At 69.0% G+C, this 102,891-nt stretch carries 105 protein-coding genes and 8 tRNA genes (1 of these 113 running past the window's edge); 53 read left to right on the top strand and 60 right to left on the bottom strand.

The genetic code is table 11. The features are described 5' to 3' along the window. From EFJ44_RS08775 to EFJ44_RS08765, 3 genes are all read right to left on the bottom strand, one after another. Positions 1–93: GTP-binding protein (locus tag EFJ44_RS08775; protein WP_132095103.1), on the bottom strand; the 93-nt coding region annotated here is incomplete at its 3' end. Positions 94–144: 51 nt separating this feature from the next. Next, positions 145–218: transfer RNA gene (locus EFJ44_RS08770), tRNA-Gly, on the bottom strand. A 39-nt stretch (positions 219–257) separates the two neighbouring features. Further along, positions 258–341 (bottom strand) — tRNA-Tyr (locus tag EFJ44_RS08765). A gap of 151 nt (positions 342–492) precedes the next feature. Between EFJ44_RS08765 and EFJ44_RS08760 the strand changes: the two genes are divergently transcribed. Together EFJ44_RS08760 and EFJ44_RS08755 are read left to right on the top strand one after the other, a co-directional pair. Beyond that, positions 493–1,371 carry a TrmH family RNA methyltransferase gene (locus EFJ44_RS08760; protein ID WP_125256795.1) on the top strand — a complete coding sequence of 293 codons (879 nt, stop codon included), beginning with the start codon at positions 493–495 and terminating at the stop codon, positions 1,369–1,371. Between the two features lie 50 nt (positions 1,372–1,421). After that, positions 1,422–2,258 (top strand): TerC family protein, encoded by an 837-nt coding sequence (locus tag EFJ44_RS08755; RefSeq protein WP_125256794.1) that lies wholly within the window; start codon positions 1,422–1,424, stop codon positions 2,256–2,258. A 33-nt stretch (positions 2,259–2,291) separates the two neighbouring features. Here EFJ44_RS08755 and metG read toward each other — a convergent pair whose 3' ends face one another. The 3 genes from metG to EFJ44_RS08740 are packed head-to-tail and all read right to left on the bottom strand — an operon-like array spanning position 2,292 to position 5,801. After that, the gene (gene metG, locus EFJ44_RS08750; protein ID WP_125256793.1) at positions 2,292–3,995 is read right to left on the bottom strand and encodes a methionine--tRNA ligase; all 1,704 of its coding nucleotides are present in this window, start codon (positions 3,993–3,995) and stop codon (positions 2,292–2,294) included. 53 nt (positions 3,996–4,048) lie between these two features. Beyond that, on the bottom strand, positions 4,049–5,395 hold the full coding sequence (locus EFJ44_RS08745) for an MATE family efflux transporter (protein WP_125256792.1): 1,347 nt from the start codon (positions 5,393–5,395) through the stop codon (positions 4,049–4,051). Between the two features lie 4 nt (positions 5,396–5,399). Continuing rightward, a complete protein-coding gene (locus EFJ44_RS08740; RefSeq protein WP_125256791.1) occupies positions 5,400–5,801 on the bottom strand; it encodes a DUF1489 family protein in 402 nt (133 codons plus the stop codon). Positions 5,802–5,865: 64 nt separating this feature from the next. Here EFJ44_RS08740 and EFJ44_RS08735 point away from each other — a divergent pair, with 64 nt between their 5' ends. Then, positions 5,866–6,261, top strand: coding sequence for a putative quinol monooxygenase (locus EFJ44_RS08735; protein ID WP_241209725.1), 396 nt, complete (start codon positions 5,866–5,868; stop codon positions 6,259–6,261). A gap of 620 nt (positions 6,262–6,881) precedes the next feature. Here the strand turns inward: EFJ44_RS08735 and EFJ44_RS08730 are convergent. The 3 genes from EFJ44_RS08730 to EFJ44_RS08720 form a co-directional block, all read right to left on the bottom strand. Continuing rightward, entirely contained in the window at positions 6,882–8,879 is a 1,998-nt protein-coding gene (locus tag EFJ44_RS08730) for an acetyl/propionyl/methylcrotonyl-CoA carboxylase subunit alpha (protein ID WP_125256790.1), read from the bottom strand. Positions 8,880–8,925: 46 nt separating this feature from the next. Next, positions 8,926–10,263, bottom strand: coding sequence for a C1 family peptidase (locus tag EFJ44_RS08725; RefSeq protein WP_125256789.1), 1,338 nt, complete (start codon positions 10,261–10,263; stop codon positions 8,926–8,928). Between the two features lie 71 nt (positions 10,264–10,334). Then, the gene (locus tag EFJ44_RS08720; protein ID WP_125256788.1) at positions 10,335–11,249 is read right to left on the bottom strand and encodes an enoyl-CoA hydratase-related protein; all 915 of its coding nucleotides are present in this window, start codon (positions 11,247–11,249) and stop codon (positions 10,335–10,337) included. 67 nt (positions 11,250–11,316) lie between these two features. On the opposite strand from EFJ44_RS08720, the gene EFJ44_RS08715 reads away from it, so the two are divergent. Next, on the top strand, positions 11,317–11,679 hold the full coding sequence (locus EFJ44_RS08715) for a DUF2200 domain-containing protein (RefSeq protein WP_125256787.1): 363 nt from the start codon (positions 11,317–11,319) through the stop codon (positions 11,677–11,679). 12 nt (positions 11,680–11,691) lie between these two features. On the opposite strand, the gene EFJ44_RS08710 is transcribed toward EFJ44_RS08715, so the two are convergent. From EFJ44_RS08710 to EFJ44_RS08700, 3 genes are read right to left on the bottom strand one after another with little or no spacing between them, the layout of a single operon-like run. After that, positions 11,692–12,189 carry a DUF6438 domain-containing protein gene (locus EFJ44_RS08710; RefSeq protein ID WP_125256786.1) on the bottom strand — a complete coding sequence of 166 codons (498 nt, stop codon included), beginning with the start codon at positions 12,187–12,189 and terminating at the stop codon, positions 11,692–11,694. Positions 12,190–12,241: 52 nt separating this feature from the next. Beyond that, positions 12,242–13,834, bottom strand: coding sequence for a carboxyl transferase domain-containing protein (locus EFJ44_RS08705; RefSeq protein WP_125256785.1), 1,593 nt, complete (start codon positions 13,832–13,834; stop codon positions 12,242–12,244). A 37-nt stretch (positions 13,835–13,871) separates the two neighbouring features. Continuing rightward, positions 13,872–14,708, bottom strand: coding sequence for a hypothetical protein (locus EFJ44_RS08700; RefSeq protein ID WP_125256784.1), 837 nt, complete (start codon positions 14,706–14,708; stop codon positions 13,872–13,874). A gap of 98 nt (positions 14,709–14,806) precedes the next feature. Between EFJ44_RS08700 and EFJ44_RS08695 the strand changes: the two genes are divergently transcribed. After that, positions 14,807–16,642: a patatin-like phospholipase family protein gene (locus tag EFJ44_RS08695; protein WP_125256783.1), complete on the top strand. Its 1,836-nt coding sequence runs from the start codon at positions 14,807–14,809 to the stop codon at positions 16,640–16,642. Here EFJ44_RS08695 and EFJ44_RS08690 read toward each other — a convergent pair. From EFJ44_RS08690 to EFJ44_RS13845, 15 genes are all read right to left on the bottom strand, one after another. After that, positions 16,524–17,324, bottom strand: a complete 801-nt coding sequence (locus EFJ44_RS08690; RefSeq protein ID WP_125256782.1) for a methyltransferase domain-containing protein — start codon at positions 17,322–17,324, stop codon at positions 16,524–16,526. The two genes, EFJ44_RS08695 and EFJ44_RS08690, sit on opposite strands and share 119 nt — an antisense overlap. Before the next feature lie 20 nt (positions 17,325–17,344). Then, positions 17,345–17,421 (bottom strand) — tRNA-His (locus EFJ44_RS08685). Positions 17,422–17,636: 215 nt separating this feature from the next. Continuing rightward, positions 17,637–18,395, bottom strand: a complete 759-nt coding sequence (locus EFJ44_RS08680) for a M48 family metallopeptidase (protein ID WP_125256781.1) — start codon at positions 18,393–18,395, stop codon at positions 17,637–17,639. Between the two features lie 132 nt (positions 18,396–18,527). Further along, a complete protein-coding gene (locus EFJ44_RS08675; RefSeq protein ID WP_125256780.1) occupies positions 18,528–19,262 on the bottom strand; it encodes an energy transducer TonB in 735 nt (244 codons plus the stop codon). Between the two features lie 19 nt (positions 19,263–19,281). Next, entirely contained in the window at positions 19,282–19,719 is a 438-nt protein-coding gene (locus EFJ44_RS08670) for a biopolymer transporter ExbD (protein ID WP_125256779.1), read from the bottom strand. A gap of 5 nt (positions 19,720–19,724) precedes the next feature. Next, a complete protein-coding gene (gene exbB / locus EFJ44_RS08665; RefSeq protein ID WP_125256778.1) occupies positions 19,725–20,630 on the bottom strand; it encodes a tonB-system energizer ExbB in 906 nt (301 codons plus the stop codon). 323 nt (positions 20,631–20,953) lie between these two features. Further along, positions 20,954–21,029: transfer RNA gene (locus EFJ44_RS08660), tRNA-Phe, on the bottom strand. A 65-nt stretch (positions 21,030–21,094) separates the two neighbouring features. Further along, entirely contained in the window at positions 21,095–21,253 is a 159-nt protein-coding gene (locus EFJ44_RS08655; RefSeq protein WP_241209736.1) for a DNA gyrase inhibitor YacG, read from the bottom strand. Next, positions 21,247–22,260: a ribonuclease E/G gene (locus EFJ44_RS08650; RefSeq protein ID WP_125256776.1), complete on the bottom strand. Its 1,014-nt coding sequence runs from the start codon at positions 22,258–22,260 to the stop codon at positions 21,247–21,249. The genes EFJ44_RS08655 and EFJ44_RS08650 overlap by 7 nt, the downstream gene beginning before the upstream one ends. Then, complete coding sequence (locus EFJ44_RS08645) at positions 22,257–22,832, bottom strand: Maf family protein (RefSeq protein ID WP_125256775.1); 576 nt, start codon at positions 22,830–22,832, stop codon at positions 22,257–22,259. The genes EFJ44_RS08650 and EFJ44_RS08645 overlap by 4 nt, the downstream gene beginning before the upstream one ends. 11 nt (positions 22,833–22,843) lie before the next feature. After that, positions 22,844–23,065 carry a translation initiation factor IF-1 gene (infA, locus tag EFJ44_RS08640; protein ID WP_013269122.1) on the bottom strand — a complete coding sequence of 74 codons (222 nt, stop codon included), beginning with the start codon at positions 23,063–23,065 and terminating at the stop codon, positions 22,844–22,846. Between the two features lie 105 nt (positions 23,066–23,170). Further along, complete coding sequence (locus EFJ44_RS08635) at positions 23,171–23,635, bottom strand: UPF0262 family protein (RefSeq protein ID WP_241209724.1); 465 nt, start codon at positions 23,633–23,635, stop codon at positions 23,171–23,173. Further along, on the bottom strand, positions 23,632–24,105 hold the full coding sequence (locus tag EFJ44_RS08630; RefSeq protein ID WP_125256773.1) for a DUF2948 family protein: 474 nt from the start codon (positions 24,103–24,105) through the stop codon (positions 23,632–23,634). The genes EFJ44_RS08635 and EFJ44_RS08630 overlap by 4 nt, the downstream gene beginning before the upstream one ends. Continuing rightward, a complete protein-coding gene (gene murA, locus EFJ44_RS08625) occupies positions 24,102–25,382 on the bottom strand; it encodes a UDP-N-acetylglucosamine 1-carboxyvinyltransferase (protein ID WP_125256772.1) in 1,281 nt (426 codons plus the stop codon). Before murA ends, EFJ44_RS08630 begins: the two co-directional genes overlap by 4 nt. 78 nt (positions 25,383–25,460) lie before the next feature. Beyond that, the gene (locus EFJ44_RS13845; protein ID WP_164511855.1) at positions 25,461–25,631 is read right to left on the bottom strand and encodes a hypothetical protein; all 171 of its coding nucleotides are present in this window, start codon (positions 25,629–25,631) and stop codon (positions 25,461–25,463) included. 82 nt (positions 25,632–25,713) lie between these two features. On the opposite strand from EFJ44_RS13845, the gene EFJ44_RS08620 reads away from it, so the two are divergent. Next, a tRNA-Thr gene (locus EFJ44_RS08620) sits at positions 25,714–25,788 on the top strand. On the opposite strand, the gene EFJ44_RS08615 is transcribed toward EFJ44_RS08620, so the two are convergent. The 3 genes from EFJ44_RS08615 to EFJ44_RS08605 all read right to left on the bottom strand — a co-directional run bounded on the left by EFJ44_RS08615 (position 25,767) and on the right by EFJ44_RS08605 (position 28,251). Beyond that, entirely contained in the window at positions 25,767–26,177 is a 411-nt protein-coding gene (locus EFJ44_RS08615; RefSeq protein ID WP_125256771.1) for a hypothetical protein, read from the bottom strand. The genes EFJ44_RS08620 and EFJ44_RS08615 overlap by 22 nt on opposite strands. 49 nt (positions 26,178–26,226) lie before the next feature. Further along, a complete protein-coding gene (gene msrB, locus EFJ44_RS08610; protein WP_125256770.1) occupies positions 26,227–26,694 on the bottom strand; it encodes a peptide-methionine (R)-S-oxide reductase MsrB in 468 nt (155 codons plus the stop codon). A 78-nt stretch (positions 26,695–26,772) separates the two neighbouring features. Continuing rightward, the gene (locus tag EFJ44_RS08605) at positions 26,773–28,251 is read right to left on the bottom strand and encodes a S41 family peptidase (RefSeq protein WP_125256769.1); all 1,479 of its coding nucleotides are present in this window, start codon (positions 28,249–28,251) and stop codon (positions 26,773–26,775) included. Between the two features lie 194 nt (positions 28,252–28,445). On the opposite strand from EFJ44_RS08605, the gene EFJ44_RS08600 reads away from it, so the two are divergent. From EFJ44_RS08600 to EFJ44_RS08580, 5 genes are all read left to right on the top strand, one after another. After that, on the top strand, positions 28,446–30,428 hold the full coding sequence (locus EFJ44_RS08600; RefSeq protein ID WP_125256768.1) for an acetyl-CoA carboxylase biotin carboxylase subunit: 1,983 nt from the start codon (positions 28,446–28,448) through the stop codon (positions 30,426–30,428). A gap of 68 nt (positions 30,429–30,496) precedes the next feature. Then, a complete protein-coding gene (locus EFJ44_RS08595; protein WP_125256767.1) occupies positions 30,497–32,065 on the top strand; it encodes a M28 family peptidase in 1,569 nt (522 codons plus the stop codon). Positions 32,066–32,149: 84 nt separating this feature from the next. Next, positions 32,150–34,309, top strand: a complete 2,160-nt coding sequence (locus EFJ44_RS08590) for a TonB-dependent receptor (RefSeq protein ID WP_241209723.1) — start codon at positions 32,150–32,152, stop codon at positions 34,307–34,309. Between the two features lie 5 nt (positions 34,310–34,314). Further along, a complete protein-coding gene (locus tag EFJ44_RS08585) occupies positions 34,315–35,400 on the top strand; it encodes a PepSY-associated TM helix domain-containing protein (protein ID WP_164511892.1) in 1,086 nt (361 codons plus the stop codon). Continuing rightward, the gene (locus EFJ44_RS08580) at positions 35,397–35,591 is read left to right on the top strand and encodes a hypothetical protein (RefSeq protein ID WP_125256765.1); all 195 of its coding nucleotides are present in this window, start codon (positions 35,397–35,399) and stop codon (positions 35,589–35,591) included. Before EFJ44_RS08585 ends, EFJ44_RS08580 begins: the two co-directional genes overlap by 4 nt. Here EFJ44_RS08580 and EFJ44_RS08575 read toward each other — a convergent pair. The 4 genes from EFJ44_RS08575 to lipB are packed head-to-tail and all read right to left on the bottom strand — an operon-like array spanning position 35,566 to position 40,659. After that, on the bottom strand, positions 35,566–37,704 hold the full coding sequence (locus tag EFJ44_RS08575; RefSeq protein ID WP_241209722.1) for a histidine kinase dimerization/phosphoacceptor domain -containing protein: 2,139 nt from the start codon (positions 37,702–37,704) through the stop codon (positions 35,566–35,568). The genes EFJ44_RS08580 and EFJ44_RS08575 overlap by 26 nt on opposite strands. Continuing rightward, a complete protein-coding gene (locus EFJ44_RS14000; protein ID WP_241209721.1) occupies positions 37,701–38,282 on the bottom strand; it encodes a biliverdin-producing heme oxygenase in 582 nt (193 codons plus the stop codon). The genes EFJ44_RS08575 and EFJ44_RS14000 overlap by 4 nt, the downstream gene beginning before the upstream one ends. 60 nt (positions 38,283–38,342) lie before the next feature. Next, the gene (locus EFJ44_RS08570) at positions 38,343–39,890 is read right to left on the bottom strand and encodes an ATP-binding protein (RefSeq protein WP_125256763.1); all 1,548 of its coding nucleotides are present in this window, start codon (positions 39,888–39,890) and stop codon (positions 38,343–38,345) included. 31 nt (positions 39,891–39,921) lie between these two features. Continuing rightward, complete coding sequence (lipB, locus tag EFJ44_RS08565) at positions 39,922–40,659, bottom strand: lipoyl(octanoyl) transferase LipB (protein WP_125256762.1); 738 nt, start codon at positions 40,657–40,659, stop codon at positions 39,922–39,924. 30 nt (positions 40,660–40,689) lie between these two features. On the opposite strand from lipB, the gene EFJ44_RS08560 reads away from it, so the two are divergent. Continuing rightward, positions 40,690–40,986 carry a FliM/FliN family flagellar motor switch protein gene (locus EFJ44_RS08560; RefSeq protein ID WP_206426888.1) on the top strand — a complete coding sequence of 99 codons (297 nt, stop codon included), beginning with the start codon at positions 40,690–40,692 and terminating at the stop codon, positions 40,984–40,986. Between the two features lie 4 nt (positions 40,987–40,990). On the opposite strand, the gene EFJ44_RS08555 is transcribed toward EFJ44_RS08560, so the two are convergent. Then, positions 40,991–41,539: a fasciclin domain-containing protein gene (locus EFJ44_RS08555; RefSeq protein WP_125256761.1), complete on the bottom strand. Its 549-nt coding sequence runs from the start codon at positions 41,537–41,539 to the stop codon at positions 40,991–40,993. 11 nt (positions 41,540–41,550) lie between these two features. After that, entirely contained in the window at positions 41,551–42,492 is a 942-nt protein-coding gene (locus tag EFJ44_RS08550) for a hypothetical protein (RefSeq protein ID WP_125256760.1), read from the bottom strand. A 100-nt stretch (positions 42,493–42,592) separates the two neighbouring features. On the opposite strand from EFJ44_RS08550, the gene EFJ44_RS08545 reads away from it, so the two are divergent. From EFJ44_RS08545 to EFJ44_RS08520, 6 genes are all read left to right on the top strand, one after another. Then, positions 42,593–42,679, top strand: a tRNA-Leu gene (locus EFJ44_RS08545). Between the two features lie 60 nt (positions 42,680–42,739). Beyond that, positions 42,740–44,140: a magnesium transporter gene (mgtE, locus tag EFJ44_RS08540; protein WP_125256759.1), complete on the top strand. Its 1,401-nt coding sequence runs from the start codon at positions 42,740–42,742 to the stop codon at positions 44,138–44,140. A 63-nt stretch (positions 44,141–44,203) separates the two neighbouring features. Continuing rightward, positions 44,204–45,511, top strand: a complete 1,308-nt coding sequence (locus EFJ44_RS08535) for a lysozyme (protein ID WP_164511891.1) — start codon at positions 44,204–44,206, stop codon at positions 45,509–45,511. A 38-nt stretch (positions 45,512–45,549) separates the two neighbouring features. Then, entirely contained in the window at positions 45,550–46,713 is a 1,164-nt protein-coding gene (locus EFJ44_RS08530) for an isovaleryl-CoA dehydrogenase (RefSeq protein ID WP_125256757.1), read from the top strand. Further along, positions 46,710–47,195 carry a GNAT family N-acetyltransferase gene (locus EFJ44_RS08525; RefSeq protein WP_125256756.1) on the top strand — a complete coding sequence of 162 codons (486 nt, stop codon included), beginning with the start codon at positions 46,710–46,712 and terminating at the stop codon, positions 47,193–47,195. The genes EFJ44_RS08530 and EFJ44_RS08525 overlap by 4 nt, the downstream gene beginning before the upstream one ends. A gap of 125 nt (positions 47,196–47,320) precedes the next feature. After that, positions 47,321–47,980, top strand: coding sequence for an exopolysaccharide biosynthesis protein (locus tag EFJ44_RS08520; RefSeq protein ID WP_125256755.1), 660 nt, complete (start codon positions 47,321–47,323; stop codon positions 47,978–47,980). A gap of 47 nt (positions 47,981–48,027) precedes the next feature. Here the strand turns inward: EFJ44_RS08520 and EFJ44_RS08515 are convergent, their stop codons facing one another. The 3 genes from EFJ44_RS08515 to flbT all read right to left on the bottom strand — a co-directional run bounded on the left by EFJ44_RS08515 (position 48,028) and on the right by flbT (position 49,774). Further along, positions 48,028–48,858, bottom strand: a complete 831-nt coding sequence (locus tag EFJ44_RS08515; protein WP_125256754.1) for a flagellin — start codon at positions 48,856–48,858, stop codon at positions 48,028–48,030. A gap of 171 nt (positions 48,859–49,029) precedes the next feature. Then, on the bottom strand, positions 49,030–49,392 hold the full coding sequence (gene flaF, locus EFJ44_RS08510; RefSeq protein ID WP_125256753.1) for a flagellar biosynthesis regulator FlaF: 363 nt from the start codon (positions 49,390–49,392) through the stop codon (positions 49,030–49,032). Beyond that, positions 49,352–49,774, bottom strand: coding sequence for a flagellar biosynthesis repressor FlbT (gene flbT, locus EFJ44_RS08505; RefSeq protein ID WP_125256752.1), 423 nt, complete (start codon positions 49,772–49,774; stop codon positions 49,352–49,354). Before flbT ends, flaF begins: the two co-directional genes overlap by 41 nt. A gap of 140 nt (positions 49,775–49,914) precedes the next feature. Between flbT and EFJ44_RS08500 the strand changes: the two genes are divergently transcribed. The 8 genes from EFJ44_RS08500 (at position 49,915) to EFJ44_RS08470 (ending at position 55,940) form a co-directional block, all read left to right on the top strand. Further along, complete coding sequence (locus tag EFJ44_RS08500) at positions 49,915–51,717, top strand: tetratricopeptide repeat protein (protein WP_164511890.1); 1,803 nt, start codon at positions 49,915–49,917, stop codon at positions 51,715–51,717. 34 nt (positions 51,718–51,751) lie between these two features. After that, the gene (locus EFJ44_RS08495) at positions 51,752–52,192 is read left to right on the top strand and encodes a hypothetical protein (RefSeq protein ID WP_125256750.1); all 441 of its coding nucleotides are present in this window, start codon (positions 51,752–51,754) and stop codon (positions 52,190–52,192) included. Beyond that, on the top strand, positions 52,189–52,338 hold the full coding sequence (locus EFJ44_RS13840; protein WP_164511854.1) for a hypothetical protein: 150 nt from the start codon (positions 52,189–52,191) through the stop codon (positions 52,336–52,338). Before EFJ44_RS08495 ends, EFJ44_RS13840 begins: the two co-directional genes overlap by 4 nt. 61 nt (positions 52,339–52,399) lie before the next feature. Continuing rightward, entirely contained in the window at positions 52,400–53,269 is an 870-nt protein-coding gene (locus tag EFJ44_RS08490; RefSeq protein WP_125256749.1) for an AAA family ATPase, read from the top strand. A gap of 77 nt (positions 53,270–53,346) precedes the next feature. After that, on the top strand, positions 53,347–54,126 hold the full coding sequence (locus EFJ44_RS08485) for a methyltransferase type 11 (protein WP_125256748.1): 780 nt from the start codon (positions 53,347–53,349) through the stop codon (positions 54,124–54,126). Positions 54,127–54,253: 127 nt separating this feature from the next. Then, positions 54,254–54,847, top strand: a complete 594-nt coding sequence (locus EFJ44_RS08480; protein ID WP_125256846.1) for a YfbR-like 5'-deoxynucleotidase — start codon at positions 54,254–54,256, stop codon at positions 54,845–54,847. Between the two features lie 44 nt (positions 54,848–54,891). Beyond that, positions 54,892–55,779, top strand: a complete 888-nt coding sequence (locus tag EFJ44_RS08475) for an NUDIX hydrolase (protein ID WP_125256845.1) — start codon at positions 54,892–54,894, stop codon at positions 55,777–55,779. Between the two features lie 71 nt (positions 55,780–55,850). Then, positions 55,851–55,940, top strand: a tRNA-Ser gene (locus tag EFJ44_RS08470). 341 nt (positions 55,941–56,281) lie between these two features. Here the strand turns inward: EFJ44_RS08470 and EFJ44_RS08465 are convergent. From EFJ44_RS08465 to EFJ44_RS08445, 5 genes are all read right to left on the bottom strand, one after another. After that, positions 56,282–57,886 (bottom strand): recombinase family protein, encoded by a 1,605-nt coding sequence (locus EFJ44_RS08465; protein WP_125256747.1) that lies wholly within the window; start codon positions 57,884–57,886, stop codon positions 56,282–56,284. After that, positions 57,873–58,298, bottom strand: coding sequence for a DUF2924 domain-containing protein (locus tag EFJ44_RS08460; protein WP_125256746.1), 426 nt, complete (start codon positions 58,296–58,298; stop codon positions 57,873–57,875). The genes EFJ44_RS08465 and EFJ44_RS08460 overlap by 14 nt, the downstream gene beginning before the upstream one ends. Next, positions 58,295–58,441: a DUF3489 domain-containing protein gene (locus tag EFJ44_RS08455; protein WP_125256745.1), complete on the bottom strand. Its 147-nt coding sequence runs from the start codon at positions 58,439–58,441 to the stop codon at positions 58,295–58,297. Before EFJ44_RS08455 ends, EFJ44_RS08460 begins: the two co-directional genes overlap by 4 nt. 51 nt (positions 58,442–58,492) lie before the next feature. Next, complete coding sequence (locus EFJ44_RS08450; RefSeq protein WP_125256744.1) at positions 58,493–59,188, bottom strand: IS6 family transposase; 696 nt, start codon at positions 59,186–59,188, stop codon at positions 58,493–58,495. Positions 59,189–59,419: 231 nt separating this feature from the next. Further along, the gene (locus tag EFJ44_RS08445) at positions 59,420–60,109 is read right to left on the bottom strand and encodes an alternative oxidase (protein WP_125256743.1); all 690 of its coding nucleotides are present in this window, start codon (positions 60,107–60,109) and stop codon (positions 59,420–59,422) included. A gap of 163 nt (positions 60,110–60,272) precedes the next feature. Here EFJ44_RS08445 and EFJ44_RS08440 point away from each other — a divergent pair, with 163 nt between their 5' ends. The 3 genes from EFJ44_RS08440 (at position 60,273) to EFJ44_RS08430 (ending at position 63,221) form a co-directional block, all read left to right on the top strand. Further along, positions 60,273–61,751 (top strand): PAS domain S-box protein, encoded by a 1,479-nt coding sequence (locus EFJ44_RS08440; RefSeq protein ID WP_125256742.1) that lies wholly within the window; start codon positions 60,273–60,275, stop codon positions 61,749–61,751. Beyond that, positions 61,741–62,343 carry a response regulator FixJ gene (gene fixJ, locus EFJ44_RS08435; protein ID WP_125256741.1) on the top strand — a complete coding sequence of 201 codons (603 nt, stop codon included), beginning with the start codon at positions 61,741–61,743 and terminating at the stop codon, positions 62,341–62,343. The genes EFJ44_RS08440 and fixJ overlap by 11 nt, the downstream gene beginning before the upstream one ends. Before the next feature lie 515 nt (positions 62,344–62,858). Further along, a complete protein-coding gene (locus EFJ44_RS08430) occupies positions 62,859–63,221 on the top strand; it encodes a hypothetical protein (protein WP_125256740.1) in 363 nt (120 codons plus the stop codon). A gap of 49 nt (positions 63,222–63,270) precedes the next feature. Here the strand turns inward: EFJ44_RS08430 and EFJ44_RS08425 are convergent, their stop codons facing one another. Further along, positions 63,271–63,897, bottom strand: coding sequence for a tyrosine-type recombinase/integrase (locus tag EFJ44_RS08425; RefSeq protein WP_125256739.1), 627 nt, complete (start codon positions 63,895–63,897; stop codon positions 63,271–63,273). Between the two features lie 131 nt (positions 63,898–64,028). After that, positions 64,029–64,463 carry a hypothetical protein gene (locus EFJ44_RS08420; protein WP_125256738.1) on the bottom strand — a complete coding sequence of 145 codons (435 nt, stop codon included), beginning with the start codon at positions 64,461–64,463 and terminating at the stop codon, positions 64,029–64,031. Positions 64,464–64,777: 314 nt separating this feature from the next. Between EFJ44_RS08420 and EFJ44_RS08415 the strand changes: the two genes are divergently transcribed. The 6 genes from EFJ44_RS08415 (at position 64,778) to EFJ44_RS08390 (ending at position 68,251) form a co-directional block, all read left to right on the top strand. Next, positions 64,778–65,461, top strand: a complete 684-nt coding sequence (locus tag EFJ44_RS08415) for a hypothetical protein (protein WP_125256737.1) — start codon at positions 64,778–64,780, stop codon at positions 65,459–65,461. Between the two features lie 268 nt (positions 65,462–65,729). After that, positions 65,730–66,032 carry a hypothetical protein gene (locus EFJ44_RS08410; RefSeq protein WP_125256736.1) on the top strand — a complete coding sequence of 101 codons (303 nt, stop codon included), beginning with the start codon at positions 65,730–65,732 and terminating at the stop codon, positions 66,030–66,032. Further along, a complete protein-coding gene (locus EFJ44_RS08405; RefSeq protein ID WP_125256735.1) occupies positions 66,022–66,732 on the top strand; it encodes a hypothetical protein in 711 nt (236 codons plus the stop codon). Before EFJ44_RS08410 ends, EFJ44_RS08405 begins: the two co-directional genes overlap by 11 nt. A gap of 3 nt (positions 66,733–66,735) precedes the next feature. Beyond that, positions 66,736–67,230 (top strand): hypothetical protein, encoded by a 495-nt coding sequence (locus EFJ44_RS08400; RefSeq protein WP_125256734.1) that lies wholly within the window; start codon positions 66,736–66,738, stop codon positions 67,228–67,230. A 45-nt stretch (positions 67,231–67,275) separates the two neighbouring features. Then, on the top strand, positions 67,276–67,713 hold the full coding sequence (locus EFJ44_RS08395; RefSeq protein WP_125256733.1) for a hypothetical protein: 438 nt from the start codon (positions 67,276–67,278) through the stop codon (positions 67,711–67,713). A gap of 112 nt (positions 67,714–67,825) precedes the next feature. After that, on the top strand, positions 67,826–68,251 hold the full coding sequence (locus EFJ44_RS08390; protein WP_125256732.1) for a hypothetical protein: 426 nt from the start codon (positions 67,826–67,828) through the stop codon (positions 68,249–68,251). Positions 68,252–68,304: 53 nt separating this feature from the next. On the opposite strand, the gene EFJ44_RS08385 is transcribed toward EFJ44_RS08390, so the two are convergent. The 4 genes from EFJ44_RS08385 to EFJ44_RS08370 all read right to left on the bottom strand — a co-directional run bounded on the left by EFJ44_RS08385 (position 68,305) and on the right by EFJ44_RS08370 (position 71,819). Further along, a complete protein-coding gene (locus tag EFJ44_RS08385) occupies positions 68,305–68,652 on the bottom strand; it encodes a hypothetical protein (RefSeq protein ID WP_125256731.1) in 348 nt (115 codons plus the stop codon). 164 nt (positions 68,653–68,816) lie between these two features. Further along, positions 68,817–69,908 carry a serine hydrolase domain-containing protein gene (locus EFJ44_RS08380; protein WP_164511889.1) on the bottom strand — a complete coding sequence of 364 codons (1,092 nt, stop codon included), beginning with the start codon at positions 69,906–69,908 and terminating at the stop codon, positions 68,817–68,819. A 78-nt stretch (positions 69,909–69,986) separates the two neighbouring features. Next, positions 69,987–70,490 carry a peptidase S1 gene (locus EFJ44_RS08375; protein WP_125256729.1) on the bottom strand — a complete coding sequence of 168 codons (504 nt, stop codon included), beginning with the start codon at positions 70,488–70,490 and terminating at the stop codon, positions 69,987–69,989. A 633-nt stretch (positions 70,491–71,123) separates the two neighbouring features. Beyond that, the gene (locus EFJ44_RS08370; RefSeq protein WP_125256728.1) at positions 71,124–71,819 is read right to left on the bottom strand and encodes an IS6 family transposase; all 696 of its coding nucleotides are present in this window, start codon (positions 71,817–71,819) and stop codon (positions 71,124–71,126) included. Between the two features lie 205 nt (positions 71,820–72,024). Between EFJ44_RS08370 and EFJ44_RS08365 the strand changes: the two genes are divergently transcribed. Continuing rightward, a complete protein-coding gene (locus EFJ44_RS08365; RefSeq protein ID WP_125256727.1) occupies positions 72,025–72,828 on the top strand; it encodes a hypothetical protein in 804 nt (267 codons plus the stop codon). Positions 72,829–72,867: 39 nt separating this feature from the next. On the opposite strand, the gene EFJ44_RS08360 is transcribed toward EFJ44_RS08365, so the two are convergent. The 3 genes from EFJ44_RS08360 to EFJ44_RS08350 form a co-directional block, all read right to left on the bottom strand. Then, on the bottom strand, positions 72,868–73,296 hold the full coding sequence (locus EFJ44_RS08360) for a hypothetical protein (protein WP_164511888.1): 429 nt from the start codon (positions 73,294–73,296) through the stop codon (positions 72,868–72,870). Beyond that, positions 73,293–74,084 (bottom strand): glucodextranase DOMON-like domain-containing protein, encoded by a 792-nt coding sequence (locus EFJ44_RS08355; protein WP_164511887.1) that lies wholly within the window; start codon positions 74,082–74,084, stop codon positions 73,293–73,295. Before EFJ44_RS08355 ends, EFJ44_RS08360 begins: the two co-directional genes overlap by 4 nt. A 478-nt stretch (positions 74,085–74,562) precedes the next feature. Continuing rightward, on the bottom strand, positions 74,563–74,994 hold the full coding sequence (locus EFJ44_RS08350; protein WP_125256724.1) for a hypothetical protein: 432 nt from the start codon (positions 74,992–74,994) through the stop codon (positions 74,563–74,565). Between the two features lie 168 nt (positions 74,995–75,162). Here EFJ44_RS08350 and EFJ44_RS08345 point away from each other — a divergent pair, with 168 nt between their 5' ends. From EFJ44_RS08345 to EFJ44_RS08320, 6 genes are all read left to right on the top strand, one after another. Next, positions 75,163–75,789, top strand: coding sequence for a tyrosine-type recombinase/integrase (locus tag EFJ44_RS08345; protein WP_125256723.1), 627 nt, complete (start codon positions 75,163–75,165; stop codon positions 75,787–75,789). A gap of 306 nt (positions 75,790–76,095) precedes the next feature. Beyond that, positions 76,096–76,314, top strand: a complete 219-nt coding sequence (locus EFJ44_RS08340) for a hypothetical protein (RefSeq protein WP_125256722.1) — start codon at positions 76,096–76,098, stop codon at positions 76,312–76,314. 11 nt (positions 76,315–76,325) lie between these two features. Then, positions 76,326–76,598 carry a hypothetical protein gene (locus EFJ44_RS08335; RefSeq protein ID WP_125256721.1) on the top strand — a complete coding sequence of 91 codons (273 nt, stop codon included), beginning with the start codon at positions 76,326–76,328 and terminating at the stop codon, positions 76,596–76,598. Further along, positions 76,595–76,849, top strand: coding sequence for a hypothetical protein (locus tag EFJ44_RS08330; protein ID WP_125256720.1), 255 nt, complete (start codon positions 76,595–76,597; stop codon positions 76,847–76,849). Before EFJ44_RS08335 ends, EFJ44_RS08330 begins: the two co-directional genes overlap by 4 nt. Before the next feature lie 1,352 nt (positions 76,850–78,201). After that, on the top strand, positions 78,202–79,317 hold the full coding sequence (locus EFJ44_RS08325; RefSeq protein WP_125256719.1) for a hypothetical protein: 1,116 nt from the start codon (positions 78,202–78,204) through the stop codon (positions 79,315–79,317). 222 nt (positions 79,318–79,539) lie between these two features. Next, positions 79,540–79,785 (top strand): hypothetical protein, encoded by a 246-nt coding sequence (locus EFJ44_RS08320; RefSeq protein WP_125256718.1) that lies wholly within the window; start codon positions 79,540–79,542, stop codon positions 79,783–79,785. Between the two features lie 518 nt (positions 79,786–80,303). On the opposite strand, the gene EFJ44_RS08315 is transcribed toward EFJ44_RS08320, so the two are convergent. After that, positions 80,304–80,747 carry a hypothetical protein gene (locus EFJ44_RS08315; protein ID WP_125256717.1) on the bottom strand — a complete coding sequence of 148 codons (444 nt, stop codon included), beginning with the start codon at positions 80,745–80,747 and terminating at the stop codon, positions 80,304–80,306. Between the two features lie 208 nt (positions 80,748–80,955). Here EFJ44_RS08315 and EFJ44_RS08310 point away from each other — a divergent pair, with 208 nt between their 5' ends. Further along, entirely contained in the window at positions 80,956–81,180 is a 225-nt protein-coding gene (locus EFJ44_RS08310) for a hypothetical protein (protein ID WP_125256716.1), read from the top strand. Positions 81,181–81,360: 180 nt separating this feature from the next. Here the strand turns inward: EFJ44_RS08310 and EFJ44_RS08305 are convergent, their stop codons facing one another. Continuing rightward, positions 81,361–81,762: a YkgJ family cysteine cluster protein gene (locus EFJ44_RS08305; RefSeq protein ID WP_125256715.1), complete on the bottom strand. Its 402-nt coding sequence runs from the start codon at positions 81,760–81,762 to the stop codon at positions 81,361–81,363. A 168-nt stretch (positions 81,763–81,930) separates the two neighbouring features. After that, a complete protein-coding gene (locus tag EFJ44_RS08300) occupies positions 81,931–84,237 on the bottom strand; it encodes a M1 family metallopeptidase (RefSeq protein ID WP_125256714.1) in 2,307 nt (768 codons plus the stop codon). Between the two features lie 317 nt (positions 84,238–84,554). Here EFJ44_RS08300 and EFJ44_RS08295 point away from each other — a divergent pair, with 317 nt between their 5' ends. From EFJ44_RS08295 to EFJ44_RS08285, 3 genes are all read left to right on the top strand, one after another. After that, the gene (locus EFJ44_RS08295) at positions 84,555–86,759 is read left to right on the top strand and encodes a TonB-dependent receptor domain-containing protein (protein ID WP_164511886.1); all 2,205 of its coding nucleotides are present in this window, start codon (positions 84,555–84,557) and stop codon (positions 86,757–86,759) included. A 96-nt stretch (positions 86,760–86,855) separates the two neighbouring features. Then, positions 86,856–86,932: transfer RNA gene (locus EFJ44_RS08290), tRNA-Lys, on the top strand. Positions 86,933–86,961: 29 nt separating this feature from the next. Then, complete coding sequence (locus EFJ44_RS08285) at positions 86,962–88,038, top strand: CaiB/BaiF CoA transferase family protein (protein WP_164511885.1); 1,077 nt, start codon at positions 86,962–86,964, stop codon at positions 88,036–88,038. Here the strand turns inward: EFJ44_RS08285 and EFJ44_RS08280 are convergent. Next, a complete protein-coding gene (locus EFJ44_RS08280) occupies positions 88,035–89,768 on the bottom strand; it encodes an ATP-binding protein (protein WP_125256711.1) in 1,734 nt (577 codons plus the stop codon). The two genes, EFJ44_RS08285 and EFJ44_RS08280, sit on opposite strands and share 4 nt — an antisense overlap. 151 nt (positions 89,769–89,919) lie before the next feature. Here EFJ44_RS08280 and EFJ44_RS13835 point away from each other — a divergent pair, with 151 nt between their 5' ends. The 3 genes from EFJ44_RS13835 to EFJ44_RS08265 are packed head-to-tail and all read left to right on the top strand — an operon-like array spanning position 89,920 to position 96,240. Continuing rightward, positions 89,920–90,168, top strand: coding sequence for a hypothetical protein (locus EFJ44_RS13835; protein WP_164511884.1), 249 nt, complete (start codon positions 89,920–89,922; stop codon positions 90,166–90,168). Between the two features lie 52 nt (positions 90,169–90,220). After that, entirely contained in the window at positions 90,221–91,999 is a 1,779-nt protein-coding gene (locus tag EFJ44_RS08270) for an autotransporter assembly complex protein TamA (protein WP_338142281.1), read from the top strand. Further along, positions 91,999–96,240: a translocation/assembly module TamB domain-containing protein gene (locus EFJ44_RS08265; protein WP_125256709.1), complete on the top strand. Its 4,242-nt coding sequence runs from the start codon at positions 91,999–92,001 to the stop codon at positions 96,238–96,240. Before EFJ44_RS08270 ends, EFJ44_RS08265 begins: the two co-directional genes overlap by 1 nt. 1 nt (position 96,241) lies before the next feature. Here the strand turns inward: EFJ44_RS08265 and EFJ44_RS08260 are convergent, their stop codons facing one another. Then, complete coding sequence (locus EFJ44_RS08260; protein ID WP_125256708.1) at positions 96,242–96,763, bottom strand: hypothetical protein; 522 nt, start codon at positions 96,761–96,763, stop codon at positions 96,242–96,244. 104 nt (positions 96,764–96,867) lie between these two features. Between EFJ44_RS08260 and EFJ44_RS08255 the strand changes: the two genes are divergently transcribed. Genes EFJ44_RS08255 through astB form a run of 4 tightly spaced genes read left to right on the top strand, consistent with a single transcriptional unit; the run spans position 96,868 to position 101,891 of the window. Then, positions 96,868–98,118 (top strand): hydrolase, encoded by a 1,251-nt coding sequence (locus EFJ44_RS08255; protein ID WP_125256707.1) that lies wholly within the window; start codon positions 96,868–96,870, stop codon positions 98,116–98,118. A 5-nt stretch (positions 98,119–98,123) separates the two neighbouring features. Then, on the top strand, positions 98,124–99,131 hold the full coding sequence (locus tag EFJ44_RS08250; RefSeq protein WP_125256706.1) for an arginine N-succinyltransferase: 1,008 nt from the start codon (positions 98,124–98,126) through the stop codon (positions 99,129–99,131). A gap of 4 nt (positions 99,132–99,135) precedes the next feature. After that, complete coding sequence (gene astD, locus EFJ44_RS08245; protein ID WP_125256705.1) at positions 99,136–100,554, top strand: succinylglutamate-semialdehyde dehydrogenase; 1,419 nt, start codon at positions 99,136–99,138, stop codon at positions 100,552–100,554. Next, positions 100,554–101,891 (top strand): N-succinylarginine dihydrolase, encoded by a 1,338-nt coding sequence (gene astB, locus EFJ44_RS08240; protein ID WP_125256843.1) that lies wholly within the window; start codon positions 100,554–100,556, stop codon positions 101,889–101,891. The genes astD and astB overlap by 1 nt, the downstream gene beginning before the upstream one ends. On the opposite strand, the gene phhA is transcribed toward astB, so the two are convergent. Continuing rightward, positions 101,888–102,763, bottom strand: a complete 876-nt coding sequence (gene phhA / locus EFJ44_RS08235) for a phenylalanine 4-monooxygenase (RefSeq protein WP_125256704.1) — start codon at positions 102,761–102,763, stop codon at positions 101,888–101,890. The two genes, astB and phhA, sit on opposite strands and share 4 nt — an antisense overlap. Before the next feature lie 75 nt (positions 102,764–102,838). Then, positions 102,839–102,891, bottom strand: partial view of a heat shock protein HspQ gene (gene hspQ / locus EFJ44_RS08230; protein ID WP_125256703.1) — the 3' portion only. It continues 253 nt past the right edge of the window; the window shows 53 of its 306 coding nt (coding positions 254–306); its start codon lies beyond the right edge, outside the window — the gene reads right to left on this strand; its stop codon occupies positions 102,839–102,841.

Raw genomic sequence — 102,891 nt, 5'->3', positions numbered from 1 at the left:
CGCCGCCGTCAGCGTCGTCTTGCCGTGATCCACGTGACCGATCGTGCCGATGTTGCAGTGCGGCTTCGTGCGTTCGAACTTTTCCTTGGCCATGGCCAAAACTCCTGCGGCCCGGAAGGTGGGCGGTTGTCAGCGTTCAAAATCTGGAGCGGGTAGACGGGATCGAACCGACATCCTCAGCTTGGAAGGCTGCTGCACTACCATTGTGCTATACCCGCGTTCGCTTCGGAGCGCCGCCAGATCAGGTCTTCGACGCGTGGTGGGGGAAGCAGGACTCGAACCTGCGAAGCTTACGCAGCGGATTTACAGTCCGCCCCCTTTGCCGCTCGGGACATTCCCCCAGCGCGTCGAGAACCTCATCGGGCGTCCGGGGCGTTTCCGGCGGACCGGAAGCGACGTCGGACGAAAGGCCTCGGCATCCCGCGACGCCTGGTTTAGAGGGGCGCCGGACCCGGAAAACCCTAGGGGCCCCAAATCGGAGCGCGTCTTATAGTGTCGTCGAAACGCGAACGCAACGACCGGAACAGGGCCTTTTCGGGCCGTCCGAAAGGCCCCGCGAGCGGGCCGGAAAAGGCCGCCGCCAAAGGCCGCGACAGCGACGGCGCGCGCCGCGCCGAGGGGCCGCGGGCGGCGCGGGGCAAGGTCGATCCCGACCATCTTCTGTGGGGCCGGCACCCCGTTCTGGCGGCGTTGGCGAATCCCGCGCGCAAGGGGATGGGCCGGCTGATCGCCACCCCGGAGCGGGCCGCGGAGATCGAGGCCGGCGGACTGGCGCCTCACGGTCACCGGGCCGAGGTCATGGAGGGAGCCGAGATCGCGCGCCTCCTGCCGCCCGGCGCCGTGCACCAGGGCTTCGTGTTCAGGATCGCGCCGCTGGAGGGCGTGCCGCTGGCCGAACTGGCGGAACCGGCGCAGGGCGTGATCGTGATGCTGGACCAGATCACCGACCCGCAGAACGTCGGGGCCATCTTCCGCTCGGCGCTCGCCTTCGGCGCGCGCGGCGTCGTGGTGCAGGACCGGCATTCGCCGGCGCTGGCGGGGGCGCTGGCCAAGGCGGCCGTCGGGGCGACGGAGCGGTTGCCTCACGCGCGCGTCGTCAATCTGAGCCGGGCGCTGGAGACGCTGGCCGACGCCGGCTGGCGCGCCGTGGGTCTGGACGGGAACACCGACGTGGATCTGGCCGACGCCCTGGACGGCGGCCCGACCGTGCTGGTCATGGGGTCGGAGGGCGACGGCATCCGCCGGCTGGTGGCCGAGCACTGCGACGCGCTGGCGCGCATCCCCATGCCGGGGGGATTCGAGAGCCTGAACGTGTCCAACGCCGCCGCCGTGGCGCTTTATGAGGCGACGCGGCCCCGGCGCGGAACCTGACGCGCCGCCACGGCTTGCGTGAACGCCCCGCCCTGCCCTAGAGCCCGCCCATGGATTTCGCCGAACTCTTCACTCCCGCCGCCCTGACCGCCCTCGGTCAGGTGCTGATGATCGACCTCGTGCTGGCGGGCGACAACGCCGTGGCCGTGGGTCTGGCCGCCGCCGCCCTGCCGGCCGAACAGCGCCGCAAGGCCATCCTGATCGGTCTGGCCGCCGCCGTCTTGATGCGCATCGGCTTCGCCCTGATCACGGTCCAGCTTCTGGCCATCGTCGGCCTGCTGCTGGCGGGCGGCTTCCTGCTGCTGTGGGTGTGCTGGAAGATGTGGCGCGAACTGCGCGAACAGGCGACGCACGATCAGGCCGAGGCCGAGCGCGAGCTGGAGCTGGCCATGCAGATCGAGCACGGCAAGGGGCCGTCGCCGGAGGAGCTGGGCCTGAAGCGCAAGAGCTTCGGCGCCGCCCTGCTGCAGATCATGATCGCCGACGTGACCATGTCGCTGGACAACGTGCTCGCGGTGGCCGGCGCGGCGCACGCCCATCCGTGGATCATGGTGTTCGGCCTCGTGCTGTCGATCGCCCTGATGGGCGTGGCGGCGACCTTCATCGCGAAGATGCTGACCAGGCACCGCTGGATCGCCTACGTCGGTCTGGCCATCGTGCTGTACGTCGCCCTGCACATGATCTGGGACGGCTATCGCTCGGTGGTGGTGCGGACCGGGAATCTGGAGCCCTACAACGCCGCGGCGCCGGGCTTCCTGGACATCCCCGAGGCCGAGGTGGCCAAGCATCTGAAGGGGATGCGGTCCGAGGACAGCGCCCTGCCCGCGCCGCCGACGCCGGGCCGGCCGACGGACGCGCCGCAGCCGGTGGACGTGCCCGCACGATGACCGAACGGGCCCGGAGCGATCCGGGCCCTTCTTCTATGCGGCGCCGCCGAAGCGTTCGGCCCACGCGGCGACCTGGGCGTCCTCGATCTTGGCGAACAGGACGCCCTGGTGAGCGACGGAACGGCCGGCCGGGATCGCGTCCAGCCACGCCTCGTCCGCGGCGGGCCAGCTGAGGTCGGTCGCGCCGACGGACGCCGCGATCTTCTCCGCCGAGAACGGCAGGATCGGCGCGGCGAGGCGGGCGAACAGGGCGACGAGGTTCAGGCCGGTGCGGACGCCCACGGCGGCGAGGTCGCGGTCGGTCTTCAGCGCGGTCCACGGCGCGGCGACCTGAAGGTACTCATTGCCCAGCACCCAGGCGGCGCGGACCGCCGCGGCGGCCTTGCGGAACTCCATCGCCTCGAACTGTTCGGTCGCCTCGGCGATCGTGGCGCGCAGGTCGGCGTCCAGCTGCGCCTCCACCGGCCCCGGCTCGCCGCCGTCGGGGACGACGCCGTCGAACTTCGCCTCGGTGAACTTGACGATGCGGTTGACGAAATTGCCCAGCACGTCGGCCAGATCCTTGTTCACCGCGCCCTGGAACTGCTCCCAGGTGAAGGCGGTGTCCGAGTGCTCCGGCCCATAGGCGGTCAGGTGCCAGCGCCAGTAGTCGGCGGGCAGCAGCTCCAGCGCCTGGTCCATGAAGACGCCGCGCTTCTGGCTGGTCGAGAACTTGCCGCCGTACCAGTTCAGCCAGTTGAACGCCTTCAGCTGGTCGACGGTCTTCCACGGCTCGCCGGAGCCGAGGATCGTCGCGGGGAAGCTGACGGTGTGGAAGGCGACATTGTCCTTGCCCATGAACTGGACGTAGCGGACGTCGTCCGCGCCCTCGTCCAGCCGCCACCACGACTTCCAGTCGCCGCACGTCGCGTCGGCCCATTCTTCCGTCGCGCCGACGTACTCGATGGGGGCGTCGAACCAGACGTAGAAGACCTTGCCTTCCATGCCCGGACGCGGTCCGCCGTCGGCGCCCACGACGGGAACGCCCCACTTGAGGTCGCGGGTGATGCCGCGGTCGATCAGGCCTTCGTCGAGATGCTTCAGCGCGATGGACTTCGCCAGCGTCTGCCAGCCCGACTTCGACCCGATCCAGTCGCGGATGGCGCCTTCCAGCTTCGTCTGCAGCAGATAGAGATGGCGCGTGTCGCGGACCTCCAGGTTCCGGCTGCCCGACACGGCGGAATACGGTTCGATCAGGTCGGTCGGGTCCAGCAGGCGGCCGCAGTTGTCGCACTGGTCGCCCCGCGCGCCGACGTGGCCGCAGTGCGGACAGGTGCCCTCGACGTAGCGGTCGGGCAGGAAGCGGGCGTCGTCGACGGAGTAGATCATGCGATCCACCCGCTCCTCGATGAAGCCGTTCGCCTCCAGCACGTTGGCGAAATGCTGGGTCAGGCGGCGGTTGGGTTCGTTCGAACTGCGGCCGAACCAGTCGTAGCTGAGTCCGAAGGCCTCGCCCGCCCGCTTCTGGATCTCGTGCTGCTCGTCGCAGTAGGTGCGGACGTCCTGACCGGCCGCGGCGGCGGCCAGTTCGGCCGGGGTGCCGTGCTCGTCGGTGGCGCAGATGTAGAGGACGTCGTGCCCCTGGGCCCGTTTGAACCGGCTCCACACGTCGGCCGGCAGCATCGAGCCCGCCAGGTTCCCGAGGTGCTTGATGCCGTTGATGTAGGGCAGCGCCGAGGTGACGAGGATGCGGGCCATGGGAGTCCGGTTTCGAGGGGAGGCGTCGGATATAGAGGCGTTGACCTTCGCCGTCACGCCGTCGGGGCCAGCCGCCGCGCGATGCGCACGAAGCGGCCGGTCAGGAGCGTCGCCGAGACCAGGCTGGCGACGATGACGGCCCAGACCAGACCGTCGACGCCGAAGCGGGGCGCGAGCCACCAGCCCAGCGGCATCATGATCGCGCCGTAGGCGGTGAAGTGCATGATCGTGGGCCACCAGACGTCGCCGGCGGCGCGGTTGGCCTGGGCGGCGACGACCTGGATCCCGTCGGCCACGAAGAAGAGCGTGGCGAGGATCAGGGCCGGGACCGCGATGGCCAGCAGAGCAGGATCGCGGCCATAGGCCCCGACCACCAGGGCGGCGCCCGGCCAGACGAGGAGCGCGATCAGCAGGGTCACGGCGGCGACCATCCCGACCCCGATCAGGCCGGCGCGCAGCACGCCGCGGCCGTCGGCGCCGCCGTAGGCCCTGCCGACCAGCACGGCCGTGGCGGACGACAGACCCATCGGGATCATGAAGACGATGGCCGAGACGTTGAGGACGACCGCCCAGGCGGCGGTCTCGTTCGCGCCCAGGCGGCCGGCGAACAGCGTCATGGCGGCGAAGGCCGTGACCTCGATGAAATAGCTGGAGCCGGCGCCGGCGCCGATCTTCAGCTGCTCGCGCGCGGCGGCGGGGTCGGGGCGCGGCCGGGTGAAGATGCCCAGCGCCCGCGCTTCGGGCAGGCGCAGGATGTAGATCAGCAGGAAGGCCGCCAGCGCGGCGCGGGCGCCGAAGGTGGCCCAGGCGGAGGCGACGGCGCCGTTGACGCCGAGGCCCATCAGGTCGGGCACGAGCAGCAGGTTGAGGCCGAGGTTGACGACGTTGGCGACCCAGATGGCGGCCATGCTCATCTTCGGCTTGCCCAGCGCCTCGATGAACAGCTGGGCGGTCGCGGAGAGCAGGTAGAAGGGCAGCGACAGCGAGAACACGATCAGGGCGGGCGAGGCGCCTTCGGCCAGGCCGGGCTCCAGCCCGGCGGCGCGCAGGCCGACGGGGCCGAGCAGGATCAGCAGCAGGGCCGAGCCGAAACCGATCCGAAGGGCGAAGGCGATCCCCCGGCGCAGCACGGCGCCGACGTCCTGCGGCCGGCCCTCGCCCAGCATGCGGGCGGCCATGACCTGAACGCCCATCATCAGGCCGACGGCCGTGGTCAGGACCACGGAGGTCGGAGCCCAGGCGAGGGAGTGGAAGGCCAGCTCGCGCGAGGCGTAGTTGCCGACCACGATGGCGTCGGTCAGACCCATGGTCATGACGCCGAGGCGGGCCATGACGACCGGCCAGGCCAGTCGGGCGAGGTCGCGCGTCGCGGCGCGGGAGGGTGCGCTCAGCAGGGCCATGGGATCACCAGGCGCCCAGGTCGCGCAGTTCGCGGACCAGATTTTCCGGCAGGTCGGTGACGCCGGCCTGGGTCAGGTCGGCGGGCGCGTCCTTGCCCTGAAGATAGCGCCAGCCCTGGAAGGGCCGGCGGCCCAGCGGCGCGGTGCGGATGACCTGAGGCTCCAGCAGGATCTCGCAGCGGCTGGCCTTGCCCTCGCCCCGGGTGACGATCTCGCGGATCGGCTGGCGGCAGGCGACCGTGCCTTTGATGACCCAGTAGAGGGAGCCGCCCTCCTCCACCTCCTGCGCGCGCTTCGGCGTCATGCGGGTGTGCACGACCAGCGGCTTGCCGTTCGCCGCGCGGCGCTCCAGCCAGTCGACGTCGGAGACGCCGACGCACAGTTTGATGAGGTGGAGCGACGACATGGGAGCGCGCATCTGGCCCCGAATTGGCGCGGCGCCAAGGGGCGGCATGCGCTATCGTGCGACGATGACCAGCAGGCGCGGATTTCTGGCGGGAGCGGCGGGTCTGGCGACCTTGGGACTGGGCCCGCCGGCGCGCGCGGAGGGGACGATGTACGGACTGATCGGCAAGATGACGGCCTACGCCGGCAAGCGGGACGAGCTGACGGCGATCCTGCTGGAGGGGCTGGGGCGGATGCCCGGCTGTCTCAGCTACGTCGTGGCGCACGATCCGCAGGACGCCGACGCGATCTGGGTCACCGAAGTCTGGACCGACGAGGCCGCGCACCGGGCGTCGCTGCAGGTCCCCGAGGTGAAGACGGCGATCCAGAAGGGTCTTCCGCTGATCGCCGACTTCTCCGACGCGATCACGACGACGCCGGTCGGCGGGGTCGGACTGGGCGCGCCCGCCGGACACGGCTGAGCGCCCCGTCGCCTTCACGCGGAGTCGGAGGACTGGCGGAGCGCCGGGCGCGGAGCCCGGAGAAGATGTGTTTTGCCGTTTCGGCTTCGCGTGACGCTCCGCGCGCATGGATTTGACGGAAGTCCGCGTCGGGTGGCGCTGTTCGCGCCTTACCGCGATCGCCTCCGGCGGGCGGCGGCGTCCTGCGACGCCTGCCGGAACGGTCCAGGTATTCCCCCTGACCCTTGCCGGACCTCATCTCTTGGTGAGACCCGTCGGCCTCGACGCCCGAAGACGGCGAGCCCCGCTCCACACGCTCCCGCCGCCGCAAGGTCGCAGGCCTCACGAGCCCTCCAGTGCGACGGGACGAAGGGAGTGTGGCGGACCCTTCAGGTGACGTCGGCGAAAAGCGCCTGGATCGTGCGAGGGGCTGATCAACCAAGGAAAATCGGCGCGGGTCGTCACAACGACGCGGGGGCGGCCGGCGTGTTCCCTCCCTCTTGAGGGAGGGTGTCGGCGCAGCCGACGGGTGGGAGGGGCAGGGCGAGGTGCGCCCGGGCTGCGGAGGTCGTCCAGCCGCGCCCCTCCCACCCGTCTCGCTTCGCTCGCCACCCTCCCCTGACGGGGAGGGAGAAGGAATTTCAGTCCTTGGCCTTCACCACCGCCAGGACGGCGTCGGCGGCGACCTGGTCGCCGGGGGTCACGTCGATCGATTCGACCACGCCGTCGAAGGGGGCGGTCAGGGCGTGCTCCATCTTCATGGCCTCCAGCGCCACGACGGGCTGGCCCCTGGTCACGGCCTCGCCGGCCTTGACCGGGACGGAGACGATCTTGCCGGGCATGGGGGCGCGCAGGGCGCCGTCGGAGGCGGCGGCGGAGCCATGATTGCCCGTCCACTGAACCTTATCGACGAGCCAAGCGGAACCACGATCGAACAGGACGCCCAGGTTTTCCCCGCCACTTTCTGCCCATCCGACCGACACGTCCTTGGCGACGACCACGCTCCGGTAGTCACGTCGAGCCAAGACCGGCTCGCGGTCTCCGACTGATACGCGCCAAGCAAGGTCACCACTCTGATTCGACAGGACCGAACCGTCGATCACCCGGCCGCCCACCACTGCGGAGAAGCGCGACCGCGAGGCGGCGTTCATCCGAAAGCCCATGATGCCATCGGCGTCCGACTCCCACGGGGAACCGCTAGATCCGTGCGGGCCAAAGTGCTGGCCATCCGCCGCAAGCACCAAGGCGGCGGTGGCTGCAGCGTGCGACGGCGCGGATGGGATGAGCCCCTCCCCCTCCGCCGCGATGAAGCCGGTGTCGCCGTCGCCGGAGACGAAGCGGGGGTGCTCCAGGCACCGCACGAGGAAGCCGGCGTTGGTGCGGACGGGCCAGACCTCGACCTGGGCGCAGGCGTCGGCCAGCGCCGCGGCGGCGGCCTCGCGCGTGTCCTCGTGCACGATCAGCTTGGCGATCATGGGGTCGTAGAACTGGCTGACCTCGCCGCCCTCATAGGCGCCGGTGTCGACGCGGACGCCGTCTTCCGGCAGGCGGAAGTGTTCCAGCTTGCCGATGCTGGGCAGGAAGCCGGTGGCGGGGTCCTCGGCGTAGAGGCGGGCCTCCATGGCCCAGCCTTTGATCGACAGTTCCTCCTGCTTCAGCGGGATCGGCTCGCCCGCCGCCACGCGGAACTGCCATTCGACCAGATCGACGCCGGTGATGGCCTCGGTGACCGGGTGCTCCACCTGCAGGCGGGTGTTCATCTCCATGAACCAGATGCGGTCGGCGCGCAGGCCGTCCGAGGCGTCGGCGATGAACTCGATTGTGCCGGCGCCGCGGTAGTCGACGGCTTTCGCGGCGCGGACGGCGGCGGCGGTGACGGCGTCGCGGGTGGCCGCGTCCATGCCGGGGGCCGGCGCCTCCTCGATAACCTTCTGGTGGCGGCGTTGGAGGCTGCAGTCGCGTTCAAACAGGTGGACGACCTCGCCCTTGCCGTCGCCGAAGACCTGCACCTCGATGTGGCGCGGGCGGGTGATGTAGCTCTCGATCAGGACGCGCGGGTCGCCGAAGGAGGACTGGCCCTCGCGCTGGGCGCTGGCCAGGCCGTCGGCGAAGTCCTCGGCCCGCTCGACCAGCTTCATGCCCTTGCCGCCGCCGCCGGCGACGGCCTTGATCAGGACGGGGAAGCCGATGCGCTGCGCCTCGGCGGACAGGGTCCCGATCGACTGGTCCTCGCCCTGATAGCCGGGGGTGACGGGCACGCCGGCCTCGATCATCAGCTTCTTGGCCGCGTCCTTCAGGCCCATGGCGCGGATGGAGTGCGGCTTCGGCCCGATCCAGATGAGGCCCGCGGCCTCGACGGCCTCGGCGAAGTCGGCGTTTTCAGACAGGAAGCCGTAGCCGGGGTGGATCGCCTCCGCGCCCGTGTCTTTCGCGGCCTGCAGCACCTTTTCGGCGACCAGATAGCTGTCGCGCGCCGGAGCCGGGCCGATCAGGACGGCCTGGTCCGCCTCGCGCACGTGCAGGGCGTCGGCGTCAGCCTCGGAATAGACCGCGATGGTGCGGACGCCCATGCGGCGGGCGGTGCGGAAGACGCGGCAGGCGATCTCGCCGCGATTGGCGACCAGGACGGACTTGAACATGTCGCGTTCCTAGCGTGGCCGCCGGGAACGCGCCACCGCCCCGGCGTCAGAGGATCAGCGTCCAGTTCTGCGGCTGACCTTCGGCGACTCCGAAGCCGTTGATGAAGAACACCGGCCTGAGCGTCAGCAGGCTGGTCTGCGGCGGCCCGATCGGGAAGTTCAGGCACATCTGCCCCTTGGGCACGCCGAGGGCGCAGTAGGGCAGGAAGGCCGACCAGGGGATGGTCTGGGGCTGGTTCGACAGCATGACCTGGCCGCCCTGACCTGCTGCGGTCGCCGCCTGGCCGTTGGGCAGGACGAACGCCGGGTTCAGCCCCGGCACCGGCTGGCCGTTCTGATAGGTCACCGTCAGGATGACCTGCCCCAGTCCCTGCACGCCGGGCGGAACCTGGACGACGCCGTGGATCATCACCCCGGGGCCGAACATCGGGTTGACCTGGTTGTGCACCATCTGGTTGACGACGATGCCGGCGGCGGCGGCGGGCGGTTGAACCGGCTGAACGTTGGTCGGGGGCTGGGGCGTGGGCGCCGGCCCGGGGACCACCGTGGGACCGTCGGCCGGTCCATTCTTCGCGTCGAGGGCGACGTAGGCCTCGCGCACCACACGGACGAAATGCTCGTATGTGACCCAGACGTAGCCGCCGTCGCCCCAGCCCGTGCCCCAGGAGTTGATCAGGCGGAAGGCCTTGCGGGCGTCGTCGTAGCCGACGACGACCATGGCGTGGCCGCCCTTCACCGCGCCCTCATGCGCGCGCCACATCTGGGCGCCGGACAGGCGTGAGAACCCCTCGTCGACCTCGGCGCCGATCATGACGGGAAAGCCGGCCGCGATCTGGGCCTTCACCTCCATCGGCGCCTGGGCGTTGACCGTGCGCCAGGTGTCGATGCGGTAGCGCTTGGCCGCCGCATGGGCGTTGGCCGACACCTGGGCGTCATAGCGCGAATAGGGCATGGAGCTGAGCGGCGCCGCGCCGTGCTCGGCCACGAGGTTCAGCGCGTGCGGGAACAGGGTCCCGACGTTCATGCCGTTGTTGATCTGATTGTAGACGTAGGAGGGGCTGAAGATCCGCTCCTGCTTCAGGCTGCCGCCCTCGAAAAAGCTCCAGCGCAGCTCGCGCTGCTCCTGATAGCTTTTGACCGCATAGGCGACGGCCCAGCCGACGCAGGAATTCTGGTCGCCCTGGTCTCCGGGCGGGGGCATGTACTGGGACAGGTCCACCGATGCGGGCAGGTCCTCGCCGGCGAACGGGCGGGACGCCAAGGGAATGGACTGATACTCGGCGCGAGGGACGAACTGGAGGCCGGTGGGTCGATCCTGGGCCGCCGCGGGCGCGCCCAGCGCCGCCCCGATCAAGGCCAACAGCGCGATGCCGGTGCGAGTCATGTTCGTCGCCCTCCCCTCGTCCACGGCGACTATGTCACGGCGTCAGGATCGCGCAACCGACGTTATCTGACTCACTCCGCCCAGCGAGGCTTGCGCTTGTCGAGGAAGGCGCGGACGCCTTCCTGGCCCTCGTCGGAGACGCGGGCGCGGGCGATGCGGCGGGCCGTGTCGTCCATCAGGCCGGAGTCCAGCTTGTGGCCGGCGACGTGGTGGACGAGGCGCTTAGCGTCGCCGACGGCGCCGGGGGCGACAGCGCGCATGGCGGTCGAGAGTTCGGCGATCAGGTCGTCGAGGGCGTCGGCGGAAGGCAGGACGCGGTCGATCAGGCCGAAGTCGCGGGCGGCGTCGGCGTCGAACAGTTCGGCGGTGGCGAACAGGCGCCGCGCGGCGCGGGGGCCGACGGCCTCGACCACATAGGGGGCGATGGTGGCGGGGATCAGGCCCAGCCTGACCTCGCTGAAGGCGAACTTCGCCCCCTTGACCGCCACGGCCATGTCGCAGGCGGCGACCAGGCCGGCGCCCCCGCCCATGGCCGCCCCCTCGACCAGCGCCACCGTCAGCGCCGGGACGTCGTGCAGGGCCTTGAGCATCTTCGCCAGACCCATGGCGTCGTCGCGGTTGTCGCTCTCGGACCAGTCGACGGCGTCGCGCATCCATTCGAGATCGGCCCCGGCGCAGAAGGTCCCGCCCGCGCCGCGCAGGAAGACGAGGCGCACGTGGTCGGCGCCGTGCAGGGTCTCGAACGCCTCGCGCAGGGCGGCGATGGTCGCGGCGTCGAAGGCGTTCTTCTTCTGCGGCCGGTTGATCGTCACGAACACCACGCCGTCGGCGGTGGAGCGGATCTGGACCAGATCGTCGTTCGCGTCAGGGGCCGGGTCGGCGACCAGGGGATGGGCGATGGCGTTGATCTCGGCGGCCTCGGCGTCGGTGACGTCCAGGGCGTCGAGGTCGGCGTCGGTGGGGGTCACGTCGGGTTTCTGGGCCATGGTTCGTCTCCTGCGCTTGCCTCGCCTATAACGCGTGGAGGGGCGAAGGGGACAGGGAAGCTCGACCATGGCGACCAAGGCCGAGGAGCGCATCCGCAGGACCAGCGTGGCCAGCGTGCACGTGCATTACGTGAACAAGGCCGCGAAGGCGGGGCGCGGGCGGGCGGAGGTGGATCAGGCGATCCGCTGGCTGACGGGCTATTCGCAGGCGCAGGTGGACGCCCTGCTGGCCGACGGCACGACGTTCCAGGACTTCTTCGACCGCGCCCCGGCGATGAACCCGAACCGCACGCTGGTGACCGGCGTGATCTGCGGCCACCGGGTGGAGGAGATCGCTGACCCGTTCATGCAGGAGCTGCGGCGGCTGGACAAACTGGTCGACGAGGTCGGCAAGGGGAAGGCGATGGAGAAGGTGTTGCGGGCGGGGTGAGGTGGCGCGACGCTACGCGGGCTTCCGGACCAAATCCGCAACCCCCGCCACTGTCGGGATCGTGAGAAGCACATCCGTCAACGCTTCCGACTCGGGACAACCGTCGCCGCTGTAGTGATCCAGCTGGACGGTTTCCCCTGATCGGTCCGTCCAAGTGATGGTGTACTCTTGGGCGTCGGTCCATCCTTCGCCACATGGTGGCAACGTATTCGGAGGGCGGTATGCCGCCAATGCGGTTGCGACGGCCTCATAGCGTTCGACGCCCACAACTCGGGTCTGGACGCGTCCGGCGCGCTGGAAAGTTCTAGCGCGGAAGCGAGCCACACCGTTGGAGGCGATAACAAGGTCGTAGATCGGACATGGGCCGTAGCAAGGGCCCACGGAAACGCGGATGACGTCGTGCCCGGGCTCTGCAGCGAGCTCGTCGCCGACGGTCGCGCATGACGCCAAGCCAGTGAGCACGGCGACGATAAGCAGATGCTTCACCACCTGATCGATCTCCCGCCGCATCAGCTCAAAGTACTGGGGTTCCGAAGGTGTTCGATTGTCGGTCCTTCGCCCATCACATCCTGAACACGCCGAAGTCCGTCTCCGGGATGGGCGCGTTCAGGCTCGCCGAGATCGCGAGGCCCAGCACGTCGCGGGTCTGGACCGGGTCGATGACGCCGTCGTCCCAGAGGCGGGCGGTGGCGTAATAGGGGTTGCCCTCGTCCTCGTACTTCTGGCGGATCGGGGCCTTGAAGGCTTCGGCGTCCTCCGGGCTCCAGGTCTCGGCGTCACGGTGGACGGTGGCGAGCACGCTGGCGGCCTGTTCGCCGCCCATGACGCTGATCCGGCTGTTGGGCCAGGTGAAGAGGAAGCGGGGGGAATAGGCGCGGCCGCACATGCCGTAGTTGCCGGCCCCGAAGCTGCCGCCGATCAGGACGGTGAATTTGGGAACCTCGGCCGAGGCGACGGCGGTGACCAGCTTGGCGCCGTTCTTGGCGATGCCTTCGGCCTCGTACTTCCCGCCGACCATGAAGCCCGAGATGTTCTGCAGGAAGACCAGCGGGATCTTCCGCTTGCAGGCCAGCTGGATGAAGTGGGCGCCCTTCAGCGCGCTTTCGGAGAACAGCACGCCGTTGTTGGCCAGGATGGCGACCGGATAGCCCCAGATGCGGGCGAAGCCGCAGACCAGGGTCGCGCCGTAGTCGCGCTTGAACTCGTCGAAGTCCGAGCCGTCGACGGTGCGGGCGATGACCTCTCGCACGTCATAGGGGGCGCGGACGTCGTCGGGGATGATGCCGTACAGGTCCTCGGCCGACAGGGCGGGGGCGCGCGGCTCGCGCACGTCCAGCGGCACGTCCTTGACGGTGTTCAGGTTGGCGACGATCGACCGCACGATCTCCAGCGCGTGCTCGTCGTTCTCGGCCACGTGGTCGACGACGCCGGAGCGGCGGCTGTGCGTCTCGGCGCCGCCCAGTTCCTCGGCCGAGATGACCTCGCCGGTGGCGGCCTTCACCAGCGGCGGGCCGGCCAGGAAGATGGTGCCCTGATTGCGGACGATGACCGTCTCGTCCGACATGGCGGGGACGTAGGCGCCGCCGGCGGTGCACGATCCCATGACGCAGGCGATCTGGGGGATGTCGCGGGCCGACATGCGGGCCTGGTTGAAGAAGATGCGGCCGAAGTGGTCGCGGTCGGGGAAGACCTCGGCCTGGTGCGGCAGATTGGCCCCGCCGGAATCGACCAGATAGACGCAGGGCAGACGGTTCTGCTCGGCGATCTCTTGGGCCCGGAGGTGCTTCTTCACCGTCATGGGGAAGTAGGCGCCGCCCTTCACCGTCGGGTCGTTGGCGACGATCATGACCTCGCGGCCCGAGACGCGGCCGATGCCGCAGATCATGCCGGCGCCGGGCGCCTCGTCGCCGTACATGCCGAAGGCGGCCAGCTGGCCGATCTCCAGGAAGGGCGAGCCGGGGTCGAGCAGGCGTTCGACCCGGTCGCGGGGCAGCAGCTTGCCGCGCGCGGTGTGGCGATCCCGCGCCTTGTCCGAGCCGCCGCGGGCGGCCGCGGCCACGCGGGCGCGCAGCTCGTCGCGAAGGGCGCGGTTGTGGGCGTCCAGCGCCCGGAAGGCGGGGCTGGTCGTGTCGATGGCGGACGTCAGCTTGGGCATGCGCCGGGTTTAGGCGGGGGAGCGGCGGTCGCCAAGCCTAGCGCACGAACTCGTAGGTGCAGACGGGACGGTCGACGATCAGGCTCCCGTCGGGATTGACGACGAACTGGCCCTTGTCGTCGACCCGGGGCTCGAAGTTCCGCTCGTTGCGGTCTCCGAGATAGACGCCTTCGAGGACAAGGCGGCGCTCGCCGTCCAGCCGGGCGACGCCCTCCCCATCAAGAATCTGCGGTGTGAAGTTGCCGCCCGTGCGGGTCATGACCACCACGCCGGTGGACGGCTCGAAGGTCAGATCGCCCCAGAAATCCGTGTAGCTCTCGAACGGCTGATAGGTGACCCCGAACGTGCCCTTGTCGTCTATGCGCAGCTCACGCACCGGCTCGCCGGGCGTCCGGCCCGGATCGCATTTGACCCGATCCTGTCGCCACGTCCCGGTCAGGACCACCTCGTCGCGCCCGACGACGCGGATCTCGTGCCGGCCCACCTCGTCATGGAAGCGGGCGGTGACCGTGACGACGGCGCCCGGTGCGGCCTGGGGCGAAATGGTCAGGCGCGTTCGGTCCGCCGACAGCGTCGCCGCGCCCGCAGGGCCGACGGCGACGTCGCTGAGGCAGGCGACCGGAACATCCAGCGGCCCCATGGGCCCCCGGTACAGCATGGGGTGCAGGGTGAGCTCCGTTCCCTGGCGGGCAATCGCCGGACTCGTCCCCAACATCAGACCGCCGTCCTCGCGAGGGCAGCCGGCGGCGTCGACCACGCCCCGGCCCCACGGCAGCGGCGGCTCCGGCAGCGGCGGCTCCGGCAGCGGCGGCTGAGGGGTGGCGCAGGCCGACAGGGCCAGGGCCCCCATGGCGACGATGGCGATGAACCGCATGACGTTCCCTCCGTTGTTCCGCGCGCACCCTACACGCATCGGTCGGAGGCCAGCCTGACCGTTCGTGACCCCGCCGCGGAATCTGCAATAGTGCCCCGATGAGTCCCACGCGCCGCGACACGCTGGACGCCGCCCTGCACGACCTGTTCGCGCGGGAGGCGGCAAGCCGCGCCAGCTGGTTCGCGCTGACCGGGGGCGAGCGGCTGTTCGCCGAGGGCGATCCGGCCGACACCCTGTATCTGCTGCGCGCCGGGCGGCTGGGCGTGTTCGGCGGAGACGGGGAGACGCCGCAGTTCCTGGGCGTGGTGCGACCGGGCGAGCCGGTGGGCGAGATGGCCATGCTGGCGGGCACGTCGCACACGGCCGAGGTGGTCGCGTTGCGAGACAGCGAGATCCTGGCCCTGCCCCGTGACGCCTTCTTCGAGACGGCGCGCAGCCACCCCGACCTGATGGTCGAACTGTCGCGACTGATGATCCGGCGGGCGCGCGACCAGAAGAGCGCGGTGACCGAGCCCAGCGTGTTCGGCTTCATCTCCGCCCGTCCCCGGCCGATCCGCGCCTTCGTCGAGCGGCTGTGCGCGGCGGTCGAGATGATGGGCTTCACCTGCAAGGTGGTGGACCACTCGGCGCTGTCCAGCGTCGCGGACTGGTTCACGCGGGTGGAGGACGCGCACGATTACGTCCTGTACGTCGCCGAGGCCGACGAGCCGGCCTGGGCGAACCTTTGCGCGCGGCAGGTGGACCGTCTGTTCGTGGTCGGCGACCCGCTGATGGCACCCGACGTCTCGAAGATCCCGCACAATCCGCAGCTGGAGTCGCGCCGGCGGACGGACCTGCTGCTGCTGCGCGACCCGCGCATGCCGCGGCCCGCCAACACGCCGGTGTGGCTGAAGGCGGTGAATCCCGGGCGCTGGTTCCACGCCCAGGACGGCGACGCCAACGACGCCGAGCGGCTGGCCCGGGTGGTGACGGCGACCTCCGTCGGCCTGGTGCTGTCGGGCGGCGGGGCGCGGGCCTATGCCCACGTCGGGGCCATCGACGCGCTGAGGACGGCGGGCGTGCCGTTCGACTTCGTCGGCGGGGCGTCGATGGGCGCGATCGTGGCGGCCGGACCGGCGCTGGGCTGGAGCCAGGCCGAGCTTGAGGCGCGGCTGAAGCGCGCCTTCGTCGACTCCGACCCGCTGTCGGACATCACCTTCCCGATCGTGGCCATGACCCGGTCGAGGAAGGTCGAGCGGCTGCTGGACGAGGCCTATGGCGACGTCGAGATGTCGAACATGCCCCTGCCCTTCTTCGCGGTGTCGACCAATCTGACCCGGGGCGGGATCGAGGTGCACCGGCAGGGCTCGCTGAAGCGGGCCATGCGGGCGACGATCAGCATTCCGGGCGTGATGCCGCCGGTGGTGCAGGACGGTCAGGTGCTGGTCGACGGCGCCGTCATCGACAACTTCCCCACCGCCGTCATGCGCCAGTTCAACGCCGGCCCGATCGTCGGCGTCGACATGAGCCAGGCCCGCGGCGTGGATCCCCAGGGCCTGAAGAACCCGCCCTCGTGGTGGCGGTGGATCGCGTCGGGCGCCTGGAAGCGCGGGCCCCCGATCGTCGGCGTGCTGATGCGTGCGGCGACGCTGACGACCGACGCGGAGCTGGAGCACGCGCGCGCGCGCGCCGATCTGCTGATCCAGCCCGAGCCGGAGGGCATGGACATCCGCGACTGGAAGGCCTTCGACGTGGCGGTGGACGCCGGTCGCCGCGCGACCGAGGCCGTGCTGGCCGAGCTGGACGAACCGGTGACGCACCTGCGCCGTCCGCGGCTCAGCCCCGACGCGCCACCAGAAACAGTCGGGGAAACGGCAGAAGCGCCGCGCCGCCGGCTCGTGCCGGGAAGGCGTCGGAAAGCGCCGCGCCCAACCGCGACAGGAAGTCCCGAGTGAGCCGGGGATCGTCGGCCAGCGCTGCGAGGTGAGGCCGCAGACCGGCGCCCTTCAGCCACTCCAGAACCGGGTCGGGGCCGTGGATCTCATGCAGATAGGTGGTCGACCAGAGGTCGACCTCCCCGCAGGTCGGAGACAGCAGATCGTGATAGGCCTCGGCCGTCAGCAGGGGCCGTGGGACGCGGGCGAGGCGGGCCAGCCGGCCGGCCCATGGCCCGTCCGCGGCGACCTCGGCGACGACCTGATGATGCCGCGTGCCGGCCTGGATGGGCATTTGCACAGCGAGCACGCCGCCTCGCGACAGGCGGCGGGCGAGCCGCGGGAACAGGGCCGCATGATCGGGGGCCCAGTGCAGGGAGGCGTTGGCGAAGATCAGATCGACCGGGCGATCCGGCGACCAGTCGGCCACGTCCCCCTGCTCCCAGATCACCCCTTCGGGACGGGAGCGGCAGGCGTCCAGCATGGCGGGATCGCGGTCGAGGCCGCGCACCTCCGCCCCCGGCCAGCGGCGCTTCAGCAGGGCCGCGTGACGGCCCGTGCCGCAGCCGAGGTCGTGGACCGTGCGCGGCTCAAGGTCGGGCGGCAGCCGGACGAGAAGATCGAGCGCAGCGCGGTCGCGCTCGGCCTCGAAACGGTCGTACTGGTCGGGATCCCATGACGGGTCTCGGGGGGCGGCGGTCATGCGCTTGTCCCCCGGAAGGATGGTACCGCCTCTCAGGATCGAACTGAGGACCTCCGGCTCCACAAACCGGCGCTCTAACCATCTGAGCTAAGGCGGCGCGACATCGCGAGGGGGCGGACATAGCGGGGTTGGGAGGGGGGATCAAGCGGCGTGGGCAATCTCCCTCCCCGTCAGGGGAGGGTGGCTGAGCCGCAGGCGAGGCCGGGTGGGAGGGATGGGCGCGACACGCTCGCTTCCGAGGGCCGGTCGCCTCGTCCCTCCCACCCGATCGCTTCGCGATCACCCTCCCCTGATGGGGACGGAAACCGATCGTCAGCTGTAGCCACGCTCGCGGATGTAGGCCTCCAGCTGCGCGATGCGGGTGGAGTCGGACGGGTGGGTGGACGCGAACTCGGGGGTGTTCGTCTGGCGCTGCGCCGCCATGAGGCGCCACAGGGCGATCGATTCAGAGGCGCGGTAGCCGGCGCGGACCATGTAGTCGACGCCCAGACGATCGGCCTCCAGCTCGTGCTGGCGCGAGAAGGGCAGCAGCACGCCCAGCTGGGCGCCGAAGCCGCCAAGGGCGCCCACGGCCTGGCCATAGTCGCCCGCCACGCCCTGGGCCGCCTGGATGCCGATCGAGGTCAGGGCGGTCGAGGAGTAGCGCTCCGCCGCGTGCTGGGCGACGACGTGTCCGACCTCATGCCCCAGCACCGCGGCCAGCTGATCGTCATTGCGGACCAGCGACAGCAGGGAGGTGGTGACGCCGATCTTGCCGGACGGCAGGACGAAGGCGTTCGGCTTGTCGGAGACGAAGACGGCGTATTCCCAACCCCGGCCGGTCAGGCCCGCGGCCTCGACGACCCGGCCGCCGACGGTGCGGACGCGCGTGTTCAGGGCGGCGTCGCGGGAGACCGGCTGGGTGCGCAGCGTCTGGGCCCAGGCGGCGTCGGCCTGCTGCTGGAGGGCGGCGTCGTCGACGATCAGCAGCTGGTTGCGGCCTAGGGCCTCGTTGTAGGCGCAGGCGCCTACGGACAGGGCGGCGACGCAGGCGGCGACGGCGAGAGGGACAGGACGGATCAGGCGGCGCATGAAGGGCTCCCCAGCGATTGGACTGCCGACCTAACGCCGGACGGCCAAGGTGGTTCGCGCACCGGCCCCAAAGAAGAACGCCCCGCGGGGTGAACCGCGGGGCGTCGTTCAGTCTGGCCTTCGATCCCGAAATCAGTTCGCGATCGGGAACCGGATGGTCACCGTGAAGGCGGCGTTCTGGGCGGCGCCGTCGACGGTTCGCGGCGACAGCTGACCCCGCTCGACCACGCGGACGGCGGCGCGACCGAAGCCGTAGCCCGAGGGATCCTCGGAAACGACCTGGCAGTTCGCCGGACGACCGTTGGCCTGGGCGATGCAGCGCACGGTGGCCGAACCGCTGGTGCCCGACTGCAGGGCCCGATCGGGGAAGTCCCGTTCGGTCGGCTGCGGACGACGCGACCACTGCGGATTGGTGATCACCGACGGGCGGGCCGGAGCCGGCGGAGCCGGCGGCGGCGGCGGACCGGGAACGATGACCGGCGGCGCGGTGTATTCGACGCGGTCTTCCTTCTTGGTCGGCTCGATGTTGAGCGTCACCGGCGGCGGCGGAGCCTGGGTGTTCAGCACCGGCTCGCGGATCTGCAGCTTCGGCGGCGGAGGCGTGTCCGGCGGCGGAGGCGGCGGAGGCGGAGGCGGGGGCGGCGGCGGAATCGGCTCGATGAGCTCCACCTCGACGGACTCGTCGACGTAGTTGAACTCCTTGAGCTTGAACTTCTGCGCCGCCAGCCAGGCGAACATCAGGGCGTGGAGCGCCAGGATGAAGATGCCGATGCCGATCAGGATCGGCAGGGGCACGCCCAGGAAGCCCTTCGACTTCGGCGGGTCCAGCAGCGGATTGCGGCGGGGCGTGACGGGGGTGTCGGTCATGGCTGTGTCCTTGCCTCCCTCACTGCTCGTTCGCGTCTTCGCCGACCAGGGCCACGGAGTAGAATCCGTTGTCCTGCAGCGCGTTCATGACCTGCATGAAGTCGCCGTAGCGGGTCTGCTGGTCGGCGCGGATGAAGATCCGCTCGTCCGCCGGGTTGCGGTTGGGGAGCTGCTTCTGCAGCTCCGCGCCCATTTCGCCGACGCTGGTGCGGAAGTCGCCGATGAAGACGTCTCCGTCCTGCTGGATCGAGATGTACACCGGCTTCGGCGGGTTCTGGGCGGGTTTGGCGACGGCCTTGGGAAGCGCGACCTCCACCGACACGGTGGCGAGCGGAGCCGCCACCATGAAGATGATCAGCAGCACCAGCATGATGTCGACGAACGGCGTGACGTTGATCTCGCTGTTCTGTTCGATCTGGTACTTGCCGCCTCCGCCGCCGGAGAGTTTGGCTCCCATCCGGCTTACGCCCCCTTGTCGAGCTGGCGCGAGATGGCGTTCATCAGTTCAGCCTGGAAGCCGTCCGAACGCGTGCCGTAGCCGGCGATGCGGGTGTTGAAGTAGTTGTAGAAGATAACCGCCGGGATGGCCGCGAACAGACCGATGCCGGTGGCCAGCAGGGCCTCGGCGATGCCGGGGGCGACGACGGCCAGGTTGGTCGTGTTGGTGTTCGCGATGCCGATGAACGAGTTCATGATCCCGTACACGGTGCCAAACAGACCGATGAACGGCGCGGTCGAACCCGTCGAGGCCAGGAACTGCTGGCCGCCCGACAGGCGCTTGGACAGACCCGACTGAACGGCGGCCACGGCGGCCGAGGCGCGGGTGATGGCCGAGTCGCGGTGCTCGCCGGCGACGCTGAGGCCGGCCGAACGCGACAGCTCGATCTCCTCGGTGGCCGCGGCGGCCATGTCGGCCATCGGGTTGCCTTCGAATTCGTCCGAGGTGGCGATGCGGCGCATGTCGGCGATGGTGCGGGCGCCGCGGAAGGCCTCGAGGAAGCGGTCGGTGCGCGAGTTGAGCGAACCCAGCTCGAACAGCTTGATGAGCAGCAGGGCCCACGAGAAGACCGAGGCCAGCAGAAGGCCGACCATCACGACCTTCACGACGATGTCGGCTTCCATGAACATGCCGACGACGGTCAGCTTGCCATGTTGCTCGCCGCCGACGGCGCCCGGCTCGGCCGGCTCTTCCGTGGTGGCGGGGGCGGCGGCGTCCGCGGCCGGAGCCGTGGTCGTGGCCGGGGCGGCCGTGGCGGCTTCGGCGGCGGCCGGAGCCGGCGTTTCCTGAGCCAGCGCGGGCGAGGCGGCCATGAGGGCGGCGGCGCCGGCCATGGCGAGGAGGATGTTCGTCTTCTTGCTATCGAGCATTTTTCGCCAGTTCCTGCGTTGGTCTGACCCGTGAAAACCAATGAGACCCCGGAAATCCGGCGTCCCGTGAAACCTGAAGCGCCGGAGCCCACGCCTGCGGCGAAGGTTCAAACGCATCCGACCGTAACCGGTTGCCGTCCGAGCGGTGCTCGGTCGGGGCCGGTCAGGGCCAAGCTGCTTTGACGAAGCCATAACAGCCCGTCAAGACCGCGTTCCCGCTTTTCTCCCGGTGCGGGAGCGAGGCGGTTCGACCGTGACCGTGGCCGCACAAAGCGACATTTTCGTGATTGCTGACGGGGGCGCTTCTTCAGCGTGCGGCGGGATGGTGCCTGGGGGCGGATTCGAACCACCGACACGCGGATTTTCAATCCGCTGCTCTACCAACTGAGCTACCCAGGCCCGGGCATTCCCCGCGAGGAGCGGGGTCTGTAGCGAGCGTGCGCGGCCTTGTCCAGCGCCCGCGTTCAGTCCTCGCCCGGGGCCTCTTCGGCGGGCTCGCCGGGGATGGCGTAGACGCCGCCCAGCCACCGCTGGAGGTCCACGTCGGCGCAGCGGCGCGAGCAGAAGGGACGGTATTTCGGATCCGCCGGGGCCCGGCGGCAGATGGGGCAGTCGCTCATGATCGGTCCTCGACGACCATATGGGCGCCGGGCGCCCGGTCCGCATCCGCCCGGAGGGCCGCGCGTGGCCCCAGACGCGCGACGAGGGGCCCAGCCACCGCGGCCTCCGCCGCCGGCAGACGCAGGGTCAGCCGGGGCGCCGCGCGGTCTTCCAGCAGCGCCAGGCGCAGCGCCCGCACGCCGGCCAGGGCCCCGGCGACGGCGGCCCCGCCACGGAGCAGGGTCTCCTCCACCGGCGTGCGGCTCCACGGGAGGCTCAGCTGCAGCAGTCCGAAGCGGCTGAGCGGCCCGAAGGCGACCTGCGGGCCGTCGAAGGCGTCGCGGGCCGCGGATATGACCTTGTCCCCGTCCTGGGCGGAGCCGATCAGGTCGACGACAACCAGGCCTCCCCACGCCTTGAGCCGGATCAGGCGCGCGGCCTCGGCCAGGCCGCGACGATTCGCCCGGTCGCGGGCGGCGCGCGGCGCGTCGGCGGCGAGGTCCAGGTCGACGGCGATCAGGGCGCGGGTGCGCTGGACGGTGACGTCGAGGCCGAGGTCCGGGACGAGGACCCGTTCCGACAGGGCCTCTCCCTCCGCCTCCATGACGGCGCGGATCGCCTCGGCGGCCCCTTCGACCGGGGCGACGCCGGGGGCCAAGGCGGTCAGCGTTTCCCTAACGGTCGGACCGGGCGACAGCAGCCGCGGCGCCCCCTCCCCCGGCCCGAGGCGGCGCAGGACCGGACCCTTGGACTCGCGGGGTTCGGCCGTGACTTCCAATTCCAGCCGCTCGCCCACGGCGCCGACCTTGCCCGGCAGGAAGCCCGGCGGGCCTTCGCAGCCGAGGTCCACGAACGCGGCGTCGAGACCGCGCGCGCGTTCCGTGACGCGGCCGACGACGCGGGCGCCGAGGCGGTGGTGGGGCGGCGTGTCCTCACGGTCGACGAGCAGATGCGTGAAGCGGCCGTCGCGGGCGATCGCGCCGCGGGTTTCGCCCGGCGTCTCGTCCAGCCAGGCCTCGACCCCGCTCACGGGCGCGTCCAGCCGACGCCGGCCAGCAGCTGCATCGTCTCGTACAGCGGTAGACCCATCACCGCCGGATGGCTGCCGACTATGCGGCGCACGAAGGCGCCGGCCGGCCCCTGGATGGCATAGCCGCCGGCCTTTCCGCGCCAGTCGCCGGTGGCCAGGTAGCCGGCGATCTCGACGTCGCTCAACGGCTTGAAGGACACCCGGGTTTCCACGACCCTTGCGGACAGGCGGTCCCCGCGGGCGACGGCCACGCCGGTGAAGACGCGATGGTTGCGGCCGGACAGCAGGCGCAGGAACCGCTCCGCCTCGGCGGCGTCCGCAGGCTTTTCCAGCAGACGACGGCCGACGGCCACGACGGTGTCGGCGGCCAGGACGATCGCGTCCGGCGCGCGGTCGGCGACCACCCGCGCCTTCGCCCGCGCCAGCCGTTCGGCGAGCCGGGGCGGAGTCTCGGATTTCTGCGGGGTCTCGTCGACGTCGGCGGGATCGACGCGGTCGGGGACGACGCCGATCTGGGCCAGCAGCTCCAGCCGGCGCGGGCTGGCCGAGGCCAGGACCAGCTGGGGTCGCAAGGAGGCGGCCCTTACTTGAAGCGGTAGGTGATGCGGCCCTTGGTCAGGTCATAGGGCGTCATCTCGACCAGCACCTTGTCCCCGGCCAGCACGCGGATGCGGTTCTTGCGCATCTTGCCGGCGGTGTGGGCGATGATCTCGTGGTCGTTCCCCTCGAGCAGCACGCGGAACGTCGCATTGGGCAGCAGTTCGCTGACCACGCCGGGAAACTCGAGCAGTTCTTCCTTAGCCATGCGGCCTCTCTCGCCCGGGATACGGATCGGCGCGTCGGGCGGACCGCGCTTCAAGGCGCGGGCGTATGCACGATAATGGCGGGAAAGTCGAGGCGGCCGGCGACCTCAAGCCCGCCGGAAAAGCGCGCAGACGAGGGTGAACAGGCGACGCGCGGTCTCGTGGTCGATCTCGATCTTGCCGTCGAGCCGCGCCTTGAGGGCCTCGGCGCCTTCGTTGTGGAGGCCGCGCCGACCCATGTCGACGGCCTCGATCTGCTGGGGCGAGGTGCCCCGGAGGGCCTCGTAGTAGCTGTCGCAGATGCGGGCGTAGTCGCGGATCACGCCTTTCAGCGGCGTCAGCGACAGGCCGTGGACGCGGGCGTAGTCCGGCCCGGACACGTCGAGCACCAGACGACCGTCCTGGCTGGACAGTCTGAGGGCGTAGGGACCGCCGGGGGCGCCCGCGGGGGCGAAGTGGTTCTTCTCCACGAGATCGAAGACCGCCACGCGACGCTCGTGCTCCATCTCCGCGGTGGCCGGCCCGAGGCTGTCGGCGTCCAGCTCGACCGAGGCGAGGCGGTGGTCCGTCACGGGGTCGCTCCCCGATTCTCCGGCTCCGCCTCGACTTCCGGATGGGTCGGCTGGGCCTGGGCCTTCCAGCGCGGCGTCAGGTCGGCGACGACCGCGTCGAGGCATTCGACCTGGACCGACAGATCGCCGCCGCCGGCGAACATCAACAGGACCTGGCCGCCCGGCGCCTCGCCCGGCACGAAATGAAGCGCCAGAAGCTCAAGAACGGCGTCCGGTCCGCGCGGCAGCTGGCGGCTGCGCACGCCCAGAACGTCGCCGAACTGCAGCGCCGAGAGCACGCGCGTGCCGCCGCACTCCCAGCAGAAACGGCTGAGGGTCACCGTCAGGCGTCGCGCGGCCTTCTCCCAGACCACGTCGCGAGGACGCAGGATGGCGTCCTGAAGCGCGGCCGAGATGATCTGAAGATCGTCCTCGTCCTGCGCGAGCAGGCGGAGGGGCTCGGGCTGGGTCGCGGGCGGAGCGCCGGTCATTCGTCCCCCTTCAGCCGCCGGATGTCGGCGCCGCAGGCGGTCAGCTTCTCCTCCAGACGTTCGAAGCCGCGATCGAGGTGATAGACGCGGTCCACGATCGTCTCGCCCTGCGCCACCAGGCCGGCGATCACGAGGCTGACGGAGGCGCGCAGGTCGGTGGCCATCACCGGCGCGCCGATCAGGTGGTCGACGCCCCGCACCACCGCCTCACCCGCGTGGACGTGGATGTCGGCGCCGAGACGGCCCAGCTCGGGCGCATGCATGAAGCGGTTCTCGAAGATGGTTTCGCGGATGCGGCTTTCGCCCTCCGCCAGCGTCATCAGCGTCATGAACTGGGCCTGCAGGTCCGTGGCGAAGCCCGGATAGACCTCGGTCTCCACGTCCACTGCGCGCAGCCGGACGGCAGGATCGCGCCGGACGATCACCCCGTCTTCGGTGGGCGTCACCTCGACCCCGGCCCGGACCATCTTTTCCGTGAGGGCGGTCATCAGTTCCGCGCGGGCGCGGGTCAGACGCACCTCCCCGCCGGCCATGGCGGCGGCGACGGCGAAGCTGCCCATCTCGATGCGGTCGGGAATCACGGACCAGTCGGCGCCGTTCAGCGAGGTGACGCCCTCGATGGTCAGCACGTCCGTGTCGATGCCCTCGATCCTCGCGCCCATGGCGGTGAGGCAGCGGGCGAGGTCGCCGATCTCCGGCTCCATGGCGGCACGACGCAGGACGGTGGTGCCCCGGGCCATGACCGCGGCCAGCATGGCGTGTTCGGTCGCGCCGACCGAGACGAAGGGAAACTCGATCTCGGCCCCGCGGAGACCGTCCGGCGCGACGGCGGAGACGTAACCCTCTTCCAGCTGGATCGCGGCGCCGAGGCGGCTGAGCGCGTCCAGGTGCAGATCGACGGGCCGCGCGCCGATGGTGCAGCCGCCTGGCAGCGACACCCGGGCGTGGCCGGTGCGGGCCAGCAACGGGCCCAGGACGTTGAAGCTGGCGCGCATCTGGCGGACCAGGTCGTAGGGGGCGAAGGTCGAGGTGATCTCGCGGGCGTGGAACAGGGTCTCCTGCTCGCCGCCGCTTTCGCTCTCGGTGACCTCGACGCCCAGCGCCTGCAGCAGCCGGCCCAGGAATTTGGTGTCGGCCAGGCGCGGCATGTTGGTCAGCCGCAGGGGCCGGTCGGTCAGGATCGACGCGGCCATCAGCTTGAGCGCGGAGTTCTTGGCGCCGCTGATCGGGATGCTTCCGTTCAGTCGGGCGCCGCCGTGGATGGCGATGCGGTCCATGTCGTTCCTGTCGCGCCGGGATCACGCCCGGTCGGTCGATCTCTCTAGCCCGAGCGTGGTGCGCCGCGAAAGGCGCGATCAGGATGAACTTTCGTCATCGCCTCCTGCGGCCGGCGCCGTTCCGGCCTTGCGGCGTCTCAGGTTGGCGCGCAGGGCCTCGGCGAGGCGCTTCTCCCGCTCGGACGGTTGAGGCCTCGCGGGTTTCGGCGCAGGCGATTCCGGGTCGTCGATCATGGCCTGCAGCTTCACCGAACCGGGATCGCACGTCGATCCATTTGAGGGCTTCCCCCCGCCGGATCGCTTCGCTATACGGCCGCTTCCTCAGATTTCCGCCGCCGTAGCTCAGTGGTAGAGCGCATCCTTGGTAAGGCTGAGGTCGGCAGTTCAATCCTGCCCGGCGGCACCACTCTCGAACCGGCGACCGGACCCGTGCAGGGGCCGGTCGTCGGCGCCGAGGGCCCCCTGCCACCAGGTCGGAACGTAGCCGTAGGGGCGACCGCGCCAGGCGTCGCCCTCCGACTGATGATAGCGCACGGTCAGCCGGCCGCCCTGCCCCGCCGGCGTGCTGAGGGCCCCACCAAACTCGCGCCAGCCGCCGGTGCCGACGCCCACCGAAATCTCGCCATGGACGCGGTCCTCGTCCCAGATGGGGCCCCGCTCGCCGTCCCGCGTCGGGCTGCCGTCCAGCCAGGACTGGATCTGCGGGTCGATGCGGACGACCGGGTCGGCGGGCGGCGGCGGATCCTGCGGCGCCCCGGTCGAATCGAGCAGCAAGGCGAGGGCGGCGATCAGCATGGGCGCGTCTCCGGTTCGACGACCAGACTAGCCGCGATTGCGGCCAAGGTCAGGCCGTCCCGTCGCCGCGGCCCAAGGGATCGGGCAGAGGGCGGCCCTCCTCCACGAAGGTCAGGGCGACGGAGTTGATGCAGTAGCGCAGGCCGGTGGGCGGCGGGCCGTCGGGGAAGACGTGGCCCTGATGCGAATCGCAGCGGGCGCAGCGGGTCTCGACGCGGACCATGCCGTGGCTGCGGTCCTCGACGGCGCGCACATGGGTGTCGTCGACGGGCTCGGTGAAGCTGGGCCAGCCGGTGCCGCTCTCGAACTTGGTCCCCGCCCGGAACAGGGGCAGACCGCACTGGCGGCAGCAGAAGACGCCCGGCCGCTTTTCGCCGAGCAGTACGCCGCAGAACGGCGCCTCGGTGCCGTGGGCGAGGAGGACGCGCTTCTCCTCGGGCGAGAGGTCGGCCTCGAGGGCCGCGCGCTGGCCGTCGGTGGGCGGGGTCAGGTCATAGCCGGAAGGGGACGTGGTCATGCCGCTGAAATGGGAAGGGCCGGCGGAGGTTTCACCCCCCGCCGGCCCCACTGGCGACGCCCATCGCTCAGCGAAGGATCAAAACAGTCCGGCGACCCATGCCTTGACGGCGTTCTCGTCCGCCGGGTTGCCGGTGTAGGCGACGGTCGGCGTGACGGGCTGCAGGTGGCCGCGCGCACGGCCCGTCCACGCCTTGTGACCGTACTCGAGGTCGGCGTAGTTCGACGGCAGACGGAGCAGCGTGGGCTCGACGAAAATCGAGCCGCCCGAGGTCGGCGTGCCCACGATGCGGACGTTGGGCAGCTGCACCAGCAGGTCCAGCAGGTCCAGGCAGGCGCCGGCGCAGCCCTGGTCTACCAGGACGACGACCGGGCCCTGAACGGGGTTGGCGGCGCCCGTGTCGGCCGGAGCCGGACGGCCCTGCAGGCTGAAGGTGTCCTGACCGGCGGCGAGGGCGGCGTCGAACGCCTCGACCACGGCGCGGGTCTCCTCGATCACCGCCGGGTTCTCGGCGGCGAAGGCCGCGTCGCCTTCCATGCGGGCCAGGGTGTCGGCGAACCAGGCGCGGTTGTCGGCGGTGGCGCGGTAGGTGATCGATTCGGCGGCCGGCTGGCGGCTGACGGTGTATTCCGGCGACCAGATGCGGTTGGCCACGCCGTAGGCGCGACGCAGCGAGGTGTAGTCGTCCTGGCCGGCCGCGCGCAGGTCCAGCACGAAGCCGTTGGGCCCGCGCAGGGTGTCGACCGCGCCTTCCAACTGCGCGTTGAAAGTCCGCCAGTCGGCTTCGTCGTCGAGGCTGTTGACCCGGACCCACGGGCGGCCGTTCACGTCCTCGATGGCCAGCGGCTGGGCGCCCGGCATGAAGACCGTGGCGCGATAGGCCGCCTCCATCGCCGGCGGGCTGACCGGCTGGATCTGCAGTTCGAAGTCGCGACCGCGACCGCGGCCGTTCGGCTGGAACTTGCAGGTCTGGGGCACGCCGCGGGTAAAGGGGTTGTTGCGGTTCCACAGCAGGTAGGGCGCCGAGTAGACGCGGCCGGCCTCGGTGGTCAGGTCGCCTTCCCACAGGTCCAGCTTCTGCTGGGCGAATTCCTCGATCGGGACGCCGTTGCACTCCATCACGACGGCGCCCACCGGCGGCGCGCGGCGCGTGCCCGGCTGGACGTGGGTGACGACGTACTTGCCGTCGCGCCAGCCCGTCGTGACGCCGGCCCACGACGTGGCGAAGTACGGCCCCAGCAGGTCGAAGGTCGGATCGATGCGGACGCTGGGGTCGCGGAAGCCGTTGGCGTAGTAGCGCATCAGATAGGCGTGGCTGTCGCCCGAGTTGACGCGGCCCGAGAAGCCCTGGGCCTGGGCCAGACCCGTGTCGAGCCACCGCCGGAAGGCCTGGCTCTCGACGCCGGGCGTGGTCAGGGCGGGGTGGTTCTGGCGGATCTCTTCCTCGGCCTTCGTCAGGTCCTGCACCGCCAGGGCGCGGAAGTCCTGCGCGTGGGCCGCGGCGGCGCTCAGGGTCATGACGAGGGCGGACGCGGCGGTCAGCAGGCGAAGGGACATCGGGAACTCCGGGTAACCGTTCGGGCCAGGGGGGCCGGGAATGCGGGCGACGTTAAAGCGTCAGCGGCGGGCCTTGCCAAGCCCGGACGCCGAACGGGCGAGCCCGCAGTCAGGTTTACTCGCACGCCCCCGCGTCCTAATCGGGGCCGCACGATCACAATTGTTTCAGGCTCAGCGAGCGTCGTTTTCAGCCCATGTTCAAAAAGATCCTGATCGCCAACCGGGGCGAGATCGCCGTCCGGATCATCAAGACGTGCCGCAAGATGGGCATTTCGACCGTGCAGGTCTTTTCGGAGGCCGACGCCGGATCGCTGGCGGTCGAGATGGCCGACGAGAGCGTGCTGATCGGACCGGCCCCCGCGGCGCAGAGCTATCTGCTGGCGGACAGGATCATCGAGGCCGTGCGGCAAACCGGCGCGGAGGCGGTGCATCCCGGCTTCGGCTTCCTGAGCGAGAACGCGGGCTTCGCGCGCCGCCTGCGCGATGAGGGCATCGCCTTCATCGGTCCGAACCCCGAGGCCATCGAGGCCATGGGCGACAAGATCACCTCGAAGAAGTTCGCCGCCGAGGCGGGCGTCTCCACCGTTCCCGGCCACATGGGCCTGATCGAGACGCCGGAAGAGGCGGTGAAGATCGCCCGCGAGATCGGCTATCCCGTGATGATCAAGGCCTCAGCTGGCGGAGGCGGCAAGGGCATCCGCGTGGCGGAAGGCGACGCGGACATGGCCGAGGGCTTCGCCGCGGTGAAGGCCGAAGCCATGGCGGCCTTCGGCGACGACCGGGTGTTCCTGGAGAAATTCATCGTCGATCCCCGGCACATCGAAATCCAGGTGCTGGGCGACAAGCACGGCGCCGTCGTCCACCTGTTCGAGCGCGAATGCTCGATCCAGCGGCGGAACCAGAAGGTCATCGAGGAAGCGCCCTCCCCGCTTCTCGACGAGAAGACCCGCATGGAGATGGGCGCGCAGGCCGTGGCCCTGGCCAGGGCGGTGAACTACGACAGCGCCGGCACCGTGGAGTTCGTCGCCGGGCAGGACAAGTCGTTCTACTTCCTCGAGATGAACACCCGGCTTCAGGTGGAGCACCCGGTGACGGAGCTGATCACCGGGGTCGATCTGGTGGAACAGATGATCCGCTCGGCCTGGGGTGAGAAGCTGGCCTTCGCGCAGAAGGACCTGAAGATCGACGGCTGGGCGATCGAGAGCCGCATCTATGCCGAGGACCCCTATCGCGGCTTCCTGCCGTCGATCGGGCGGCTGGTCCGGTATGAGCAGCCCGAGGAAGGCGAGCGGGACGGATACGTCGTGCGCAACGATTCCGGCGTCCGCGAGGGCGACGAGATCAGCATGTTCTACGACCCCATGATCGCCAAACTGTGCGCCTGGGCGCCGACGCGCGACGCCGCCATCGACGGCATGGCCCGCGCGCTTGAAGACACGCACCTGACCGGACTGGGCCACAACGTGCCCTTCCTGGCCGCGGTGATGGAGCAGGACCGGTTCCGCTCGGGCAAGCTGTCGACAAGCTACATCAAGGACGAGTTCCCCGACGGCTTCCACGGCCTGGCGCCCGACCGGCGGCGCAAGGACGTGATGATCGCGGCGGCGGTCGCCATGAACGAGATCATTTCCGAGCAGGCGGAGGATCCGTCGGACCGCACAGACTGGATCGTGCTGATCGACCGGGAGGCGCATGGCGTGTCGCTGGGCTATGACGACGAGGAGGCGCTGACGCTGGAGCTGGCCGGCGAGGACCGGTCGCTGCGGCTGTCGGACATCGAGTGGCGCCCGGGGCTGGGGCAATTCCGCGCCGTGCTGGACGACGTGCCCTTCACCGCCGACGTGGCGCGCGTGCCGGACGGCTTCACGATCCGCTCGGGGGCCGCCAGGGCGCGGGTGCGGGTGCTGACGCCGCGGGTGGCGGAACTTTACGCCCGCCTGCCCGAGAAACAGGCCGCCGACACGTCGAAGCTGGTGCTGAGCCCCATGCCCGGTCTGGTCGTGTCCGTGCCCGTCGAGGTGGGTCAGGAGGTCAAGGCCGGGGAGACGGTGGCCATCATCGAGGCCATGAAGATGCAGAACATCCTCAAGGCCGAGCGCGACGGCACCGTGAAGGCGGTCGGCGCCAGGGCCGGCGACCCCGTCGCCGCCGACGACGTCTTGGTGGAGTTCGCCTGAGACGCCGACGCGGCTTTCCTTTCCGACCGGGCACGTGCCTAGTGGCGCTCCGTTCGAAGGAGTCCGCCATGCGCCTTGTCGCCGCCGCCTGTCTGTCCGCCCTGATCCTGACCGCCGGAGCGGCGCCCGTGCTGGCGCAGAGCGCCGATCGCGGCGAGCGGTGGGTGCAGCGGATGGCGGCGCTGGCCGACGACTCCATGGAGGGGCGGCGGGTCGGCACGCCGGGGTATGACCGCGCCGCCGCCTGGGTGGCCGCAGAGATGGAGGCCGTGGGGCTGAAGCCGGGGGGCGCGGACGGGGGCTGGTACCAGCCGATCCGGTTCGTGGAGCAGACGGTGGACCTGGGCGCGTCGAGCGCCGTGCTGACCGTCGGCGGGGCCGAGCGAGCGCTGGTCATGCCGGCCGACGCGGTCGTCGGCGGCGGGCGTCCCCTGCCCGCGTCGATCGACGCGGAGCTGGTCTTCGTCGGCTACGGGCTGCACATCCCGTCGGAGGGCTACAGCGATCTCGACGGCGTGGACCTGAAGGGCAAGATCGCGGTCTTCGTCAACGGCGCGCCCAACGGCATGCCCAGCCTGACCCTGACCCATGCGAGGGCGCAGCGGACGGCGGGGATCATGGCGCGCGGCGCGGTCGGCACGATCAGTCTGATTCCGCCGCAGGCGGACCCGTCGGGCACGTGGAACGGCGTCACGCGCGGGGCGGCGCGGCCCGGGTTCTTCCCCGACACCGGCGAGGCGCCCTTCGCCGAGATCATCCTGCACCCGGACCACTCCGCCGGGCTGTTCAACGGGACGCCGAGGTCGCTGGACCAGATCGTGGCCGACGCCCGGTCGGGGGCGCCGCAGACGTCGTTTCCGCTGGACGCGCGCCTGAGCGGGCGGTTCGCGGCGACGCAGACGGCGGTGATCTCGCCCAACGTCATCGGCGTGCTGCCGGGCTCGGACCCCGAACTGGCCGACGAGTACGTGGTCATGACCTCGCACCTGGACGGTTACGGGATCGGCGAGCCGGTGAACGGTGACGCCATCTACAACGGCGCGCTGGACAACGCCTCGGGCGTGGCTGCGCAGCTGGACATCGCCGAGCAGCTGATCGCGGCGAAGCCCCGCCGGTCGGTCCTGTTCGTCATCGTGACGGCGGAGGAGCGGGGCCTGCTGGGGTCGAAGGCCTTCGTGGCGAATCCGACCGTGCCGCGCGACAGCATCGTCGGGAACCTGAACTACGACATGGCCTTGCCGATCATTCCTCTGACGGGCGTGAACGTGCTGGGGGCGACGGAGAGCACCTTCGGCGACCATGCTGCGGCGGTGAGTGCGGAGTTGGGCCTGCCCCTGACGCCCGACCCCTTCCCGGCCGAGAACCGGTTCATCCGCTCGGACCAGTACTCCTTCATCGCCGCGGGCATCCCGGCGGTGGCGTTCAAGTTCGGCTTCGCCGCGGGCACGCCGGAGGCGACGACCATCCGGACGTTCAACGAGACCCACTATCACAGGCCGTCCGACGACATGACGACCACGCCGATCCTGGTCGAGGACGAGATCCGCCTGCACGACTTCATCACGGCGCTGGCGCTGCGCGTGGCGAACGCCGACGAGCGGCCGAGCTGGTATCGGGACAGCATTTTCGGGAAGTGAGGCCCCCTCGCCCCGGATGAGGGCTGGACACCGCGCGTGAGCGGCCATATTGCGACGCATTCTTATTTTCATCGGAATGCTCCCGTGCGCGCCTCTGCCCTCCTGCTCGCCGCCTCCTCCCTGAGCTTGATCGCCGCCCTGCCCGCCCAGGCCCAGCAGCAGGAGCCGGAGGCGACGCGCGTCGACGACGTGATCGTCACCGGGTCTCAGGTGGCGATCAGCCCCGCCTATGCCGGCGGGCAGGTGGCGACGGGCGGGCGCGTGGGGCTGTTCGGCGCGCTGGACGTGATGGACACGCCGTTCGCCACGGCCAACTACACCGAGGAACTGGCGCGCAACCAGCAGGCGCGCAGCGTCGGCGACGTGCTGCAGAACGATCCGGTGGTGCGCGTCACCAAGGGGTTCGGAAACTTCCAGGAGCTGTACGTCGTGCGGGGCTTTCCCGTGTACTCGGACGACATGACCTACAACGGCCTGTACGGCGTGCTGCCGCGCCAGTTCACAGCCGCCGAGCTGCTGGAGCGGGTCGAGGTGTTCCGGGGGGCCACCGCCTTCCTGAACGGCGCGGCGCCGGGCGGGTCGGGCGTCGGCGGCGCGTTCAATCTGGTTCCCAAGCGGGCGGGCGCCGACCTGTCGAGGCTGACGGCCGGGATCGAGGGCGGCGGTGAACTGTACGGCGCGGCGGACGTGTCGCGGCGGTTCGGCGCCGACCGCGACTGGGGCGTGCGGCTGAACCTTGCCCGGCGCGACGGCGAGTCGTCGGTCGACCGGCAGGCGCGGACGCTGGACGTGATCGGCCTGGGCGTCGATCGCCGGGGCGGCCCGGTGCGGTTCTCGGCCGACGTGGGCTATCAGGACCACCGCATCGACGCGCCGCGCCCGACGGTGACGCCGGCCGGCGCCGTGCCGACGCCGCCGGACGCGAGCGGCAACTTTGCCCAGCCCTGGACCTACACCGACGAGCGCCAGCTGTTCGGCGCGGCGCGCGGCGAGTTCGACCTGGCCCCCAACGTCACCGCCTGGGCCGCGATCGGCGGGCGCGACGGGCGCGAGGCCAACGTGCTGGCCAATCCGACCGCGCAGCCGGGCGGCACGCTGTCGGCCTATCGCTTCGACAATGCGCGGGAAGACACGATCTGGTCGGGCGACGTCGGCGTGCGCGCGGACGTGACGACCGGGTCGGTGGAGCACCGTCTGGTTGCCTCGGCGTCGTCGGTCGGCTCGAAGTCGCGCAACGCCTATGCCTTCTCGAACTTCGCGGGCTTCGCCTCGGACCTGTATGCGCCGGTCGACGTGGCCGCGCCGACGCCGGACTTCTTCGTCGGCGGCGATCTGGACGCGCCGCTGGTGACCGAGCGGGTGCGCAACTCGTCGTTCGCGGTGGCGGACATGGTCACGCTGATGGACGGCCGTCTGCTGCTGACCGCCGGCGCGCGGTGGCAGGACATCCGCACGCGGACCTATGACTACAACACCGGGGCCCTGGGCTCGGCCTACGATGGGGACGCGGTCACGCCGGCCTTCGCGGTGGTCTACAAGCCGAACGACTGGATCTCGGTCTACGCCAACTATGCCGAGGCGCTGGTTCCCGGCCAGATCGCGCCGGCGACCAGCGGCGGATCGCCCGTGACCAACGCCGGCGAGGTGCTGGAGCCGTTCCGCGGCGAGCAGGCGGAGATCGGGTTCAAGTACGACGTCGGCCGGTTCGGCGGGACCGTGAGCCTGTTCTCGACCACCCTGGCCAGCGCCTTCGTCGAAGGCGGCGTGTTCGCGGCGAACGGCGGGCAGCGCAATCAGGGGCTGGAGGTCACCTGGTTCGGCGAGCCGCGCGACGGCCTGCGGGTACTGGGCGGCTGGACGCTGATCGACGCGGAGCTGCGGCGCACGGAGGGCGGCGCGCTTGACGGAAACACCGCGATCGGCGTGCCGGAGTTCCAGGCGAACGTGAACGTCGAGTGGGATCTGCCCATGGTTCGGGGCCTGACCGTCGAGGGACGGGTCGTGCACACCGGGTCGCAGCAGGTGAACGCGACCAACACCGTCGAGTTGGAAAGCTGGACGCGTCTGGACGCCGGCGCGCGCTGGTCGTTTGACGCGGCGGGCAAACCGCTGACGCTGCGGGCGCGGGTCGAGAACGTGCTGGACGAAGACCAGTGGGTCGCGGTCGGCGGCTATCCGGGCGCCAACTATCTGACGCTGGGCGCGCCGCGGACCTTCAGCCTGCAGCTGTCGTCGGAATTCTGACCAGCATGACGCCGACGGCGATCAGGGGCTGGGCGTGGGCGCATCGGTGGTCGAGCCTGGTCTCGACCGCCTTTCTGCTGATGCTGTGCGTCACCGGACTGCCGCTGGTGTTCAGCCATGAGATCAACGACGCCCTGCTGCATCGCGAGTGGGAGCCGGCGGCGGCCGAGCGGCTGAGCCTCGACGCGATCCTGGACCGGGCGCTGGCGAACCATCCGGGTCACGTGCCGGCCTTCATGAGCTTCGACGAGGACCGGCCGGTGGTGAACGTCACCAGCCGGCCCCCCGACGCGCCGGACGGCGTCTACGCCTTCCAGCCGCTGGACGCGACCAGCGGCGAGGCCGCGCCGCCGGTGGCGGGGCATCCGCTGGTGGAGTTCCTGCTGCAGCTGCACACCGACATGTTCCTGGGCCTGCCGGGGATGCTGTTTCTGGGCCTGATGGGGGTGATGCTGGTGATCGCGGTGGCGTCGGGAGCGGCGCTGTACGCGCCCTTCATGCGGCGGCTGGAGTTCGGCACCGTCCGGCGGGAGAAGGCGGCGCGGACGCGCTGGCTGGACCGGCACAACCTGCTGGGCATCGTGACGACGGCCTGGGTGCTGGTCGTTGGCGTGACGGGCGTCGTCAACACCCTGGCCGTGCCGATCACCGCGCACTGGAAGGACACCGCGCTGATGGCGCTGGTCGACGCGGAGGATCCGCGGCCGTTCGACGTCTCGAACCGCGCCTCGCTGGATCAGGCGGTGCGCGACGCGCGGGCCGCCCTTCCCGGGATGATGCTGCAGTTCGTGGCCTTTCCGGGCACGGACTACACCACCGACAGGCACTATGCCGTCTTCTTCCACGGCGACAGCCCCGTGACGGAGCATCTGATCACGCCGGCGCTGATCGACGCCCGGACGGGCGCGCTGACCGCCGTGGCGCGGCCGCCGTGGTACGTGTCGCTGCTGTCGCTGTCGCAGCCGCTGCATTTCGGCGACTACGGCGGACTGGGCCTGAAGATCGTCTGGGCGCTGCTGGACCTGGCCACGATCGTGGTGCTGGGATCGGGTCTCTACCTGTGGTGGCCCCGGCGGAGGAAGGCGGCATGAGCCCCGCCCGTCACGGCGCGCCGCGCACCCTTCTGTGGCCCGCGATCATCGCGGCGGTCAGCCTGACCGGACTCTTCGGGGCCCTTCTGGGGGACGGCGCCTGGGACGGTCTGGGCGCCCTGATGCTGGGGGTCGCGACCCTTGCCCCCGTCGCCGGCGTGTTCGTCAGCCGCCGCCGATCGGCGCCTTGAGCACCGCGCGGAGCCCGGGCGAGGCGTCGCGATAGGTCAGCTCGCCGCCCAGCTGACCGACGAGGCTCTGGATCATGAGGGAGCCGAAGCCGTCGCCGACGGCGTGGCCGCCCTTCCCCTGGTCCTCGACCGTGAGACGGAACAGGTCCGGCTCCTCCTCGAGGACGACCCGGATCGGGCCGGGCTCGCCGTCGTAGGCGTATTTCTGGGCGTTGATGATCAGCTCCGTCAGGATCAGGCCGACGGTGACCGCCCGGCTGGCGTCCATCCGGACGGGCGCCAGGTCGGAGTCGAGCTGCGCCAGCCAGTCGGCGCCCATCGAGCCGCCCAGGTCCTCGACCAGCTCGGCGAAGTACCGGGCCATGTCCACGCTGGCGCCGGTCTCGGCGCGATAAAGCCGACTGTGCACCATGCTGACGGCGCGGACGCGGCGGCGCGCCTCGTTCAGCTGCTCCGCGGCGGCGGCCTCGGCGTGGCGCGCCTGAAGGCCGAGGAAGGACGAAACCAGCGTCAGGCTGTTCTGCACCCGGTGATTGACCTCGCGGATCAGGAAGCCTTGCTGTTCGAGGCGCAGGTCCCGTTCGCTGAGGGAGGCCTGAAGGGTGCGGTTCAGGCTGCGCAGCTGGCCTACGGAGGCGATGTCCAGCAGCGCGTCGCGCAGGCGCCCGGCGGACTCGACCTGGGCGGGGGTCCAGCGGCGCGAGCGCCCGCGCACGGTCTCGGACCAGGCCTCGAAGCTGGCGCGGGGCGTGAGGACGCCGGAGGGGCCGTCCTTCACCGCAGTGGAGGGATTTCCGGCCCAGCGGACCGTTTCGACGATCTCGGCGCGGAACCAGAGAAGGGTCAGCGGCTGTTCGCCGGGCAGCCGCACGGCCAGCAGGCCGCTGGCCTCGGTCGCCCACTGCGCGGCGGGCGGATGGCGTTGGCTCAGAACATGGGTGGCGAACGGCCTGAGGCTGGGCTGATCGGCGACCCACTCGGCCAGCTCGGCCACGGCGGAATCGGCCGGGGTGACGCCGAAACGGGCGACGCCGTCGGGCCCGACGACGGCGACCCCGTCGGCGTCGACCAGATCGGCCAGATCGCGCCCCTGGGCGGCGAGGCTGTCCGCCAGCGGCCGGTCGACGGGGATGCGGCCGATCAGCTCATGCTCCAGCTGCCGCAGGCGGGTCCGCTCGCGGTACAGCTCGGCGTCGCCCTTGGCCTTGATCTGACGCGCCAGCGAGCGCGCGAGGTTGGTCGCGGCCATGCGCTGTTCCAGCGGCAGGATCTGCGGCCGCGAGGAATGGCAGGCGACCAGGCCCCAAAGCTCGCCGTCGACGATGATCGACACGGAGGCCGAGGCGCGCACGCCCATGTTTCTCAGATACTGGAGGTGCACCGGCGAGACGCTGCGCAGGCCGCAGTCGCTCATGTCCAGGGGCTCGGCCGCCCGGGGCAGCAGCGGCTGTGGCTCGTAGTGCGAGTCCGGGATGACCCTCACCGGATTGCGTACGTAGAGCGCGCGCGCCTGCCTGGGAATGTCGGTGGCCGGGAAGTGGTGATTGTCGAAGCTCTCGACCTCGGCGCTGCGGCTCTCGGCCACCACCTGACCGGCGGAGTCGTCGAGGAAGCGGTAGATCATGACGCGGTCGTAGCCGGTCAGCGCGCGGAAGGCCTCCGCGGCCCGCTCGCAGACGGCCCGCAGGCTGCCCGCGCGTTCCAGCGCGGCGGCGGCGGCGTCGAGGCGACTGATCAGTTCCACCCCAAGCTGGGCGCCCTGGCTGCTCTGCTCGACTTCCAGCACCAGACCCGCGGCGTTGGGGCGGACGGTGACGTCGTAATCCAGCCCGTTGGCGGCGCGCCAGCGGCCCGCGAAGCCCTGTTCGACGCTGGCCAGGGCCTTCAGCCGCTTGCCGAGGGTGTCTCCCAGGAACTCATGCACGGCGCATCCGAGCCAGGAGGCACGGCTCGTGAGCGACGTCATGCGTCCGGCCTCGCGAACGATTCTGAGGTCGTCCCGGTCGAGCACGAACAGCAGGCCGTGGGGCTGGATCGCCTCCGGCACATGGATCGGCTCGCGGTCGCAGTCGGTCAGCGCGGCGTGCGCCTCGGAGGCGATCTGGTCGGTCACGCGGCACGGCTCACTGTTGATGCGGGAACAAGCGCGGCGCGCGCGCGGTCGAAGGCGTCGACCGCCGCCCCGAGGACGGCGTCGAGGTCGGCGCGGCCGTCGGAGACGGCGGCGTCCAGCAGGGCGAGGAAACGCAGCCATCGCGGACCGGTTTCGTCGCCGTGCGGATCGAGGAAGTCCAGGCCGGTCAGGTCGATGCCGTCGCGCACCATGGCCTTGCGCATGACACGCCCGCCCAGGGCGGAGCCTTCCGCCACATAGGCCCAGCCGAGGGCGGTGGACAGGCCGGCGGGCGACGCCTCGCCGGCCGGAGCCGCGGCGTCCCCCCGGAGTTTGGACAGTCCCCGGTCCAGCGCGGCGCTGCGGCCTTCCGGATCGATCCCGGCCGTCCTGAACAGGGATGCGAAAGGCGCCGCCATGGCTTCCGCGTGCCGATGGAAGTCGCGCAGACCGGTCATGACGCCCACACGGCGTTCGGGGTCGCGCAGACGGGCCTCGACGTCCGCGTCCGTCTCGAGGCTCTCGTGCCGCTGGGCGGTGGCCACCCGGAGGGCCCGATGGACGGAACTGACTTTCACGCGGCGAAGCTAGCAGCCGTTCCGGCTCCAATGAAAGCGTGGCCGTTTCGGAGCGTTTCCTCAGCGGATTCGGGGAACGACCCGTGCGATGCCTTCCATGAGCGCCGCGGCGGTGATGGGCTTGGACAGATGCAGGTCCGCGCCGGCCGCGAGCGCCTCGTGACGGTGGGCCTCCATGGCGTTGGCGCTGAGCATGATGACGGGCGCACGCGGCCCGGCGCCCTCGAAGGCACGGATGGCGCGGGTGGCCGCCAGGCCGTCCATATCGGGCATCTGCATGTCCATGAGCACGAGATCCCAGCCGCCCTCGCGGAAGGCGGCGACGGCTTCCCGTCCATTGCCCGTCATGACGGTCTCGCAGCCGTGCGCGTCGAGGATCAGGCGCACGACCTTCTGGTTCACCGGATGGTCCTCGGCCACGAGAATGCGCAGCGGACGGTCGGGGGCGGCAGCCGACTCGACCTCGTCGCGCCCCGCCAGCGTGCGGGTGAGCGGCAACCGGATGGAGAAGCGGCTGCCCGCTCCCGGAGCCGACGTCGCGGAAATCTGGCCCCCCATCAGCGTCATCAGCGACCGGCAGATCGCCAGACCCAGACCCGTGCCCCCGAAGCGGCGGGTGATCGAGCCGTCCGCCTGGGTGAAGCGGTCGAACAGGGTCGCCGCGGCCTCCGGCGAGAAGCCGACGCCCGTGTCTTCGACGTCGATGTGCAGGATCGGGTCGGGGGCGCCCTCGACGACGTCGATCTGGACGGCGACCCCGCCCGTCGCGGTGAACTTCACCGCGTTCGACAGCAGATTGGTCAGGACCTGGCGAAGGCGGAGCGCGTCGCCGAGGAACCAGCCGTGCGCCCCGTCGCCGCGCGCCACCTCGAAAGCGAGCCCCTTCTCCTCCGCCTTGACCGACAGCATCTGCAAGGGCCCGTCGATCGCCTCGGACAGGTCGAAAGGCCGGATCTCCAACTCCAGCCGGCCGGCCTCGATCTTGGAGACGTCGAGGATGTCGGAAACCAGCCGCTCCAGACTCTCGCCGGAGGCGCGGACCAGTTCGACCAGTTCCTGCTGGACCGGCGAGAGATCGGTCCGGGCCAGGGCGTCGACGATGCCGATGACGCCGTTCAGCGGCGTGCGGATCTCGTGGCTCATGTTGGCCAGAAAGTCGGACTTGGCCCGGCTTGCCGCCTCGGCGGCGTGCTTGGCCTCGACGAGCGCCCTCTCCGCGGCGAGACGATCCGTGACGTCGCGCGCCACGGCGTAGATGCGGTCGCCGTACCTCTGAGCGCGCCATTCGACGGTCCGATAGGAGCCGTTCTTGTGGCGGTAGCGATTGACGTGGCCGACGATCGGGTCGCCGTCCTTCCAGCCCTCCACCAGAGGGACCACGGCCCGGGTGCCGGGGAGATCGTCCGGATGCACGAGGCGGAGCAGTTGAGTGCCCTCGATCTCATCCGGGCGCCAGCCGAGGGTCAGTTCCCACGAGCGGCTGGCCTTCACGACCGAACCGTCCATCGCGCGGATCACCAGCAGGTCGAGCGAGACGTCGAAGAAGGTCGCCAGATCGCCCTCGTCCCCGCGTGAGCGCGACGGCCTTTCGATCTCGACGTGGCTCATGCGACGCTCCGGAACCCGCCCACGGGCGGTCTCAGCTCAGGTCTGCACCGATTCCGGCCTCCGGCGCCTCCACCCTGCGCACGGGACCGAACACTTCCTGAAACGAAGCCCTGAGCGCCGCATCGGCCTCGTCCATCGTGGCCGGCACGCCGAGGTCGACCAGGCTGGTGACCCCGTGCTCGCTGATCCCGCAGGGCACGATGCCCCCGAAGTGGGTCAGGTCGGGTTCGACGTTCAGGCTGATCCCGTGGAAGCTCACCCATTTGCGGACCTTCACGCCGATGGCGGCGATCTTGTCCTCACGCGACCATCCGGGACCCTTGCGCTCCACCCAGACGCCGACGCGGCCCTCGCGGACGTCCGCCTCTACCCCGAACCGGCCCAGGGCTCCGATCAGCCACGCCTCCAGACCACGCACGAAGGCGCGCACGTCGCGGCCGCGGGCGCCGAGATCCAGCATGACGTAGGCCACGCGCTGGCCGGGGCCGTGATAGGTGAACTGGCCGCCGCGGCCGGTGCGATGCACGGGGAACCGGGCATCCAGCAGATCCTCGTCCCGCGCGGAGACGCCGGCGCTGTAGAGCGGCGGGTGCTCCAGCAGCCAGACCCGTTCCGGCGCCCGGCCCCCGGCGATGGCGGCGACGCGCGCCTCCATTTCCGCAACGGCTTCGGGGTGGTCGACGCGGCCCGGAGACGTGACCCATTCCACGGCGAGGCCGTCGGCCCGAATCAGCCGGGAGTCGCCGGAATTTAAGGACTGGGAAAGCATGGCCGCAGCAATGTGGGGCGTCGGAGCGCCATGCAACACCCTGTCGCCGCCAACCAGTACGAGTTCGCGTCCCCCATGAGCCAGATCGAAGCCGTCGACGTCGAGATCTCGGTCGTGCTGGGGCGATCCGTGCTGCCCATGGCGCAGCTGCTGAAGATGGGCCGCGGCGCGGTCATCCCGCTGGACGCGTCGGAACACGACGAGGTCTGGATCCTGGCCAACAATCACCCGGTGGCGCGCGGCGAGATCTCGATCAGCGAGGACCGCATCTCGATCACGGTGACCCGGGCGGCCGACGTCTATGACTACATGGCCGGCGCCGCCTGACGGATCAGGCCGCCGGAGCCATCAGCAGGACGCCGTCGATGGGCTGGATGACGCCGTTCGAGGCGAGCACCTCTTCCCCCGTCAGCACCGCGCGGCCTCCGTCCGCCAGAGTGGCGACGATGGCCTCCCCCTCACGGGTGAAGGTGATCAGGCCGTTGTCGAGCGTCCGCATCTCGACCTTGCCGTCCTCCGCCCGGCCGAGGGCGGCGGAGACGTCCGCGCGGGTCACGGCCCCCGGCACCATGTGCGACCGCAGCAGGGCCGCGGCCTGGGCCTTCTCGGCCTCGTCGCGGAAGTCGAAGGCGGTCGCCCCGTCGAAGGCGTCGTCCACCGGGGCGAAGACCGTGTAGGGGCCCACGCCCTCGAGGACCTTTTCCAGGCCGGAGTTGACCAGCACGGCCTCGAGCGTGCCGAGGTCGCCCGCGCCCTTGAGTTCGGCGGCGAGCGTGCGCGACGAGGGCTCGGCCGCCCCGCCGGCGTCGGCCGACGGGGCGGGGTTGCAGGCGGCGAGCGCGAATGCGGCCAGGACGGCGGCGGTCGATACGCGGATCATGGCGGGTTCCCTCAGACCAGCAGCTGGATCACGGCCTGCACCAGCTGGGTCGTGGGATCGACCTGGTACACGTAGCCGTCGTTGTAGCGGTACCAGCTGTCGGCGGTGTCCGCGTACCGGCCCCTATAGGCGTAGGGCACGTTGTAGACGTCGTAGCCCGACGGCATGCGCTGGCCGACGTTCCATTGCTGTCCCGTCAGCAGGGCGACCACCGACCCGATGGCCTGGGTCTGCGGATCGACGCCGTACATGACGCCGTCGGCGTAGCGGTAGTCGTAGCCGTCGTTCACGCGCCAGTAGTCGGTGTAGTACTGCGGCGCGGGCGCGTACTGATACTGCTGGGGCCAGAGGTTGCCGAGACCGAGGGCGCCGCCCAACACGGGCAGCCAGCCGGCGACGCCGCCGTTGTCGGCGATTCGATAGACGTAGCCGTCGTCGTAGCGCCAGCGGCCGTCATCCCGCGTGCGGCTCCAGTACCAGTCGTCCCACCGCCGGTCGGCGCGCGCGATCTGGCGGGCCTGGCCGGGCGGGAGACAGCCGTTGTTCTTCTTGGCCAGTCCGGGCGGGCAGCCCTGGATGTAGACGTTGCGGGGGGCGTCGCGCAGGACGACGACGGGAACGCCGTCACGCACGGCACGGCGGACCTGACGTTCGTCCCAGCGACGGTCGTCGTCACGGTCGCGGTCGCGCGGGCCGGGCTGGACGCGAACCTCGGCGCGTTCCCAGCGGCGGTCGTCGCCCTTGCCGCGCGGGCCGCGATCGTCGCGGCGCTCGGCCCGCTCCTGTCCGCGACCGCGTCCACGGTCGCCGTCGTCGCGGTCGGGGCCGCGCTCGGCCTGTCCGCGCCCATTTCCCTGGCCCTTGCCGTTGCCGTTTCCGTTCTGCGCCATCGCGGCGGCAGGCAGGGTGAGGGCCGCGGCGGCCACGGCGGTGATCATCAGGAAGTTACGCATGTCGCTCTCCTTCGAGGGCTACAAACGTATGTCCGGGGGACGACGTTCCCGGCCCTTCCCTTCCGCCCGGCTTTCCGCTATCGCCCCCGCTCCGATGCGAGCGGTCGTGGCGGAATTGGTAGACGCGCAGCGTTGAGGTCGCTGTTCCCTAACCGGAGTGGAAGTTCGAGTCTTCTCGACCGCACCATCGATTTATTCTGAGGACGCCCATCGGCTGAGAGCTGATCCATAACGGGGAGGACGACGCGTGAGCACCGACGCCATCGCCCCCGTCGCGCCCGAGATCGATCACGAGGCCCTGGACGAGGACTACGTCCTGACGCCCGCTTTCGTCGAAAAGGTGGTCGACGCCGCCGACGACGGCGACGGCATGCGGCTGCGCGCCCTGACGGAAGACCTGCACCCGGCCGACGTCGCCGACCTGATGGGCTTTCTCACCGCCGAGCATCGCGCCGTCGTCGTGCAGTGGCTGCCGCCCGAGCTGCTGGCCGAGACTCTGCCGGAACTCGACGACGGGATCCGCGAGGAGGTGCTGGAAAGGGTTCCGCACCTGACGCTGGCCGAAGCCCTGCAGGAACTCGATTCGGACGACGCCGCGGCGGTCGTCGAGGATCTGGAGGACGACCAGCGCGAGAAGGTGCTGGCCGCCATGCCGGAGGTGGACCGGGCGGCGATCGAGAGCTCGCTGGGCTACGCCGAGGATTCGGCCGGCCGACTGATGCAGCGCGAGGTGATGGCCGCGCCTCAATTCTGGAACGTCGGCGACACGATCGACCACATCCGGGCCCAGGGGGAGGATCTGCCCGAGCTGTTCTTCGACATCTATGTGGTTGATCCGCTGAACCGGCCGGTGGGCGGGGTTTCGGTCAGCGGTCTGCTGCGCATGCCGCGCGCGACGAAGCTGACCGACATCATGGAACCGGTGAACGAGATCACCGTCGACCAGGACCAGGAAGAGGTCGCCTACATCTTCGAGAAATACCACCTGATCTCGGCGCCGGTCATCGACGCGGCGGGCCGGCTGGTGGGCCAGATCACCGTCGACGACATCGTCAACATCATCCAGGAGGAGAACCGCGAGGACATCCTGCGTCTGGCCGGGGTGTCGGACGAGGACCGCGGCTCCACCGTGCCGGAGATCGTGCGCGGCCGCGTGCCGTGGCTGGCGATCAACCTGGTGACGGCGTCGCTGGGCGCGGGCGTGATCGCCTTCTTCGGCGGCACCATCGAGCAGATCGTGGCGCTGGCCGCCCTGATGCCCATCGTCTCCGCCATCGGCGGCAACGCCGGGACCCAGGCGCTGACCGTGACCGTGCGCGCGCTGGCCACGCGCGAGCTGAACAGTTCCAACGCGCGCCGGACCTTCCAGCGCGAACTGGCGGTAGGTCTGGCCAACGGTCTGGTGCTGGCGCCCCTGATCGGGGTGGCCGCCGGATGGTGGTCGGGCGACTGGCGCATCGGCGCGGTCATCGCCTCTGCCATGATCCTGAACCTGGCCATCGCGGCCTCGGTGGGCGTGCTGACGCCGCTGACGCTGTCGAAGATGAGGCAGGACCCGGCGGTGTCGTCGGCCGTCTTCGTCACGGCGACGACGGATTTCTTTGGTTTCCTGATCTTCCTCGGGCTGGCGACCGTCGTCCTGCTCTGATCGGCGCGGAGCTTGCTCCGTCGCCTTGTGAGCGAAACCCGTCGTCCCGATCTGGAACACCAAGTGTCCGACCCCGCCTCCAACGCCCGCCGCAAGGTCTCCCGCGAGGGAGTCGTGCTGCTGAAGAGCTTCGAAGGCTTTCGCGCGCGCGCCGAGCGCGACGGCGAGGGATGGGTCATCGGCTACGGCCACCGCAAGAGCGCGCGCGAGGGGCTGACGGTCGGCGAGGCCGACGCAGAACTGCTGCTGCAGTACGATCTGATGCCCGTGGTGGCGGCGCTGAACGCGCTGCCGGCACAGCTGAACGCGCACCAGTTCGACGCCTTGGCCAGCTTCGCCTTCTCCGTCGGCGTCGAACGGTTCACGGCGTCGGACGTGCACGCCCGGCTGGCCGAGGGACGGCCGGAGGCGGCGGCCGAGGCGCTTCTGGCGTGGAGCGAGCCGACGCCCGCGATCGCCGGACTGCGCCGGCGCGCCGCCGAGCGGGCCCTGTTCCTGGCCGATCCCGCGCGGCCGGTGGCCCTGGCCGACCTGCTGTCCGCCCCCCTGCCGACGACGGATCCCAGGCCCCATGCCGAGGCCCGGGCCGCGGCCGTGGCGGCCCTGCTGGGAGAAGCCGGAGAGTCGCGGGAGGAGCCGCCGGTCGCGGTGGTCGTGCCCGCGTTCACGGCCGCCGGGACGGCGGTCACGCCCGTCTCCGAACCGGAAGCCGCCGAGCCCGTCGTGGCCCCGACCGCCGTCGCAGCCCCGCCGCCGGCCCAGACCCCGCAGTGGGGCGCGCGCTACGGCGTCTCGGTGGTGGGTCCCCTGCCCGGCTTCGGCGCGCCCGCCGCGGCCGCGGCCCCCGAGCCGGTCAGCATGGCGCCCGCGCCCCTGCCCCCGGCCGAGATCGCCGGGACGCCGATGACCGAGGCGCCGACGGTCGCCGACGAGAGCCGGCCGTGGCCGGAGCCGGTGAGGTCGGCCTTCCCCGCGCCGATCGTGGAGCCGCTGATCCTGACGCCGCCGCCGGAGGCCGAGACCCCGCCGGCGCGCCCGGTCTGGGGCGAGGAGGAGCGCCCGGCTCCGGCGGCGCCCCAGGACCCGCTGTTCGTCGACGCCCCGTCGCAGACCTCCATCCTGCGTCACGAGGAGGAGCCGGCCGCGCCGCGTCGCTTCGACTGGAGCGAGACCGGCATGTACGTGATCATGGGCGGCCTGGGGCTGGTGTCCTGCGCCGTCTCGGCCGCCGCCTTCCGCGTGGCGGTGGAGGATCCGTCCCCCATGGGCGAGACGACCGCCGTGGCGTGGACCCTGGCCGTGATCGGCGCGGTCTGCGTCGGCGCCGCGTCGTGGCATCTCTGGGTGAGGACGGTCGGTCGCAAGGCCTGACGCTTCGCAGGTCGCGTGAACGATGCTAGGCGGCGGACATGAGCATTCCCTTCGCCCCCCAGAGCATGGAATTCGGCCTCGGCGAGAACGCCGACGCCATACGTGAAACCACCGCCCGCTGGGCCGCCGACCGGCTGGCGCCGCGCGCCGCCGAGATCGACGAGAAGAACGAATTCGCCCGCGACCTGTGGCCCGAGATGGGCGAGCTGGGCCTGCACGGAATCACCGTCGAGGAGGAGTACGGCGGCCTGGGGATGGGCTATCTGGAGCACGTCGTGGCGATGGAGGAGGTGTCGCGCGCCTCGGCCTCGATCGGCCTGAGCTACGGCGCCCACTCCAACCTGTGCGTCAACCAGATCCGCCGCTGGGGCACTCCGGAGCAGAAGGCGAAATACCTGCCCAAGCTGATCAGTGGCGAGCATCTGGGATCGCTGGCCATGTCGGAGGCCGGGTCCGGCTCGGACGTCATGTCGATGCGGACGCGCGCCGAGAAGAAGGGCGACCGCTACGTCCTGAACGGCACGAAATTCTGGATCACCAACTCGCCGACGGCCGAGACCCTTGTCGTCTACGCCCGCACCGGCGACGGCAACGGCGGGGTCACCGCCTTCCTGATCGAGAAGGGGATGAAGGGGTTCAGCGTCTCGAAGAAGCTGGACAAGATGGGCATGCGCGGCTCGGACACCGCCGAACTGGTGTTCGAGGACTGCGAGGTTCCGGAAGAGAACGTCATGGGCGGCGAGGGTCGCGGCGCGGCCGTGCTGATGAGCGGCCTCGACTATGAGCGCGCCGTGCTGGCGGGCGGGCCGCTGGGCATCATGCAGGCGGCGCTGGACGTGGTTCTGCCCTACGTCCGCGACCGCAAGCAGTTCGGCAAGCCGATCGGCAGCTTCCAGCTGATGCAGGCCAAGGTGGCCGACATGTACGTGGCCCTGAACAGCGCCCGGGCCTACGTCTATGCCGTGGCGCGCGCCTGCGATCAGGGAAAGACCACCCGGTACGATGCGGCGGGCGCCATACTGCTGGCCAGCGAAAACGCCGTGAAGGTGTCGCTGGAGGCCGTGCAGGCCCTGGGCGGGGCCGGCTACACGAAGGAGTGGCCGGTCGAGCGTCTGGTCCGCGACGCCAAGCTGTACGACATCGGCGCCGGCACGAACGAGATCCGCCGCTTCCTGATCGGGCGGGAGCTGCTGGGGGCGTGATCCGACCCTTCGAGGTCTCGGACCTCCCCGCGGCGCTGGCGCTGCAGGCCGTCGGCTATCCGACGCATCTGCATGACGGCGAGGCCGCGTTCGCCAGTCGCCCCGCCGTCGCCCCGGGCTGGTGCTGGGTGGCGGAATCCGCCGGGCGGCTGGACGGCTATCTCCTGAGCCATCCCTGGGTCTCGATGCGACCCCCGCCTCCGGACGTGGTGCTGGCCTCGGCGGAAGGGCCCGTATGGTACGTGCATGACCTGTCGGTGGCGGCCCATGCGCGCGGGGCCGGCACGGGACGCGCCTTGCTGAACGCCTGCCGGGCCGCCATTCCCGGCATCCGGAGATCCGAACTGATCGCGGTGGAGGGCGCGGCGCCCTACTGGATGCGGGCGGACTGGCGGCCGGTCGATCCCCTGCCCCCGGCGCTGGCCGCCAAGGTCGCGGGCTATGGTCCGCTGGCGATCTACATGGTGCGAGAGTTCGACTGAGGGAACGAGCGCCGGGTCGGGCGGTTTTCGATCCGCCGGGTCGGTGCGGGCACGTCCTGGAGACGTGAACCGCGGCCTTTCCATTTCTTAAGTGGCGCGGCCGCGTCGGAGGGGCCTAGAGACGGATGACCCTGTTCGCCGGCGGCTCCATGAACGACGATTCGAACTCATTCAACGCGCGGCCCTTTTCCCAGGTGCTGATCGACGTCGGCGCGGTGGACGATCCCGTTCTGCCGATGGACGAGCTGGTCCGAACCTTCGGCGAGCGGGGATTCGGCGCCCTGCTGCTGATCCTGGGCCTGCTGAGCGCCGTCATCGGCGTGATCCCCGGCACCACGACCCTTCTGGGCATTCCCATCCTGATCATCGGCGTGCAGCTGTTGTTCCGGCGCGACGAGCTGTGGCTGCCGGGCTGGATCCTGAAGCGCGACCTCCCGCGGGCGGCCTTCGCCGAGGCGGCGGCCAAGGTCAGGTCGCGGCTGGAGCGGGTCGAAAGGTTCAGCCGGCCGCGCCTGAGCTTCATGAGCAGCGACCTGTCGGAGGCGCTGATCGGCCTGATGTGCGTGATTTGGGCCGCGGTGCTCATGCTGCCGCTGATCGGATTCAACCTGTTCCCCTCGCTGATCGTGGCGGCCTTCGGCTTCGGCCTGATGCAGAAGGACGGGGTGGTGATGCTGGTCGGCTGGGTCGGCTCGGCCGGAATGGCGACCTTCACCTGGATCGTCTGGGAGGCGGTCAGCCGCGTTCTGGTCGCGACCTGGGAGATGATCGTCCGCCTGTTCTGAGAGAAGAAAAGCCGGAGGGCGGACCCTCCGGCTTTCTCACGTGGGCGTCAGCCCCGGAACAGCGACAGCACCAGCTGCGGAGTCTGGTTGGCGATGGACAGGGCCTGAACCCCGAGCTGCTGCTTCGTCTGCAGCGCCTGGAGCTTGGCGCTCTCCTTCGCCAGATCGGCGTCCACCAGGTTGCCCACGCCCGACTCCAGCGAGTCCGTCAGCTTGCCGACGAACGTCAGGTGGGTGGTCAGGGCCTTGGACTTGGTGCCCAGGCGCGCCAGGGCGCCGGACACCGCGTCGATCGAGTTGTTCACCGCGGTCAGGGCGTTGGACGCCTTGGTCAGGGTGTCGATCGCCTGGGTCGTCGCCACGGTGACGATGGACCCGCCCAGCGACATCACCTCGGCGGCCACCGTGATGGTGGCGTTGCCTTGGGCGTTCGCCAGGGCGTTGAAGCCGGTCGCGCCGGTCTTCAACAGGTTGACCCCGTTGAATTCGGCGTTGTTGGTGACCGTCGCGATCTGGTCGCGAAGCGCTTCGAAGTCCTCGTTCAGCGCGGCCCGGGCCGCCGTCTTCAGCGACGCGTCGGTCGCCGCCAGTGCCTTCTCCTTCAGTTGGAGCAAGAGGTCGGAGACCGTCTCGCCCGCCGCCAGCGCGACGTCGACCGCGGCGACGCCCCGGTCGAGCGACTGTTTGACCGCTCCCAGCGCCCCGATGTCGGCACGTTGCCCCTGGGCGATGGCCCAGATGGCGCCGTTGTCCTTCACGCTGGCGATCTTCTTGCCGGTGTTGATCCGGCTTTGCGTGACCGCCAGTTCGGCGTTGGTGGCGTTCAGGTTCTGGAGCGCGATGAGCGCGCCCACGTTGGTGTTGACCGAGTTGCTCATGGTCGGGTCCTTCCGTTCTGGTCGGGGGGTCTGGCGGTCTTCTGACCGCTGAACCGGTTCTGGTTCGCTCCCGCGCGACGCAAGACGGATGCCGTCTCAGCCCGTTGATTTCATTGACCATGCGTCCGGGCGAACATGCCGCCCGGCAATTCTTCCCCGGTCAGGAAAGGATCAGGCCGCCTCGGCGGTCGGGGCGAGCCCCTGCATCACCATGCGGTTGATGTCGATCAGGGGCTCGAAATCCTCCTCGCCGCGCATGACGGCCGAGGAGTGGCGGCTGACGAACAGGCTGATCGAGATGATCTGGGCCTTCAAGGGATCGTTCAGCGAGTTGTCCGGGTCCGAGCAGTCGGTGGCCAGGGTCGACCAGAGGCGACGGTTCCAGTCCAGCGCGTCGATGCGCGTGGCGATGTCCTCGGCCGGCACGGTCGCGGCGTGCATCAGGGCGCGGGTGACCTGGCCGAACAGCCGGTATTCCAGCTCCCGGGGGGATTCAGCCCGCGTGGCCGCGGTCTTGTACGCCTGCAGCGACATTGGACAGCTGTTCCTCGTAATCCACCAGTTTCCGGGCCGACATCAGGGCCTTGTAGTATTCCCGTGCCATCACGTGCCGCGAGGCGGCGACGCATTCGCTCAGGATTTCGGGGTTGCGCGTGGCGCTCATGAACTCGGTCAGCCGACGCGCGAACTCGTCGTACACCTTGGGCGCGGCGGCCTCGTCCAGGTACATCATCATCACCGGGAAATAGACGCGGGTGGCCGGGGTCTTCACGTCCTCGACCTGCATGATGTCCTTCTCCCGCAGGACGCTGGCCTTGTTCTGCAGGATCAGCACGCCGCGGCGGTCGCCGTTCTGGACGACAGCTCCGTTCAGCACGAACTTCTCGCCCGGCTTCAACGACAGTTTCAGCGGCATGTGCGGCTCTCCCCGGCCCGCGCTTCGGGACGCTAGGCGTCGCGCGGCTGACGCAAGATGAACGGACGTGGTTAACCATGTCTTGTGAAGCGGCATCGCACGGTCGGCCACACGCCTTCGAATCCCGCGCGAGCCCGCCCATGACCGCCCCGACCGCCGTACAGGACGTCACCGACCAGCCGCTGGTCCACGCCCCCGCCCCCGTGGCCCAGGGCACGGCCGGAGATTCGGCGTCGACGGAAGCGATCCGACGACTGTCGCGCAATCTGGCGGGCGGCGGGGCGCTGAAGAAGCAGAAGCGGCTGATGGAGCTGCTGAAGGCCGCGGTCGCGGCGATGCGGACGCGTGACTTCGACGCCGGGGCCCACAGGGCGCTGGAGGCGCTGCGGATCGACGAGACGTCAGGGCTGGCCTGGCACGTGCTGGCCATCTGTCAGGAGAAGGTCGGGCGGTTCGTGGAGGCGATCCAGGCCTACGAGGCGGCGCTGGCCCTGTTGCCCGAGGATCCCGCGATCGCCCACGACCTGAGCCGGCTGGCCCAGCGGCTGGGGCATCTGGAGATCGCCGAGAAGCTGCTGCAGAAATTTCTGGCCGCCGAGCCGGGGCACGTGGACGGGACCAACAACCTGGCCTGCGTGCTGCGCGAGCAGAACCGTTATGACGAGGCCATCGACCTGCTGCGCGGCATGATCCAGATCGAACCGGGCAGCGCCCTGCTGTGGAACACGCTCGGCACCGTGCTGAGCGATCAGGGGCGGATGGCCGAAAGCCTGCCGTTCTTCGAGGAGGCGCTGCGGCTGGAGCCGGACATGGCCAAGGCCCGGTACAACCGCGCCAACGCACGCCAGCCGCTGGGCGACCTGGCCGGCGCGCTGGAAGACTTCGACGCCGGCCTGAAGGGCGCCGAGCCGGGCTATGAGACGGCGATGATGCGCATGGCCCGCGCGATGACGCTGATGGGCGTCGGCCGCATCCCGGAGGGATTTCAGGAGTACGAGGTGCGGCTGGACCCGGACATGCCGGACGCCATGCACGTGGTCACCGCATCGCCGCGCAGGACTGGCGAACCGCTGGCGGGGCGGTCCGTTCTGATCGTCGGCGAGCAGGGTCTGGCGGACGAGATGGTCTTCGGAGGCTGCGTCGGCGACGTGATCGAGGCGGCCGGCCCCGACGGTGACGTGCATGTGGCCGTCGAGCCGCGGCTGGTGAGCCTGTTCCAGCGCAGCTTCCCCTCCGCGAAGGTGATCGGCCACCGCACGGTGAGGATCAACGGGCGGCTGCACCGCATCATCCCGGACCTCGACGACCGCGCGGAGGACGCCCGCCCGATCGACTTCTGGACGCCCATGGCCACCCTGCTGGCGGAGTTCCGGCCGACGGTGGAGAGCTTCCCCGATCGCGCCGGCTATCTGACGTCCGACCCGGCGCGCGTGGCGCGCTGGAAGGCCGAGCTGGAGACCCTGGGGCCGGGGCTGAAGGTCGGCCTGCACTGGAAGAGCCTGATCCTGACCGGATCCCGCGGGCGCTACTTCTCCAGCTTCGACCGCTGGCGGCCGGTGCTGGAGACGCCGGGCGCCGTGATGGTCAACCTGCAGTGCGGCGACGTGAGCGCGGACCTGGCGCTGGCCGAAGCGGCGGGCGTGAGCATCTGGACGCCGCCGTTCGACCTGAAGGACGACCTGGAGGATCTGGCCGCCATGTCCTGCGCGCTGGATCTGGTCATAGGTCCCGGCATCGCGGGCACCAACATCGCCTCCGCCGTCGGCGCGAACGTGTGGATGCTGACGGCGCCGGACGACTGGCATCTGCTGAACACCGACCGTTATCCCTTCTATCCGCGCACGCGCCTGTTCAGGCGGGCGTTCGACGGCTGGCCGGCATGCATCGACGAGGTGCGGGCGGCGCTGGACGAAGTGGTCGCGAAGCGCGGGAACGCCGCCTGACGCGGTCCGTTGTTCTCCCCGACAGGAGAACGACATGCCGGACATCGACGAACAGGATCAGGCGGAAGTCTTCGACGAGACCCATCTCGACGACGACGGCGAGACGGAGATGCTGCTCGACGAGCTGGATCCAGTGTTCGACGCCACCCAGGCCGTCGGAGACTCGGACGTCGACGACGACGAGGACGCCGGCGACGAGGAGTCCGAAGAAGCCGACGACGCCCTGCGGCAGCGCGAGACGCTGGAGGCTGAGGCCGACGCGCTTCTGGCCGAGGGTGAGACCGAGGGCGACGACGACGGCGAGCCGGACACCAGTCCGGACGAGATCGAGCTGGTCTACACCGGCCTGATGCGCGAGCAGAAGGGCGCTCAGGCCAGCGCCGCCCACTGGGAGGCCAGGCGACTGGCCGACGACGACATCGCCTCGCTGGGCTACGCGCCCGACGAGACCCCGACGCAGGAGACCCCGCAATGACCGAAGAGCGCAAGCAAGAGACGAAGCCGGACCAGCTGGAGCCCAGGCTGAAGGACGCGGAGAATCGTCAGGAGGCGCTGATCGACGAAGGCGTGGAGGAGACCTTTCCGGCCAGCGACCCGGCGAGTCCGAAGCGCATCACCTGAACGTTGTTAACCCCGGGCGTTCCGGGCTAGTCCTGACCTCGCATCAGGGAGAGCCCGCCGCATGGCCGAACGCCGCCGCTTCGAAGGCACGTCCAACTACGTCGCGACCCACGACCTGCGCATGGCCGTGGACGCCGCCGTGGCGCTTGAACGGCCGCTGCTGATCAAGGGCGAACCGGGGACCGGCAAGACCGTGCTGGCCTATGAGATCGCCGGGGCGATGGAAGCGCCGCTCATCACCTGGCACGTGAAGTCGACGACCAAGGCGCACAACGGCCTGTACGAGTACGACGCGGTCAGTCGGCTGCGCGACTCGCAGCTGGGCGAGGCGCGCGTTCACGACGTCCGCAACTATCTGAAGAAGGGCAAGCTGTGGGAGGCCTTCACCTCCCCCGTGCGCCCGGTGCTGCTGATCGACGAGATCGACAAGGCCGACATCGAGTTCCCGAACGACCTGTTGCAGGAACTCGACCGGATGGAGTTCTACGTTCAGGAGACCGGCGAGACGATCCGCGCCGAGGTGCGGCCGATCGTGATCATCACCTCCAACAACGAGAAGGAGTTGCCGGACGCCTTTCTGCGCCGCTGCTTCTTCCACTACATCCGCTTCCCGGATCCCGGGACGATGGAGGCCATCGTCGAGGTGCACTTTCCGGGCATCAAGAAGCGCCTGGTCGCCGAGGCGCTGAAGACCTTCTACGAGATCCGCGAGACGCCCGGCCTGAAGAAGAAGCCTTCGACGTCGGAACTGCTGGACTGGCTGAAGCTGCTGCTGGTCGACGACGTCGCGCCCGAGACGCTGAGGGAGAAGACGCCGGGGAAACTGATCCCGCCGCTGCACGGCGCCCTGCTCAAGAACGAGCAGGACGTGCACCTGTTCGAGCGTCTGGCCTTTCTCACGCGGGGCGAGGCGCGCCGCCCCGGCGCCTGACGGACACCCTGATTACCCCGATTTCACTGGCCATGCCGACCGATCGGCGCAGGATGCGATCAAAGGAAGAGTTCATCATGCGTCTTCGCACCTCCCTGCTTCCCCTGCTCGCCGTGGCCGGCCTCGGCCTCGCCGCCTGCGACGGCGAGCGGTCGGTCAGCATCTCGACCGGCTCCTCGTCGGACAAGCCGCGCGGCGTGCTGAAGGTCGTCGAAACCCTGCAATGCCCCGAAACCCAGGGGCAGCTGACGCGCAAGGGCGCGGCGACCGACGGGGGCGCGACCTGCTGGTACGTCGGCCCGCGAGGCTCGTCGGTCCAACTTCGGCTGATCAGGCTGGACGGCGATCCGACGTCCGTCCTCCAGGGTCTGGAGGCCGAACTGAGGCGCGACATCGCGGGCGGTCCCACGGGCGAAGGCCCTCAGGTGGCCGTGAACGCCGACGGAGACCGGGCTTCGGTCCGGCTGCCGGGCATCAGCGTCGAAGCCCAGGGTGAGAACGCCGACGTGCGCATCGGCGGCTTCCGCATCGAGGCGAAGGAGGACGCGCCGCGGGCGGACGCGACGGCGCAGGCCACGGCCTCGGCCTCGGGCGACGCCTCGGAGGACAGCGTCAGCGTCCGCGCGGACGAGGGCGGGGCGGAGGTGCGCGTCCGCGCCCGGGGCGACGCCACCCGCGCCAAGTGGATCCTGACCGACGGCGACGAGGCCGCCACCGGCTGGCGACTGGTCGGCTATGAGGCGCGGGGGCCGCAGGGCGGGCCGCTGGTCGTGGCCCTGGTCCGCTCCCGGAACGACGACAAGGAGGCGGCCTTCGAGGACGCCGAGGCGCTGGTCTCTCTGAACGTCGGGGATTGATCCGGGCCACGCATTGCGTCACCTGACCCGCCGACGTCAGGAAGCCGCCTTGCCCACCCGCGCCCCCGCCAAGCCGAAGACCGCACCCCGAACCTCGCGCAGGCCTGCGCCGCGCGCCTGGCAACGCATGCTGTCGGGCCGCCGGCTGGACCTGCTGGATCCCTCCCCTTTCGACATCGAGATCGAGGACATCGCCCACGGCCTGGCGCGCGTGGCGCGATGGAACGGCCAGACCGTCGGCGAGCACGCCTTCTCCGTCGCCCAGCACAGCGTGGTGGTGGAGGAGATCGTCGCCCACATCCGCCCCGGAATCGCGCCGAAATGGCGGCTGGCGGCGCTGCTGCACGACGCCTCCGAATACGTCATCGGCGACATGATCTCTCCGTTCAAGGCCGCGCTGGGCGTCAGCTACAAGGATTTCGAGGCGCGGCTGGAGCACGCCATCCACATCCGCTTCGGCCTGCCTGCGAAGAACCCGGTGGAGATCAAGAAGCTGATCAAGGAAGCCGACAAGGCCTGCGCCTTCTTCGAGGCGACGCAGCTGGCGGGCTTCTCGGAGGAGGAGGCGTTGGGCTTCTTCGGCGCGCCGCCTCCGGGGTACGACCTGCACATCACGCCGCTGAGCGCCCCCGAGGCCCAGGCGCGCTACGTCGAGCGCTACCGGACCCTGGCCGAAGCCATGGGCACGGTGGCGGGCGCCGACGCCTGGCACACGGAGTGACCGTGGCGGATCAGGGCGTCCGCATCGGCCTGTCCGCCGTCGTCATGGCGATCCGCGACGGCCGGGCCTGCGTCCTGACCACCGCCGGCCGGGACGGTCTGGCCGCCCTGCCCTTCGGTCCGTTCGACCCGGTGAAGGACCGCACGTTCGAGCGGGCCCTGCGCGACTTCGTGACGGCGCAGACGGGGTTCCGCCTGGGCTTCGTCGAGCAGCTCTACACCTTCGGCGACGCCGGTCGCGAGAGTCCGCGGGCGACGCCGGGACCGACGGGCGCGCGGGAGGTGTCGGTCGGCTATCTGGCGCTGACGTCCGAGGCCGCGGATCCGCCCGGGGCCGAGGCGCGCTGGACGCCCGTGCTGGACTTCTTCCCGTGGGAGGACCGTCGCGGCGGGCCGCCCGCCGTGCAGGCCGCGATCGACGCGGAGCTGGCCGCCTGGGCCGGAGACGACGTCCGACGCCGCGCCCGGGTCGACTCCCTGTTCGCGACGGGCGACGCGCGATGGGCGGAGACGCGCGTGCTGGAGCGCTATGAACTGCTCTACGAGGCCGGCGTGGTGGCCGAGGCGGCCCGCGACGCCGACCGTCCCGCGCCGGGCGCCGCGCCGGGCCGCGCCATGGCCTCGGACCACCGCCGCATCCTGGCCACCGGGCTCGGCCGGCTGAGGTCGAAACTCAGATACCGGCCCGTGCTGTTCGACCTGACGCCGCCGACCTTCACCCTCTCCCAGCTGCAGGCGGCCGCCGAGGCCGTTGCGGGGGTCAGTCTGCACAAGCAGAACTTCCGCCGCGGCGTCGAACGCACGGGCCTGGTCGCGCCCACCGGCGCGGCCTCGACGGGAACGGGCGGCCGCCCCGCCGCCCTGTTCCGCGCGACCGGCCTGGACCCCGCCGACGGCCAGGCGCCCGGCCTGCCGCTGCCGACGGTGAGATAGCGAAAACGGCCTTGCGGCGCGGCGCGCCGCCGACTAGAGAAGCCGTCCTTCAACCGAAGCTTCGGCGCCGCGGAGAGGTGGCAGAGTGGTTGAATGTACCGCACTCGAAATGCGGCGTGCCTTCACGGGTACCGGGGGTTCGAATCCCCCCCTCTCCGCCACCGGTTTTTCCCTTTAGTCTCAATTACTTAAGTGGAAAACAGGGCCCCGATACGTCGGGAGCACTCACTTTCAAACTCATCGCATCTCGCACGACAGGCGGCCCTGATCCCAGGTTTCGCGGGCTTTTGCGCGGGCCATTCTCAACCGCCGAAAGATCCGGATGAGTTTTCCCTGCTAACAGGGAATTAACAGGGAAATTGCTGTGCCGTCTCAGCCCTGAAACAGGGGCTGTTCGCGCCCAAGCGCCCGCCACGCCTGCATTGCGGCGTGATCGTGTTTAGCGAGCCGCCGCATAAGCAGGGGATTTTCAACGCCCACAGCAGGGAATCGCTTCCCCGGATCAGGCGACGAATGCAGCTCTTTGATCGTCCCAGCAGAGCGGGATGGCGGCGCACCGCAAGTCCTCCAGGCACACGCCCGCCTTCTGTCGACCTTCGAGGAAGGCGAGCTGCACGTCCGGCGCCAGCCAGGCCATTCGCACCAGGTTGCGCTCGTGGGGCGAAGATGGGGACTGCGGCATCACCCCGTCCTCGTCGACGTGGGCGTCCAGCACCTGATGCGCCCGCTTCAGCGCCTTGATCAGCGCCCGACTGAGCCGCGCCTGCTTAGGCGCTTCGCCCTCCAGCCAGGCGCGCCCGCCGCGGAACTTCAGCCGGCGCGGCACGTGGACCCAAATGCGGTCGCCGGCCAGGGTGACGGTCTCGCCGGGTTGCAGAGCCCGCTTGACCCGATCGACCGCCAACGGGATCTCGCGCTCCTCAAGGGCCAACGCCTTGACCGGCAGGGCGATCTGCACGGCCTGATCATGCACATCCATCCGTGTCAGAACCGTTTGCGGATCACGATCCGGGCAGAGCCGGTGAAGGGTCTCGATGGCCCAGCGCTCGACCGGCAGGGCCGGCAGTCTGTGGATGGCGCCGGGCCGGCGCTCCTTCTTGCCCCGCTGGATCGTGCTGGAGACGTAGTAGCGATGCACCCCGCCTCGGCGGCCGTAGGCGTGCATCGGGGTCATCGCCGTTCCGTCGCAGTCGAAGAGCCGGCCCTTCAGCTCGAGCAGCGGCGGCGGCGCGGCCGGCCGGTCGGACTTCTTCGTGTTGGGTCCGCGCCGGGCACGGGTCGCCAGCTGCGCTTCGGCCCGGTCGAAGGTCGCCTGATCGATGATAGGCGGATGATCGGCGGGGTAGGCCTGGTCCTTGTGCGGGACCATGCCGAGGTAGGTCTTGTTCCGAAGCAGGTGGTAGAGGGCGCCGTTGTCGAAGGGCATGCCGCCGAACACGGTCCCGGTGGTGGCCGTCCACCGCTTGGAGACCCGACCTTCGGCCGTCAGTTCCTTGCGCAGCGCCGGGACCGACCGGAGCTCCAGGAAGCGGCGGAAGATGTGGTGGACCAGCTCCGCCTCCGCTTCGTTGACCTTCAGCTTCCGTCCGTCGGGGTCGTAGCCCAGGGGCGGGCAGCCCCCCATCCACATGCCCTTCTTCTTCGAGGCCGCGATCTTGTCGCGGATGCGCTCGCCGGTGACCTCGCGCTCGAACTGGGCGAAGGACAGGAGCACGTTGAGCGTCAGCCGGCCCATGGAGGTCGTGGTGTTGAAGGCCTGGGTCACCGAGACGAACGAGACGCCGTGCTTGTCGAACACCTCGACGATGCGGGCGAAATCGTTCAGCGCGCGGGTCAGGCGGTCGACCTTGTAGACCACCACCACGTCGATCCGGCCGGCGGCCACGTCGGCCAGCAGCTTCTGCAGGCCGTCCCGCTCCATCGTCCCGCCGGAGACCCCGCCGTCGTCGTAGGCGGTCGGCAGGGCGGTCCATCCCTCCCCGGCCTGGCTCTTCACATAGGCCTCGCAGGCTTCCCGCTGGGCATGCAGCGAGTTGAACTCCTGCTCCAGCCCTTCTTCGGAGGACTTGCGTGTGTAGATGGCGCAGCGGAGCCTAGGCCTTGCCACCGGACCGCTCCACCAGGCCGAAAAACAGCGGCCCGCCCCAGATGCCGCCCGAGATCGCCCGGGCCGCCGCGGTCAGGCTGCGGTAGGTCGTGCCGTCCCACTCGAAGCCCTTGGCGGTCCGGCGCACCGACTGGGGCACGCCCTTCCACTCGCGCGTCAGGACCGTGCCCACCGGCACGTCCACCGACGCCCGCTGCGGCGCCTTCTCGTCCTTCAGCTTGCGCCGGGTGACGGCGTCCAGGCCGCCGAAGGCCTCGGCCTGGATCCGCCAGGCGAGGCTCAGGCCCAAAAGCTCGCGCGACCGCAGCCTGGGCGCGGGCAAGCCGTAGCGCCGCACCCAGACGGCCCGCAGGCCCTCGAGGTCCAGGCGCTCCAGTGCCCGGACCTCGGCGTTGATCGCCTCGCGGTTCATTCGGCGGCCGGCCCGTTGCTGGCGGCTGCAGCCAGCGGGGCGATGCGGTAGATGCGGCCCGCGTCGGTCTTCTCCGAGGTGACGGTGAGCTTGTGCTTCTTCTTGACCGCGCCGGCCAGCGCGCCGCGCACCGAGTGCGGCAGCCAAGTGCTGTCAACTTAACTCCCACCCATCGCCAAGTTGAACGGCCTCACTCACGACGCCACAGCCGCATTCCAGGCCGCGTGCGCCTGCGCCCGGAGCTTCCGAAGCGTGCCTCGGCTGACAAGATGCCGCTGGGTGTAGAAGGTGTTGTAGAAAGCGGCGTGGACCGTCAGGAACCGCTGGGCAGAAGGGGCGCTCTTGAAGCCGATCATCTGCCGCTCGCGCTTCCGGATCGGCAGATGCGAGTTCTCCGCGCGATTGTTTTCGCGGAGGCGACCCGGTCGATGGCGGTCGCTCAGGCCCAGCCGATCCAGCGCGGTCTTGTAGGAGCCCAGGCCGTCAGTGACGATCGTCTCTGGCACAACCGGCTGATCCCGCAGCAGCTTTCTCAGAAAGCTTTCGGCGGTCGCCGCATCCCGCCGACGCTCGACCGCGGAGCCGAGCACCTCCCCTTCGTCGTCCACCGCGCGCCAGACGTACATGTGCCGCCCGCCGATCGCGCTCACCATCTCGTCGAGATGCCACCGCGGCGAAGCCGCCGGTCGGCGTCGCCGCAGGTTCCTGGCGATCTGCAATCCGAACTTCCGGCACCAGTCGCGGATCGCCTCGTAGGAGACGTCGATCCCGCGTTCGGCGAGGATCTCCTCGACGTCCCGGAGGCTGAGATTGAAGCGGTAGTAGAGCCAGACCGCGCGCTTGATGACGTCGCTTTCGAACCGGTGCCGCTTGAAGCTGAGTTTCGCCATAAGTCCCTGCCCTGCATGGACTTTTCAGCATATCAGTAGAGACCGGTTAGGGTTAGACTGACAGCACCGGTCCAGGGCCCGCTGAAAGACCGCTCTCGACCCATTGCGGACGTCAGCGACCCGCCACTGCAGATAGCTTGAGGACCGAGACGGATGATCTCTGAGTCCGGCAAGGCAAGCCTCCCGTGGTAACGCTCACGGGAGGCTTGGGCGCGGCTGGATAGTGTGGGATCAGGCAGCGGCCTTCCAAGTCGGCTCCAGCGCCGCGTGCGGCGGGCAGGGCGCGACGGCTTGGATCGGTAGACCACCGAGTTCGTTGGCGTAGCCGTGGTTGACGTCGCGGTGGTGGGCCTCGTCGGCGCGGACGACCAGCACCACGTCGCGAAGCGTCGCGTCATCCGGCAGGCCCCAGTAGCGCTTGGCGATCTCCGGCGCCGGCACGTTCGGGCTGCGGCCCTGGTCGATCTCTGCGAGGTAGTGGGTGTAGCTGATCACCGCCTCCTCCTCGAAATAGCCGACCACGCGGTGAGCCGTCTTCGAGGAGACGAGGTAGAGGCCGAAGAAGAACAGGTAGAACACCCACTGTACGGAGACGATGACGAAGCGTTCGAACAGCGTCGGCTTCGAAATCTCGATGAAGGTCATCAGGTGCATGCGCTCGTTCTCGGCCTCATCCATCAGGGTCTTGATCCACCCCTTGTCGTCGCACATCCGGCGCAGGCAGCTCAGGTGGTTGATGGTGGCGCCGACCATGCCGGGCACGGCGGCGACGGTCTCCAACACAACGGCCCGGTGACCGTAGCGTTTGGCGAAGAAGGTGTCGGCGCAGAAGCGCAGCAGCTTGGTGAAGCCGAAGGCCACGCGGTCCGACAGGCCCTTCGGCTGATGGTGGATCGAAAGGTCGACGAGGGAGGGGGTCATGGCCTTGGCTCCTGTTGATCCGGAAAGCGTTCCGGGCCGCTGCGGCGGCGTCTTGGAAGATGCAACCGGTGTAGAAGCGTGCGTCCGACGGCGGTATTCGGGTCTTCACCCTAAGGAGAATCCCGGAGGCGCGGAGGCCGGCCGGACGGGGCAAGGAGCATCGATGCGATCCTTTCAGTCCCCGGAGACAGCGCCCTCGGCGTTCATCCGCCCGGCGTCCCCGTGGATCGCCGTTGCGGCGGCGGTCGTCGTCGCCCTGGTCGGCGCCGGGCTGCGCATCGCCCTCGACGAGCGGATCGGCGACCACGGCGCGTTTCTGGTCTTTGTCCCGGCTGTGGTGGTCGGCGCCGCCATGGGCGGCTGGATTCCGGGAGCGGTGGCGGGGGTGATCGGTCTCTGCGCCGGGCTGCTGCTCTCGCCGGCCAGCCCGGCGCTCTGGATCGAGGCCGCCCTGTTCGTCGGCGTGGCGGCCGCCGTGACAGTGGGCGGCGAATGGTTCCAACGGGCCCACCGGGAACTCTCGGCGCGCGAGACCCACCTCCGGCTGATCCTGAACACCATTCCCGATGCGATGATCCTGATCGACGACGCCGGCGTGATCCGGGCCTTCAGCCCGACGGCCGAGCGGCTGTTCGGCTGGTCTGTCGACGAGGCCATCGGTCAGAATGTCAGCGTGCTGATGCCCTCGCCCCATCGCGAGGCGCACGACGGTTATCTGCAGCGCTACTACCACACAGGCGAGCGCCGCATTATCGGTCTGGGGCGGATCGTCGTCGGTCAGCGCAAGGACGGCTCGACCTTTCCGATGGAGCTCGCCGTCGGCGAGATGCGCACCGCCGAGGGCCGGTTTTTCACCGGTTTCGTGCGGGACCTGACCGAACGCCAGCAGGCCGAGGCCCGGATGCAGGAGCTGCAGAGCGACCTCGTGCGGGTTTCCCGCCTCACGGCTCTAGGCGAAATGGCTTCGGCGCTGGCGCATGAACTGAACCAGCCGCTCACGGCCATCTCCAACTATCTCAAAGGCTCAAAACGGCTGCTAAGCTCGAAGGGACTGGGGGAGGACCGGATCGCCACTGCGCTCGACCAAGCGGCGGATCAGGCCCTGCGGGCGGGCGTCATCATCCGACGGCTGCGCGAGTTCGTGTCGCGCGGCGAAACGGAACGGCGCATCGAGGACCTCCCGAAACTCATCGAGGAAGCCAGCGCCCTAGCCCTCGTCGGCGCGCGTGAGCACGGCGTTCGCGTACGGTTCGCGATAGATCCCGCCGCCGACCGCGTGCTCGCCGATAAGGTGCAGATCCAACAGGTGCTGCTCAATCTGATCCGGAACGGCATGGACGCCATGGAAGACTCGCCGAAGCGCGAGCTGGTCATCGCCGCGGCCCCTTTGGACGCCGAACTGATGCGGGTGTCGGTGTCGGATACCGGAGCGGGCGTCGGCGACGAGCTCGCGGATCAGCTGTTCCAGCCCTTCGTGACCAGCAAGAGGAGCGGGATGGGCGTGGGACTGTCCATTTCCCGAACCATCATCGAGACTCATGGCGGACGCATCTGGTTCGAACCGAACCCGGGCGGCGGGACCGTCTTCCATTTCACGCTTCAGCGCGCCCGTATTGAGGAGGAGGCTGCCGATGGCGACTAACACCATGATTCACGTCATCGACGACGATGCCGCGGTGCGGGACTCCATCGCCTTCCTGCTCGAAACTGCCGACCTGACGGTGCGGACTTATGAGTCCGCTGTCGCCTTTTTGGCAGTGGAGGATCGTCCGGCGGGCTGTGTCGTGACCGACGTTCGAATGCCCGACATGACTGGACTGGAACTTGCCCGCAGGCTCCGCGACAGCGGGTCGGTTGAGCCCGTCATCGTGATCACCGGACATGCCGACGTGCCCCTCGCCATCGAGGCCATGCGCGCGGGCGTCGTCGACTTCATCGAAAAGCCCTTTGATGACGAGGTCCTCCTCGCTTCGATCCATCGCGTCCTGGATCAGGCGGGCAAGGCGACCTCGGCCGACGCCGAAAGGCGTGCCTTCGCCGATCGCCTCGACTCCCTCTCGCCGCGCGAGCGCGATGTCGTGGACGGCCTCGTCAAAGGACATGCCAACAAGGTGATCGCCTTCGACCTCGGCATCAGCCCGCGTACGGTGGAGGTCTACCGGGCCAATGCCATGACCAAGATGCAGGCTGGTAGCCTCTCGGAGTTGGTCAGAATGGTTATGACCGCCGGCTAGCGTCAGCGGCCATTCACTGGCGGCCAGAAAGCAGATCGTCGTGTGTATGCCTGCCGGACGTCAGCTTTCCACCCGTAGGTGACCGTAGGCTTCCGACCCGTTGCGGAACTACCGATGATGCACGCTCAGCCGCCCTCGGACTAGCTCAAGGAGGGTCCACCAAGCTTCTCGCGGCATCGAAATGTCGATGTGGCGCTGCCTCCTTAGGACCCGACGCAGTTCGCCGCTGTCCTTTCGCTCCAGCAGGCCATCCAAAAAGAGCAACAGCTCGGGTTGGTCGCTAAGAGAGACAAATCCAACGCACTCGTCGGCCTGCGATTCCAACGTTCCACCCAAGACCACGACGGCGTCTTGGTGAAATGCTCCACAGAGCCTGTCAAAACTGGCTGGCGGGTCGCGCATAGATCATCGTAGCTCTCGAAACGTCCGCTTCCCACCCGTACGTGACGGTCGGCTTCCGACCCGTTGCGGACATTCCGATTGCAGGACTCCGCTGCCGCAGGCATCGTCGTTAGATGACTGGTAAGCCTCCGAAGACGCCGCAAGACAAAAAGGCCCTCAGTTACGCGAAGGACCGGCGCAACACCTATGGTGAAAACGACAAGTCGTCGCGGAAGGCAATCCCGGCGCGGAAGGCTGGAGAAAGCAGAAGGGTCCGGCGCAAGGCCAATCAGACTCTGGCTGTCGTCGAACGACTCGATGAAGAGGCCGCCAACATCGTCGAAAGCTCCCTAAAGCAAGACGTTGAGCGGGTCGGCGGGTGGACCAAAGTCCCGGATGAACCTTTGGCGGTGTATCTGCAACTGCAGGCGCGTCGCAGGTCTTGGCGTGATCTCAGTCCAAACCGCACTCCCTCAGAAGAACCTGACGTCAGCTAACCACCCTTAGGCGACGATGACCGGGCCCGCATTCGGGCCCGGTCCTGAGTCACAGATCGATCTGCTCCGACATCTCCAGGGCGTCGTCCACCTCGATGCCGCGGTACCTGACGGTGCTCTCCAGCTTCCTGTGGCCGAGCAGGAGCTGACAGGCGCGAAGGTTGCCGGTCTTCTTGTAGACGAGCGACACCCTGGTGCGCCTGAGGCTGTGGGTCCCGTAGCCCTGCGGTTCCAGGTCGATCATCCGAACCCACTGATCCACGAGCCGTGCGTACTGCCGGGTGCCGATATGCTGGCCCGGTCGGCTGCGGCTCGGGAACAGCCAGTCATCTTCACGCTCGCCACGGAGCTTGAGCCAGGCCGCGATTGCGTCGCGCGCTGGCTCCGTGATCTCGAACGGCACCGGCCTCCCCGTCTTCTGCTGGATAACGATCGACCGTTGTCGGAGCGCACCGCCAGGCGCCACGTCACTGACCCGGAGCCGAACCAGGTCACAGGCTCGCAGCTTGGCATCCAGGGCGCAGTTGAACATCGCAAGGTCACGAACCCTCTTCGCGACCTTCAACTGCTGTCGAATGGCCCAGATGTGCTTCGGTTTCAGCGGCGCCTTGGGGCCGATCAGACGGCCGGCATTCCATGGGCGCTTCGGTTGCTTGAACAGGTCAGACTGGCGCATGGCCAACCTCCATTGAGGTGCCTCCCTGTCCGCGGCCCAGTCTACGCTCTCTGGATCTGTTCAGCGCCAGTTGCGGACCTTCGGACATTCCCAGGAAGCCGACGTTATTTCGTTGGACAGTCGGTGATCGCTCATCGCGCCGCCCGCGCTCCCTCCGCCAGAACGGCCGGGAATGCATAAGTCCTCGTTTCAGTCGACGCGTCGGCCTGCGGGCCGACGCACACACGGGCAAGCATCGCCGCTTCCGGCGTGTCTGGCGACACCGGCAGGATTTCGCGTGAGTTGACGTAGCCCACCATATGGCCGTCGATGTCGTGGCGCCACTTCTCCCACACGTTGAACTGAGGCGTTGCGCAATTGAAGACCATTCGGACGACTGAATAGGCCTCCCGCCCCGTGGGCGCTCGTAAAGCGACGACGAACCATCCTCGGCGGAAGTTTCCTTGCGAATATGGGCGGCTGGTGTCGTAACCGACCCAGACGTCTGTCGTTTCATAGACGACCTCCCAGCGCTCGCCGGGATCCTGACCGCCCAAGCTTGCAAGCGCCACCATCAACCAGACCATCGTTCTCGCTCTCCCCCACGCTCGCTACTATACCGCGTGCGCAGAACAGCATGGCCCTTTTCGACCGACAAGCGTGCTTGCGATCATCTGCACAACCACAATCGCAGCGGCGTTTGGCTCCGCGTCCAACCACTGCCTACAGTCCCAGTATCGCCTCAAGTCGTTCCATTCTCCTCGAACCGGAGCCATAACTGATGAAATCCCTCCTAAGCGCCGCCGTTCTCGTCGCCACAACTTGCGGCGTAGCGCCTTGCCTGGCTCAGTCCATCTTACCCGGGCAGGTAGTTTTCGGAGCATTGGCTCCGGAGGACCCGGTGGATCACAGGGACGCACACTACGATTGTCATGATTTTGTGGGCGTCGCAGGCCAGTCGATCGAAATCGTCATGCGCTCCATCGACGTGGATGCCTGGGTCGCGTTGCATCGTGGACCCGGCTGCCAGGGGGAATGGGAGGACGCCGACGACGACGGCGGGTTCGGCTTTCGAGCAGCGCATCTTGAGGCGACGCTGGATCAAGGGGGCACTTGGTCGTTCCGGGCCAGCAGCTCGGATTCACGGGACGTCGGAGACTACATGATCGGGCTGGCTGTGGCGGACACGCCCGACGCCGCCCGCCTGCGCGCGGATCCCCTGACGATGACCGTCGGCAGTGAGGTGTCCGGCGAGTTGTCTCCGGTTGATGCCAACCTGGCGCCTGGCCGATATTTCGACTGCTATGAGGTCACCGTCGCCGGACCGGTGCAGGTGATGCTGAATGTCCGATCTGCGGATTTCAGCCCTGTCGGGCACGTCTACAGGGACCCGTCGTGCCGGCGGGGGTATTTTGTAGAACTAGATTCCACGTCCGGGTCGGGCGAGGTTGATCCTCAAGAATTTCGCGCGTCTGGGCTGCTCCCCAGAGCAGGGAGTTATTTCATCGCGGTGACCAGCGGCGGCCTTCGGGAGACGGGCGCTTACTCGATGAACATCACCGCGGCTCCTGCGACCCAACCGTAGGGTAGATCAAGCTGGGCCCCGGCTCCGGCGTGTGCGGCTCAGAACGCTTCGGCGGCAGGCGAATGACGCAACCTGACGTCCGCTCCTTCTGACCTTGACGCTGGATGCCGCCTCCAGCTTCACTTCGATCTCCGAGGAGTGAGCGATGTCTCTGGGTCGTACGATTTTGGCGTTTGCAGCGGCTCCCATTGCGTCGAGCCTTTCGCTCGCAGCCGCCCTCAGCGCGTCCTCAGGCGCGGACCCGACGTCTTGGGTTTTCGGGACCTTGATGATCGGACTCTTCGGCCTCCTGTTCACCGTTCCTGCGCCGGTGGTCGGAGGCGGCTCTTCACTTCTTTTGCTCAAGGCGACCTGCCGCGACAGCCTGCCCTGGTTCATTCTGGCAGGGGCGATCGTCGGTCTGCTCTCGGGATTGATCGTGTTGTCCAGCGGCGGAACACCTGACGAGCACAGAGAGCCGGGCTGGGTGTTGTTGCTGATGACCGCATTCGCAGGAGCGGTGGGCGGCGCAGCGTTCGGTTTGGTCCGCGGCCGCCCGATCACTGATGGCGAGGTGTCTAATGTTCTTTGAGTTCATCGCGACTTCTCCGGCTCTGGCCGGTCACATTCAGGATCCGGCTGAGTGCCGCGTTGCATCTCCCGAGCAGATCGCGCGGTTCGAAGCCGTCCGCACCGACCCAGCGTACGCCGACGCCCGCGCTCGCAACCTCACTTACGAGGACGAGCTGTTCGCGGAGTTCGTCATTCCCGACGGTCCCTGGCGATCGCCGCCCCCAGACGCCCGCGTGCTGTTTCGAGCCATCGCGCCGCCTGGCGGCCTCCACGGCAACACGATCTGGACGGCCGTCTGGCAGGAGAGCGACGGCACATGGTGGTTTTGGAAACAGAACCGCGACCCGCGGGTCGTCCAGCAGCCGCCCCAACCCGGCGCAGAGGCCACGATCGCATCGGACACTGACCGTTGGAAGCCTGTGGGCGGTCGCCTCGGCACACCGGACGTGCAGGCGATTGAAGCGGCTCTCACCAGCCCGTGCCGTGCCGCCGCGGGGCCTTTCTGGCCCGGCGAAGTGCCTTATGTGCCGCCGCCTCCTCCTCCGGGCGTGCCCGTCATTCCTCCGCCGCCTCCTGCCCCTCCTGTCCCGGACTCCACCGTCGTCTATGTCCAGATGACCGAGCAGGGTCAACCTATGCGGCGGCTCGGGGCGTGGCGCACCGGGCATGGCAACCGATTCATCAGTGCCGTCGCTTGGCCTCAACCGGAAAGGGAGTGAGCGATGCTCCGTGCCGCTCTCGCCACAGCCCTACTGGCCGCCCCGCTGACCCCCGCGTCTGAAGCTCCCGGCGTTGCTGATGCGGAGATCGTCGTGCTTTCCACAGGCGGCCCCGGAGACCCTGTCGCCGGCCAGACCGTGCGAATGATCGAGGCGCTCGAAACCGATGGCCGGCTGATTTACGGACGGCCTTCCTTCGACGGCGAGGTGTTTCGACACTGCGTGCCCGAAGACCCGAACCCGACCGGCGCACGCCGCCAATGCGTACGGGCCGCCATTCCGCAGCGCGCCTCCGCAAAGCCGCTGGTGGTCATCCTTCTCGGCGACACTCGCGAACGCGGCTCCTATCAGAGAATGGAGTGCATAGGTCCGCTGAGCGAAGGCTACCTCCGGTCGATCTACGTCCGCGATTTCGATCACCCCAGACCCGACGTGGCCGGCGGCACGCGCGATGCGGCCCTTGGGTGCATCGAGCAGGCGCTCGCAGCCAGCAGATAAACACGCCCGCGTAACCAGCCCATGATCGCCAGGATATCGCCCAAGATGCGCAATCTGTTTTGGACCTTCGCCTTCTGCCTTGTGACGGCTCTAGCGGCTCCATCGGCGCGGGCCGCGCAGATGACGGCTGCGTCGGAGACCCCCGTGACGCAGGAACAGCGGCTCGACTGCAGCCGACTCACCGACAGCCTTTACTGGTTCTGCTACGCGCTTGATCGGAGAAACTGCGGCGTGGCGGATCGCAGCCACTACTGGTTCTGCAAGGCGATCTCCGAACGCAACTGCAACCTCGCGGAGCGCTCGGACTACTGGGAGTGCCGAGCGCTCACCGAGAGGCAGTGCAACTACGCGGACACAGATCGGTACTGGTTGTGCAAGGCGTTCACCGAGGATTGCGCCCTTGCACCGATCGAGCAGCGCGACTTCTGCTATGCGATCGCTCCGGTCTATCGCGGCAGGGAGCCTTGGGTGCCCCGTGAGTGAATGGCGCCCCCGTTGTCCGATGCGGACACGACGGCATGGCTGCGTGGCGTTGGCGAAGGGACACGCTACCGGAAAGTCCGGGAAAATGGCCGATTGCTCAGGGAGAACGCAAATGTCGCGGACGCATATGGTCCAGGCTGCGGTGCTGGCGATTGCACTAGGCCTTGCAGCCCCCGCCGGGCCGGCTTGTGCATGCACCTGCCTTCCCCCGGATCCCGCCGACCAGGTGGACGAGGCCGACGTCATCTTCGTCGGCAGGGTCGAGCGCGTCGTTCGCGTGGGCCAGGCTGGCGGCCGACCTATCAGCGCCACCGTCTTCAGGGTCGAACGGTCGCTCAAGGGCGACGTCGGAACGTGGACCGCCGTTCGTCACCAGTCCGGTGACAGCAGCCTTTGCGGCATGCAGTTCGACCGCGACCGCGAACACGTAGTCTTCGCGCGTCGAGCCGAAGGGCGCCTTTACGCCCAGGCTTGCAGCCGCGACTGGCTGCCGCTCGGGCGATATGAAGCGGAGCTGATTAAGCTTCAGGCTCGATGATCACAGGCATTGCTGAGTGGGCGAGATGGTTGCCCGCATTCCTGTGGTCCCGTTCAGGTTCCCCAAGCCTCGCAGGATCCCGGCATCCAATCCACGCTGGCGCCTTCCGGTACTTGTCCGCGCCCGAGAAGCAGCTTTTCCGTGTTCGCCGGCGCCGTCACGAGCTGCTTGCCGCCCGCACGAGCCACCACCACGCAGTAGGGGGTGTTTGATGTATTCTTCGCCCAGAGCTCTCGGTACCCGTAGGTCGAGCTGTTGTAGCCAGGGGGATAATGCCAAACGGTGATTTGCCCCCATTCGGTGCTGTGAACTTCCGGTTCGGGAGACAGGAATATCGTCTCGCATCCCAACAAAACCGTCGATGACGACACGATGAAGAAGGCTTTCAGTAGTCGCGCCATTTGCAGGATACTCTCCTTAAGTCAGACATTTGTGGGATTCCTGGATCGCCCGCATTGAAGGTATTTAAGCCTCGTAGAGGAGTCCGAATCCAGAAGCGCCTCGATCATGGAGGTCGAGAAAAGGAAATCGGATTCCAACACCGCAACGTCGCAGCGATCGCGCGTCAAGGCCGCCATCCCGGGATCGCGGCGGCCATGCGCCACATCATCTGGTCCAGCTTCAGCGTGACGTCCGAGCCAGGGCCGCCGGTGTTGGTCAGGGCCGCCATCACATAACCCGAGCGCGTCTTGCACATGAAGGCGGCCGTGCCGTGAATGATGCCCGTATGCCACCAGTTGTCCCACTGGTTGATCTGCCATCCGTGGCCGTAGGCCGCGCCGGCGAACGGCCCGGTGGCCATCAGCCTCGCCGAGGCAGGACGCAGGATTCGTCCGGGGCCCTCCGTCCCGTCGACGGCCGTCACGAATCCCACCAGCTCCCTGGCGCTGGCGATCCAGCCGCCGTTCGCGTCCATGCGGCGCACGTTCACCGCGGTCGGATCATCGAAGATCGTCAGCGCGCGATATTCCACCTCGCCGACGCCCCGTGCGCGGTCCCCGACGCGCATGCCCGCCGCACCGCAACGGGACAGGACGTCGCGACGAACCCAGCCCTCATAGGTTTCCCCCGTCACCTGCTCGATGACCCTGCCAAGGATGAGATAGGCGAAGTTCGAATAGCTTTGCCGTGTGCCGGGCGCGGCTTCCAGCGGATGCTCGGCCAGGGTTTTGGCGATGAGCTGACGTTGATCGAGCTCGGGATGGGCAAAGACCGGATCACGCCCGTCGTTGGTCCACCCTCCTGCCGTGTGGTTGAGCAGGTGACGCACACGAAGCGCCCGGAGCGGCCCGGAGGTCGGGCCGAACCGATCGCCGAGAATGGATCCCGGTCCAAAGATCGTGGAGTCCAGGGTCAGTCGGCCCGCTTCGATGAGCCGCATGACGGCCGCCGCGGTGATCGGCTTGGAAAGGCTCGCGATGCGGAACCGGTGATCATGCGTCAGCGGGGCGCCGGTCTGATCGGCCCTGCCCCAGGCCCCGACGAAGCCGAGCGTGCCGTTGCGCGCCATTGCGACCTGCAAGCCCGGCGCGCGCGTCGTGGCCAGGAAGCTCGCGGCCTCGGCGTCGATGGCGGGGTAAGCTTGCCGCGCAAAGGTTGGCGACGTCGCCGCGAGGGCCAGTCCCCCAGCCAAGAGGTTCCTGCGCGTCTGGTTCATTACCCCTCTCATTTCGCCAATTCTCAAGCGAGCCATAGACCGCGATTTTTCCCGGCCCCGCGTGCTTCAGACAGGGAGTCAGTCGACTGCGCTATCTGTGATGCGCAAGGTGGCGTCGGGCGTTGCCCATTCTTCCTTGGCGCCGACCCAGATGTCGTATTGGCCCGATGGCGCGGCAAAGATCACCAAGCCAGGATCGCCGCCGTTGAGGCCACTGTCGTCGTCACACGCCCAGCTCCCGTTCGGAAAATTCACCAACAAGGTCGTGTCCGCTTTCGAATGCACCAAGAACACCAAGGGGGCTTCGCCAGCGGTGTAGTCGACCACGAAGTGAGGGCCTCGCGACACGAAGCCCCGGCAATCGGGAAGCATTTCAGTGACGTCGATGTTTTCCAGTCCGCCGGCCTTTAGCTCCACGGCGTGATCCCCGCCTGCGGTCAGGCTCACCCGACCATAGATGGGCTCAATGCCGATCTCCTGCGCATTCACCGATGCGGCGAGCGTGAGCTGAAGCACCGAGGCGACCAAAAGAGCTTTGATCATGACTGTGATCCTTTCCTCGAAGAGGATGACGGTTTTCATTTACACCTCCAACCCTTTAAAGCTGATGGTTGCGGTCCGGAGGTTGTCGCGCGCGCTATTGCCAAGTCGCAATCCTGACACTGCTGGCGACGGGAAACGGCCGCTCCCGTTCCCTGCTACGAGTGAGAGGCGGACGTGCTGGGCCTAAGCTTCAGTGTCGGGCCTGAAGCGGACGGGTTGAAGGTCGGCTATGAGTCAGCAGCGGACGTCCCAGCTGAGCCGCCTCGGGAATGGCCGCATCTGACTCTTGGCCGACATTGATGAAATCCGCTTGCCGATGCGGAAGTGGCGAGCCCTTTTGGCAACGCAAGTGTGCATTTTTGCGCTGTTGAGCTCTGCGTGAAGTCGTCGAGAGTTCTCTTTGCGCTGGGCCCTCCCTTGCCCGCGTTTTGAATCTGACCATCGATACCGCTGGCGCCGACGCGATCCTACACGGGACGAGGTCGGGACTTGCCCTGTATGGGGCCAGGTGCCCGATGGCAGTCGCGGACTCGGAGATCTGGAAGAAGCGCATTGCCGCTCTCGGACCCCTTCTGCTGTTCCGCCGCAGCCCGGCAGCTCAGCAGTAGGTGAAGGTGGCGTCGCAGTGCTGTCAACTTAACTCCCGCCCATCGCCAAGTTGAACGGCCTCGCTCACGACGCCACAGCCGCATTCCAAGCCGCATGCGCATGCGCCCGGAACAGCCGGAGCGTGCTGCGGCTGACCAGATGCCGCTGGGTGTAGAAGGCGTTGTAGACGGCGGCGTGGACCGTCAGGAACCGCTGCGCTGAGGCGGCGCTCTTGAAGCCGATCATCTGCCGCTCGCGCTTACGGATCGGCAGATGGGAGTTCTCAGCGCGGTTGTTCTCCCGGAGGCGGCCGGGGCGATGGCGGTCGCCTAGACCCAGCCGATCCAGCGCGGTCTTGTAGGAGCCGAGACCGTCGGTGACTATCGACTCTGGGATAACGGGCTGATCACGCAGGAGCTTTCTCAGGAAGCTCTCGGCGGTCGCCCCGTCCCGCCGGCGCTCGACGGCGGAGCCGAGCACCTCCCCTTCGTCGTCGACCGCCCGCCAGACGTACATGTTCCGGCCGCCAATCACGCTCACCATCTCGTCCAGATGCCACCGCGGCGAAGGCCCCGGTCGGCGTCGCCGCAGGTTCCTCGCGATCTGCAATCCGAACTTCCGACACCAGTCGCGGATGGCCTCGTAGGACACGTCGATCCCCCGCTCGGCGAGGATCTCCTCAACATCCCGGAGGCTGAGATTGAAGCGGTAGTAAAGCCAGACCGCCCGCTTGATGACGTCGCTTTTGAACCGGTGTCGCTTGAAGCTGAGTTTCGCCATAAGTCCCTGCCCTGCATGGACTTTTCAGCATATCAGTAGAGACGGGTTAGCGTTAGACTGACAGCACCTATCGGAGCCGCTGAACCGGCGAGCTGAAATTTCGGTCTGCAAGGCCGTCACTTAAGTCGCTGCCGATCGCGTCACAAATAGGGAAGAAAGCTTGTTCTCCACACATGCAACTGGCGGAACGGCGGGCGCCATTGGGATGGTGCTCGCCACGGCGGCGTTTTGCCAGACGACCGACAACGCGTTCGGCCCCGCACCAACCGAGAGGCAGTTCTATGAGGCCGCGGATCGATCCGTTCATCGGATCTTCGGCTCCCGGGCCGCGGGCACGGATTGGCGGGAACCGAGGCGCGGCTGGTTAGTCGGAAACGCGGGTTATTCAATGTGTGGGCATGTTCGGCTCACCGATCATCCCTTGCCCGTCGCCGTCATGGTGACCTGGCATCGCGGGGACGTGGAAGCGGTCCAGCTCAGCTGGGACGGGCGGAACCGACCTTTCGACAGCACGTGGGACCTTCCATGGTGGGTCAGCCCCTCACCGTACGTCGAGTTCCTATGTGCGGTGTGGACAGGCGATCCGCCGCCAGTTTCCGCCTCGCGACTCGACGGGCCACGGGAAGGTGAGAAATTCACCTGGGGCATCCTGACGCCGCCGCCTGCCGCCTGGCGCGTCGTCCTGCATGATCGAAAGTGGGCTGAGGTAGATGACTTCGGCCAGCTCGAAGACTGCGTCAGAATCCGGACGAGACCCGGTCGCCGTTATCGGATCACCGTCGAGGCCGCCGGCGATACCCGGCTGTCCATTCTGAAAAGCCGCGATTGTTCGGGTGAGGAGCACCTCATCGCTTGGAATGACGACCTGAGCGTCTCAAGCCGGAACTCACAAGTCGAGATTGACGGATCGGGAAACGTCTACGCCTTCGTCAAGACCGGCTCCGGCTCTGACCGACAGCAATACACACTGATCGTCGAAGAGGCGGTGTACAATCGGCCACGGCCCTGAACGACTTCGCCGTCATTTGGCCAGCTGTCCACGACCGCCTCAGCGATGATTATAGCCGGAATAAGTACTGCGGATCAGCTCGTTGATCGACTGTTCTTGCCGGGTTCGAATCGCCAGCCGCGCCTCAGGTGAAACCATCGCTCGTGAGGCGGCCTCCGCCGCATGTACGAAGGTCGCCTCTTTCTCCTCGCATGCCGCGAAGACGACAGACGATGTGGGTGGCGAAGCACCGGCATCTACGGCCCCGAGCGTCAGACCAAGCGCCTGATCTTGAAGGCAACTGACCCAATTCATCCAAGCGGTGTTGGCGGCCTGGTCCAGTTCTGCCTGGGTTGGAGACCGCAGCGCCGGCTCGGAAACCCCCGGGCCGTTGTGAACCTGCGCCGCCACTTCAGAGGCGATCCCCAGAGCGAGCGCGGCCGCGGCCCACGCGATGATGTGACGGGAGATCAAGGGGCGAACGCTCATCGCAGAAAGACCATTGGGATGTTCGCGAACTGAAGCGGCTCTCCGGAGGCGTCGCACTCATAGTCCGAAAGCACCTGGTACTGAGCTTCAATCTCTTCGGCCTCGCCGTGCCCCTCTCCCGCGAGCATGTCGATGATGGACGGATCACAGTGCCCGTCGTCCCCCCCGCCAAACACGTGGAATCCGGCGGACTCATTCACGCCGCGGGTCAGGAGGTAGCCGGGAGTGGGGAACGCGTCGTGTTTCATCATGATGACCTGGTATCCCCAAAAGGCGGGGTCCCCCGCGGGCAGCTCGCTGCGCCTCACCGTCGCGATGATGCGTCGGCCCTCAACCCTGGCGCGGGTCGGCGATATGACGACATCTCGATCGAGGCCGCGAAATTCCGACACGTGTCGCCCAACCTGTGCCGGCGGAAGAGGACTGATCAAGACGGCGCGATCCCAGCCTGGAAACCCGAAGGTCGCATTCATCCCGGGAAGGTCGCGTTGGTCCATGATTTCCTTTGCTCCCAGTAGAACCACGGGGAACTGGAGCGACCAGCCGAACGGGAGGTCCCAGGGGTTGCTGAGGGTTGCTGCCACTTCGACGCTGACTTCGACCCAATCGCCTTTGACCTCCACCCGGAGTTCTGTGAGGTCAAAAGCCCCGGGAACGTAAACCGGATCGGTTGGATATGAGTAGCGACCCGGCCCGCGGTCATCGCCGCTGGGGTCCTTAAAAATCACAGTTTGGGCCTGGGCCCCGCCGGCCGTAATCAAAGCCAGGACGAATGCGAGAAGACGCAAGCCAGTCCCCATTCTTATATGAAGGCTATCTAGATGAGGCCACGCTGTCGAAGGTAGCGTCAAGAGCAGTACAAGATCCGTCAGGATGCGTCAGACTGCTTCGATATCAGCGGGGTATTGGCACGGCACGCCGGGCGCTCCTGTTGATGAGATGCTTCGGGGCTAGAAGAGTGTGTAGACAGCAGCTCGTCGGCGCTGTCAACTTAGCGGGCAAGTAGAGACGAGGCGATCTGAAAAGCCTAATGATTTCAGCCGCAAGGCACATGCGCCCTTCGCGGCCCTCGTGCCGGTCGAGTTCGTCGTGATCGGGAGCCGCCTAGGCCTAAGTGTCTGTTTTGACGGCGACTCGTGCAACGGACTCCAACTCTGCCGACGACTACCCGCAGCTTAAGTTGACAGCACCATTCAGTCGCCTGATTTCGTCTTTTCAGGAGGGATTCAAGGTCCGGTTCTGGCGCTCAGTCGTCTTTCCAGCCGCCTAGCCCTTCAGGCGCCACGACACTCTTCCGGACTGTACGTCCTTGTCGCGCTCGATGTGCGGAAACTCAGGCAGTACATCTTCTAGTGCTTTGGTGATGGGAATCTGCCGTGCGGTGTTGCCCTTCATCCATGCAACGAATGGATTCTCACCGTTCTCAAGGACAGCCTTGTTGAAAACGGACCTACCCTCCTGCCACTGACGAGGACGGCCACGCTCCACGATCCGTAACATCTGCCGTGCGAACTCCAGCCGGTGGTGGGCAAGCCCGCCAGCGGCGTCAAAGTCAGCCAAGCGCGCGTCAATCGCTTGAACAAGGGGCGCTGCGTCCTCACCGAACCGTAGAGCATTCTCCCGCAATGTCTTTAGTCCTTGCAGGTCAAGGAGGGGCACCCGCCCCATGGCCGCCGCAACTTGCTTGTTCTGGCTCATGGCTCCTCCCCAGAGCTGACTATGCAGGCCGCAGTCTTAGGTCAGTCGTGAGGGCCGGCTGAAGGTCGACTTTCGGTGCATCGGGCGATGTCCGCAACTGGCGCTGAACAGATTCAGAGAGCGTAGACTGGGCCACGGACAGGGAGGCGACCTCAATGGAGGTTGGCCATGCGCCAGTCTGACCTGTTCAAGCAACCCACGCGCCCATGGAATGCCGGCCGTCTGATCGGCCCCAAGGCGCCACTCAAGCCGAAGCACATCTGGGCCATTCGACAGCAGCTGAAAGTCGCGAAGAGGGTTCGCGATCTCGCCATGTTCAACTGCGCCCTGGATGCCAAGCTGCGAGCCTGTGACCTGGTCCGGCTTCGGGTCAGTGACGTGGCTCCCGGCGGCGCGCTTCGCCAGCGCTCGATCGTCATCCAGCAGAAGACGGGGAGGCCGGTGCCGTTCGAGATCACGGAGCCGGCGCGCGACGCGATCGCGGCCTGGCTTAAGGTGTGCGGCGAGCGGGAAGATGACTGGCTGTTCCCGAGCCGCAGCCGCCCGGGCCAGCATATCGGCACCCGGCAATACGCACGGCTCGTGGATCAGTGGGTTCGGATGGTCGACCTCGAACCGCAGGGCTATGGGACCCACAGCCTCAGGCGCACCAGGGTGTCGCTCGTCTACAAGAAGACCGGCAACCTTCGCGCCTGTCAGCTCCTGCTCGGCCACAGGAAGCTGGAGAGCACCGTCAGGTACCTCGGCATCGAGGTGGACGACGCCCTGGAGATGTCGGAACAGATCGATCTGTGACTCATGACCGGGCCAAAGCGCCTTCGCTGGGCGTCTCCGGCAATTTGACCTGCGCTATACCTGCCGAAGTGGGGTGTTCTCTCGCATATCAGTGAGAGCTTCCTTCTTCGCGACCCGCACACTCCGCTAGCTCAGAGCGCCGGCGACCAGGGCGGCCAGGTGGACGGCTGTCGCCAGCACCACGGCCGCCACGAGTGCAAGTTCTTTGCGACTCCGCTTCATCCCCAGCTCGCTTCGGCTGACCCCGTTGCGTGCCACGCGAAATTAGAACAAAGCAAGAACGTCGGTGGCGCGACGGAGGAAACGATGACCGATCAAACCGCGCCGAACAACCACGACGAAGCGACCGAACGCCTGCGGCGGCTGGCCGAAGTCCTCTTTGCGCCCGCCGGGTCGGACACCCGCGCCGGGCTGGGCCACCTGGTGCGAGAGATCGAGGCCGCGCAGCCCGGCTTCATCGCCCGCCTCAACGCCGCCAATGACGCCCGGCGCCTCGGCTTGCGGACCGACGTCACGTCGCACTGAGCCCCATGGGCATGAACCCCCGACACGGCCGCTGGTCGCCGGCCCAGTGGCGCGCGGTCGCGCCCGACGTGGCGGCGATCCGGCGCGAGGGTTGGCCGGTCCACGCCATTTGCAGGGTCTGCGGCCTGCAGATGAAGGTGGATCTGGCGCGGCTGGAGCGCACGCGCGGCCCCGGCTTCGTGCTCTGGGGGCGGACGTCCGACTGCCGGCGGCTTCACTGCCCGGGCAAGGTCGTCTTCATGGCCCGCCCGCCGCGCGCCGAGGGCGAGGTGCCGATGCTGTGACCCTGCCGATCTCCACCTGGATCGACAAGGAGATCGGGCTGGACGTCTGGTGTCAGCCCTGCGGCCGCTCGGGCTACCTCGGCCCGGCCGACGCCCGGGCGCGGCTGGACCCGTCTCACGACCTCGGCCAGGCCGCCTTCCGCGTCACGTGCAGCCGGTGCGGGGCGAAGGGTCCGCCGGCGGTCCAGCTGCGCTTCTCGATCGGGGACTATTACCGGCGGTCGGATGGTGAGGTCGGAGCGAAAAGCTGACCTGCCGTGCGACTGCTAAGGGTGGAAAGCAGACACACGGCTCTCGGCAGGAAGCGGACATCCACCGTTGAGGGTGGTAAGTTCGGACTGGAGTTCGTGGGGGTCCGAAGGACGATGCGTCTGCAAAAGCTGTTTCGCCGAAACGCTATTTTCGCGGTTGCCGCACTGAGCGTGAGCGCATTGCCCTCAGCCTCATGCTCGCAAGCCTTGGTAGCGAGCGGCGGGCCGGGGCGAATGCTTCATTCAGCGTCGATACCGGCTGCAGAACTGATCGCCGCTAGGGCCTCAATCCCCGATGGCTACAGGGTGGAAGTTCTACTCCATGACAGTGTCCTGCTGCGGCAGTATCCGGGCGCAGCCGCGGCTTCCACGACGTTTTTAGTCCACTGTGGTTCCCGCTCTTACGGCTTTTACGAGCGGCGGTTTTACGCGCCTGACGGACGAGTGCTGCATCGGCAGGCTCTGGACAGTGAGGCCGTCGTGAGCAATGGCCCAGCTTGGCCGATGCTTGCAGAAATCTGTTCTGACCCCATGGGCACAGGGAGCACTCACGCGCCGGATTTCGTTGGGATCGCGGGCTTCTTAGCGCTTGTGGGAAGCACGTCAGTATCCCGCAATCAAAGTCCGCCCCCGGAAGTGATCCAGAATCCCTAGCGTCCGCTTTGGGTCGGGAGCCGACAGTCACCTAAGGGTGGGAAGCGGACTTTGGGAACCGATGCGCCTTTGCTAACGTCCCGTCATGCGCATCATTACCACGCTGATCTGTGCAACTGCCTTGGTGCTGATAGCCGGAGTGGCGTGGGCATGCTCCTGCCAAACTTGGAGGAGTGCCTCGGACCAACTCGGGCATGCCGATGTCGCGTTTGTTGGACAGGCGGTATCGACCGTGCCTGACTCGGCAACGGGGCGCGAAGGACACTTGGTGACGGAGTTCGTCGTCTCCCGCACCCTGAAGGGGAGGCACAACGCTGTTCAGCGGATCGCGCACGCGCCCGGTGCTTGGGGAGCTACCTGCGGTATAGACTTCGTCCAATCACGAGAGGTTCTGGTTCTTGCCCGCACGCAAGGCGGCACGCTTTTCACAAGCTCCTGCGCCAGACCTCAGTTTGCGCTGCGGGACTTCGAGCAAGCCGCTGCGCGCTAAGAACTCTTGGGGAGGCTCTGTCTGCAACGGGTCGGGAGCTGCCCCAGGCGTCGCAAGCTAGAGCGGACTTGCGGCGGTTTGGCGTAAGGCGGACCCGCTGACGTCAGCCAGGGGTAGGTGGCGGACCTCAGCACCTGAAACGACAGCGCCATGCCGTGATGTCTGCCATGGTTTGCTTGGTCTTTAGGTTCACTAGCGCGCGTGCAGCTTGACCAAGACACGAGGGTCGACGAGCTTCCTCTTGAAGACGGAGGCGATGCAGATGCGAACCTGGTTGGTGGGGGTCAGCGCCGTCGCCTTGGCGGGCTTCGCGTCAGCAAAGGCGACCGATCAGGACTATCCCTTAAGGTGCGGCGATCTCTTCGGTTTCACCTCCGCCGTGCCGAAAGGACGCGCCGACGCTGACCAGCTCGATACAAGCCTCAACGCCAAATACTGGGACACACTTGGCCCCACCGCGACTCCCAGCATGTTCAACGCGATGGCCCGGTCGGCTACCTCTGAAGGCGCCCGCCGCGCTGACGAGATCACCAGCTGGGGGCCTGATGGCCCAATGGCTCAGGAAGTTTTTGAGGCGGCGAAAGCAGCTATAGCGGCGCATCTCCGAACCGACGCCGGCCTTTCAACCGAACTGTCTGGCTTGATGGCGGAACAGCTGAAAGGCGTGACGCTGATCCAGACTGCGGAAGACTATGTTGGCAGCTATATCAGTCACGAGCGACGAAAGGGCAATGCGACCGGTGAACCCGAACTGACCGTGCAAGCCTACCGGTCATATCAATCGTCTTGCGGGCGGAATGGTTTAAAGCCAAACGCCTTTTTTGCGCTCGGCAGCGTGGTGCTTTGCCCCGGCCTAGCTTTAGGGCTGCACGACTTCGACGCGAGCCGCGCCGACGCGATGGACGCCATGGCGTACACTCTTGGTCATGAACTCGGCCACGCCATAGACTCGTCGGTCTGGCCTCAGGCCTATGCGGGTATGGCGGCCTGCTACCGGTCCATTACCCAGGTGACGTATATCTGGGAACCGGGATTGGCTGATGAAATAACGGCAGACCATTGGGGCGCCTTGGTCCTGGCGCGGAGGTTGCGCGCTCGCCCAGCAGGGCCCCCATCGCCGGAGCAGGTCGTCAAGATCATCGCTTACGCCACGGACGGCTACGACGCGCCCCAGTCTTCCACTCACCCCCCGTCGCAGTTCCGCGTCAACCAGACCATCGCCCGCCACCCAGATATGGTGGGCCTGCTTGGATGCCCTGGCGCGGGCGAGCCCAATCCGACGTGTACTCTCAGAGGCAGGCTGCCGACTACGGCCAGCGGGTAGAAGTGCATCCTTAGCGGCACACGCCCATAAACCGACCTGGCCTATGTTCTCGATGGGTCGGGAGCGGGCCTCCCCACTTCCCCACCCCCACTCTCCATGGGCGGCGCGATCCGCCGGGGGACCGCTCGCACGGCCGGCTCTGCCTCTCGACACCGTCCGCGCCCCGTGATCGGTTCCGGATATGAAGCGGCGAGGGCCGCGCAAATCGAGAGGAGAACACGCATGACCAGGTCCGTTCGGATCGCGCTGGGACTGGCCGCCGCCATCGCCGTGGGCGCGACCGGTCTGTCGGTGGCCGCCAAGGTGGGTGGTGGAGAAGCCGAAATGGCGACCGCTTCAACTACGGGCGTCGGCGTTCTGCCGAACGGAGCCGCTTGGGTCGTGGTCGGAGACAGCGTGGAGTACTGCTACCTGAACGCCAGCGAGGTTCCGATCTGCCAGGCCGCGCGCCGATACCGCGCAGGCTGAGCGCCCGCCGACTCAGAGCCTCGCCATGTGCAACCTCTACAGCCTGACCAAGGGCCCAGCAGCAACTTCACCCTCTCCAGCAGGTCCGGCGCGGCCCTGAGGGCGTCGTCGCCGTCGGGATAGTCGGGCCGCGGCCCCACGCGCGCGGCGCACGGGACGGACACGGGAACCTCGACCCGCACGGTGCGGACGAACTGCTTGATCGGCGGGCGCTGGCCGCCGCACGCGGCCAGGGCGAAGGCCAGGACGAACAGTATCAGGCACCGGCAGCGCGAGCTTCAGTGCAGTTGCGAAAACGCGCGCGGGAGGCGTGGCGCGTTTACACGAACGAGGCTCATCAGGGGCGGCACGCCCCTCGTGACCGGCGGCGCACGCCGAGCGCGATGGCCGTGCCGACGAGCTTCCCACGCAGGCACCTTCAATCGCCCTCGGATAACGTCGTCACCGTGCGGGGCTGCCGGCACGGGCGGAGGGGCAGGATCACCGCTCTCAAGCCGAACCGGCCGCCGGGCGCGCCGTCATGACCCGACGGGCGCCTCCGAGTTCGCCGAGTCGCCATTTGGGTCAGGCCTCCAGCCGCGGTCTCGCGCCCTAGCTTCGGCGACGGCATCGGCGGTCGTCCCGGCGATGGACTCATCGACGGCGGCCAGCACGGCGGGCGGGGTCTCGGAGGACGCCATGCGCACCTCTCCGTCCGGTGGAGCCAGAGCCGCCAGCGCCGTGACCGTCCACGCTTCGTCGGCCCGGCAGGCGAGGCCGCCCCAGCCGTCGCGCTCGGACTGGAAGGTCCGGCACCAGCGGCCGTCGACGTCCTGGAAGGTCAGGCCTACGGACAGCCCCTGCGCGTCCGCGCCGTCCGACGCCAAGCGCCGGTCCAGCACGCGCTGGAGGCCTGCGTCCGCGACGGTGCGATCCGGGCGCAGCGTCAGGCCCGCGTCGCGGTCCGCGATCGGCGCTGTCAACTTAACTCGTGAGTAGTCGTCGGTAGAGTTGCAGCCCGTTGCGCGATTTGCCGTCAAAACAGACACTTGGACCAAGGCAGCTCTCGATCACGACGACCCAGCCGGCACGTGGGCCGCGAAGCGCGCAAGCGCCTTGCGACTGAAATCGTTAGGCTTTTGAACTCGCCGCGTCTCTACTTACCACTTAAGTTGACAGCGCCTTCACGCCATGAAGTTATTCGTCATCACCGTGTTTAGCGACGATGATGCGTCGCCGATCGAAACCGTCGCGACGGGCAGCGCCTCGCGGGCCTTGGAAGTCATCCCCGAGCTGTTGGCCCGGCACCGTGATTGCCGGCGCATTCGGGTCAACGCAGGATCGGCTTACCTCTTTTCAGTCGACCGCCACGGCAACACTCTGCACGAGGACGGCCCTCCCGACCGGGATCTCTAGCCGCCGCCGCATCGGCGGGCGGCCCGACGTCAATTGGTCCAGAGGCCAGCCTGCAACGGCGGGCACGGCCGGAGCGACGCCTGAAGCTGAGGTTCGCGTGAACCCCTGCCCTGCAAGGACTTCCCGGCATACGACTGAAACCGGTCAAGGCGGACCGACGGCGCCGCCACCGGCCGCTGATCAGGTCCGGGCGACCGGGCGCGTCGACGCGTCGGGGTTGAGGCGCAGGCCGCGGCGGCCGGCGAAGATCAGCACCTCCTGGCCCCGGGCCGCCCACAGCTCCAGCATTTCGCGATAAGGCGCGGCGCGCCACGCATGGGGCCGGGACGGATCACATTCGACGATCAGACGGCCCGCGTCCGCGTGCATGACAAAGCCGCTCACCGTCGGCTTCCACGACTCGTCCAGGGCCTCGGTCAGCAGCCAGGTGCAGTTGAAGACCCGGCAGGAGGCGGGGCGGGCCTCGTAGGCGTCGCAGCCGCGCCCGCGCCGGAAGTGGACGCACCACCTGCCCGCGGGCTTTTCCAATTCCGTCACGCCCATCAGCTTGCAGCACAGGCCGCAGTCGCCACAGGTCTTCACAGCCGCGCTTGCATCATTCGCGACTCGCTCGCAGATTGAGAATCGTTCGCAAGCGGAGGCGTGCCATGATGCTGCTGATCCCGGCCCCGGAGCTGATCGCCCGGATGCGGGCCGAGCGCGAGAAGCGGGCGGCGCGACCGAAGCCCACGCCGCCCGCCCGCCACTAGATCACTCGGCCGCCGCGGCGGCGCGCGGCCAGCCATTGTTGGCCAGGTCGGCGTCGGCCGTCTGCTGCATGGGATCCACCATGACGGAGGCGACCGTCTTGTCGGTCACGTGCTGCCAGGTGACCCTGCGGTTGTTGGTGCGCCAGATTTCGGCCGGGATCTTGATCGTCTCCATCGTGCCGTCGTCGTAGGTGAACTGGACGATGATCGGCATCACGACGCCGCCCACGTTCGAGAAGGTGAGGCGGTACAGCTTGCCGTCGAAGCTCCCCGCGCGGCGGATCAGGTCGTCGAATTGACCGCTCTTGGACGCGGCCCAGACACGGCGCTGCTCGTCCGTGATCGGAAACTCGGCGGAGCCCTCGTCGGACGGGTTGTCGAGCGCGGGCATGCGCTCGACCAGCGGCACGCGGCCCTCGGCGCGGTCGGCCAGGACGGTGACGGACGGCGGCTCGGGCGCCGGCGGCGTCGCCGGGCCCTGCTGCTGCTGACCGCCGGCGTCCGGCTGCTCCATCGTGGCGACGACGACATTGTCCAGCGAGATGTCGACGTGGTCGGTCGAGTAGAACCAGCCGCGCCAGAACCAGTCGAGGTCCATGCCCGAGACCTCTTCCATCGTGCGGAAGAAGTCGTAGGGCGTGGCGCGCTTGAACTTCCAGCGACGGCCGTACTCGGCGAAGGCCCGGTCGAACAGCTCGCGGCCCATGACCGTCTCGCGCAAGACCGTCAGCGCCACGCCCGGTTTCACGTAGCCCTCGTAGCCGTAGTTCGTCAGGCTCTGGGCGTTGGTCATCAGCGGCTGCTGGTTCTCCGACAGCATGTGGCGAATGATGCCGCCGCGCGGCTCGCCCGAGGCGTCGAAGTCCGCGTCCCACAGCTTCTCGGCCTGGAACTCGACGAAGGTGTTGATGCCCTCGTCCATCCAGACCCACTGACGCTCGTCGGAGTTGACGATCATCGGGAACCAGATGTGGCCGATCTCGTGGATGATCACGCCGGCCAAGGCGTATTTCACGTCGTCCACGCGCTGGGGCGTGCCGTCGGCGGCGCGGATCGGGCGCGCGCCGTTGAAGGTGATCATCGGATACTCCATCCCGCCGACCGGGCCGTTCACCGACTGGGCGGTGGGATAGGGATAGGGGAAGGTCGCCTCGCCATAGACTTCCAGCGCGTGCGCCACGGCGCGGGTCGAGACCTGGTCCCACAGCGGGCGCGCCTCGCCCGGATAGAAGGACATGGCCATGACGACCGGCATCTCGGGATCGCCGTTCGGCACGCCCATGGCGTCCCAGACGAATTTGCGCGAGCTGGCCCAGGCGAAGTCGCGGACGTTCTCGGCACGGAAGGTCCAGGTGCGGGTGCCGTCGACCGAGCCCAGCTCGGCGGCCGCGGCCTCGGCCGGATTGACGATGTAGACCGGGTCGGTGGCGGTGCGGGCCGCGGCCATGCGGCGGCGCTGCTCGGCGGTCAGGATGTTGTCGTTGCGCAGCACCCCGGAGGCGGCGACGACGTGATCGGCCGGAACCGTGATCGACACCTCGTAGTCCCCGAACTCCAGCGGGAACTCCGATCCGAGGTAGGGCAGCTGGTGCCAGCCTTCATAGTCCGAGAAGGCGGCGAGGCGGGGGAACCACTGGGCCAGCTGGAAGATGCAGTCGGACCCGCCGTCCGAGGCGCGGAAGCACTCATAGCCCGAACGGCCGCCGGTCAGATCGCCGTCGCCGATCGCCAGGCTGTAGCCCATGTTGAACGTCACGCTCTCGCCCGGCTTCAGCGGCGCGGGCAGGTCGATGCGCATCAGAGCGTCGTTGACCAGGAACGGCAACGGCCGGCCCCGGGCGTCGGTGACCGTCAGGTCGCTGAAGCCGCCCTCCCAGTCCTGGTAGATGAGCACCTGGGCAATGTCGAACATGCCGTAGGTGCCCTCGTCGCCCGTCGTCGAGGTGACGCGGTCCATGGAGTCGCGCTTGAAGCCGTTCTGGTCCAGAAGCAACCAGAGGTAGGGAAGCTCGTGAGGCGAGTTGTTTCGATAGGTGATGCGCTGGTTGCCCGTCAGGCTGCGGCCCGCCTCGTCGAGACGCACGTCGATGACGTAGTCGACCTTCTGCTGCCAGTACTCCGGTCCGGGCTGGCCCGTCGCGGCGCGATAGACGTTGGGAGTCGGCCAGTCCTCGCCCTCGAACTGGCGGAAGGCGTCCTCGTACTCGCCCTTCGACTGGTCCGCCGCGCCGACGCTGACCTGGGCCTGGGTCGCCGAGGCAAGGAGCGCCAGGCCGGAGGCGGCCACCATCAGAAGTTTCAGCCGCATCGTCGTGCTCCGGTCGGAAAAGCGTCGAAATCGCGGGCGGACCTTAGCCGGCCAAAGCTGCGACGCAAGGGCGCAGGCGGCGCGCTTCTCACCGTCTCCTCAGGCCATGCTCATGCCAGCCGGCCCGGAACGCGCCAATTCTCCGACCGACCACGCCCCGGGAGCCCGCCATGTCCCCCTCATCCGCCGCCGATCATGGCGCGATTGCGGCCAAGGTGTTGGAGGATTGCCGAAATTTAACCGGTCAGCGGCCGCGCTGCGGCGTATGGCGAATACCAACAAGATCATCGAACCCGACTCTCTCGAAAGACCTTCCCATGCGCTCCCGCACGCTGCTGGCGACCACCGCGCTCGCCCTGCTCCTCGCCCTGCCCGCCGGCGCCGTCCTGGCCCAGGACCGGCCGCAGCCGCGCACCGAGGAGGAGGCCGAACGCGCCGAAGAAGACACCCAGGTCGAGGAGGTCGTGGTTCAGGGCTTGCGCCCCGACATCCTGACCCAGGCCGACCGGATGAGCTACAACGTCGGCAACGATCTGCAGGCCCAGTCGGGCTCCGTCGCCGACGTGTTGCGCAACGTGCCGGGCGTCGAGGTCGACCTGCAGGGCAACGTCAGCCTGCGCGGCGACGGCAACGTGACGATCCTGATCGACGGACGTCCGTCGGCCATGTTCAGCGGCGGCAGCCGGGCGGACGCCCTCCAGGCCATGTCGGGCGGCACGCTTGAGCGCGTCGAGGTCATCACCAATCCGTCGGCGGCTTTCAGCCCCGAGGGATCGGGCGGCATCATCAATCTGGTGACGAAGAAGACCACCGAGGCCACGCAGTCGGGCACCCTTCGCCTCGGATACGGCGGCGACGACCGGTATAACGTCTCGATCAGCGGGAGCCGTCGCGACGGCGCCCTGACGCTGGCCGGCGACGTCGGATATCGCGTGCAGGCCAATGAGCAGGAATCGAGCCGCACCCGCTTCCGTCCCGGGCCGACGCCCGCCGACGAGCGGATCGAGCAGAACGAAGGGCTCAACGAGGGCCGCTTCGAGGCCATGAACGCCCGGATCAGCGCCGATTACGACCTGAACGAGCGCGACCGTGTGAGTGGCGAACTGGGCTGGCGCGAGTTCAGCGTCGACGGCGTCGGCCAGGAACTGTTCACCCGGGAGAACGGGACCGGCGTCTTGCTGGACGCCTACGTGCGCGACGGCGCGGCCGAGTTCACGAATGAGGGTCTGAACGGCCGCACCTCCTTCCGGCGCAAGTTCGGGGAGCAGCACGAGCTGGTGGTCGATCTGGAATACGGCACGAACGAGAACGAGCGCCTGACCGAGGCGACGACCGACGTCACCGCCGGCGGCGGTTCGGACTCAGTCGAGCGGATCGGCGGCTCTACCACTTCCGACGAATGGGGCGTCAAGGTCGACTACACCCGTCCGATGGGTGAGCGCCGGACCCTGAAGGTGGGCTATGAGCTGGACGTCGAGGACAACGAGTTCGACAACTTCGGCTTCCGCGGGCCCGACTTCGCGAGCCTTGCGCCGGTGGCGGGACTGAACAGCCTGTTCCGCTACGACGAGACGATCCACGCGGCTTACGGCACTTACGACCGGCCCTTCGGCGATCTGGACGTCCAGTTCGGCCTGCGCCTGGAGCAGGTGGAGTTCGAGCTCGATCAGGTGACCCAGAACGTTCAGGTCGAGCGCGACTACTTCCGCGCCTACCCGACCCTGAACTTCGGCTACCAGTTGACCGAGAGCCAGCGGTTGCGCGGCGGCTACAGCCGGCGGATCGCCCGGCCCTCGCCGCAGGACCTGAATCCGTTCACCGTCTACATCGACCCGCAGAACCTGCGACGCGGCAATCCGGACCTGGAGCCCGAGATCACCGACAGCTACGAGCTGGGCTGGCAGATGCGTGCCGGCCGGACCTTCTACTCGGCCACGGCCTTCTATCGCGACAGCTCGGGCGGCGTGACCGACGTCGTGCAGGACCTTGGCGGCGGGGTGGTGCTGACGACCCGCGAGAACCTGGGCGAATCGCAGCGCATGGGCGTGGAGTTCATCGCCAACGGCCAGCTGCCGTTCGGCATCAGCTACAATGCGTCGGGCACCGTGTTCCGCAACGACATCTTCGTGCCGGGCGTCGCGGGGGCGGACCGCAGCGGAACCAGCGCCAGCGTGCGCGCCTCGATCAACTGGCAGCCGACGCCGGACGATTTCTTCCAGATCAACGGCTTCTACAACGGCGAACAGCTGCAGGCGCAGGGCTATCGAGAGGCGTTCGGCATCCTGAACCTGGGCTACCGCCGCAAGCTCACCGACGACCTGAGCCTGACGCTGACGGGGGTCAACATCCTCGACACCGCGGAGCAGAAGATCGTCGTGGACACCCCGGCGTTCAGCGACCGTGTGACCGCGCGCTTCCAGGAGCCGGCCTTCTTCGTCGGCCTGACCTGGAACTTCGGCGGCGGTCCGCGCCGTCAGGAGCCCGCGTTCGACTTCAACACCGGCGCAGGCGGGCCGGGCTGAGTTCTGCGAGAGTCTGCGCCCGGCAGGCGCCCAAGCCTTGACCTGCCGGGCGGAATGACTCAGAACGCCCGGCGCGGCCGCGGCCGCAGGTGACGTGCGTCCTTAGCTCAGTTGGTTAGAGCATCTGACTTTTAATCAGAGGGTCCTCGGTTCGAGCCCGAGAGGACGTACCACTCCCCCCCGCTTCATGAGGTTCTGCGTCATGGGGCCGCTTTCCGACCTCCGCATCATCGAGTTCGACGGGCTGGGCCCGGTGACGTTCGCAGGCATGCTGCTCGCCGACATGGGAGCGCGTGTGCTGAGGCTGACGCGCGCGTCCTCGGCCGGGGCGGCGGCGTTCCAGGAGGTCGGCGGGGCGGTGATGCATCGCGGTCGGACCGCCGTCGCCGTAGACCTGAAGTCGCCCGGCGACCGCGAGCGCGTGCTGGATCTGCTGGCGCGCGCAGACGCCCTGATCGAGGGGTTCCGTCCGGGCGTGATGGAGAGGCTGGGCCTGGGTCCAGCCGACGTCGCGAGGCGCGCGCCGGCCCTGGTCTATGGACGCGTCACGGGCTGGGGTCAGTCGGGGCCGCTGGCGGATCAGGTCGGGCACGACATCAACTATCTGGCCCTGTCGGGCGCGCTCCATGCGATGGGGGAGCCGGATCGCCCTCCGCGCCCTCCCCTGAACCTGGTGGGGGACTACGCGGCCGGCGCCCAGGGTCTGGTCGTCGGCGTTCTGGCGGGCGTGCTGGAAGCGCGGAGGACCGGCGTGGGCCGCGTCGTCGATTCCGCCATGACGGACGGCGCGGCGCAGCTCATGGGCCTGTTCTCGGGCCTCGCCGCGCGCGGATTGTGGAGCGAGGCGCGGGGCGCCAACCTGCTGGACGGCGGCGCGCCCTTCTATCGCTGCTACGCCTGTCGCGACGGAGGGTTCGTGGCGGTGGGGGCGCTGGAGCCGCGATTCTACGCCGCGCTTCTGGCCGGGCTCGGGCTAGAGCCGGACGCGGCTCCCCAGCATGATCCGACGCGGTGGCCCGCTCTGCACGAACTGTTCGCCTCGGTGTTCGCCACGGCCGACCGGGACGTCTGGGCCGAGCGCTTCGCCGGAACGGAAGCCTGCGTCACGCCGGTCCTGACACCTTCGGAGGCGCGAGAACACCCGCACAACGTCGCCCGCGGCACGTTCGACGCCCGCGGCTTCCCGCGGCCGGCGCCGGTCTTCGACGGTGCTCGCGCCCAACCCGACCCCGCGGATTCGATGAGCCTCCGGGAAGCCCTGGCGGTCTGGGACGCCTAGGCCGCGGCCCGGGCGGAGGCGCTTTCCTGGCATGCTTCGGCGAGGGCCGCGATCAAGAGGGCGGGTTCGATGGGCTTGGTCAGATAGCGGGCCACGCCGGCCTCGGCCCAGGCTGCGCGATGGACGTCCAGCGCGTTGGCCGTGAGGGCGATCACCGGGGTCCGGGCGTTGGCGCCGCCGGCGCGGATCGCCCTCGTCGCCTGCAGGCCGTCCAAGACCGGCATCTGCATGTCCATCAGGATGGCGTCGAACCGCTCCAGCGCGGCCGCGTCGACGGCCTCGGCCCCGTTCTCGACGCTGACCAGCCGGCAGCCGTGGGGCTCGAGCAGCAGGGCGAGGATGCGCCGGTTCACCTCGTGGTCGTCGGCGGCGAGGATCACGCGCCCACTGAGAACGGGGCCGACGTCTTCTCGTGCCGCCGCAGTGCGCGCCGGCGCGCCGACGGCGGCCACGGGCAGGATCAGGGTGAAGGTCGAGCCGACGCCCTCCTCGCTGTCGACCTCCAGCGAGCCGCCCATCAGCTCGGCCAGGCGGCGGCAGATGGCCAAGCCCAGGCCGGTGCCGCCATAGCGTCGCGTGGTGCCGGCCTCCACCTGTTCGAAGCTGTTGAACACGCCCGCCAGCCTCGCCTTCGGAATGCCGATGCCGGTGTCCTCGACGGCAACGCTCAGGGTCGAGGCGGACTCGGCCCAGGCCACGCGGACGCGGATCTCGCCGTCGCGGGTGAACTTCACGGCGTTGGAAAGAAGGTTGAACAGGATCTGCTGGAACCGCAGAGGATCGGTTCGAACGCATTCGGGCACGTCGTCGGCGACGGCGACGGTCAGGCGGACGCCCTCGGCCCGCGCGCGCGGCGACCAGATGCGGGACACGGCCGAGATGCGCTCGCGCACGTCCATCTCTGCGTCTTCCATCTCCATCTTGCCGGCCTCGATCTTGGAGAAGTCCAGCACGTCGTTGAGCAGGCCCATCAGCACATCGCCGGCGTCCGCCAGCATGTCGACGTGTTCGCGCTGACGGGCGTCGAGCCGGGTCCGCCGCAGCAGGGTGGCGGCCGACAGGACGGCGTTCATGGGGGTGCGGATCTCGTGGCTGATGGTGGCCAGGAAGTCGGACTTGGCGGCGCTGGCGATCTGGGCGCGGCCGCGCTCGGCCTGGGCGACGGCGTTGGCCTCGCGCAGGGAGCGGGTCGTGGCCGAGGTCTGGCGCACGGCCGCGACCAGATGGGCGACGTAGAGAAGGCAGGCGATGGCGACGAGCAGGACGTGCCAGTTGCCCTGCAACGCCGCGCTCACGACCGGCAACCCGAGAAAATAGGCCCCGTGCGGGATCACCGCCGCCATCAGGAGGGCCTTCTCGTGGTGCATGTGCAAGCTGACGTGCAGCAGGGCCCCGGCGATCTGGACCATGGCGAACTGCTGACCAAGGGTGCCGCCCTGGAACCAGAGGTAGGCTGCGATGGCGGAATAGACCGTCGTGGTCAGCGCGGCCGAGGCCAGGCAGGCGGCCTTGTGAAGGCCGCGGGGCTCGGCGGTCGCGCCGCGCGTGAGGGACCGGAACACGGCCCAGTCCAGGGTCTGGGTCAGGATCACGGCCCCAAACCACCAGAGAGGCCAGGTCGACTGCTGGATGGCCCAGGCGGTGCCGCCGATGAAGGCCGCCAGCGCGATGCGCGTCGGCAGCTCCTTCCGCCGGACGCGGGCCACGAAGGCGAAACCGGAACCTGACATGCGAACGCTCCCTCAGCGTCAAGTTTCGCAGTCGAAATGCAAAGGAAGGGTTGCCTCCCGGCCCCCGTGACCTGCCCACGGAACCCCGCTATGGAACGGTCAAGCCGGCCGGACGTTCGGCCGTTTGGATCCATCCGGGGGAAGCTGAACCATGAAGCGAATTCTGACTCTTGCGGCCGTCGGAGCCGCCTTCGTCGTCGCCGCGTGCGACCGCCCCGAACCCACCGACGAGGGCCTGGAGCCGTCCCCTCCCGTCGAGGTGGCCCCGCCCCCCGCCGAGATGCCGCCGGCAGAGACCGCGCCGACTCCGACCCCGCCGACCGACACCACCGCCCTGCCGGAGGACAAGCGCACGTCCGAAGAGACGGTGCGACCGGAAAGCGAGACCCTCTTCTACTGACGATCCCGGCGCCCCGGCGCCCGCTGGAACAGGCGACCGCTTGAAATCCCTCGTGCAGAGACTCGGCCTGGGTCTGGCGGCCTGGGCCGCCGGCGCCGCCGTGGCTTGGGCCGACCCCACCGCCGAAATCCGCGGCGAGATGCCGGACGAACTGCGGGCCCAGCTGGTTCAGGCCGTCGGGGAGTCGGACGGCCCGCCGTCGAACCGTTTCGAGGCCCGCCGTCGCGCGCGCGCCGCGGCGGAGGACGCCACCGCCCTTCTGCGCTCCGAAGGCTATTACCAGGCCACGGTGCAGGACGAGGTGGTGGGCGAGGAGGCGCCCGTCGCCGTCGTGGTCGTGGTGATCGGTCCGCGCTTCCTCCTCGCCACGCCCACCGTCACCTGGACCGACGAGGTGCCGTCGCCCGAGATCGATCAGGCGGCACGGAGCGAACTGGACCTCACCACCGGCGATCCGGGCCGCGCCATCGACGTCATCGCCGCGGAAGGTCGGCTTGTGGCGGCCCTCAGCCGTCGGGGTCACGCCGACGCAAGAGCCACGCCGCGTCGGGTGGTCGTCGATCACGCCAGCCTCACGGTCGAGCCCGAATACCGCATCGACGCCGGCCCGCTGGTGACGCTGAACGGCGTGCGGCTTGAGACGCGCGGTCGGACCAACGCGGACTGGGTCGACTATCTTCGGCCGTGGGAGGAAGGCGACGTCTACGATCCGGAGCAGGTGGCCGAGCTGGAGCGCCGGCTGCTGGAGACCGGGGTCTATGACGGCGTGGGCGTGGCGCTGGCGCCCGCCGAACAGGTCACGGCGGGCGGCGACCGACCGGTCATCGTGACCCTGACGGACCGGCCCCGCCGCATTCTTGAGGTCGGCGCGACCATCTCGACCGGCGAAGGCGCGGGCGTCGATGCGATCTGGACGCATCACAACCGCTTCGGCCGGGCCGACACGCTGCGGTATCAGGCGCGGATCGCCGACATCGACAGCCGTATCGGCGCCGATCTGAGTCTGCCGCATTGGCGGCGCCCCGGGCGGACCCTCACGCTGTCCGGCGCGCTGGTGAACGAAGACACCGACGCCTACGTCCGCACGGCCCTGACCGCCTCGGCCGACCTGCGCCAGCGCATCGGCCGGACCTCCTACTTCACCTACGGGATCGGTCTCGACGCGGGGCAGTACAAGGAGAACCGCTTCGACCCGGCGACCCAGCTACCGATCAGCTTCGACCGGGATCTGGTCATCCTGACCGGACGCGGCAGCGCGTACACCGACGCGTCGAACGACCCGCTGGATCCCACGCGCGGCTGGCGGCTGTTCGTCTCCGCCCAGCCGACCGCCGTGGCGGGCGAGGACACGGTCCTGTTCGTGCGGGCAGAGGCCCAGGTCAGCGCCTATCTGCCGATCCAGGACGACGCCCGGACGGTGCTGGCGGGACGCGTGCGCCTCGGCTCCATTCTCGGCGGGGACGAGCTGACCGTTCCGTCGGACCGGCTGTTCTATTCCGGCGGCGGCGGCTCGGTGCGGGGCTACAGCTATCAGGGCGTGGGTCCGCGCCTGCCGGACAACACGCCGCGTGGAGGCATCTCCCTGTTCGAAAGCTCGATCGAGGCCCGGCACAAGCTGCGGGGGGCGCTGGGCGTGGCGGTCTTCGTCGACGCCGGGGCCGTCGGCTTTCAGGAGTACCCCGACTTCAACGACGTTCGTTTCGGCGCCGGCATCGGCGTTCGCTATGACCTGCCGTTCGGGCCGATCCGCGCGGACATCGCCTTCCCGCTGGACCGGCGCGACGGCGACGCGAGCTTCCAGATCTACGTCAGCATCGGCCAGGCCTTCTGATGGTCGACGCGCCCGAAACGCCTGAGGCCGAAGATCCTCCCGCCGTCGTGGAGGAAAAGAAGAAGCGCACGCGGCTGCAGGCCATCGCCTTCTTCGGCGGCATGGGGCTGGCCGCACTCGTGGCGCTGCTGATCGTCGCTCTGGTCGGCGGGCGTCTGTATCTGCTGTCGGGTCCCGGACGGGAGCTCGTGACGAGCTTCGTCGCCGGCAAGAAGATCGGCCGGTACGGACGCATCAACGTCTATGACGTGCGGGGCGACCTGTTCGACGACTTCACCATCGGCCGGGTGACCATCACCGATCGGCGAGGCGTGTGGCTGGAGGCCACGGAAGTCCGCGTCGACTGGAGCTATCTGCCGCTGATCACCCGGCGCTTTCACGCCGACGAGATGAGCGCGGAGCGCATCCGTCTGTTGCGGCGACCGGAGGTGGAGCCGTCGACCGACCCGCCCCGCGCCCTGCCGCTGGACGTCGACGTCGACGCCTTCCGTGCCGAGGTCGAGCTGCTGGAGGGATTCAGCAAGGAATACGGCCTCTGGCGCCTGTCGGGCAACGCCGCCGTGCCCCGCGTCGGACCCAAGGAGGGCACGCTGGCCGCCGTCAGCCTGTCGCGGCCCGGCGACTTCCTGAACGCCCGCTTCACGCTGGGAAACAAGCTGTCCGACCTGCGCCTGAACCTGCGCGCCGAGGAGGCGCGCGGGGGGCCGCTGGCCGGGGCCATGGGCTATTCGCCCGACGAAGCCTTCAGCGCCGTGGCGGTGGTCACGGGGTCGGTCGTCGACGCCCGCGTGCGATCGGGCACGTTCGTTCCTCTGCGCATTCAGGGCCGGTTCGGCGAGGACGGCTCGAAGATGTCGGGCTACGTCGATTTCGGCCGGTCGGATCTGCTCGCCCCCTTCGCGCAACGCCTCGGCCGGACGGCGCGGTTCGGCGTCGCCAGCGTTCCGGACCGCGACCGGGAAGGCTTCCACGGCGTGGCCTGGGACTTCCGCGCCGACAACATCCAGACGCAGGCGCGCGGCTATCTGAAGCTGAGCGATCAGTCCGTGCCCGACGGGCTGGATCTGCGCGTGACGACGCCGAACCTGGCGCGACTGACCGGGACCTCGATGGGCGGAGGCGCGGCCTTGCTGGGACGCTATTCCGGCGAGCCCGACGAGTGGACGTTCGACGGCCAGATGAGCGTGCTGAACGCCGATCTGGCGAGCTGGCGCGCCGCGCGGCTGGCGGGTCCGGTGCAGCTGAGGGTGACCGGAGGCAAGATCGACCTCGACGGCAGGCTGAGCGCCACCGGCGGCACGAACGCCGGGTTGGTGGGCGGGCTTCTGGGCCGTTCGGCCTACGTCGAGCTGTCGGCGACGCGCGATTCGGACGGGGCGGTGCTCCTGCGAAGCCTGGACCTCACCGGCGAGGGCGTGAGGGTCGAGGGGCAAGGCTCTCGCACCATCGCCGGCGCCCTGGCCTTCCGCGGCCGGGCGGAGATAACCGACGTGGGCCGCATCCGCCCCGGCGGCGCCGGCGCCTTCGGGGGTCCGCTCACGGCCACGGCCCCCAGCGTGGGCGGTCAGTGGCGCATATCGTTCGACGGACGCGGGCGGCGTCTGTCCACGGGCGTCGGCGAGGTGGACCGGCTGCTGGGGCCGCAGCCGCGGCTGCAGGCGACCGGAATTCTTGACGGCAACCGCGTCCTGATCGACGCGGCGGCCCTGACCGGCGCCGAGGGTTCGGCGACGACCAAGGGGATCATCGGCTTCGACGGCTCGATGCGGCTGGCCCTCGACTGGCAGGCCGAGGGTCCGTTCGGGGTCGGTCCGGTGGAGATCGCCGGCGCCATGCGCGGCGACGGAGGCCTGACCGGCACCTTCGCCCAGCCACGGGCGGACCTGCGCGCCGCCTTCGAGCGCGTCGAGATCGGCGCGCTGGAGCTCAGCGAGGCGCGGATGATCCTGACCTTCGCCAAGGGGCCGAACGAGACCGACGGCCGGATCGCGGTGACCGCAGGCTCGCCCTACGGATCCGCCCGCGCCGTGGCGGCCTTCAGCCTGGCCCGGAACCGGACGCGACTGACCGGTCTGGATCTGAACGCCGGCGGCGTGACCGCGCAGGGAGACGTCACCCTGTCGCGGGGCTTCCCGTCCAGCGCCGACCTGACCTTCGCCGCCCGGCCCGGCGCCTTCCTGCGCTCGGGAACGCTGAACGGCCGGGTGCGCCTCACCGACGGCGACGCCTCTGAAAGCGCCGTTCTGAACGTCAGCGGGCGCAACGTGACCTTCGCCGGCTCGAACCTGTCGATCCGGACGCTGGAACTGCAGGGCGCAGGCTCGCTGTCGAACCTGCCCTTCACCGCCGCCGTGGACGTCGGCGGCGGGACCCCGCTCCAGTTCACGGGCGAGGGCGTCTATGCCCGCACCGGCGGCGCGCAGACCGTCACGCTGAACGGCGACGGGCGTGTGCGGGAGATCGCCTTCTCGACGCGCAGACCGCTGGTCTTCGCCATGGCCGACGACGGCCGGGTGATCCGCGCCGACGTGGCAGTGGGCGGCGGCGTGTTGATCGGCGAGTACAGATCCGACGCCCGCGCGACCTTCATCCAAGCCGACCTGACCAGCGTGGAACTGGGGTCGCTGGTCGCAGATCTGCGCGGACGGGCGACCGGCACGGTTTCGCTTCGAGGCGCAGGCGCGGAACTGAACGGCTCGGCCCAGTTGAGCCTCCAGGGCGTCCGGAGCGTCGACGCGCCGCGCGACGTGTCGGTGGATGGCGTGCTGAACGCGACCCTGGTCGACGACCGCCTGCGCCTGGTTGCCCAGGCACGCGACGAGGGGGCGGTGGAAGCTTCCGCCGACGTGACCCTTCCCGTCGTGTCGTCGGCCGCGCCGCTGCGGCTGGCCATCGACCGTACCAGGCCCCTGTCGGGCGAGGTCTCGGCCCAGGGCGAGATCCGGCCGATCTGGGATCTGTTCCTCGGCGGGCAGAGATCCCTGTCGGGTCAGGTCCAGGCTCGGGCGCAACTCGGCGGCAGCCTGAACGAGCTGCGATTGAACGGCCGGATGGATCTGTCCAGGGGCGCGTTCCGGGACAGTTCCTCCGGACTGAGGCTCGAAGACCTCGGCCTGGCCGTGCGGTTCGACGACGAGACGGCCCTGATCGAGACCTTCGCCGCGTCCGACGGCGACGGCGGGACCGTGTCCGGCGACGGCCGGCTGGGTCTGCGACAGGGCAGCGCCTCGAGCTTCCGGCTGCAGCTCGCGAACTTCCGCGTCATCGACAACGACCTGGCCAACGCGCGCGCCTCCGGCCCTCTCACGGTGGAGCGGCGGACCGACGGCAACATCACCCTGGCCGGCCGGCTGGACGTGGATGAAGCGCGGATCGAGCCCAATCTGCCCGGATCCAACGGCATCGTGCAGATGGACGTCGTCGAGGTTAACCGACCCGGCGGCGTTCCCGACGACGACGAGGCGGAGCGCGCGCCCGCCGGCCCGCAGATCGGTCTGGCCATCCAGATCCGCTCGCCCGGCGGGGACGTGCGCGTGGTGGGACGGGGCCTGAACGTGGAGCTGAACGTCAATGCCGAGGTGCGCGGCACGGTGAACCGGCCGATCCTGACCGGGGTGGCGCGCGTGGTTCGCGGCGACTACGAGTTCGCCGGCAAGCGCTTCGTGTTCGACGAGGACGGCCGCGTCGTCCTTTCGACCGACCCGTCGCAAATCCGGCTCAACCTGGCCGCGACGCGCGACGACCCGGCCCTTACGGCCACCATCCGCGTGACCGGCACGGCGGCGCGACCCGACATCACCCTGACCTCGGCGCCCGCCTTGCCGCAGGACGAGATCCTTTCGCAGGTCCTGTTCGGGCGGTCCGCGTCCCAGCTGTCGCCGGTCGAGGCTGCGCAGCTGGCCTCCGGCGTCGCGTCTCTGGCCGGCGGGGGCGGATTCGACGTGTTCGGCAACCTTCGCGAACTCGCCGGTCTTGATCGCCTCTCCTTCGGAGCCGAGGCCTCGGGCCTGACGGTGGCCGGCGGCCGCTACATCTCGGACGACGTCTATCTGGAGATCATCGGCGGCGGCGAAGGCGGGGCCGCGGTGAGCGTGGAGTGGCAGCCGCGCCGGAACCTGGCGGTCCAGTCGAAGTTCGGCGGTCAGGGCGAGGCCAGCCTGTCCATCCGCTGGCGGCGCGAGAGCGGGCGTACCGACGATCGACGTGACCGGCGCCCGAACCGCGAGCGCGGCGCGGACTAGGTCAGGCTTCGCGCCGCAGCTGTCCCATGCGGGAGATGCCCCTGAGCGTCACGGCGTGCAGCAGGACGCAGAGGGCCAGTAGGGGCACGCCGATCAACGTCCAGGCGTTGGCGTCGCCAGGATTGAGCGCCAACTCCAGCAACCGGTCGCCCAACCGGTAGACGAGCAGGACGAGGAAGACGATCGGGATGAAGCTGCCCCGCCGACGCCAGTGCCACGCCGCCAGAATGACCTGGATGACGGCCCAGGCGGCGACGATGACGACGCCCATCTCGACCATGCCGTTCTCGACCATCCCCTGGAGGATGGCCGAGGTCTGGGGCGACTGCTCCGCGAACCGGCGCGCCTCCTCCGAGGCCGCCATGCGCATGGCGTCGACATGTTGGCTCATGAGCGCCGAGCCGACCGCCGACATGGCCCCGGAAATCACGAGGGCGAGCGTGGAGGCGCCTGCGGCCGTCCTCGCCTCCGCCTCTCCCCGCAACGGGACGAGCGGGTTGATCAGATAGATCCACTGGGCCATCGCCACGTTTCCCCCTGCGATTCCCGGCGATGCTACGCCCAGTCGCGCCGCGCGCGAAGCGGCTTCGCCTTCACCTTTGACGCCGGGAAGGCTAATCCCCCCCCATGTCGTTCACGACCTTCGAACAGACGGTGCTGGACCGGGTGGCGGCCGACGTCGGCCGACTGGTGGATCGGGCCGTCGGCTGGGCGGAGGTCAATTCCGGCAGCGGCAATGCGCCGGGGCTGGCGCGGATGCTGGACCTGCTGGAAGCGGAGGCCACCCGACTGCCCTGCGCCGTCGAGCGCGTGGCGACGGCCGATTCGGTCACCGTCGGCGAGCAGGGCGAAGTGACGGTGCGGCCGCATGCGCCCGCGCTGAAGCTGACCTGCAGACCCGGGGCGCCGATCCAGATCGTGCTGACCGGCCATTACGACACGGTCTTTCCCGCCGCGTCGCCGTTCCAATCCGTGGCGCGGCGCGCCGACGGCGCCCTGAACGGGCCCGGCATCGCCGACATGAAGGGCGGCATCTCGGTGATGCTGGGGGCGCTGGAGGCGTTCGAGAGCCACCCCGCGCGCGACGGCGTCGGCTGGACCGTGCTGCTGTCGCCGGACGAGGAGATCGGCTCGCCGGGCTCGGCCCCATTGCTGGCGGAACTGGGCGCCCGGGGACACCTGGGCCTGACTTATGAGCCGTCGCTGCCGGACGGCACGTTGGCCGGCGCGCGGAAGGGCAGCGGAAACTTCCATCTGGTGGTCCATGGCAAGGCCGCCCACGCCGGCCGGGCCTTCCATGAGGGGGCCAATGCGGTCGCCGGCGCGGCGATCGTCGCGGCGCGGCTGCATGAACTGAATGGGCGGCGGGAAGGGGTGACCGTCAACGTCGCCAAAATCAGCGGCGGCGGCGCGCTGAACGTCGTGGCCGACCGGGCGGTGGTGCGGTTCAACGTCCGCGTCCCGGACAGCCAGTCCGCCGCCTGGGTGACCGACGCGGTGGGCGAGATCGCGGGCGCCCCTCCCCTGCCCGGCCTCAGCCTGCATCTGCACGGCGGCATGACCCGGGCGCCGAAGCCGATGGACGCGGCCCAGACCGAGCTGTTCGAGGCGGTGCGGGCGACCGGCGCCCTGCTGGGTCAGACGATCGCGTGGAAGCCTTCGGGCGGGGTGTGCGAGGGCAACAACCTGCATGCCGCGGGCCTGCCCAACGTCGACACCCTGGGTGTCGTCGGCGGGGACATCCATTCGGACCAGGAGTTCGCCTGGCCGGACAGCTTCGCCGAGCGCGCGCGGCTCAGCGCCCTGATCCTGTGCCGCGTCGCTTCCGGAGAGATCGACGCCGCCCGCCTGAAACGCATTCGTCTGGAGACCGCGTAACCCGCATGCTCGTCGTCCGCCCCGCCGGCCCCGCCGACCTCGACTTCCTGCTGGAGCTGGCCATCCTGTCCGGGCCCGGCTTCACCAGCCTGCCCGAGGATCCGGACCAGCTCTCGGAGCGACTGGACCTCTGCCGCGACAGTTTCGCCGGCGCGGTGCCGAAGGAGCAGGCCTGGTACACGCTGATGCTGGAGGAAACCGACACCGGCGACGTCGACGGCGTGGGCTCGGTCAAGGCCACGGTGGGGCTGAAGCGGCCCTTCTTCAGCTTCCGGGTGCAGAACACGACCCAGTCGTCGCCCAGCCTGGGCGTGCGGCTGGAACACCAGACGCTGAAGCTGGTCAACGAATGCACCGGCTGGACCGAGGTCGGCTCGCTGTTCCTGAAAGCGGACCGGAGGAAGGGCGGGGCCGGGCGGCTGCTGAGCCAGTCGCGCTACATGCTGATCGGGGCCCAGCCGGACCTGTTCGCCGAAACGGTGCTGGCAGAGCTGCGCGGCGTGTTCACGCCCGACGGCGCCTGCCCCTTCTGGGACCATGTCGCGCACAAATTCTTCCCGATGGAGTTCGACGAGGCCGACCGGATGACCGGCTCGACCGACAAGCAGTTCATCCTGGACCTTGCCCCGCGCGAGCCGATCTACATCGAGCTGCTGCCGGAGCCCGCGCGAGCCGTCATCGGCAAGGTGCACCCGCAGGGCGTCCCGGCCATGGCGCTGCTGGAATCCGAGGGCTTCCGGCCGAACGGTCTGGTCGACATCTTCGACGCGGGCCCCACCGTCACCTGCCGCCGCGACGACATCCGGACGGTGCGCGACGCGCGCGCGCTGACGGCGCGGATCGTGGATCAGCCGGACGCCGAACTGCCGGCCCTGATCTCCACCGCCAGCGTCGCCGGCTTCCGCGCCGTGCGGCAGAAGGCGGCGATCGACGGCGATCATGCCCATATCGACGCCGAAACCGCCGCCGCCCTGAAGGTGCGGGACGGCGACCCGATCCGCGTGAAGAGCTGAGCCGATGACCCGACTGATCTCCACCGACCCCGCGACCGGCGACGTCGTCTGGGAAGGTGACGCTTCTTCCCTCGGCGAGGTCGAGCGCGCGGCGGTCATGGCGCGACGCGCCTTTCCCGACTGGGCCGACCGGCCGCGGCAGTTCCGCATCGACGCGCTGAAGCGATACCAGGCGGCGCTGAAGGCGCGGGCGCCGGAGATCGCCGAGGCCATCAGCCGCGAGACCGGCAAGGCGCTGTGGGAGACCACCGCCGAGCTGGCGGCCATGCAGGGCAAGGTCGACATCTCCATCCGCGCCTATGACGAGCGCACCGGCGAGCGCGAGACCCCGACCGGCTTCGGCCGCGCGGTCCTGCGACACCGGCCGCACGGCGTGGCGGCGGTGCTGGGGCCGTTCAACTTCCCCGGTCACCTGCCCAACGGCCACATCGTGCCGGCGCTGCTGGCGGGCGACACGGTCGTGTTCAAGCCGTCCGAGGAAGCGCCGCTGACCGGGCAGCTGATGATGGAGTGCCTGCGCGAGGCCGGCCTGCCGGAGGGGGTGGTCAACGTCGTGCAGGGCGGACGCGAGGTGGGGCAGGCCCTGCTGAGCCAGGACATCGACGCCCTGATGTTCACCGGCTCGGGCGCGGCGGGCGCGCACTTCAAGCGCCAGTTCGCCGAGAACCCGCACGTGATCCTGGCGCTGGAGCTGGGCGGCAACAATCCGCTGGTCGTCTGGGACGCCAAGGACGCCGAGGCCGTGGCCGGCATCGTGGCCATGAGCGCCTTCGTCACCACCGGCCAGCGCTGCTCCTGCGCGCGGCGGCTGATCGTCGAGGCGGGGCCCAAGGGCGACGCGGTGATCGAGGCCGTGGCCGCGATCATGGACCGGCTGAGCTATGCGCCGTGGAATTCGACGCCCGAGCCGTTCGGCGGCCCGCTGATCTCTGCCCGGGCGGCTGCGCAGGCGCGCGAGGCCTTGCAGGCGCGGATCGACATGGGCGCGCGGGTGATCCGCGACACGGGCCCGGTCGACGGGCTGTCGGACGCCTTCGTGAAGCCGGCGCTGATCGACGTGACGGATGTGGCCGTGCCGGACGAGGAGATCTTCGCCCCCTTCCTGTCGGTCCAGCGCGTGCCCTTGTTCGACGAGGCGATCGCGGCGGCGAACCGGACGAAGTACGGCCTGTCCGCCGGGCTGGTGAGCGACGATCCGGCGAAGTGGGACCGGTTCATCACCCGCATCCGCGCCGGCGTCGTGAACTTCAACCGCCCGACCACCGGCGCGGCGGGCGACATGCCGTTCGGGGGGCTCGGCGCCAGCGGCAATCACCGGCCCAGCGCGTACTACGCCGCCGACTACTGCGCCTATCCGGTGGCCAGCTTCGAGGCCGGCGAGGTCCGGAACATCGAGGGCGAGATGAAGGGGCTGCGGGCGTGATCCCTCCCGCCGTCGAGGCCAATGCCGACGGGCTGATCGGGCCGACGCACTCCTATGCGGGGCTGTCGCCGGGAAATCTGGCGTCAGGCAAGAACCGGGGACTGGCGTCCAATCCGAAGGCGGCGGTGCTGCAGGGGCTGCAGAAGATGCGGCTGCTGGCCGATCTGGGCCTCCCGCAGTTCGTGCTGCCGCCGCAGGAGCGGCCGGACATCGCGTTTCTCAGGTCGCTGGGCTTCGTCGGCTCGGACGCGACGGTTCTGGCGGACGCGTGGCGCGACGCCCCCGCCTTCGCCGCCGCCGCCTGCTCCGCCTCGGCCATGTGGGCCGCCAACGCCGCGACGGTGACGCCCAGCGCGGACAGCGCCGACGGTCGGGTGCACTTCACCCCGGCCAATCTGGTGACCAACCTGCACCGCTCGCTGGAGCACCGGCAGACGACGCGGGCGCTGGACGCCCTGTTTCCCGATCCGGACCGGTTCGCCGTTCACGACGCCCTGCCGCCCGTCGCCCATCTGGCTGACGAGGGCGCCGCCAACCACGTGCGCCTGTGCGCCGAGCACGGCGCGCCGGGCGTCAACCTGATGGTCTGGGGGCGCGAAGCCTGGGAGGGCTGGACCGGCCTGTTTCCGGCCCGGCAGACCCGCGAGGCCTCCGACGCCGTCATGCGGCGGCACGGGGCGACCGGCGCGGTGCTGGCGCGGCAGTCGCGCGACGCCATCGCCGGCGGCACCTTCCATAACGACGTGGTCTGCGTCGGCGCGCTGAACGTGCTGTTCCACCACGAGCTGGCGTTCGAGGACACGGCCGCGACGCACGAGGCCATCCGCCGCGCCGCCGACGGCCGGTTCGAGCCGGTGTTCGTCGAGGTCTCGAACGCCGACCTGCCGCTGGGCGACGCCATCGCCAGCTATCTGTTCAACTCCATGCTGATCCAGGTTCCGGGGCACAACCGGCTGACGCTGATCTGCCCGACGGAGACGCAGGAGAATGCGCGCAGCCGTGCGGTCACGGAGCGGCTGGTCGCCTCCAACGGTCCGATCGGAGAGGTCCGGTTCGTCGACGTGCGCCAGTCCATGCGCAACGGCGGCGGCCCCGCCTGCCTGCGCCTGCGCGTCGTGATGACGGATGCGGAGCTGGCGGCGACCAATCCGGCGATGCGGCTGACGCCGGAGCTGCACGACCGGCTGACGATCTGGGCCGAGCGGCACTACCGCGACGAGCTGGTGGCGCGCGACCTGGCCGATCCCGACCTGCTGAACGAGAGCCGTGCGGCGCTGGAGGAGCTCACCGGCATCCTTCGGCTGGGGTCGGACTTCTACCCCTTCCAGCGCGCCTAGGCCGCGAAGCGTCCGCCCCGCGCGGCATAGGCCTGGGTGCCGTGGGTGAAGACCTCGTCGTGCTCCAGCACGGCGTCGATGGGGATCGTCTCGGCGTCCTTGAGCCGGGCATAGATCGGGCCGAAGTCCTGCAGGGTCTCGCGCTTCAGGCGCTCGATCGAATCGATGACGAAATAGACCTGCTGGAAGTCGTCGATGCGGTAGAGGGTGCGCATGACCCGCTCCAGATCGAAGCCGATGCGGTTGGGCGACGGGTCTTCCAGAGAGAAGACGCTCTCGGTGGCCGACGAGACGATGCCGGCGCCGTAGATGCGCAGGCCGCCAGGGTCCTGCATCAGGCCGAACTCGACGGTGTACCAATACAGGCGCGCCAGGTTGGGCAGCATGCCCAGAGACGCCGCGCGCTGGCCGCCCTTGCCGTAGGCCTCCATGTAGTCGGCGAAGTCCGGGTCCGTCAGCATCGGCACGTGGCCGAAGACGTCGTGGAAGATGTCCGGCTCCTGCAGATAGTCCAGCTGATCCGGCTTGCGGATGAACTGGCCCGACGGGAAGCGCCGGTTGGCCAGATGGTCGAAGAAGACCTCATCGGGCACCAGGCCGGGGACGCAGACCACGGTCCAGCCAGTCAGGGCCTGAAGCTTGGGATTCATGACCTCGAAGTCGGGGATGCCGCCGGTGTTCAGGTCCAGCGCGTCCAGCCCCTTCAGGAAGACGTCGGCCGCGCGGCCGGGCAGAATCCTCATTTGCCGCGCGTAGAGAGTGTTCCACGTCTCGTGCTCGACCGGGGTGTAGGCGCCCCAGTTCTGGGGAATCGTCCAGTCCTCGGCGGCGCCCTCGGGCGGCTTGTCGAAGACGTGTTCGAAGTCGGACATGGGACGATCTCCTGCCTTCGCGCTCTTGCGGCGCGTCGGGCGGAACCTAGGCGCGAGACGACGCGGACGCCAGCGTCAGTGCAGTCGGTGCGCGGCCGGGGTCATGCGACCGGAAGCGTCCTTGCGCA

It is taken from the genome of Brevundimonas fluminis, from assembly GCF_003934285.1.
GTDB lineage: Bacteria > Pseudomonadota > Alphaproteobacteria > Caulobacterales > Caulobacteraceae > Brevundimonas > Brevundimonas fluminis.
This window is presented reverse-complemented; position numbering and strand designations above follow the sequence as displayed.

What these genes read in the sequence shown, in the direction of transcription:
- EFJ44_RS08755 (WP_125256794.1), top strand. Translation starts at nt 1,422, where the DNA reads ATGGATTTCGCCGAACTCTTCACTCCCGCCGCCCTGACCGCCCTCGGT.
- metG (WP_125256793.1), bottom strand. Translation starts at nt 3,995, where the DNA reads ATGGCCCGCATCCTCGTCACCTCGGCGCTGCCCTACATCAACGGCATC.
- EFJ44_RS08745 (WP_125256792.1), bottom strand. Translation starts at nt 5,395, where the DNA reads ATGGCCCTGCTGAGCGCACCCTCCCGCGCCGCGACGCGCGACCTCGCC.
- EFJ44_RS08740 (WP_125256791.1), bottom strand. Translation starts at nt 5,801, where the DNA reads ATGTCGTCGCTCCACCTCATCAAACTGTGCGTCGGCGTCTCCGACGTC.
- EFJ44_RS08735 (WP_241209725.1), top strand. Translation starts at nt 5,866, where the DNA reads ATGACCAGCAGGCGCGGATTTCTGGCGGGAGCGGCGGGTCTGGCGACC.
- EFJ44_RS08730 (WP_125256790.1), bottom strand. Translation starts at nt 8,879, where the DNA reads ATGTTCAAGTCCGTCCTGGTCGCCAATCGCGGCGAGATCGCCTGCCGC.
- EFJ44_RS08725 (WP_125256789.1), bottom strand. Translation starts at nt 10,263, where the DNA reads ATGACTCGCACCGGCATCGCGCTGTTGGCCTTGATCGGGGCGGCGCTG.
- EFJ44_RS08720 (WP_125256788.1), bottom strand. Translation starts at nt 11,249, where the DNA reads ATGGCCCAGAAACCCGACGTGACCCCCACCGACGCCGACCTCGACGCC.
- EFJ44_RS08715 (WP_125256787.1), top strand. Translation starts at nt 11,317, where the DNA reads ATGGCGACCAAGGCCGAGGAGCGCATCCGCAGGACCAGCGTGGCCAGC.
- EFJ44_RS08710 (WP_125256786.1), bottom strand. Translation starts at nt 12,189, where the DNA reads ATGCGGCGGGAGATCGATCAGGTGGTGAAGCATCTGCTTATCGTCGCC.
- EFJ44_RS08705 (WP_125256785.1), bottom strand. Translation starts at nt 13,834, where the DNA reads ATGCCCAAGCTGACGTCCGCCATCGACACGACCAGCCCCGCCTTCCGG.
- EFJ44_RS08700 (WP_125256784.1), bottom strand. Translation starts at nt 14,708, where the DNA reads ATGCGGTTCATCGCCATCGTCGCCATGGGGGCCCTGGCCCTGTCGGCC.
- EFJ44_RS08695 (WP_125256783.1), top strand. Translation starts at nt 14,807, where the DNA reads ATGAGTCCCACGCGCCGCGACACGCTGGACGCCGCCCTGCACGACCTG.
- EFJ44_RS08690 (WP_125256782.1), bottom strand. Translation starts at nt 17,324, where the DNA reads ATGACCGCCGCCCCCCGAGACCCGTCATGGGATCCCGACCAGTACGAC.
- EFJ44_RS08680 (WP_125256781.1), bottom strand. Translation starts at nt 18,395, where the DNA reads ATGCGCCGCCTGATCCGTCCTGTCCCTCTCGCCGTCGCCGCCTGCGTC.
- EFJ44_RS08675 (WP_125256780.1), bottom strand. Translation starts at nt 19,262, where the DNA reads ATGACCGACACCCCCGTCACGCCCCGCCGCAATCCGCTGCTGGACCCG.
- EFJ44_RS08670 (WP_125256779.1), bottom strand. Translation starts at nt 19,719, where the DNA reads ATGGGAGCCAAACTCTCCGGCGGCGGAGGCGGCAAGTACCAGATCGAA.
- exbB (WP_125256778.1), bottom strand. Translation starts at nt 20,630, where the DNA reads ATGCTCGATAGCAAGAAGACGAACATCCTCCTCGCCATGGCCGGCGCC.
- infA (WP_013269122.1), bottom strand. Translation starts at nt 23,065, where the DNA reads ATGGCTAAGGAAGAACTGCTCGAGTTTCCCGGCGTGGTCAGCGAACTG.
- EFJ44_RS08630 (WP_125256773.1), bottom strand. Translation starts at nt 24,105, where the DNA reads ATGACCGGCGCTCCGCCCGCGACCCAGCCCGAGCCCCTCCGCCTGCTC.
- murA (WP_125256772.1), bottom strand. Translation starts at nt 25,382, where the DNA reads ATGGACCGCATCGCCATCCACGGCGGCGCCCGACTGAACGGAAGCATC.
- EFJ44_RS08615 (WP_125256771.1), bottom strand. Translation starts at nt 26,177, where the DNA reads ATGCTGATCGCCGCCCTCGCCTTGCTGCTCGATTCGACCGGGGCGCCG.
- msrB (WP_125256770.1), bottom strand. Translation starts at nt 26,694, where the DNA reads ATGACCACGTCCCCTTCCGGCTATGACCTGACCCCGCCCACCGACGGC.
- EFJ44_RS08605 (WP_125256769.1), bottom strand. Translation starts at nt 28,251, where the DNA reads ATGTCCCTTCGCCTGCTGACCGCCGCGTCCGCCCTCGTCATGACCCTG.
- EFJ44_RS08600 (WP_125256768.1), top strand. Translation starts at nt 28,446, where the DNA reads ATGTTCAAAAAGATCCTGATCGCCAACCGGGGCGAGATCGCCGTCCGG.
- EFJ44_RS08595 (WP_125256767.1), top strand. Translation starts at nt 30,497, where the DNA reads ATGCGCCTTGTCGCCGCCGCCTGTCTGTCCGCCCTGATCCTGACCGCC.
- EFJ44_RS08585 (WP_164511892.1), top strand. Translation starts at nt 34,315, where the DNA reads ATGACGCCGACGGCGATCAGGGGCTGGGCGTGGGCGCATCGGTGGTCG.
- EFJ44_RS08580 (WP_125256765.1), top strand. Translation starts at nt 35,397, where the DNA reads ATGAGCCCCGCCCGTCACGGCGCGCCGCGCACCCTTCTGTGGCCCGCG.
- EFJ44_RS08570 (WP_125256763.1), bottom strand. Translation starts at nt 39,890, where the DNA reads ATGAGCCACGTCGAGATCGAAAGGCCGTCGCGCTCACGCGGGGACGAG.
- lipB (WP_125256762.1), bottom strand. Translation starts at nt 40,659, where the DNA reads ATGCTTTCCCAGTCCTTAAATTCCGGCGACTCCCGGCTGATTCGGGCC.
- EFJ44_RS08560 (WP_206426888.1), top strand. Translation starts at nt 40,690, where the DNA reads ATGCAACACCCTGTCGCCGCCAACCAGTACGAGTTCGCGTCCCCCATG.
- EFJ44_RS08555 (WP_125256761.1), bottom strand. Translation starts at nt 41,539, where the DNA reads ATGATCCGCGTATCGACCGCCGCCGTCCTGGCCGCATTCGCGCTCGCC.
- EFJ44_RS08550 (WP_125256760.1), bottom strand. Translation starts at nt 42,492, where the DNA reads ATGCGTAACTTCCTGATGATCACCGCCGTGGCCGCCGCGGCCCTCACC.
- EFJ44_RS08530 (WP_125256757.1), top strand. Translation starts at nt 45,550, where the DNA reads ATGAGCATTCCCTTCGCCCCCCAGAGCATGGAATTCGGCCTCGGCGAG.
- EFJ44_RS08520 (WP_125256755.1), top strand. Translation starts at nt 47,321, where the DNA reads ATGACCCTGTTCGCCGGCGGCTCCATGAACGACGATTCGAACTCATTC.
- EFJ44_RS08515 (WP_125256754.1), bottom strand. Translation starts at nt 48,858, where the DNA reads ATGAGCAACTCGGTCAACACCAACGTGGGCGCGCTCATCGCGCTCCAG.
- flaF (WP_125256753.1), bottom strand. Translation starts at nt 49,392, where the DNA reads ATGTCGCTGCAGGCGTACAAGACCGCGGCCACGCGGGCTGAATCCCCC.
- flbT (WP_125256752.1), bottom strand. Translation starts at nt 49,774, where the DNA reads ATGCCGCTGAAACTGTCGTTGAAGCCGGGCGAGAAGTTCGTGCTGAAC.
- EFJ44_RS08500 (WP_164511890.1), top strand. Translation starts at nt 49,915, where the DNA reads ATGACCGCCCCGACCGCCGTACAGGACGTCACCGACCAGCCGCTGGTC.
- EFJ44_RS08495 (WP_125256750.1), top strand. Translation starts at nt 51,752, where the DNA reads ATGCCGGACATCGACGAACAGGATCAGGCGGAAGTCTTCGACGAGACC.
- EFJ44_RS13840 (WP_164511854.1), top strand. Translation starts at nt 52,189, where the DNA reads ATGACCGAAGAGCGCAAGCAAGAGACGAAGCCGGACCAGCTGGAGCCC.
- EFJ44_RS08490 (WP_125256749.1), top strand. Translation starts at nt 52,400, where the DNA reads ATGGCCGAACGCCGCCGCTTCGAAGGCACGTCCAACTACGTCGCGACC.
- EFJ44_RS08485 (WP_125256748.1), top strand. Translation starts at nt 53,347, where the DNA reads ATGCGTCTTCGCACCTCCCTGCTTCCCCTGCTCGCCGTGGCCGGCCTC.
- EFJ44_RS08480 (WP_125256846.1), top strand. Translation starts at nt 54,254, where the DNA reads ATGCTGTCGGGCCGCCGGCTGGACCTGCTGGATCCCTCCCCTTTCGAC.
- EFJ44_RS08475 (WP_125256845.1), top strand. Translation starts at nt 54,892, where the DNA reads ATGGCGATCCGCGACGGCCGGGCCTGCGTCCTGACCACCGCCGGCCGG.
- EFJ44_RS08460 (WP_125256746.1), bottom strand. Translation starts at nt 58,298, where the DNA reads ATGAACCGCGAGGCGATCAACGCCGAGGTCCGGGCACTGGAGCGCCTG.
- EFJ44_RS08450 (WP_125256744.1), bottom strand. Translation starts at nt 59,188, where the DNA reads ATGGCGAAACTCAGCTTCAAGCGGCACCGGTTCGAAAGCGACGTCATC.
- EFJ44_RS08445 (WP_125256743.1), bottom strand. Translation starts at nt 60,109, where the DNA reads ATGACCCCCTCCCTCGTCGACCTTTCGATCCACCATCAGCCGAAGGGC.
- EFJ44_RS08440 (WP_125256742.1), top strand. Translation starts at nt 60,273, where the DNA reads ATGCGATCCTTTCAGTCCCCGGAGACAGCGCCCTCGGCGTTCATCCGC.
- fixJ (WP_125256741.1), top strand. Translation starts at nt 61,741, where the DNA reads ATGGCGACTAACACCATGATTCACGTCATCGACGACGATGCCGCGGTG.
- EFJ44_RS08430 (WP_125256740.1), top strand. Translation starts at nt 62,859, where the DNA reads ATGACTGGTAAGCCTCCGAAGACGCCGCAAGACAAAAAGGCCCTCAGT.
- EFJ44_RS08425 (WP_125256739.1), bottom strand. Translation starts at nt 63,897, where the DNA reads ATGCGCCAGTCTGACCTGTTCAAGCAACCGAAGCGCCCATGGAATGCC.
- EFJ44_RS08420 (WP_125256738.1), bottom strand. Translation starts at nt 64,463, where the DNA reads ATGGTCTGGTTGATGGTGGCGCTTGCAAGCTTGGGCGGTCAGGATCCC.
- EFJ44_RS08410 (WP_125256736.1), top strand. Translation starts at nt 65,730, where the DNA reads ATGATCGGACTCTTCGGCCTCCTGTTCACCGTTCCTGCGCCGGTGGTC.
- EFJ44_RS08405 (WP_125256735.1), top strand. Translation starts at nt 66,022, where the DNA reads ATGTTCTTTGAGTTCATCGCGACTTCTCCGGCTCTGGCCGGTCACATT.
- EFJ44_RS08400 (WP_125256734.1), top strand. Translation starts at nt 66,736, where the DNA reads ATGCTCCGTGCCGCTCTCGCCACAGCCCTACTGGCCGCCCCGCTGACC.
- EFJ44_RS08395 (WP_125256733.1), top strand. Translation starts at nt 67,276, where the DNA reads ATGCGCAATCTGTTTTGGACCTTCGCCTTCTGCCTTGTGACGGCTCTA.
- EFJ44_RS08390 (WP_125256732.1), top strand. Translation starts at nt 67,826, where the DNA reads ATGTCGCGGACGCATATGGTCCAGGCTGCGGTGCTGGCGATTGCACTA.
- EFJ44_RS08385 (WP_125256731.1), bottom strand. Translation starts at nt 68,652, where the DNA reads ATGGCGCGACTACTGAAAGCCTTCTTCATCGTGTCGTCATCGACGGTT.
- EFJ44_RS08380 (WP_164511889.1), bottom strand. Translation starts at nt 69,908, where the DNA reads ATGAACCAGACGCGCAGGAACCTCTTGGCTGGGGGACTGGCCCTCGCG.
- EFJ44_RS08375 (WP_125256729.1), bottom strand. Translation starts at nt 70,490, where the DNA reads ATGAAAACCGTCATCCTCTTCGAGGAAAGGATCACAGTCATGATCAAA.
- EFJ44_RS08370 (WP_125256728.1), bottom strand. Translation starts at nt 71,819, where the DNA reads ATGGCGAAACTCAGCTTCAAGCGACACCGGTTCAAAAGCGACGTCATC.
- EFJ44_RS08365 (WP_125256727.1), top strand. Translation starts at nt 72,025, where the DNA reads ATGGTGCTCGCCACGGCGGCGTTTTGCCAGACGACCGACAACGCGTTC.
- EFJ44_RS08360 (WP_164511888.1), bottom strand. Translation starts at nt 73,296, where the DNA reads ATGAGCGTTCGCCCCTTGATCTCCCGTCACATCATCGCGTGGGCCGCG.
- EFJ44_RS08350 (WP_125256724.1), bottom strand. Translation starts at nt 74,994, where the DNA reads ATGAGCCAGAACAAGCAAGTTGCGGCGGCCATGGGGCGGGTGCCCCTC.
- EFJ44_RS08345 (WP_125256723.1), top strand. Translation starts at nt 75,163, where the DNA reads ATGCGCCAGTCTGACCTGTTCAAGCAACCCACGCGCCCATGGAATGCC.
- EFJ44_RS08340 (WP_125256722.1), top strand. Translation starts at nt 76,096, where the DNA reads ATGACCGATCAAACCGCGCCGAACAACCACGACGAAGCGACCGAACGC.
- EFJ44_RS08335 (WP_125256721.1), top strand. Translation starts at nt 76,326, where the DNA reads ATGAACCCCCGACACGGCCGCTGGTCGCCGGCCCAGTGGCGCGCGGTC.
- EFJ44_RS08320 (WP_125256718.1), top strand. Translation starts at nt 79,540, where the DNA reads ATGACCAGGTCCGTTCGGATCGCGCTGGGACTGGCCGCCGCCATCGCC.
- EFJ44_RS08310 (WP_125256716.1), top strand. Translation starts at nt 80,956, where the DNA reads ATGAAGTTATTCGTCATCACCGTGTTTAGCGACGATGATGCGTCGCCG.
- EFJ44_RS08300 (WP_125256714.1), bottom strand. Translation starts at nt 84,237, where the DNA reads ATGCGGCTGAAACTTCTGATGGTGGCCGCCTCCGGCCTGGCGCTCCTT.
- EFJ44_RS08295 (WP_164511886.1), top strand. Translation starts at nt 84,555, where the DNA reads ATGCGCTCCCGCACGCTGCTGGCGACCACCGCGCTCGCCCTGCTCCTC.
- EFJ44_RS08285 (WP_164511885.1), top strand. Translation starts at nt 86,962, where the DNA reads ATGGGGCCGCTTTCCGACCTCCGCATCATCGAGTTCGACGGGCTGGGC.
- EFJ44_RS08280 (WP_125256711.1), bottom strand. Translation starts at nt 89,768, where the DNA reads ATGTCAGGTTCCGGTTTCGCCTTCGTGGCCCGCGTCCGGCGGAAGGAG.
- EFJ44_RS13835 (WP_164511884.1), top strand. Translation starts at nt 89,920, where the DNA reads ATGAAGCGAATTCTGACTCTTGCGGCCGTCGGAGCCGCCTTCGTCGTC.
- EFJ44_RS08265 (WP_125256709.1), top strand. Translation starts at nt 91,999, where the DNA reads ATGGTCGACGCGCCCGAAACGCCTGAGGCCGAAGATCCTCCCGCCGTC.
- EFJ44_RS08260 (WP_125256708.1), bottom strand. Translation starts at nt 96,763, where the DNA reads ATGGCCCAGTGGATCTATCTGATCAACCCGCTCGTCCCGTTGCGGGGA.
- EFJ44_RS08255 (WP_125256707.1), top strand. Translation starts at nt 96,868, where the DNA reads ATGTCGTTCACGACCTTCGAACAGACGGTGCTGGACCGGGTGGCGGCC.
- EFJ44_RS08250 (WP_125256706.1), top strand. Translation starts at nt 98,124, where the DNA reads ATGCTCGTCGTCCGCCCCGCCGGCCCCGCCGACCTCGACTTCCTGCTG.
- astD (WP_125256705.1), top strand. Translation starts at nt 99,136, where the DNA reads ATGACCCGACTGATCTCCACCGACCCCGCGACCGGCGACGTCGTCTGG.
- phhA (WP_125256704.1), bottom strand. Translation starts at nt 102,763, where the DNA reads ATGTCCGACTTCGAACACGTCTTCGACAAGCCGCCCGAGGGCGCCGCC.